Origin of the sequence: Muribaculum gordoncarteri (assembly GCF_004803695.1) — a bacterium.
GTDB classification, from domain to species: domain Bacteria; phylum Bacteroidota; class Bacteroidia; order Bacteroidales; family Muribaculaceae; genus Muribaculum; species Muribaculum gordoncarteri.
On sequence record NZ_CP039393.1, the window covers coordinates 1,038,086 to 1,153,428 of the forward strand.

The 115,343-nt window shown below is 48.6% G+C and carries 98 protein-coding genes and 1 tRNA gene (2 of these 99 running past the window's edge); 43 read left to right on the forward strand and 56 right to left on the reverse strand.

From position 1 onward, the window contains the following. Window positions 1–1,431: the 5' portion of an endonuclease MutS2 gene (locus E7746_RS04540; protein WP_136409988.1), read on the reverse strand. 1,017 nt of this gene lie to the left of the window's left edge; the window shows 1,431 of its 2,448 coding nt (coding positions 1–1,431); its start codon is at window positions 1,429–1,431; the stop codon falls past the left edge of the window. A 184-nt stretch (window positions 1,432–1,615) separates the two neighbouring features. On the opposite strand from E7746_RS04540, the gene E7746_RS04545 reads away from it, so the two are divergent. From E7746_RS04545 to E7746_RS04585, 9 genes are all read left to right on the forward strand, one after another. Further along, window positions 1,616–2,380, forward strand: coding sequence for an alpha/beta fold hydrolase (locus E7746_RS04545; RefSeq protein WP_136409989.1), 765 nt, complete (start codon window positions 1,616–1,618; stop codon window positions 2,378–2,380). 7 nt (window positions 2,381–2,387) lie between these two features. Continuing rightward, entirely contained in the window at window positions 2,388–3,971 is a 1,584-nt protein-coding gene (locus E7746_RS04550; protein ID WP_136409990.1) for a UDP-N-acetylmuramoyl-tripeptide--D-alanyl-D-alanine ligase, read from the forward strand. Window positions 3,972–4,003: 32 nt separating this feature from the next. Beyond that, a complete protein-coding gene (locus E7746_RS04555; protein ID WP_136409991.1) occupies window positions 4,004–5,191 on the forward strand; it encodes a D-alanine--D-alanine ligase family protein in 1,188 nt (395 codons plus the stop codon). Window positions 5,192–5,303: 112 nt separating this feature from the next. Continuing rightward, window positions 5,304–5,459 carry a 50S ribosomal protein L34 gene (rpmH, locus tag E7746_RS04560; protein ID WP_121698333.1) on the forward strand — a complete coding sequence of 52 codons (156 nt, stop codon included), beginning with the start codon at window positions 5,304–5,306 and terminating at the stop codon, window positions 5,457–5,459. A 122-nt stretch (window positions 5,460–5,581) separates the two neighbouring features. Then, a complete protein-coding gene (locus E7746_RS04565; RefSeq protein WP_123395839.1) occupies window positions 5,582–6,781 on the forward strand; it encodes a pyridoxal phosphate-dependent aminotransferase in 1,200 nt (399 codons plus the stop codon). Next, window positions 6,778–8,031: an ABC transporter permease gene (locus tag E7746_RS04570; RefSeq protein WP_136409992.1), complete on the forward strand. Its 1,254-nt coding sequence runs from the start codon at window positions 6,778–6,780 to the stop codon at window positions 8,029–8,031. The genes E7746_RS04565 and E7746_RS04570 overlap by 4 nt, the downstream gene beginning before the upstream one ends. 108 nt (window positions 8,032–8,139) lie before the next feature. After that, a complete protein-coding gene (gene rsfS / locus E7746_RS04575; protein ID WP_123395837.1) occupies window positions 8,140–8,499 on the forward strand; it encodes a ribosome silencing factor in 360 nt (119 codons plus the stop codon). A gap of 46 nt (window positions 8,500–8,545) precedes the next feature. Continuing rightward, window positions 8,546–10,624, forward strand: coding sequence for an ATP-dependent zinc metalloprotease FtsH (ftsH, locus tag E7746_RS04580; protein WP_136409993.1), 2,079 nt, complete (start codon window positions 8,546–8,548; stop codon window positions 10,622–10,624). 97 nt (window positions 10,625–10,721) lie between these two features. Further along, window positions 10,722–11,930, forward strand: coding sequence for a BamA/TamA family outer membrane protein (locus E7746_RS04585; RefSeq protein WP_136409994.1), 1,209 nt, complete (start codon window positions 10,722–10,724; stop codon window positions 11,928–11,930). Between the two features lie 40 nt (window positions 11,931–11,970). Here E7746_RS04585 and E7746_RS04590 read toward each other — a convergent pair whose 3' ends face one another. The 4 genes from E7746_RS04590 to rmuC form a co-directional block, all read right to left on the reverse strand. After that, window positions 11,971–12,750, reverse strand: a complete 780-nt coding sequence (locus tag E7746_RS04590; protein WP_136409995.1) for a TlpA family protein disulfide reductase — start codon at window positions 12,748–12,750, stop codon at window positions 11,971–11,973. 101 nt (window positions 12,751–12,851) lie between these two features. Further along, window positions 12,852–15,410 (reverse strand): alpha-glucan family phosphorylase, encoded by a 2,559-nt coding sequence (glgP, locus tag E7746_RS04595; RefSeq protein ID WP_136409996.1) that lies wholly within the window; start codon window positions 15,408–15,410, stop codon window positions 12,852–12,854. Window positions 15,411–15,451: 41 nt separating this feature from the next. Further along, window positions 15,452–17,104, reverse strand: coding sequence for a glycosyltransferase (locus tag E7746_RS04600; RefSeq protein WP_136409997.1), 1,653 nt, complete (start codon window positions 17,102–17,104; stop codon window positions 15,452–15,454). Window positions 17,105–17,296: 192 nt separating this feature from the next. Then, the gene (gene rmuC, locus E7746_RS04605; RefSeq protein ID WP_136409998.1) at window positions 17,297–18,655 is read right to left on the reverse strand and encodes a DNA recombination protein RmuC; all 1,359 of its coding nucleotides are present in this window, start codon (window positions 18,653–18,655) and stop codon (window positions 17,297–17,299) included. A gap of 431 nt (window positions 18,656–19,086) precedes the next feature. On the opposite strand from rmuC, the gene E7746_RS04610 reads away from it, so the two are divergent. Both E7746_RS04610 and nrdG read left to right on the forward strand, forming a co-directional pair. Further along, window positions 19,087–21,294, forward strand: a complete 2,208-nt coding sequence (locus E7746_RS04610) for an anaerobic ribonucleoside triphosphate reductase (protein WP_136409999.1) — start codon at window positions 19,087–19,089, stop codon at window positions 21,292–21,294. Between the two features lie 6 nt (window positions 21,295–21,300). Further along, complete coding sequence (gene nrdG, locus E7746_RS04615; protein ID WP_123395828.1) at window positions 21,301–21,786, forward strand: anaerobic ribonucleoside-triphosphate reductase activating protein; 486 nt, start codon at window positions 21,301–21,303, stop codon at window positions 21,784–21,786. 1 nt (window position 21,787) lies between these two features. On the opposite strand, the gene E7746_RS04620 is transcribed toward nrdG, so the two are convergent. From E7746_RS04620 to E7746_RS04665, 10 genes are all read right to left on the reverse strand, one after another. Next, window positions 21,788–23,359 (reverse strand): MBOAT family O-acyltransferase, encoded by a 1,572-nt coding sequence (locus E7746_RS04620; protein WP_136410000.1) that lies wholly within the window; start codon window positions 23,357–23,359, stop codon window positions 21,788–21,790. Beyond that, a complete protein-coding gene (locus E7746_RS04625; protein ID WP_136410001.1) occupies window positions 23,356–24,654 on the reverse strand; it encodes a GDSL-type esterase/lipase family protein in 1,299 nt (432 codons plus the stop codon). Before E7746_RS04625 ends, E7746_RS04620 begins: the two co-directional genes overlap by 4 nt. Further along, window positions 24,638–26,131: an SGNH/GDSL hydrolase family protein gene (locus E7746_RS04630; protein ID WP_136410002.1), complete on the reverse strand. Its 1,494-nt coding sequence runs from the start codon at window positions 26,129–26,131 to the stop codon at window positions 24,638–24,640. Before E7746_RS04630 ends, E7746_RS04625 begins: the two co-directional genes overlap by 17 nt. Next, complete coding sequence (locus tag E7746_RS04635; RefSeq protein WP_136410003.1) at window positions 26,128–27,180, reverse strand: chorismate-binding protein; 1,053 nt, start codon at window positions 27,178–27,180, stop codon at window positions 26,128–26,130. Before E7746_RS04635 ends, E7746_RS04630 begins: the two co-directional genes overlap by 4 nt. A gap of 2 nt (window positions 27,181–27,182) precedes the next feature. Beyond that, window positions 27,183–28,484, reverse strand: a complete 1,302-nt coding sequence (rimO, locus tag E7746_RS04640) for a 30S ribosomal protein S12 methylthiotransferase RimO (RefSeq protein ID WP_136410004.1) — start codon at window positions 28,482–28,484, stop codon at window positions 27,183–27,185. 5 nt (window positions 28,485–28,489) lie between these two features. After that, window positions 28,490–29,449 (reverse strand): signal recognition particle-docking protein FtsY, encoded by a 960-nt coding sequence (gene ftsY, locus E7746_RS04645; RefSeq protein ID WP_136410005.1) that lies wholly within the window; start codon window positions 29,447–29,449, stop codon window positions 28,490–28,492. A 156-nt stretch (window positions 29,450–29,605) separates the two neighbouring features. After that, complete coding sequence (locus E7746_RS04650; RefSeq protein WP_123395821.1) at window positions 29,606–30,463, reverse strand: Cbp1 family collagen-binding glycoprotein adhesin; 858 nt, start codon at window positions 30,461–30,463, stop codon at window positions 29,606–29,608. 36 nt (window positions 30,464–30,499) lie between these two features. Further along, window positions 30,500–31,237: a 16S rRNA (cytidine(1402)-2'-O)-methyltransferase gene (rsmI, locus tag E7746_RS04655; protein ID WP_136410006.1), complete on the reverse strand. Its 738-nt coding sequence runs from the start codon at window positions 31,235–31,237 to the stop codon at window positions 30,500–30,502. Further along, window positions 31,234–32,097: a hypothetical protein gene (locus E7746_RS15070; protein WP_168184298.1), complete on the reverse strand. Its 864-nt coding sequence runs from the start codon at window positions 32,095–32,097 to the stop codon at window positions 31,234–31,236. Before E7746_RS15070 ends, rsmI begins: the two co-directional genes overlap by 4 nt. A 128-nt stretch (window positions 32,098–32,225) precedes the next feature. Then, a complete protein-coding gene (locus E7746_RS04665) occupies window positions 32,226–33,200 on the reverse strand; it encodes a calcium/sodium antiporter (protein ID WP_136410007.1) in 975 nt (324 codons plus the stop codon). Window positions 33,201–33,487: 287 nt separating this feature from the next. Here E7746_RS04665 and E7746_RS04670 point away from each other — a divergent pair, with 287 nt between their 5' ends. The 3 genes from E7746_RS04670 to E7746_RS04680 all read left to right on the forward strand — a co-directional run bounded on the left by E7746_RS04670 (window position 33,488) and on the right by E7746_RS04680 (window position 36,872). Beyond that, window positions 33,488–34,993 carry a catalase gene (locus tag E7746_RS04670; RefSeq protein WP_136410008.1) on the forward strand — a complete coding sequence of 502 codons (1,506 nt, stop codon included), beginning with the start codon at window positions 33,488–33,490 and terminating at the stop codon, window positions 34,991–34,993. A gap of 434 nt (window positions 34,994–35,427) precedes the next feature. Further along, on the forward strand, window positions 35,428–36,081 hold the full coding sequence (locus tag E7746_RS04675; RefSeq protein ID WP_238337333.1) for a type IV toxin-antitoxin system AbiEi family antitoxin domain-containing protein: 654 nt from the start codon (window positions 35,428–35,430) through the stop codon (window positions 36,079–36,081). 56 nt (window positions 36,082–36,137) lie between these two features. After that, entirely contained in the window at window positions 36,138–36,872 is a 735-nt protein-coding gene (locus E7746_RS04680) for a nucleotidyl transferase AbiEii/AbiGii toxin family protein (RefSeq protein ID WP_136410009.1), read from the forward strand. A gap of 217 nt (window positions 36,873–37,089) precedes the next feature. Here the strand turns inward: E7746_RS04680 and E7746_RS04685 are convergent. Then, window positions 37,090–37,162, reverse strand: a tRNA-Glu gene (locus E7746_RS04685). A 142-nt stretch (window positions 37,163–37,304) separates the two neighbouring features. Between E7746_RS04685 and E7746_RS04690 the strand changes: the two genes are divergently transcribed. After that, complete coding sequence (locus E7746_RS04690; RefSeq protein ID WP_136410010.1) at window positions 37,305–38,504, forward strand: DUF418 domain-containing protein; 1,200 nt, start codon at window positions 37,305–37,307, stop codon at window positions 38,502–38,504. Here the strand turns inward: E7746_RS04690 and coaE are convergent. From coaE to E7746_RS15075, 9 genes are all read right to left on the reverse strand, one after another. Continuing rightward, window positions 38,499–39,074 (reverse strand): dephospho-CoA kinase, encoded by a 576-nt coding sequence (coaE, locus tag E7746_RS04695; RefSeq protein ID WP_136410011.1) that lies wholly within the window; start codon window positions 39,072–39,074, stop codon window positions 38,499–38,501. The two genes, E7746_RS04690 and coaE, sit on opposite strands and share 6 nt — an antisense overlap. Before the next feature lie 13 nt (window positions 39,075–39,087). Continuing rightward, window positions 39,088–40,086: a YbbR-like domain-containing protein gene (locus tag E7746_RS04700; protein WP_136410012.1), complete on the reverse strand. Its 999-nt coding sequence runs from the start codon at window positions 40,084–40,086 to the stop codon at window positions 39,088–39,090. A 93-nt stretch (window positions 40,087–40,179) separates the two neighbouring features. After that, the gene (yajC, locus tag E7746_RS04705) at window positions 40,180–40,509 is read right to left on the reverse strand and encodes a preprotein translocase subunit YajC (RefSeq protein WP_136410013.1); all 330 of its coding nucleotides are present in this window, start codon (window positions 40,507–40,509) and stop codon (window positions 40,180–40,182) included. 65 nt (window positions 40,510–40,574) lie between these two features. Beyond that, complete coding sequence (locus tag E7746_RS04710; RefSeq protein ID WP_136410014.1) at window positions 40,575–42,008, reverse strand: transcription antitermination protein NusB; 1,434 nt, start codon at window positions 42,006–42,008, stop codon at window positions 40,575–40,577. 143 nt (window positions 42,009–42,151) lie between these two features. Continuing rightward, window positions 42,152–43,189 (reverse strand): thiamine-phosphate kinase, encoded by a 1,038-nt coding sequence (thiL, locus tag E7746_RS04715; RefSeq protein WP_238337371.1) that lies wholly within the window; start codon window positions 43,187–43,189, stop codon window positions 42,152–42,154. After that, on the reverse strand, window positions 43,189–44,007 hold the full coding sequence (locus E7746_RS04720) for a purine-nucleoside phosphorylase (protein WP_123396541.1): 819 nt from the start codon (window positions 44,005–44,007) through the stop codon (window positions 43,189–43,191). Before E7746_RS04720 ends, thiL begins: the two co-directional genes overlap by 1 nt. Before the next feature lie 77 nt (window positions 44,008–44,084). Then, window positions 44,085–45,185 (reverse strand): tetraacyldisaccharide 4'-kinase, encoded by a 1,101-nt coding sequence (gene lpxK / locus E7746_RS04725; RefSeq protein WP_136410015.1) that lies wholly within the window; start codon window positions 45,183–45,185, stop codon window positions 44,085–44,087. 20 nt (window positions 45,186–45,205) lie between these two features. Next, complete coding sequence (sppA, locus tag E7746_RS04730) at window positions 45,206–46,957, reverse strand: signal peptide peptidase SppA (RefSeq protein ID WP_136410016.1); 1,752 nt, start codon at window positions 46,955–46,957, stop codon at window positions 45,206–45,208. Window positions 46,958–47,272: 315 nt separating this feature from the next. Continuing rightward, window positions 47,273–47,428 carry a hypothetical protein gene (locus E7746_RS15075; protein ID WP_168184300.1) on the reverse strand — a complete coding sequence of 52 codons (156 nt, stop codon included), beginning with the start codon at window positions 47,426–47,428 and terminating at the stop codon, window positions 47,273–47,275. Between the two features lie 89 nt (window positions 47,429–47,517). Between E7746_RS15075 and E7746_RS04735 the strand changes: the two genes are divergently transcribed. Then, on the forward strand, window positions 47,518–49,323 hold the full coding sequence (locus tag E7746_RS04735; protein WP_107681949.1) for an IS1634 family transposase: 1,806 nt from the start codon (window positions 47,518–47,520) through the stop codon (window positions 49,321–49,323). A 362-nt stretch (window positions 49,324–49,685) separates the two neighbouring features. Here E7746_RS04735 and E7746_RS04740 read toward each other — a convergent pair whose 3' ends face one another. Then, the gene (locus E7746_RS04740; RefSeq protein ID WP_238337334.1) at window positions 49,686–51,179 is read right to left on the reverse strand and encodes a DUF4925 domain-containing protein; all 1,494 of its coding nucleotides are present in this window, start codon (window positions 51,177–51,179) and stop codon (window positions 49,686–49,688) included. Window positions 51,180–51,461: 282 nt separating this feature from the next. Between E7746_RS04740 and E7746_RS04745 the strand changes: the two genes are divergently transcribed. The 3 genes from E7746_RS04745 to E7746_RS04755 all read left to right on the forward strand — a co-directional run bounded on the left by E7746_RS04745 (window position 51,462) and on the right by E7746_RS04755 (window position 54,386). Beyond that, complete coding sequence (locus E7746_RS04745) at window positions 51,462–52,373, forward strand: alpha/beta hydrolase (protein ID WP_136410018.1); 912 nt, start codon at window positions 51,462–51,464, stop codon at window positions 52,371–52,373. A gap of 83 nt (window positions 52,374–52,456) precedes the next feature. Then, complete coding sequence (locus E7746_RS04750; RefSeq protein WP_123396546.1) at window positions 52,457–53,584, forward strand: PCMD domain-containing protein; 1,128 nt, start codon at window positions 52,457–52,459, stop codon at window positions 53,582–53,584. A gap of 22 nt (window positions 53,585–53,606) precedes the next feature. Further along, complete coding sequence (locus tag E7746_RS04755) at window positions 53,607–54,386, forward strand: porin family protein (RefSeq protein ID WP_123396547.1); 780 nt, start codon at window positions 53,607–53,609, stop codon at window positions 54,384–54,386. Between the two features lie 36 nt (window positions 54,387–54,422). Here the strand turns inward: E7746_RS04755 and radC are convergent, their stop codons facing one another. From radC to E7746_RS04775, 4 genes are read right to left on the reverse strand one after another with little or no spacing between them, the layout of a single operon-like run. Beyond that, complete coding sequence (gene radC, locus E7746_RS04760) at window positions 54,423–55,142, reverse strand: RadC family protein (protein ID WP_123396548.1); 720 nt, start codon at window positions 55,140–55,142, stop codon at window positions 54,423–54,425. A 24-nt stretch (window positions 55,143–55,166) separates the two neighbouring features. Further along, entirely contained in the window at window positions 55,167–56,165 is a 999-nt protein-coding gene (locus E7746_RS04765) for a glycosyltransferase (protein WP_123396549.1), read from the reverse strand. Between the two features lie 11 nt (window positions 56,166–56,176). After that, window positions 56,177–57,328, reverse strand: coding sequence for a carboxynorspermidine decarboxylase (nspC, locus tag E7746_RS04770; protein ID WP_136410019.1), 1,152 nt, complete (start codon window positions 57,326–57,328; stop codon window positions 56,177–56,179). Further along, a complete protein-coding gene (locus E7746_RS04775; protein WP_123396551.1) occupies window positions 57,325–59,634 on the reverse strand; it encodes an ATP-dependent helicase in 2,310 nt (769 codons plus the stop codon). Before E7746_RS04775 ends, nspC begins: the two co-directional genes overlap by 4 nt. A gap of 91 nt (window positions 59,635–59,725) precedes the next feature. Here E7746_RS04775 and E7746_RS04780 point away from each other — a divergent pair, with 91 nt between their 5' ends. The 5 genes from E7746_RS04780 to E7746_RS04800 all read left to right on the forward strand — a co-directional run bounded on the left by E7746_RS04780 (window position 59,726) and on the right by E7746_RS04800 (window position 66,440). Next, complete coding sequence (locus tag E7746_RS04780) at window positions 59,726–60,991, forward strand: putative DNA modification/repair radical SAM protein (protein ID WP_123396552.1); 1,266 nt, start codon at window positions 59,726–59,728, stop codon at window positions 60,989–60,991. Window positions 60,992–60,995: 4 nt separating this feature from the next. Further along, on the forward strand, window positions 60,996–61,763 hold the full coding sequence (locus tag E7746_RS04785; protein WP_136410020.1) for a TIGR03915 family putative DNA repair protein: 768 nt from the start codon (window positions 60,996–60,998) through the stop codon (window positions 61,761–61,763). Between the two features lie 111 nt (window positions 61,764–61,874). Then, the gene (gene feoB, locus E7746_RS04790) at window positions 61,875–64,286 is read left to right on the forward strand and encodes a ferrous iron transport protein B (protein ID WP_123396554.1); all 2,412 of its coding nucleotides are present in this window, start codon (window positions 61,875–61,877) and stop codon (window positions 64,284–64,286) included. 83 nt (window positions 64,287–64,369) lie between these two features. After that, window positions 64,370–65,458, forward strand: coding sequence for a GDP-mannose 4,6-dehydratase (gene gmd / locus E7746_RS04795; protein ID WP_136410021.1), 1,089 nt, complete (start codon window positions 64,370–64,372; stop codon window positions 65,456–65,458). Between the two features lie 37 nt (window positions 65,459–65,495). Further along, the gene (locus E7746_RS04800; RefSeq protein WP_289702938.1) at window positions 65,496–66,440 is read left to right on the forward strand and encodes a GDP-L-fucose synthase family protein; all 945 of its coding nucleotides are present in this window, start codon (window positions 65,496–65,498) and stop codon (window positions 66,438–66,440) included. 75 nt (window positions 66,441–66,515) lie between these two features. Here E7746_RS04800 and E7746_RS04805 read toward each other — a convergent pair whose 3' ends face one another. The 5 genes from E7746_RS04805 to E7746_RS04825 all read right to left on the reverse strand — a co-directional run bounded on the left by E7746_RS04805 (window position 66,516) and on the right by E7746_RS04825 (window position 71,038). After that, window positions 66,516–68,672, reverse strand: a complete 2,157-nt coding sequence (locus E7746_RS04805; protein ID WP_136410023.1) for an elongation factor G — start codon at window positions 68,670–68,672, stop codon at window positions 66,516–66,518. 165 nt (window positions 68,673–68,837) lie between these two features. Beyond that, a complete protein-coding gene (locus tag E7746_RS04810) occupies window positions 68,838–69,185 on the reverse strand; it encodes a hypothetical protein (protein ID WP_135946160.1) in 348 nt (115 codons plus the stop codon). 23 nt (window positions 69,186–69,208) lie between these two features. Next, entirely contained in the window at window positions 69,209–69,730 is a 522-nt protein-coding gene (locus tag E7746_RS04815) for an RNA polymerase sigma factor (protein WP_238337335.1), read from the reverse strand. Further along, window positions 69,720–70,394 carry a DUF6249 domain-containing protein gene (locus E7746_RS04820; protein ID WP_135946161.1) on the reverse strand — a complete coding sequence of 225 codons (675 nt, stop codon included), beginning with the start codon at window positions 70,392–70,394 and terminating at the stop codon, window positions 69,720–69,722. The genes E7746_RS04815 and E7746_RS04820 overlap by 11 nt, the downstream gene beginning before the upstream one ends. Window positions 70,395–70,537: 143 nt before the next feature. Then, the gene (locus tag E7746_RS04825) at window positions 70,538–71,038 is read right to left on the reverse strand and encodes a hypothetical protein (protein WP_136410024.1); all 501 of its coding nucleotides are present in this window, start codon (window positions 71,036–71,038) and stop codon (window positions 70,538–70,540) included. 291 nt (window positions 71,039–71,329) lie between these two features. On the opposite strand from E7746_RS04825, the gene E7746_RS04830 reads away from it, so the two are divergent. The 7 genes from E7746_RS04830 (at window position 71,330) to E7746_RS04860 (ending at window position 81,159) form a co-directional block, all read left to right on the forward strand. Then, a complete protein-coding gene (locus E7746_RS04830; protein WP_136410025.1) occupies window positions 71,330–72,790 on the forward strand; it encodes a capsule assembly Wzi family protein in 1,461 nt (486 codons plus the stop codon). Beyond that, window positions 72,787–73,179: a lipocalin-like domain-containing protein gene (locus tag E7746_RS04835; RefSeq protein ID WP_135946164.1), complete on the forward strand. Its 393-nt coding sequence runs from the start codon at window positions 72,787–72,789 to the stop codon at window positions 73,177–73,179. The genes E7746_RS04830 and E7746_RS04835 overlap by 4 nt, the downstream gene beginning before the upstream one ends. 151 nt (window positions 73,180–73,330) lie before the next feature. Beyond that, entirely contained in the window at window positions 73,331–75,766 is a 2,436-nt protein-coding gene (gene thrA / locus E7746_RS04840) for a bifunctional aspartate kinase/homoserine dehydrogenase I (protein ID WP_136410026.1), read from the forward strand. 24 nt (window positions 75,767–75,790) lie between these two features. After that, complete coding sequence (locus E7746_RS04845) at window positions 75,791–76,999, forward strand: cofactor-independent phosphoglycerate mutase (protein WP_136410027.1); 1,209 nt, start codon at window positions 75,791–75,793, stop codon at window positions 76,997–76,999. A gap of 26 nt (window positions 77,000–77,025) precedes the next feature. After that, window positions 77,026–78,330 (forward strand): threonine synthase, encoded by a 1,305-nt coding sequence (gene thrC / locus E7746_RS04850; protein ID WP_136410028.1) that lies wholly within the window; start codon window positions 77,026–77,028, stop codon window positions 78,328–78,330. Window positions 78,331–78,461: 131 nt separating this feature from the next. Beyond that, the gene (gene lon / locus E7746_RS04855) at window positions 78,462–80,888 is read left to right on the forward strand and encodes an endopeptidase La (RefSeq protein ID WP_136410029.1); all 2,427 of its coding nucleotides are present in this window, start codon (window positions 78,462–78,464) and stop codon (window positions 80,886–80,888) included. Window positions 80,889–80,952: 64 nt separating this feature from the next. Then, window positions 80,953–81,159, forward strand: coding sequence for a hypothetical protein (locus tag E7746_RS04860; RefSeq protein WP_136410030.1), 207 nt, complete (start codon window positions 80,953–80,955; stop codon window positions 81,157–81,159). Between the two features lie 69 nt (window positions 81,160–81,228). Here E7746_RS04860 and E7746_RS04865 read toward each other — a convergent pair whose 3' ends face one another. Further along, window positions 81,229–81,657: a DUF5606 family protein gene (locus E7746_RS04865; RefSeq protein WP_136410031.1), complete on the reverse strand. Its 429-nt coding sequence runs from the start codon at window positions 81,655–81,657 to the stop codon at window positions 81,229–81,231. Between the two features lie 122 nt (window positions 81,658–81,779). Between E7746_RS04865 and E7746_RS04870 the strand changes: the two genes are divergently transcribed. Continuing rightward, window positions 81,780–82,319: a hypothetical protein gene (locus E7746_RS04870; RefSeq protein ID WP_136410032.1), complete on the forward strand. Its 540-nt coding sequence runs from the start codon at window positions 81,780–81,782 to the stop codon at window positions 82,317–82,319. After that, complete coding sequence (gene smpB / locus E7746_RS04875; RefSeq protein WP_123396568.1) at window positions 82,316–82,780, forward strand: SsrA-binding protein SmpB; 465 nt, start codon at window positions 82,316–82,318, stop codon at window positions 82,778–82,780. The genes E7746_RS04870 and smpB overlap by 4 nt, the downstream gene beginning before the upstream one ends. Window positions 82,781–82,801: 21 nt before the next feature. Here the strand turns inward: smpB and E7746_RS04880 are convergent, their stop codons facing one another. Next, a complete protein-coding gene (locus E7746_RS04880; protein ID WP_136410033.1) occupies window positions 82,802–83,986 on the reverse strand; it encodes a THUMP-like domain-containing protein in 1,185 nt (394 codons plus the stop codon). 124 nt (window positions 83,987–84,110) lie between these two features. Here E7746_RS04880 and E7746_RS04885 point away from each other — a divergent pair, with 124 nt between their 5' ends. Continuing rightward, the gene (locus E7746_RS04885; protein WP_136410034.1) at window positions 84,111–85,037 is read left to right on the forward strand and encodes a tyrosine-type recombinase/integrase; all 927 of its coding nucleotides are present in this window, start codon (window positions 84,111–84,113) and stop codon (window positions 85,035–85,037) included. A 65-nt stretch (window positions 85,038–85,102) separates the two neighbouring features. On the opposite strand, the gene E7746_RS04890 is transcribed toward E7746_RS04885, so the two are convergent. From E7746_RS04890 to E7746_RS04920, 7 genes are read right to left on the reverse strand one after another with little or no spacing between them, the layout of a single operon-like run. Then, on the reverse strand, window positions 85,103–86,599 hold the full coding sequence (locus E7746_RS04890) for a UxaA family hydrolase (protein WP_136410035.1): 1,497 nt from the start codon (window positions 86,597–86,599) through the stop codon (window positions 85,103–85,105). Then, window positions 86,592–88,049, reverse strand: coding sequence for a tagaturonate reductase (locus E7746_RS04895; protein ID WP_136410036.1), 1,458 nt, complete (start codon window positions 88,047–88,049; stop codon window positions 86,592–86,594). The genes E7746_RS04890 and E7746_RS04895 overlap by 8 nt, the downstream gene beginning before the upstream one ends. A gap of 15 nt (window positions 88,050–88,064) precedes the next feature. After that, window positions 88,065–88,451 carry an L-rhamnose mutarotase gene (locus E7746_RS04900; RefSeq protein ID WP_136410037.1) on the reverse strand — a complete coding sequence of 129 codons (387 nt, stop codon included), beginning with the start codon at window positions 88,449–88,451 and terminating at the stop codon, window positions 88,065–88,067. A gap of 9 nt (window positions 88,452–88,460) precedes the next feature. Continuing rightward, the gene (locus tag E7746_RS04905) at window positions 88,461–89,480 is read right to left on the reverse strand and encodes a zinc-binding alcohol dehydrogenase family protein (RefSeq protein ID WP_136410038.1); all 1,020 of its coding nucleotides are present in this window, start codon (window positions 89,478–89,480) and stop codon (window positions 88,461–88,463) included. Between the two features lie 45 nt (window positions 89,481–89,525). Further along, complete coding sequence (fucP, locus tag E7746_RS04910) at window positions 89,526–90,776, reverse strand: L-fucose:H+ symporter permease (protein ID WP_136410039.1); 1,251 nt, start codon at window positions 90,774–90,776, stop codon at window positions 89,526–89,528. Further along, a complete protein-coding gene (locus E7746_RS04915; RefSeq protein ID WP_136410040.1) occupies window positions 90,773–91,696 on the reverse strand; it encodes an amidohydrolase family protein in 924 nt (307 codons plus the stop codon). The genes fucP and E7746_RS04915 overlap by 4 nt, the downstream gene beginning before the upstream one ends. An 11-nt stretch (window positions 91,697–91,707) precedes the next feature. Further along, entirely contained in the window at window positions 91,708–92,640 is a 933-nt protein-coding gene (locus E7746_RS04920; protein WP_136410041.1) for an aldo/keto reductase, read from the reverse strand. A 294-nt stretch (window positions 92,641–92,934) separates the two neighbouring features. On the opposite strand from E7746_RS04920, the gene E7746_RS04925 reads away from it, so the two are divergent. Then, window positions 92,935–95,370: a glycoside hydrolase family 2 TIM barrel-domain containing protein gene (locus tag E7746_RS04925; protein WP_136410042.1), complete on the forward strand. Its 2,436-nt coding sequence runs from the start codon at window positions 92,935–92,937 to the stop codon at window positions 95,368–95,370. Window positions 95,371–95,391: 21 nt separating this feature from the next. Continuing rightward, window positions 95,392–96,348 (forward strand): aldo/keto reductase, encoded by a 957-nt coding sequence (locus E7746_RS04930; RefSeq protein WP_136410043.1) that lies wholly within the window; start codon window positions 95,392–95,394, stop codon window positions 96,346–96,348. An 87-nt stretch (window positions 96,349–96,435) separates the two neighbouring features. On the opposite strand, the gene E7746_RS04935 is transcribed toward E7746_RS04930, so the two are convergent. From E7746_RS04935 to prfA, 3 genes are all read right to left on the reverse strand, one after another. After that, window positions 96,436–97,695: a phosphoglycerate kinase gene (locus E7746_RS04935; RefSeq protein ID WP_136410044.1), complete on the reverse strand. Its 1,260-nt coding sequence runs from the start codon at window positions 97,693–97,695 to the stop codon at window positions 96,436–96,438. Between the two features lie 98 nt (window positions 97,696–97,793). Then, window positions 97,794–98,624 carry an orotidine-5'-phosphate decarboxylase gene (gene pyrF, locus E7746_RS04940; protein ID WP_123396579.1) on the reverse strand — a complete coding sequence of 277 codons (831 nt, stop codon included), beginning with the start codon at window positions 98,622–98,624 and terminating at the stop codon, window positions 97,794–97,796. Between the two features lie 20 nt (window positions 98,625–98,644). After that, window positions 98,645–99,754 carry a peptide chain release factor 1 gene (gene prfA, locus E7746_RS04945; protein WP_123396580.1) on the reverse strand — a complete coding sequence of 370 codons (1,110 nt, stop codon included), beginning with the start codon at window positions 99,752–99,754 and terminating at the stop codon, window positions 98,645–98,647. A 588-nt stretch (window positions 99,755–100,342) separates the two neighbouring features. Between prfA and E7746_RS04950 the strand changes: the two genes are divergently transcribed. From E7746_RS04950 to E7746_RS04960, 3 genes are read left to right on the forward strand one after another with little or no spacing between them, the layout of a single operon-like run. Next, entirely contained in the window at window positions 100,343–100,576 is a 234-nt protein-coding gene (locus tag E7746_RS04950) for a hypothetical protein (protein WP_123396582.1), read from the forward strand. Then, window positions 100,566–101,606 carry an agmatine deiminase family protein gene (locus E7746_RS04955; protein ID WP_238337336.1) on the forward strand — a complete coding sequence of 347 codons (1,041 nt, stop codon included), beginning with the start codon at window positions 100,566–100,568 and terminating at the stop codon, window positions 101,604–101,606. Before E7746_RS04950 ends, E7746_RS04955 begins: the two co-directional genes overlap by 11 nt. Continuing rightward, a complete protein-coding gene (locus tag E7746_RS04960) occupies window positions 101,603–102,490 on the forward strand; it encodes a carbon-nitrogen hydrolase (protein ID WP_136410045.1) in 888 nt (295 codons plus the stop codon). Before E7746_RS04955 ends, E7746_RS04960 begins: the two co-directional genes overlap by 4 nt. A 79-nt stretch (window positions 102,491–102,569) precedes the next feature. Here the strand turns inward: E7746_RS04960 and E7746_RS04965 are convergent, their stop codons facing one another. After that, window positions 102,570–103,142: a flavin reductase family protein gene (locus E7746_RS04965; RefSeq protein WP_135946176.1), complete on the reverse strand. Its 573-nt coding sequence runs from the start codon at window positions 103,140–103,142 to the stop codon at window positions 102,570–102,572. A gap of 72 nt (window positions 103,143–103,214) precedes the next feature. Further along, window positions 103,215–104,702, reverse strand: coding sequence for a potassium/proton antiporter (locus tag E7746_RS04970; protein ID WP_135946177.1), 1,488 nt, complete (start codon window positions 104,700–104,702; stop codon window positions 103,215–103,217). 220 nt (window positions 104,703–104,922) lie between these two features. Between E7746_RS04970 and E7746_RS04975 the strand changes: the two genes are divergently transcribed. Continuing rightward, the gene (locus E7746_RS04975) at window positions 104,923–105,366 is read left to right on the forward strand and encodes a PH domain-containing protein (protein ID WP_136410046.1); all 444 of its coding nucleotides are present in this window, start codon (window positions 104,923–104,925) and stop codon (window positions 105,364–105,366) included. Between the two features lie 117 nt (window positions 105,367–105,483). After that, window positions 105,484–106,098: a DKNYY domain-containing protein gene (locus E7746_RS04980; protein WP_135946179.1), complete on the forward strand. Its 615-nt coding sequence runs from the start codon at window positions 105,484–105,486 to the stop codon at window positions 106,096–106,098. Between the two features lie 76 nt (window positions 106,099–106,174). Here the strand turns inward: E7746_RS04980 and kdsA are convergent, their stop codons facing one another. From kdsA to E7746_RS05015, 7 genes are read right to left on the reverse strand one after another with little or no spacing between them, the layout of a single operon-like run. Then, window positions 106,175–106,984 (reverse strand): 3-deoxy-8-phosphooctulonate synthase, encoded by an 810-nt coding sequence (gene kdsA / locus E7746_RS04985; protein ID WP_135946180.1) that lies wholly within the window; start codon window positions 106,982–106,984, stop codon window positions 106,175–106,177. 16 nt (window positions 106,985–107,000) lie between these two features. Next, on the reverse strand, window positions 107,001–107,714 hold the full coding sequence (locus E7746_RS04990; protein WP_135946181.1) for a 16S rRNA (uracil(1498)-N(3))-methyltransferase: 714 nt from the start codon (window positions 107,712–107,714) through the stop codon (window positions 107,001–107,003). Between the two features lie 4 nt (window positions 107,715–107,718). Next, a complete protein-coding gene (locus E7746_RS04995; protein ID WP_135946182.1) occupies window positions 107,719–109,047 on the reverse strand; it encodes an MFS transporter in 1,329 nt (442 codons plus the stop codon). A 39-nt stretch (window positions 109,048–109,086) separates the two neighbouring features. After that, window positions 109,087–109,701 (reverse strand): bifunctional nuclease family protein, encoded by a 615-nt coding sequence (locus tag E7746_RS05000; protein ID WP_135946183.1) that lies wholly within the window; start codon window positions 109,699–109,701, stop codon window positions 109,087–109,089. 4 nt (window positions 109,702–109,705) lie between these two features. Continuing rightward, complete coding sequence (gene mnmA / locus E7746_RS05005; RefSeq protein ID WP_135946184.1) at window positions 109,706–110,785, reverse strand: tRNA 2-thiouridine(34) synthase MnmA; 1,080 nt, start codon at window positions 110,783–110,785, stop codon at window positions 109,706–109,708. A gap of 33 nt (window positions 110,786–110,818) precedes the next feature. Beyond that, a complete protein-coding gene (locus tag E7746_RS05010; RefSeq protein WP_135946185.1) occupies window positions 110,819–111,328 on the reverse strand; it encodes a DoxX family protein in 510 nt (169 codons plus the stop codon). Further along, window positions 111,328–112,236 carry a DUF5106 domain-containing protein gene (locus E7746_RS05015; RefSeq protein ID WP_135946186.1) on the reverse strand — a complete coding sequence of 303 codons (909 nt, stop codon included), beginning with the start codon at window positions 112,234–112,236 and terminating at the stop codon, window positions 111,328–111,330. The genes E7746_RS05010 and E7746_RS05015 overlap by 1 nt, the downstream gene beginning before the upstream one ends. A 175-nt stretch (window positions 112,237–112,411) precedes the next feature. Between E7746_RS05015 and clpB the strand changes: the two genes are divergently transcribed. Both clpB and E7746_RS05025 read left to right on the forward strand, forming a co-directional pair. After that, the gene (clpB, locus tag E7746_RS05020; protein ID WP_135946187.1) at window positions 112,412–115,000 is read left to right on the forward strand and encodes an ATP-dependent chaperone ClpB; all 2,589 of its coding nucleotides are present in this window, start codon (window positions 112,412–112,414) and stop codon (window positions 114,998–115,000) included. A 172-nt stretch (window positions 115,001–115,172) separates the two neighbouring features. Then, window positions 115,173–115,343, forward strand: the start of a protein-coding gene (locus E7746_RS05025) for a hypothetical protein (RefSeq protein WP_135946188.1). 288 nt of this gene lie beyond the right edge of the window; the window shows 171 of its 459 coding nt (coding positions 1–171); its start codon is at window positions 115,173–115,175; its stop codon lies beyond the right edge, outside the window.

The window sequence follows — 115,343 nt, forward strand, 5'->3', positions numbered from 1 at the left end:
TCCGTTTATGAGTCCGTCGGTGTCCTCGGCGAAATGCTTCAGATTCTGGAAGTGTGTGGTTATCACGCCGCGAATGTGCTTGTCGTTGAATTGCTTCAGTATAGCCTGTGCTATGGCTCCGCCTATCTGAGGCTCGGTGCCTGCTCCGAACTCATCGATTAGGATGAGGGTGCTTTGCTTGCCTTTGGCAAGGAAATACTTCATGTTGCGCAGGTGGGAGCTGTAGGTACTGAGGTCGTCCTCGATTGACTGGTCGTCGCCTATGTCGACAAATATGTCATCGAATATGCCTACGTGGGAGTTTTCATACAGTGGCGGTAGCATTCCGCATTGCGCCATGTACTGCACTATTCCTACGGTCTTAAGACACACCGACTTGCCTCCGGCATTGGGACCTGAGATAATCAGTATGCGATTAGTGCCCGAGAGCGTTATGTCGAGCGGAACTATCTCTTTGCCCTGACGGCGTAGCGACAGTAGCAGCACCGGGTGAGTGGCGTGATACCATTCGATTTCGGGCTCTTTCTCCAATACGGGAAGATTGGCTCCTATCTCGCGGGCGAATAGTGCCTTGGCGTGGATGAAGTCGATTTCGCCTACGATTGTCAGGCTCGACAATATGTCGTCGGCGTGAGGACGCAGGTCGTCGGCAATTGACATGAGTATGCGCGTTATCTCGCGACGCTCCTCCATCTGCAGCTCGCGTATGCGGTTGTTGGCCTCCACAATTTCAGCCGGTTCAATGTATATCGTCTTGCCTGAAGCCGACTCGTCATGCACAATTCCGTTGATGCGACGCTTGTTCATCGGGGCAACGGGTATTACCAGTCGTCCGTCACGCATCGACGGAGTGGTGTCGGCCTCGATGTAACCCGACTGCACGGCACGGGCAATCACTTTGCGCATCATCGAGTTTATCGCTCCCGATGTCGAGGAGAGCTGCGAGCGAATGTCACGCAGTTCGGCCGACGCATTGTCCTTGACATTTCCGAATCGGTCAATGACGCGGTCGATGAGCGATATTATTTCGGGAAACGGTTCAAGGCGTGAGGCTACCGAGTCGAGATGTGGATATTGTGATCCGTTCTCTTCGCGTTTGCTGCTGAAAAATCGCGATAATTCGGCCACCGTGCCAAGCGATTGGCGCACTTGCAGCAGGTCGGGAGCCGATATGAATGTTCCGGGAATGCGTATCGATGCTATGTGACGGCTCACATCATGCAGCCCCGACAGCGGAAAATCATCGCCTGAATCGATGATTTCAACCATCTCGGATGTTGAGTTGAGCTTGTGTTTCACGACATCGAAATCGGCCGAAAAGCACATGTCGTCACAGAAAGCAGTGCCGAGAGTCGAAAGACATTTTTCCTTCAACAGCCCGCGCACTGTGTTGAATCCTATTTTGTTCTCAAATGAATCGGGATATATCACTGTACTATACGTATAATTTATGCAAAGTTATGAATTTTACCGCTATTTTCAATGAAGGCTGTTGATGTTGGGTGGAGGTTGAGCGTCATTTGATGTTAGAATTAAGATATTTTCAATTATATGAAATGTTTTGGACATTAAAAGTTTTTTATTCACGATGCCAAATGCTACCTTTGCAGTCAATATGGAAAAGTATGCCGAAATTGATGGCGTGAAAGTACACTACACGGTAGAAGGCGAAGGGAAGCCGCTCATCCTCATGCATGGCTGGGGATGCAACACGACTACACTCGCATCGGTCGAGAAGGTTGCGCTTGAAAGCCACAAAGTATATAATATCGACTTTCCCGGTCATGGCAAGTCGCAGGAGCCCGGTGAGGTGTGGGGCATTGAACGTTACACCCGGATTCTGGAGGAGATTATAAAACGCGAGGGCATTGAACGCCCGTCGCTTCTCGGACATTCGTTTGGCGGTCGAGTGGGGATTCTCTATTCATCGCGTCATGGCGATGTCGACAAGCTCATTCTTGTCGATGCCGCCGGTATAAAGCCCCGCCGTTCGATGAAATATTACGTTAAAGTATATTCCTATAAAGCGTGGAAGAGGTTGCTCTATATGTCGCTCGGCCGTGAAAAGGCTGAGAAGAAGCTTGATGCCTATCGCAGCAAGGTGGGTTCAAGCGACTATGCTCAGGCTTCACCGATGATGCGCGCCATACTCAGCAAGGTCGTGAACGAAGACCTCAAGAGCGTGATGCCGTCGATCAAGGCTGAAACACTGCTTGTGTGGGGCGAAAATGACACGGCAACTCCGCTTTCCGACGCCAAGTACATGGAGAAGCACATCCCCAATGCCGGGCTTGTGTCGTTTCCCGGATGCGGACATTACAGTTTCCTTGACAATCCTTATCAATTTGCTGCGGTGTTGCGCAGTTTCCTAAATTCATGATTGTATTATGATAGATTTCAGCATTATATTCGTGATTACGTTGTTAGTCGCAGGCGTGGTCAATCTTTTCTACGAGTTTAAGCGTGACCTCATGATGTATCAGCAAAACAGCTACCGTAACGAGCGTTACATGCGCTGGCTGTCGACAAGCGGCGACACAACTTCGCTTGTGAGGTTGCTGACCTATATAGCCATAATGGTGATGCTTGTTCCGCAGCTATCGTATATGTTCTGTTGCTGTGTTGCGCTGATTCCGCTGTGCATCAATGTAGGCAAGCTGATAGTGGCGCGTTATAAGAAGCCTCTCGTGTGGACCAACCGCGTCAAGCGCATCTTTGCTGTCGCATCGTTACTGTCGGTAGGCATCTGTGTTGCCGCATGGTTTATATGGAAGAGCTGGTATGTAGTCGATGTAGCTCTCCTGGTCATATTCGCGATGTCGCATGTAATCATTATGCTGTCGGGAATATTGCTCAAGCCTGTTGAGGCGTCGATTAACAGGAAGTATTACAATGAGGCGGCTTCGATTCTGAGATCGATGCCCGACCTGACTGTGATAGGCGTGACCGGAAGTTATGGAAAGACGAGCACCAAGCACTATCTCAACCGAATACTCAGTGAGAAGTACGATGTGTTGATGACTCCCGGAAGCTATAACACGACTATGGGCGTGATACGCACAGTGCGTGAGATGATGAAGCCTTACAATGAAATATTTATCTGTGAGATGGGTGCCAAAAACATAGGTGACATAAAGGAGATATGCGACCTCGTGCATCCGTCGATAGGTATTGTGACGGCTGTAGGCGAGCAACATCTCGAATCGTTCAAGACCATAGAGAATGTGCAGCGAACCAAGTTTGAGCTTGTCGACTCGTTGCCCGAAAACGGCCTTGCGGTAATAAACGATGATTTCCCCTTTGCTGCATCGCGTAAAGTCGACAATGTAAAGGCGCTCCGATATGCAGTGAGGGCAGTCGATAATGCCGATTACCGTGTGACTTCGGTGGTGTACGACGAAACCGGCACAAGCTTCTCGATGCAGGGCCCTGAAGGGGAATTTTCATTCCATACCCGCCTGGTAGGGGAGTGCAACATATCCAACCTAATGGGTGCCGTCATTGTGGCTCTCTATCTAAAGGTTCCTGTTGATAAGATACAGTATGCCATATCCAAAATCGAGCAGGTTGAGCATCGACTTAACCTTAAGCGCACCCCCGGTGGAATTACAATCATTGACGATGCGTTCAATTCCAATCCCACAGGCTCAAAAATGGCACTTGATGTGCTTGCCGGAATGACAAAGGGCAAGCGTATAGTGATAACTCCCGGCATGATAGAGCTCGGCGACAAGCAACATGAGTATAACGCCGAACTCGGACGACACATCGCGGCCTCGACCGATGTTGCCATAATTGTTGGCGAGTACAACCGTGACGCTATTCTTGAGGGATTAAAGTCGGCCGATATGCCCGAAGAGAAGGTTAAAGTGGTGGATTCATTCAAAGAAGCGCAGATTGTGCTCGGCTCGATTGTAAAACCGGGCGACACGGTGCTGTATGAAAACGATCTTCCCGACACATTCAAATAATAGAACAAACGTAATAAAACATAAAATATAAGATGAAAACAAACATAGGAGTATTCTTTGGCGGACGCTCTACCGAACATGAGATATCGGTGATATCGGCTTCGCAGGCAATGCATGCAATCAATCGTGACAAATATGATGTTACGCCCATATATATAACCAAGCAGGGTCAATGGTACACTGGTGACGCTCTTTTCGATGTCGCCAATTATCGCGATGTACCCGCTTTGTTGAAACAGTGTGAGCCCGTCTACATGGAGCCTGTGTATGGCGACTATAATCTGTATAAGAGAAATCGCAAGATGTTTGGCTCGCCTATTGTTACCAAGCTTGATGTGGTAATCCCGGTTCTCCACGGCTCCAATGGCGAGGACGGTATATTTGAGGGGGTGCTTGAGTCGATAGGTATTCCCTTTGCCGGCTGTGACACGTTGTCAAGCGCCAACGGCATGGACAAGATAACCATGAAGATGATTATGCAGGCATGCGACATTCCTGTAGTCGATTACGTGTGGTTTACCGACAAGGAGTGGTTTGCCCGCCGCGATGAACTCATAAAGAAGATTGAGGACAAACTCGGATACCCTGTGATTGTGAAACCCGCCAATCTCGGATCGAGCGTGGGTATAAGCCGCGTGGCCAACCGTGAGGAGCTGATCGAGAAGGTTGATGTAGCTGAAAAATACTCGACCCGCATAATCGTAGAGCACATGGTCGACAACCTTAAGGAGATCAATTGCTCGGTCCTTGGCGACTGTGACGATTATCAGACATCGGTGTGCGAGGAGCCCATCAAGAGCGGTGAGATTCTCTCGTATGAGGACAAATACATGGGCGGGACAAAGAGCGCAAAGGGAATGCAGGCTTCACAGAAGCGAATCCCGGCCGACTTGCCGGTGGAGATGAGCGACCGCATACGCTTCCTTGCCGGTGAAACATTCCGCGTGTTGTCATGTCACGGTGTGAGCCGAGTTGACGTTATTGTCGACGATGACACAAAGGAGATATATGTCAACGAGATAAACACAATTCCCGGTTCGCTGTCATTCTACCTGTGGGAGGCTACGGGAATTCCGTTTGACAAGCTGATGGATCGTCTTGTACAGCTTGCTTTGAAGCGCAAGCGTGAACAAGGCATGAAGACGGTAAGCTACGACCAGAACATTTTCAGTCTTGGAGGCGGCGTTAAAGGCGCAAAAGGAGTCAAGTCAAAAGGTTGATTTTTTGCAGTTGCAAGAAAAAATGTGTGATGAAGTTGCAATAATCAAATGTTTTATGTAATTTTGCACTCGCTTTATGCATCTTGATAACAAATAAAACAATTATAAAACGATGAAAAGAACGTTTCAACCCTCTAACAGAAAAAGAGTTAACAAGCACGGATTCCGTGAACGTATGTCTACACCCGATGGCCGCAAGGTTCTCGCTCGTCGTCGTGCAAAGGGTCGTGCTCATCTTACAGTAAGCGACACTATCGCTCGCAAATAATACTGTAGCCACCTAAACAACACGGGGCCGCATTTAATGCGGCCCCGTGTTGTTTTATGCCTCGTATGAATAAATGTAAAAATATTTTTTGTACTTTTGTGAAGTAAAAAAGATTATCTGTTATGCCACAAGTTTCACAACGAGGAACCATTATGCCGGCATCGCCTATCAGGCGTCTTGTGCCCCTCGCTAATGCTGCAAAGAATCGCGGTGTTAAAGTTTATCATTTGAATATAGGACAGCCCGATGTACCCACCCCCGAGGAGGGTCTTGAGGCTCTTAAGCATATTGACCGAAAAGTTCTCGAATACAGCCCTTCCGACGGATTATTGTCGTTGCGTGAAAAGCTGAAGCAATATTACGGAACCTACAACATTGATGTTGAAGTCGACGACATAATCGTCACTACAGGCGGTTCCGAGGCTGTGCTTTTTGCCTTTATGGCCTGTCTTGACCCGGGCGACGAGATAATCGTTCCGGAACCTGCCTATGCCAACTACATGGCGTTTGCAATTTCAGCCGGCGCGAAGATTGTCACTGTGCCGTCTAGCATCGACGAAGGATTTGCATTGCCTCCTGTTGAAAAGTTTGAGGAGCTGATAACTCCCAAGACCAAGGGCATACTTATATGCAATCCCAACAACCCCACCGGCTATCTCTATACGATGAAAGAGATGCTTCAGATAAGGGATCTGGTCAAGAAACACGACTTGTTCCTGTTCTCCGATGAGGTGTATCGCGAGTTCTGCTACACGGGAGCTCCTTATATCTCGGCATTCCATCTGCCCGACATTGAGGAGCAGGTAGTGCTCATTGATTCGGTGTCGAAGCGATATAACGAATGTGGAATACGCATAGGTGCGCTGATTACCAAGCACAAGGAGCTGAAGAAGAATGTGATGAAGTTCTGCCAGGCTCGCCTCAGTCCTCCGTTGTTGGGACAGATCGTCGCCGAAGCGTCAATCGATACCCCCAAGTCCTATATGCTCGCCACCTACAACGAGTATGTTGAAAGGCGTAAATTCCTCATCGACCAGTTGAACAAGATTCCCGGCTGCTACACTCCCATCCCCATGGGCGCATTCTATACGGTGGTCAAGCTTCCGGTTGATGACGCCGACAAATTCTGTGAATGGTGTCTTGAAAGTTTCGATTACGAAGGACAGACGGTGTTCATGGCTCCGGCCTCGGGCTTCTATACAACTGAAGGCATGGGTCGCAATGAAGTCCGCATGGCCTACGTGCTCTGCAAGGAAGAGCTTGCCAAGGCCATAAAGGTGCTTGAAGAGGCCCTTAAGGCTTACCCCGGACGCACTATATGAGTTATGAGCTTCTGATAGCACGGCGCTTGCGCTTCAAGGACGACGGCTCGTCGGGAGTATCGCCGAGTATCGTCATCGCTATTGCCGGCATCGCGTTGTCGCTTGTCATCATGATGACGGCGATGTGTGTCGTGCTCGGATTTAAGAACGAAATACGCAGCAAGGTCATGGGCTTTGACGCCCATGTCATGATATTGCCCGGATTGGCCGACGAATATGAAAGCCAGTCCGGACTGCTTTCTTTTACGCCCGAACTTCGTGAAGTGATAGACGACACCAAGGCTTTTGCCTCGGCGGCTCTTGTGCTTGAACAACCGGGCATACTTAAGACCGATACCGATTATCAGGGCGTTGTCGTGAAGGGTATGCAACCGGGAGCCGCGTGGGATTTTGTCAAGAGCAATCTCGTTGAAGGGTGTGTTCCCGATTACGGTGACGATTCCGATAAAAATCGTGTAGTCATATCACGCAGCATGGCCGATGCGCTGAATCTTGGAGTCGACGACCGCATAAACGCCTATTTTTTCACCAGCAACGCCGTGCGTGCGCGACGACTTGACATAGCCGGAATATATGACACGCATTTCAGCGATTACGACAAGCTCTATGTGTTCGGCTCATTGCCTTTGACTCAAGGATTGAACTCGGCCGATGCATCGGCCGGAAGCCGAATCGAGCTGCGTGTCAACGATGAGAATAAGATTGACGATGATGCGCTTTTGCTGCAGGATGCAATGATGCGCGCCTCCTACAATGGATTGCTCGACGGAATGTACCGTATAAACAGCGTGCATAACACCGGAATGATGTATTTCAACTGGTTGGAGCTGCTCGACACCAATGTGGTTGTGATACTCGTGCTGATGACTCTAGTGTCGGGCTTCACGTTGATATCAAGCCTGTTCATAATAATTCTTGAACGGGTCAACATGATAGGAATCCTGAAAGCCCTCGGTGCTACCAACGGCGAAGTCAGGCGCATATTCATCTATCTCGTGCAGCGGCTCGTGCTGTGGGGAATGCTTGCCGGAAATGCGGTGGGCATAACTTTCCTGCTGTTGCAGCGGCACTATCATCTGCTCCCCCTCGATCCCGGTGCCTACTACCTCAATTATGTGCCTGTTGAAATAAACTGGTGGTATATACTCGCGCTGAATGTGGGTGTATTTGTGGTTTCATGGCTTATGGTACTGGCCCCAAGCCACATGGTGTCGACCATATCGCCCTCGCAATCCATCAGATATGAATAAATGACACATTTATATGACCCATTTAATGTTATAAATTGTTGTAAATTTGTTAACATAAGGAATTTTGAAAATTTTACACTATCTTTGTAGATGCATTTAACTTAAAGTATGACGAAACAAATTGATATCGTACCACTTGTAATCGAGGGAATCAGAAACCGAAAAGGTAAGAAGATAACTATTGTGGATATGAGCGAAATAGACGGAGCCTCTACCAATAAATTCATAATCTGTCAAGGTTCATCAACTATGCAGGTCGCATCAATAGCCGACAGCGTGCGCGAATATTTGCAAGAACAAGAAGGCATAAAGCCCTATAACTACGATGGCTATCAGAATGCGCAGTGGATCGTAATCGACTACGGCGATGTATTTGTTCATGTATTTCTTCCCGATGTACGTGAGCACTACAACCTTGAGGAGCTGTGGAGCGACGCCGCAATTACCGAAGTCCCCGATCTGGACTGATACCCCTGATTAATAATTAGAACATCACAAACATCAAGACTTCCGCATGGAACCCAATAACAATAAAAAGAAGACGATAAAGTTCAGCATGTACTGGATGTATGCCTTTGTCGGGCTCTTTCTTGTCGGGATGCTATACCTTGACGACAATTCAATCACCAAGGATGTAAGCTATTCCGACTTTGAAAAGTATGTCACCGAAGGTGGCGTTGACAAAATCGTGGTATACTCCAATAAAAATGAAGCTGAGGCGTTTCTCACCGATTCGCTTGCATCAAAGATATTCCATAAGTCGCAGTACACTACGGGCTCCGGTCAGGAGGCCAAGATCGTAACTTCGATTCCGAGTGCCGACAAGCTTCAGGACAAGATTGAGCAGTGGCAGGAGGAGGGCGTGTTCTCAGGCGATGTAAAGTTTGAGAAGAGCAGCGATTTCACATCGCTGATATGGTCATTCGGCCCCATATTGCTGCTTATTGTCTTCTGGTTCTTCATCATGAAGCGTATGTCGGGCAAGGACGGCGGAAGCGGCGGTGTGTTCAGCGTAGGCAAGTCAAAAGCACAGATATTTGACAAAGACGGGCCTATTCAGGTGACATTCAAGGATGTCGCCGGATTGTCGGAGGCAAAGACCGAAGTGGAGGAGATTGTCGAGTTCCTTAAGAATCCTCAGCGTTACACCGATCTGGGAGGAAAAATTCCCAAAGGCGCGTTGCTTGTAGGCCCTCCCGGAACCGGTAAGACCCTTCTTGCTAAGGCTGTGGCCGGAGAGGCCAATGTGCCGTTCTTCTCAATGTCGGGTTCCGACTTCGTGGAGATGTTTGTCGGCGTGGGTGCTTCGCGTGTGCGTGACCTCTTCCGTCAGGCCAAGGAGAAAGCTCCTTGTATAGTGTTTATCGATGAAATCGATGCCGTGGGTCGTGCCCGTGGCCGCAATCCTAACATGGGTGCAAATGACGAGCGTGAAAATACGCTTAACCAGTTGCTCACCGAGATGGACGGATTCGGTTCCAACAGCGGTGTCATAATACTTGCCGCCACCAACCGTGCCGACATTCTCGACAAGGCGTTGATGCGTGCCGGCCGATTTGACCGACAGATTTATGTTGATCTGCCCGACTTGAACGACCGAGTGGCCATATTTAATGTCCATTTGCGTAAAATCAAGACCGACGACTCGCTCGATGTCGAGCTGCTTGCTCGCCAGACTCCGGGATTTTCGGGTGCCGACATAGCCAATGTATGTAACGAGGCCGCCCTTATTGCCGCCCGTCACAACAAGCACTGTGTGCAGAAGCAGGATTTCAATGATGCTGTCGACCGTATAATCGGGGGGCTTGAGAAGCGTTCCAAGATTACGACCGATGAAGAGAAGCATGCTATTGCCATACATGAAGCAGGTCATGCGACTATATCGTGGCATCTGCGTTACGCAAGTCCGCTTATAAAGGTGACAATAGTGCCTCGCGGCAAGGCTCTCGGAGCTGCCTGGTATCTTCCTGAAGAGCGTCAGATTACACCTTCGGAAGCACTTCTCGATGAGATGTGTTCTACCCTTGGCGGTCGTGCTGCTGAAGAACTTTTCCTCGGACGCATCTCCACCGGAGCAGCCAACGACCTTGAACGAGTAACCAAGCTCGCCTATGCAATGGTGGCATATTACGGAATGAGTGACAAGCTTCCCAATCTCTGCTACTACGATTCATCGGGTCAGGACTACGGATTCTCCAAGCCTTATAGCGAGGAGCGGGCAAAGAACATTGACGCCGAAGTGTCACGCATCATAAACGAGCAGTATGAGAGAGCCAAGGAGATTCTGCGTCAGCACGCTTCGGGACATGCCGAATTGGCCAATGTACTAATAACCCGAGAGGTGATATACACCGAGGATGTAGAGCATATATTCGGCAAGCGTCCCTGGGTGTCACGCACCGATGAGATATTCGCTTCGCGACAAATAGCCGAGGGCGATAAAGCGGAGCCGGAGGATGTCAAGCATGACGAGCCGGCAGCTGTTGAGCCGGATAAACAGCCCGATGCCGACAATGCCGACCAAGCATCGGACAGTGGCGAAAATGACAATAAGCCTCTGCCTCCCACGATGCCTCCGGTGCCTAAAAAGTAGCAAAAACTTTCCTTTTGGTATATAACCGCGACAAAAGATTTTGCCGCGGTTTTTTTATCGGTGAATCTTACGTATATTTGTAGTATATTTTCAGTGTATGAAGCGACTTTCTATTCTTTTGCTTTTGTCTGCAAGTATGTTGTGGCTCAATGCTGCTTCAGCTGATGTCGTAGCTGACTCCATACCTGGAAATGAAAGGACGGCCTATGCCGATTCGCTAAGCATATTGAACTGGGCGCCGGGCTGGGCTAAGGAATATCTTAACAGCCTTATGCGCGGAAATGTCGACCGCACACATGAGCGAAAACTCGACCTCTCATTTGCCGTCACACCATCCTATACACGTGAAGCGGGATTCGGTATAGGCGGAGCCGCCACGGGATTGTATCGTGTGAACCGATTGGACTCGGTGATGCCTCCGTCCGATGTTTTCCTCTCGATCAATGCGTCGCTCAACGGTTTTTATGTGCTCACCCTTAAAGGAAATAATCTGTTTGCCGACCAACGGTCACGTCTCTCCTATAAGCTTGAACTGTATCGCAAGGCACTCGACTTTTGGGGAATAACATCGGAAGAAACCGCCAAGAATTCCAAATCCAAGTATGACCGACGACAGATTGACCTCAAGGCCGAGTATGTCTATCGCATGATGCGTAATTTTTACTTTGGCATAGAGGTGCATGCCGATTATACCGACGCGCGCAACATGGCCAATCCCGAGTATCTGCTCGGCGAGCGTCCGCAATTCTATGTCACCGGAGTGGGGCTGTCGTTTGAATATGATTCGCGTGACAATCTGATTACTCCCACGCGAGGATTGCACATTGCCTATAAGCCTATGATTTATCCTGTGTGGATGGGAAATGCTCCTACAACATTCTATAGCCACACCGTTATTATCAACGGCTATGTGGGGCTGTGGAAAGGCGCACTGCTTGCCGGTGACTGGTATATGAAGCTAAATAGCTCGAATTCGCCGTGGACTATGCGTGAAATGGTGGCTTCCGACGGCATAAGAATGCGCGGTTACTATATGGGTTCCTACATCGACAACAACCAGATTGCGGCTCAGATAGAGTATCGGCAGAATCTGTGGAAACGTATAGGCATAACAATATGGGGTGGTGGGGCCACGGTGTTTTCATCGTTCCAGGAGTTCAAGGATAAAGACATCCGTCCTGAATGGCTGCATAATTACGGTGTAGGACTGCGATTTGAGTTCAAGCACAATGTCAACGCACGCATCGACTATGGCTTTGGCAAGCACACATCAGGCCTCGTTTTTGCAATCGGCGAAGCATTCTGACCATCTTTTAAACGTTTATGGATAATGAGTTAACGGCGATTTATAGCCCGTCAATAATTGCATTGCGTAATTCTGACAACTCTTCTTCAGTTGTAATCTTGCCGCTATGAATGTATTTAATAACGCCGTCTTTGCCAACTACTACATTCAACGGCATTATTCCGCTTTTGGCATATTTACTATTTGCCAATCGATCTGTGTCTAGATATGTTGTTTGTGATAAATAATCCCATTTGCGGCCATGTGCGCTTTTAAAGAATTTTTCCAATTCCGAAGCTGTTGAGTCAATACATATAGGGACGAACTTGAATGTTGGGACATCCTTAAACTCATTGGCTATTGACGGTATAAACTCTTCCTTAAGCTCTATTAGGCAATTGCCGCACCAAGTTGCCCAGAATGAAAATAGATAGCAATTCCCGGGAACTATAAATTCGGTGACGCTTGAGTTGTCGGAGTATTTTACAAGATTGATTTGTGGAGCTTTATCATTTATTGAAACGACTGTTACATTTGTCGTGTAATTTTTAAATGATATTCCTAACGCTTTTTCTATTGCGCTTATTTCCTCTTCCGATCGTTTCTTTATGATGTAATCACCATTTATCGAATCGAGATAATGAGTCATCGGAAGGTCTGCCTCTATGACGGTCACGCTGTCATATTCTATTTTTAGGATGCTATATTTTAAACTGTCAGGAGTTGATTCCCATAAACTTTCGGGGACTTCGGTCTTGCCTATGAAATATCGTGTCGGAGTAATTGCCATCGATATGTTCCATGACAACGCAATAATGACCGATAGTATAAATTTCTTCATTTAAATGGTGTAACAAGCAAATATACTAATAAATGTTTGGACATAAAAAAACTGTACCGAATTTTCGGTACAGTTTTTTTATTGTAGATGTGGCCGGAGGATTAGATCCAGCGCACGTAAGCGAAGTCCTGACGATGAGGCAGAAGCACGTTGGTGGGGTAGATGCGGAATGCATAGCGGAACACTCCGGCTTCACGAAGCTTGTTTTTGAGCTCATAAGTCACGATGTTTCCGTCGTGTCCTACAACCTTGAACGGCTCGGTGCCTACCATCTTCTCAATGCCGTCCTCTACCTTGTAGATAACCTGCTCGATGGCGAGGCTTGTGCCAAGGCCGTTGGTGTCGAGCTTGATTTCAGTAGAGTAAGCCTCTCCTGTCTTGGGTGAGTTGTGGTCGATTGTTTCGTTGATTGATACTACCGATACACCGTCCCAAGCTGCAGCTACCTTCTCTTTCCACTCTACGATTTCCTTTGCTACTGCATAGTCGTGGGCTACAAGCTTCTTTGAACGCTTGGCCTCCTTGTCGTAGAAGCGATCGATGTAGTCGTCGATCATGCGCTTCATTGTGAAGTGGGGAGCTATCTTGGCTATTGAGTTCTTGATGTACTGAATCCACTCGGGTGAATATCCCTTGGAGTTCTTTGCGAAGTAAAGGGGAACGATTTCGTTCTCAAGCATAGAGTAGATTGTTGCTGCATCAAGCTTGTCCTGCTGTGACTGGTCGGTGAATGTACGCTTTTCGGTGAGAGCCCATCCTGCCTGCTTGCAGAACTTGTAACCCTCATACCACCATCCGTCAAGTACCGAGAAATTAAGCACACCGTTCATCTCGGCCTTTTCGCCTGATGTACCCGATGCCTCGAGGGGACGGGTGGGGGTGTTCAACCAAATGTCGACGCCCGATACGAGGCGCTTGGCAACTATCATGTCGTAGTTTTCAAGGAAGATGATCTTTCCGAGGAACTGAGGCATGCGTGAAATCTCCATGATGCGCTTGATGAGGCCCTGACCTGCGCCGTCGGCGGGGTGTGCCTTACCCGAGAAGATGAACTGAACGGGGAACTGGGGATTGTTTACGATGGCCGACAGACGGTCAAGGTCGGAGAACAGAAGGTGAGCGCGCTTGTAGGTGGCAAATCGACGGGCAAAACCGATGATGAGCGCATTAGGATTGATCTTGTCGACAATCGACATGATGCGCGAGGGATCGCCCTGGTTCTTGAGCCACTTTTCACGGAAGTCACGACGAACGAAGTTGATGAATTTGTTCTTCATCGTCATGCGGAGATTCCAGATGTCCTCATCCGATACAGTGTATATCTTTTCCCAGAACTTGGTGTCGCTCTGATGCTGGAAGAAGTCCTTTCCGAATGTTTCCTCGTAGAGAGCCTTCCATTCCGAAGCGGCCCATGTGGGCATGTGTACGCCGTTGGTTACATAACCTACGTGTGACTCTTCCCAGCTGTAACCCTTCCAGATACCGGCAAACATCTTCTTTGACACTTCGCCGTGGAGCCAGCTTACGCCGTTTGCTTCCTGGCAGGTGTTGAGTGCGAATACACTCATTGAGAAGCGCTCGTCCGAGTTGGGATTTTCACGACCCATGTTCATGAGGTCGGCCCAGCTGATGCCGAGTTTTGCGGGGAATTCACCCATATACTTGCCGAAGAGGCCTTCGTCGAAGTAGTCGTGTCCTGCGGGAACGGGGGTGTGTACGGTATAGAGGCTTGATGCACGTACGATTTCAAGGGCAACGTTGAAATCGAGCTTGTCCTCCTGAACATAGTCGACAAGACGCTGGAGGTTAAGCAGTGCGGCATGGCCTTCGTTGCAGTGGTAGAGGTCGGTCTTGATGCCGAGCTTCTTCAGCATGAGTATACCGCCGATACCGAGCATATACTCCTGCTTGATGCGGTTTTCCCAGTCGCCGCCATAGAGCTGGTGGGTGATCTGACGGTCAAACTCGCTGTTCATGTCGAAGTCGGTATCCATCAGGTAGAGGTTCATGCGACCTACGTTCACCTTCCAGATGTGAGAGTAGATTACGCGGCCGGGATAGGGTACCTCAAGTATTACGGGATTACCGTTTTCGTCAACGACCTGCTCGATGGGGAGCTGGTTGAAGTTCTGGGCCTCATAGTTGGCTATCTGCTGACCGTCTACTGAAAGTGTCTGGGTGAAATAACCGTAACGATAGAGGAAACCTACCGCAGTCATGTCGACGCGGCTGTCCGATGCCTCCTTGATGTAGTCACCGGCAAGTACGCCAAGACCTCCCGAGTAAATCTTCAGTGCGTTGCACAATCCGTACTCCATAGAGAAGTATGCTACCGAGGGAACATCCTTGCGCATCGGCTCTTTCATATAGGCTTTGAAGTCGGCATATACTTTCTCGATGCGCGACATCATATCCTCATCCTTGATGATTTCCTGTAGGCGCTCAAATCCAAGCTTCTGGAGAAGCATTACCGGATTTTCGCCTGTTGCACGCCAAAGGTCATGGTCAAGGTCACGGAAGAGCGACTTTCCTTCGCTGTTCCATACCCACCACAGGTTACGCGACATTACTTCAAGCGGTTTGAGCTTGGAGGGTAGGTCTGATTTCACCATAATGTCACGCCATACGGGTGCATTAGTGTTGCTTACTTGTAATTTCATATTGTTCTTATGTGAAAAATTAAAGTTCTTATTTATTATTGTTATTTGCCTATGCGTTGAGCTGCCGCATTGAGTGCGACTTCAAAGGCTTTTACATAATATTCGATGAAGTAGCTCCATGCCGCAAGCGATGCCGTGTTCATGGCTCTTGAGCTTATCATGGCAAGACTTGCCGGATTGGAGTTGATGAGATATTCAAGCGACTTGGCTATGCGGTCGGCTACCTCGTTGTAGTTGAAGTCGCCGCGGGCCACTACGTTGACGCCGCATTCGCTGAAGGTGGCGTCTTCGGTCGACAGAATCCATTGGCCGAATCCCGACAGCGTTGTGGTTATAGTGGGCACGCCGAATGCAATGCTTTCGAGCGGAGTGTAACCCCAGGGCTCATAGTAGGACGGGAACACTGTAGCGTCCATGCCTATGAGCAGGTCATAGTAGGTCTTGTCAAATATTCCGTCGGAGCCGTTGAGATAGCAAGGTACATATATCACCTTTACGTTGTCGGCCTTGGCGTTGGCAAAACCGATGCCTCTTATGCGGCAGTTAATGGGATCTTGGTCGGGGTTGTTGAGCGTATGGGTCAACACTGAATCGCCTATCGGACTCTTGCGCTTTGCGGTGAGTGCGGCCTGTAGCTCGGGGCGCGCCTCCTTGGCCCATGCGGGCACCATGACAAATGCAAGCACAGTGCGGCTAAGCTTGTTTTCGCGAAGTCGTGCTATTGAATCGAGATAGAGGTCGATGCCTTTGTTGTGGTATTCGCAGCGTCCCGATGTGGCGATGATGAATGTGTCGTCGGGCATCTTGTAGCCGAGAAGCGATGACGCTACGTTGAGAAGCGTCTTGCGTGCGGCTTCGCGCGACGGAACGAATTTGCCTTTAGTCGGAACAAAGTTTTGCTCAAATCCGTTGGGTGTTACCAACGGACGGCGCTCAAGAAGCTGCTCGCACTCGATGGCGGTTATGTCACTCACTGTTGTGAAGCAGTCGGCCTGAAGGGCTGCCGCCTTTTCCAGTGAATGTTTTGACTGCATGTTCAGCTCCGACGCCATCTGGTCGCCGTTGTAGCCGCGCAGATAGTCGTAGAGCGGCTTGCCGTTGCCGCAGATGCTGCGGCCTATGCAGGTGGCATGAGTTGTGAATATAGTGCCAACTTCGGGCATCTTGTCATTTATGTAGAGAAGTCCCATTCCGGTGGTCCATTCGTCGAAATGAGCTATTACTTTCTTGTCGGCTATGCCTGTAAATTGGCAGATGCTTTCGATGACGATGCCTGCGGCATGGGAAAATGCACAAGCTTCATCGTAATCGCCGTAGGCATGAAGTGAATCTACCTTATAAAGGTCCCACATGCGGCCGTAGAATGAATCCTTTACGGCATACATTCCGTCAAATTTTACCAGCACGACAATGGGGCGGCCGGGAATGTCCCAACGGCCAACTCGCACACTGACTCCCTCGGGAAACTGTGCCTGAGCTTTCCAATCCTTTAATAATGTACGTGATGGAACAAAATAGGGTGATGGATTTTCATCATTCCATACATCCGGGCCTATGAATATTGTCTTGTCTTTATAGAGCTTTTGTAGCGTTTTGGCTTTGGTAGAGAGCACTGTGTAAATGCCTCCAATCTTATTGCAAACCTCCCAACTTGTTTCAAACAGCAGGTCAACGTTTACCGGCGCTTTATCCATATTGTAGATTTAATTGTTTTTTCGGATGCAAAGATAGTAATTATTTTTGAATCTGCATTTCAAATTTTGTGACATTTAATCTGCAAAAAGTTGATTAAAAGCACTAAAATGAAAAGATTAGCTTGTAAAGAGGGCTGTTTATGATGCTTTTGACAGGTTTGTGTATATTTTGTTACTAAATCGTAATGTTAATTAACTTATGTTGTCGTCTGTGTCGGTCGGAATCTCCGGCAGGTCGGGAATGGGGAATTTGTCTTTATCTTTGAATCCCATCTCTTTAAGGCGTCGTGCCGGGCCGAGTATGCTCATTCGGCCTTGAAGTTTCTTCATGGCGTATTCGTAAGCTTCATTTGCCTTGTCGATGCGTTCGCCCACGGCTTCAAGGGCCTTGCAGAATTCGCCCACGCGTTCCACCATGGTTGTCGCTTCCTCAAACACCTTTCGCTGGCTCTGTGCCTGTACCTCCTGGGTCCATGCCAGATGTATTATGCGCAGTGCGGCCGTGAGGTTCTGTTCGCCGGTTATGAACACTCCTTCGCGCAGGGCGTCGCGCCATAGCGACGGGTCGTTGTATAGTGCGAGCTGCAGTGCCGACTCGTTTGGTACAAACATTATTACATAGTCGAGTGATTGGCGGGGATGCACGATGTAACGCTTGTAGTCCTTCGCCACAAGCTCCTTAACATGGTTTCTTATGCTTATCGTGTGCCGTTTCAGGGCGGCGGCGCGCTCGTTGTCGTCCTCGGCGGCGTTATAGTCGATGAATGCCGACAGCGATGCCTTTGAGTCGATTATTGCATCTTTGCCGTCGGGGTAGTGCAGCACCACATCGGGAATCATGCGCTTGTCGGTGCGCTCGTTAAGTATGGGTTTGCCGTTTTTGTCGCGCAATGTCGACTGGACATCGTAGTGGATGCCCTTTTTCAGCCCTTGGCTTTCAAGCAACTCGCCGAGCACAATTTCGCCCCAGTTGCCTTGAGTCTTGTTCTCATGACGCAGTGCCCGTGCCAGCTTGTCGGCTTCGTCGCCTATCGAAGCGGTGCGTTTCATGATGTCCTCGATTGCTTGACGCAGCGAGGCCGTTGTGCGGGTGTGGGTGTCGCGTGACTGGTCCATGGCGGTTTTCATCTCCTTGATATTCTCCTTCAGCGGGGTGATTATGGAGTCCATCTGTCGGGCGTTGGATTCGTGCAGCTCTTTTGAGCGCAGGTTGAGCATCTCCTGTGTCGCGCTTTTGACCTGCTCCTGCATCAGGCGCAACTGTTCGTTATATTGTTTTGTGCGCGCCTCCTCGTCATGTGCTTTCTGTTGTCGCAGCATCTCTATCTCTTTTGAAAGGGCGCTCGATTTGGCGTTGAGTTCCGATGACAGTTGCGACAGGCGCCGGTTCTCGTCCTGCAGGTGACGCTCGCGTCGTGATGCCTCATCAAGTCGCGCTTCCATTGAGCGCAGTGATGAATTTAATGTGTCGATCTTGGACTTGCTTGTCAGCAGGGCTATTACAATGCCGGCTGCCAGTCCTGTGAAAATATATATAAGAGGATATAGCATGTTGTAGTGTTTTTGCAAATTTAGATAAAAATCATGGGATTTTCACGTTAGCATAGTAAGAATTTTAGAGCCGGCTCTTATTTGATTTTGCCGCATGTGAGTGTCTTGGAAGGGGACAACAACCGAATAAATGTTTGACTGAATGTGTTGGTGGCGAGTTGTCGGTTAAAAATCCAATATTTCAACTGTTGATAACTTTTTGTGCTGTAAAGTTTTCCAAAATATTTTGTAATATATTAATTTTTAAAGCTTTATAATTTTATGAAAGCCAAAAAGTTTTCCAAAATGAAATTTTTGTTGAAAATATTTGATATAAATATTGCACGATAAATAATATCTGTGTAGATTTGCAATGCGAAAGCACAAGGCGTTTTTCTCGTGTCGTCGAATGCTCGTATATAAATACCGATAATCCATTAAAAATACATCAAATGATACAAACCGTAGTTAAGCGTGACGGGCGCGTAGTCGGCTATAATGATGAAAAAATCAAGGCCGCAATCCGTAAAGCGATGCTTCAAACCGAAATGGGTGAAGATGAGGCTTTGATTCATAAGATCACTGACCGCATCAGTATGACCGGTAACGAGCGAATGACCGTGGAGGAGATTCAGGACAAGGTTGAGCTTGAACTGATGAAGAGCCCCCGCAAGGAGGTGGCCAAGCGATATATCGCTTATCGTGACCAACGAAACATTGCGCGTCGTGCCAAGACACGGGATATGTTTCTGGAGATTATCGAGGCAAAGAGCAACGACATAACTCGCGAGAACGCCAACATGAACACCGATTCGCCTGCAGGCATGATGATGAAGTTTGCAAGCGAAACCACCAAGCCTTTTGTCGACGACTATCTCTTGTCGCATGAAGCACGTGAGGCTGTGCGTAACGGATACCTTCACATCCATGACAAGGATTACTATCCCACCAAGAGTCTTACCTGTGTACAGCATCCTCTCGACAACATTCTGGAGCATGGCTTCACTGCCGGACATGGTGAATCGCGTCCGGCCAAGCGCATCGAAACTGCAAGTATCATTGGTTGTATTTCGCTTGAAACGGCACAAAACGAGATGCACGGCGGACAGGCCATTCCCGCCTTTGATTTCTATCTGGCTCCGTTTGTGCGCTCATCCTATGTCGAGGAGGTGAAGAATGTCGAGTCGCTCACCGGCGAGGACTATTCATCGCTTTATGAAGCTCCCATCGACGACTACCTCAAGCGTCCGCTTGACGGTCTTAAGGGCGAGGAGCGTGCCAAGCAGCATGCAATAAACAAAACTGTGGGCCGTGTGCATCAGGCAATGGAGGCGTTTATCCACAACATGAACACAATTCATTCGCGTGGCGGAAATCAGGTGGTGTTCAGCTCGATAAACTACGGTACCGACACATCGGCCGAAGGTCGCTGCATAATCCGTGAATTGCTCAACTCCACCTACGAGGGAGTGGGTAACGGTGCAACTGCGATTTTCCCCATACAGATATGGAAGAAGAAGCGCGGTGTAAGTTATCTGCCCGAGGATCGTAATTACGATCTCTACAAGCTTGCTTGTAAGGTTACCGCTCGTCGTTTCTTCCCCAATTTCGTGAATCTCGACGCCACTTTCAATCATCATGAAAAGTGGGATATAAACGATCCTCACCGTTACCGTTATGAAGTGGCCACGATGGGTTGTCGCACACGAGTTTTTGAAAATCGTTTCGGCGAGAAGACATCGATTGGTCGAGGTAACTTGAGTTTCTCCACAATTAATATAGTACGCATAGCCATTGAGTGCATGAACATCGTCGACAAAGAGGAGCGTATACATCGTTTCTTCTCAAAGCTCGATGAGGTTCTTGAAATCGCTGCTCGTCAGCTGTGTGACCGTTATGACTTCCAGAAGACGGCTCTTGCCAAGCAGTTCCCGTTGCTGATGTCACGCCTGTGGAACGGAAGTGAGAACCTGAAACCCAACGACACCATAGAGTCGGTTATCAATCAGGGTACCCTCGGCATCGGATTTATCGGTCTTGCCGAGTGTCTTGTCGCTCTTGTGGGCAAGCATCACGGTGAAAGCGAGGAGGCGCAGGCTCTTGGATTGCGCATTGTGTCGCACATGCGTAGCCGTGCCAATGAATTCTCTGAGAAGTATCAGCACAACTTCTCGGTTCTTGCCACTCCCGCCGAGGGTCTGTCGGGTAAGTTTACCAAGGTTGACCGCAAGAGTTTCGGCGTGTTGCCGGGCATAACCGACAAGATTTATTACACCAACTCCAACCATGTGCCTGTCTACTATCACTGTTCGCCGCGTCACAAAGCGAAGGTTGAGGCGCCGTATCATGAGTTGACTCGCGGAGGTCACATATTCTATGTGGAAATTGACGGTGACGCAACTCACAATCCCGAGGCGATAAGCGACATTGTCGACCTGATGGACAAGTATAACATCGGTTACGGATCGGTGAATCACAATCGCAACCGATGCATGGCATGCGGATATGAGGATGCGCAGGAGAACCTTGACGAATGTCCTAAATGCGGCAGTCATGACATTGACAAGCTGCAGCGCATAACCGGTTATCTCGTGGGAACGACCGACCGCTGGAACAATGCCAAACTGGCTGAACTTAACGATCGCATAGTACACAAATAGACTGCAATGTCACTACGTGTAATAGATATAGTGGGCGGAACTTCGGTCGACGGACCGGGGCTCCGCACCTCTGTTTATTTTGCCGGCTGCAATCACCACTGCCCGGGCTGTCACAATCCGCAGTCTTGGGATTTTGAAGGGGGTGAGGCTATGTCGGTTATCCGTATCAAGGAGATTATTGATGATTGTGACTTTAATGTAACATTCTCGGGAGGTGACCCGTTGATGCAGCCTATTAACGAGATGGTCGAGTTGGCACGCCTGCTGAAGGCCGACGGCCGCACTATATGGTGCTACACGGGTTACAGTTATGAATATGTAGCCTCTCGTTCCGAGTATAAGGAGTTGCTCGCATGCATCGATGTTCTTGTCGACGGCCCATTCGTCGAGTCGCTGCGTGACATCTCACTCCGTTTCCGGGGCTCATCCAATCAGCGTCTTGTCGATGTCGCTCGTTCCACACCCGATTGCGTGGTGGAGTGGAAGGGCTGAATCAGTATTGCAGGTAGATGAACGGCACTATGTCGCTTTGTCGTACCTGGATTATAAGCAACAGCACCAACGCAAGCACTACGGCCTGCACAAGTCCGCTCTGTGCGTGATATTTCTCTTCAAGCTGCTCGCTCCACTTTTTCGGTGAGAAGTGCATGAAGTATCCGAGTGCCATTGCAAGCACTATCAGTATGTAACCTTCGAGAAATTGCGGCGCTACCGACAGGTGGATGTTATAGACGATCTGATGCACCATGTCGCCGACCTGTTCAAGGGAACGGGCTCTGAAAAACATCATACCCACGGCTATGAGGTTGAATGTTATGAACACATTGGTGGCGACTCTCCACCATTTGCGACGATTCTCCTCCTTTACGCGGGGCGTGACGCTGCGTATCATCTTATGCGCCACGAGCAATCCGCCGTTCCAGGCACCCCATATAACGTACATCCACGATGCACCATGCCACAAGCCGCCTATCAGCATCGTGTTGAACACATTCATGTGAGCACGCGCCTTGGAGCATCGGTTGCCTCCCATAGGAATGTAGAGGTAGTCGCGCAGCCATGATGAGAGCGATATGTGCCATCGGCGCCAATACTCCGTGGGACTTTGTGACTTGAACGGCGCATCGAAGTTCATCTTTAGCTTGTAACCGAGCAGAAGCGCGATTCCTATCGCCATGTCGGAGTAACCCGAGAAGTCGCAATAGAGCTGTATCGTGAAGCCGTAGATACCCATCAGGTTTTCAAAGCCCGAGTACATTGACGGATTGTCAAATACTCGGTCGACGAAGTTGCCGCTTATATAGTCGGCTACGATCACTTTCTTTATCAAGCCCGCCATTATCATGAAGAGTCCGGCACTTACCATGCGTCGTGTAGCTACGGGGCTCTCTTCTATCTGATCCATCATGTCACGTGCTCTTACAACAGGGCCGGCAAGTATTGGCGGAAAGAAGGTGAGAAAAAACACGTAGTTCAGGAAATTGGTGGCCGGCTTCATGTCGCCGCGATATATGTCGACGATGTAGCTGATGGAGCGGAATGTGAAAAACGATATTCCGGCAGGAAGTATAATGTCGAGTGCATCGAAGTCACGGCTTGAAAAATTGGCTATGGTGCTGTAGAGCAGATTGAAATACTTGAAGTAGACAAGCATTCCTACATTGATTACGACATTAAGCGTCACTATGCCTGTACGCACCGATTTGCGATGTGAGTTTCCGAGTATGAGTCCGAGTACATAGTCGCTTATACACACGCCAAGCAGTATGAAGCAGCACTCGGCGCTTGACTTGTAGTAGAAGTAGAGTGAGAAGAGGATTACGAATATCTTCTTGAGAGTAGGGGAGAAACGCAGTAACCTATACAGCAGAAGGAATGCCGTGAACAGCAACAGAAACAAGCCGGTGTTGAACAGGAGCGGATTGTTGCTGTCGTATCGGAGTACCGATTCTATGCGGTCGAAGTCAAACCACTGCGCAAACTTGTCCAGACATTTGCCAAGGAACTCCCTTACATCGTCAAGGTCAGGCAGTACGAATTTGAAGTCGCTGAAGAAATCATTCATAGCTTTGCATTGTTGATTATGGCGTCGTTTATTGCCTCATACAGCAACTGTCCCTGAAGCCTGTAGCCTTCGCGGGTATTGTGGATGCGGTCGCCGCCCATCAGTTTGTCCTTTACCCATTTGGTTGATGCGCCCTGACCCCCGGCTATGTCATACCAGTCGTAAACCGATATGTTATGCTTGCGGCCGTATTCGAGTATGGCATTCCTTATCGGGAGTATGTTGGCGTTGACGCTGTAGTTGCGTGAGCGTCGACGACCCTTCTTGGTGCGTATGATTCGGCTCCGCTGGCACTCCATGGGCGTTACGAGCAGAATTGTTGCATCTTTGTTGTGTCGTCGTATGTCGTTAACCAGCAGGTCTATGTTGTCGGTTATGTTGCTTATCGACAATTTACCGAACGCTTCATTGGCTCCGAGGCTTATTATTACGAGATCGGGATTAAGTCGTGCCACATCGGCACCCATTCCGTCGACTGCGTTATATGTGCTGTAAGTGGCCCCGTTGTTGCCTATGGTGTGGTAGTAGACTCCTTCGCTTTTGGTGTTGGCGAGAACGATGCCGAATATCGACAGATAATCCTCTTTGGTCATCTCCACCGTTATTTCGGTTACCTCACGGGGTATGTTTATTGTGGCGCTTCCGTCGCCGTATTCTATGTCACACTCTATGGGTTGTCCGGCAACCGAAGCGCGGCTTATCTCAAGCTTGCCCGAGTGTAGTATCTTGACATTGTTAAACGGTTTTTCGGGCTCGTTCTTTGTGAGCGTGGCTATGGTGAGGTCACACTTTTTGCTCTTTGGCGTTATCGAAACTCCAGTGAATCCCATAGGTGACGCCCAGGGCTTTTTAAGCAGCTTTGAGGACAGCCAGCGTGACTGTGATGTTATGGCATAGTCGCGAGGCTCGTTGGTGCCTGCCATTTTGAGAGGCGTGATGAGGCCTCGGCCGGGGTTGCCGTACAGCTGTTGGAGCATGTCACGCGCATGACCGGTCGCAAAGTCGGCCTGAATGTGTGAGTCACCTATGTGTACGATGCTTACGGTAGTGTCGGGGGCTACGGTTCTGCGGCTGAATCGGCTCCAGTCGGCACCGTTTGTGATTATGTGATTTTTATTGCGGTTGATGTATGCCGGTATCTCTATGTCACAGTCGATGGAGTCGGCTTGCGTTATCTCGGGATTTTCACGTATGTTTTTGTCATCATTGTCTTCATACTGCGACATGGCGAGTCGCGGCACGCTTAGCATTATGAATGTCAGTAGTATAGGGTATAGCTTATTTATTGATGGCATTGTTCAGCGATTTTATGAATTCTTCGGCAAGTTTGCGTCCGCCGATATGGGTTAGGTGGATGTAGTCTTTATTGGCTCTCGGAGGATTGGCGTTGGCCCATGTCACGATTGCATTTTCACCGCCCATAGCCTCGCGGGTGTCCCAGAACACGCATCCCAAGTGTCGTGCTACATCACGTTGGGCGGCAATCATGTTGTAGGTCGTGGGCATCGTTATTATGTCGGTGCCTCGTTTTGAACCTCTGTCACCCACGCCCATTATGATTATGTCGGCATTGGGATAGCACTCCTTTATGTGTCCTATTGACTTGATCATCAGTTTGGAGTAGGCCGAGTAGTCGGTCTGGGCTTCCGACATGGCGTTGATTCCGTATTCGATTACAATCAGGTCGTAGTCGATGTAACGGCGCATCGATTGTGACAGGCTGCTGCTTACTCGCGACAAGGTGACGCCTGAGAATCCTCGCGACGACATGCAGTCAACCGAGATGCCGGTGTTGCCGTCGAGCCACACTCCTATTCCGGCAAGTGACATGTTGCCGGTTGATACCGAAAAAGATTTCATGGGGCCGGTGACTTCGATGCACTGTGCTTCGGATGACGCCGATGAGCTGTGGGTGGCCCATTCGCCGTTGTCCTGGCGGGTGTTTATGGTTGCTGCATCGGGCGATAGGTATATAAAGCGCGATTTTTCCCAACTGTCGGTGTGCTTCAGTCGCTTGGCACCCTTATAGGTTGCGGTAGCTTTTTCGCTTACCGGCATTGAGTACTGTTGGGTTATAGATATGTAGGCTTTGTTGTGTCCCTTCATGCTCACGTTGTACACTTCCCATCCGCTGCCGCTTTGCGTTATCGAGCGTCGGAATCCGGGAAATTCCGAGTACATGTTGACATATCCCACTCCGCATCCGCCGTATTGGTCCTGCAGCTTTTCGCGCACATCCTGTGTGAATATGTCACCTTCGATGTATGAGTCGCCGAGGAACGCTATGCGCACAACCCGGTTGCCGGCTTGCGCAAGTGCGCTTTTAAAGCGTTTCAGTCCGTTGCCGTCGGGCGAATAGTCCTCCATTACAATTATCTCCCCGTCGTGAGGATCAATCGGCACAGGCGGCTCGACAACTTCCGATGTCACAGGTGATTCTTCGGGTTGGGCGTTCTCCGATTTCGGCTGTTTGGGCTCTGACTGCCGGGGGATACTGTCGCTCTCTTCAACAGCTGGCTCCTCGGCCTTAGCGGGTTGCTCAACTTCAATCTCCTCCATTGCGGCTATCAGCTCCGGGTCGATTTGCTGTTTGTCGACTTTCTCGGCATCAGGATCCGATTTTTCGGTTATGTGCATTATGTCGCCTGCGAGATTGAAGTCGCGCAGCAATCCACGGCTTATTTTGTTAAGCGGGAGCAGCGACACAGCGGCGACGATGGCCACGGCGGTGAATAGTATTAAAAACGGACTTCCTTTGCTGTTTTTGCTCATGACAGTGACTGATTGATTGCGTTGAGCAGCACTTGGGATTTTGCCGAGGTTTCATCCCATTCGGTTGCCGATTCCGATTTGGCAGTTATGCCTCCGCCGGCATATATGCAATAGCGTGACTCATCGAAGTGTACACATCGCAGGTTGACGAAGATGTGAGTGCCCCGACTGTCGGTCATTCCCACATAGCCTCCGTAGCATCGGCGTGGATGTCGCTCGTTGAGCGTTATGTCATTCAATGCCTTGTCAAGCGGAGTGCCGGCCAAGGCAGGGGTGGGGCTGAGTGTATCGGCCACAATAAATGGATTTCCCGCATATCGGGCCGTAATGCGGTGACAAAGATGCTCGATGGCTCCGTAACCAACATTCTCGGCGCAACCGACTGTCGCGTTTATGCCGAGTGACGACAGTTTGTCGACGATGTATCGTGTCACATAGTCGTGCTCTTCGCGGTTTTTGTCATCCCATGCGGCATTCGATGACTTCATGCGGGTTCCGGCAAGCGACATGGTGCTGAGATTACCTGCGTTGTCACATTCGAGCAGCAGTTCGGGTGAGGCTCCGATCCATGCGCCTGTCGCTGCAGTGTAATAGAGGTAACGGAATGTCGACGGAAAGCAGGTGAAATATTTCTCGGCTACTGAAAGCCAGTCGATATCGTATGCGTCGCCGCATATCACGCGTGATATTACCGTCTTGCCTCCGCGAAGCTTTAGTCCGTTGACAACCGTGTTTAACGCGTTGTCATATTCGTCACGCGGTGTGCTGCGGTCGACCGGCTTTACGACTACACCGTCACGCTGAGCAATGGTGTCGGCGTTTTCTATTATCTGCTCGGCAGTGTATTGAGGAGCTATCACGATGCGTCGTCCACTTGTGTTGAATTCCGAAATGAAGAATCCACGGTCGACATCGCTGTTGCACTGCGTCGACTCATCCCCTGCCAGGAATATGGCGTGATCGCTTCCCGGCATCATGTACACTGCAAACGGCAGTCGCTTTTCAATGCATAGAGATGCCGCTCTTGAAATAGAAGTTGACAACAACATTTTTATTGTAAGGATGGTTGTGCAATCAGCTCGTAGGGCAGTGCATCGATAATGTCGACATCGTAGAAGTGTCCTTTTTCGAGCTTCTTGGTCTTCTTGACAAGGACTTCAGGGTCCACTTCGGGTGAATCCCATTGGGTGCGACCCACATAGTAGTCATCCTCTTCCTTGTCGATGATTACACGCAATCTTTTTCCTATTTTTGATTGGTTGCTTTCAAGGGCAATCTCTTCCTGAATCGCCATAAGCTCATTCAAGCGTGATTGCTTGACCTCTTCAGGTATTGAATCCTCGAAATTCTTGGCACCGAATGTGTCCTCCTCCTCGCAATAGGCAAAGGCACCCATGCGCTCAAATCGTTGTTGGCGCACAAATTCCTTAAGCTGACTGAACTCTTCCTCGCCTTCGCCGGGGAAACCTACCATCAGTGTTGTGCGTATGTGTATGCCGGGCACCTTTCGGCGTATCTCGTCGAGCAGGGCTTTCGTTTCGTCGCCGGTTATGTGACGGCGCATGTTTTTTAGAACCTTGTCAGATATGTGCTGAAGTGCTATGTCGAGGTATTTGCACACATTGTCGTGACGGGCCATGACATCGAGTATCTCCATGGGGAACTGAGCGGGGTAGGCGTAGTGTAGCCTTATCCACTCCACACCCTCTATCGAGGCCATGCGGTCGATGAGCTGCGGAAGCCGCATCTCGTTATACAGGTCAAGACCGTAGCTCGACAAGTCCTGAGCTATTATGTTGAATTCATGGACACCGCGCTTTACAAGTGCCGACACTTCATCGAGTATTTCCTCGATGGGGCGTGACTTGAATCGCCCTGTGATGAGCGGAATCGCACAGAATGAACAGAAGCGGTTGCATCCCTCGGCTATCTTCACGTAGGCGAAGTGGGAAGGGGTGGTTATGACGCGGTCGTAGGATGATGTTGCCGGGAACTTGTTAGTGAGAGTATTAACCAGTTCGGGCCAGTTGAACTTACCGTACCAACCGTCAACTTCGGGTATTTCAGCTACAAGCTCATTGTGATAACGTTGCGACAGGCATCCCATCACATAGAGTGACTTGATGCGTCCCTCTTTCTTGGCCTCGACTTGCTCGAGGATAGTGTTGACCGATTCTTCCTTGGCATCGCCTATGAATCCGCAAGTATTCACGACAACAATGTCGCCTCCGGGATTTTCAGGCTCGTGCCTTGCTTCAAATCCGGCACGGTCAAACATGCTCATGAGCCGTTCACTGTCGACCAGGTTCTTTGAACAGCCAAGTGTTATGACATCGACTTTCTTGCGAGCCATCTATATTAATTGTTGCCGAATAATGATTGTACAAATTCTTTCTTGTGGAACACCTGCAGGTCGTCGATGCCTTCGCCGAGTCCGATGTATTTTACCGGAATGCGGAACTGGTCGCTTATGCCGATGACTACGCCGCCCTTGGCTGTGCCGTCGAGCTTGGTTATGGCAAGCTCATTGACTTTGGTTGCAGCCACAAACTGCTTGGCCTGCTCAAATGCATTCTGTCCCGTAGAGCCGTCGAGCACGAGCAGCACTTCATGGGGCGCGTCGGGAACGACTTTCTGCATCACGTTCTTGATTTTTGTGAGCTCGTCCATGAGGCCCTTCTTGTTGTGAAGGCGTCCGGCGGTGTCGATTATCACAACATCGATGTCGTTGGCCTTGGCCGATTGCAGAGTGTCGAATGCCACCGATGCGGGGTCGGCTCCGAGTTTCTGTTTTACGACAGGTACACCGGCGCGTTCGCCCCAGATGTCGAGCTGCTCCACTGCGGCTGCACGGAATGTGTCGGCGGCGCCGAGCATCACCTTGTTGCCGGCTTTCTTGAATTGATAGGCAAGCTTGCCTATAGTGGTTGTTTTGCCTACGCCGTTGACGCCCACTACCATGATTACGTGGGGCTTGTGGCCCTGCGGAACCGTAAAGTCCTCAAGAGTGGAGTCGTTGTTGTTTTCGGCGAGAAGTTCGGTGATTTCCTCACACAGCAGATTGTTCAATTCCGATGAATTGACATATTTGTCACGTGAAACGCGATGTTCTATGCGGTCTATGATTTTGAGCGTGGTTTCGACTCCGACATCCGAAGTGATGAATACCTCTTCGAGGTTGTCAAGTATTTCATCGTCAATCTTTGACTTGCCGGCAATTGCGCGTGCGATTTTCGAGAATACGCCTTGCTTTGTGCGTTCAAGCCCTTTGTCAAGAGTCTCCTTTTTTTCCTTAGAAAAGAAACTGAATATACCCATTGGTGTAAAATAGAGATTAATAGACTGCAAAATTACAAAAAAACATTTACATTCAACGCATTCAATGGCTGTTAAAACGGTTTTATGAAATGAAAAGTCCGCCATGCCTGTACGGTTGCAGGCATGGCGGACCCATTTATCGGGAAGTATTAAACTTTAGTCTACTTGGATTACGAGATAGTTGGAAAGACTCCAGAATTTTTCAGGATTGGTGACCTTGATTGTCTTCAAGCCGTCATAGTCCTCGATTGTATATGAGTCGGCCGGCATGTTGGTCAGAATCTTTGCTTTCTTGGAGTGAGTGGGGATTGTGGTGAGAGTGCGCTTGTCGCTCTGAGTGAAGTAGCTCTGCTGGAAGTCGGCCTGGAGCAACTTGGTCTTGCGCAGGAATCCGGTTTCGATAATGCGGGCATCCTTCAATTCGCCCTTGGTACCTATTGCATAGTAGCAAGAGTTAAGCTCGTTGGTGAGGTTTACGCTCTCTTCCTGAGCTTTTTCCTTCTCCTCGGTTACAGTGGCAACAGTGGTGCTCAATGAATCCACCTTTGTGCCAAGGTCGGCAATCTGTATCTTTGCGGCTGCAAGGTCGTTGCGCAGTGTCGAGATTGTCGTTTCCTGACTGGCTATTTCAGCCTTAAGATTGTCGACGGTCTTCTTCAGGGTGCTGCTGTAGCCCTGTGATGATTTCAATTTCTGCTCAAGGTCGTCAAGGCGTTCGCGACGCTCCTTGAGAGCCTGCTGTATGGCGACGATGTCGTTGCGTATCTGATCTTTACGCGATTGTGATTCGGCACCTACATTGGTAGTTGTGAGAATCTTCTCAAGATCTTTGATCTGGTTCATGCCATCGGTAATGTCGTTCAAAAGGGAGAACAGACTGTCCTGGTTGGCGAGAGCAACATGTAATGAATCGTCAAGCTGGGCGTTTTGGGCCTGAGCCTCTTTCAGTTTCCCTCCATCGCAAGCTGTGAGGCACACAAGACCTGCGGCAATAATTGAAACTATTTTCTTCATAATCGTATAAAATGATGTTTATATAAGTTTTTTATGTCAGGCATCGTTTAAGTCATCGTTATCGCGATACTTATTGCGATGGGGTTGACGAGCGTTTTTTTCCCTCTTTCCGCTCAACACAATAACGATTTCACCGCGCGGAATGTTCATCGTGAAGTGCTCGATGAGCTGTTGTAATGTTCCGGTAACGGTGGTGTCATGAATTTTGGATATCTCGCGTGACACTGAAGCCTCGCGGTCGTTGCCGCAGGCTTGGGCAAGTTGTTGCAGGGTCTTCACGAGGCGCAACGGTGACTCATAGAATATTATAGTGCGAGTTTCTTCGGCAATCTCGGCTATGCGCGTAGCGCGTCCTTTCTTTTGTGGCAGGAATCCCTCAAATACGAATCGGTCACATGGAAGCCCTGAATTTACGAGTGCCGGAATAAGTGCAGTGGGGCCGGGCAAAGTTTCGACTTCGATGTCGTTGCGACGACATTCGCGCACGAGCATGAATCCGGGATCTGATATGCCCGGAGTGCCCGCATCGCTTATGAGGGCTATGTTCTCGCCCCCTTTCAGACGGTTTACAACAGGTTCGACCGATGTGTGCTCGTTGAACTTGTGGTGGCTTGCCGTAGGGGTGGTTATGTCGAAGTGCTTGAGCAGGACGCCGCTTGTGCGGGTGTCCTCACACAGTACAAGGTCGCACGATTTCAAGGTGGCGATTGCTCGCGGAGTCATGTCGCCAAGATTGCCCACCGGAGTGGGCACGATGTAAAGTTTACCGCTCATCGGCCTGAAAAATGTTTTGCTATTATATCCATGAAATCCTGGACTTCGGGGTTGGAAGCGTCCCATTCAAGGTCGTTGTAGAAGTAGTCGTTGGCTTCCGAGAGCGATGACATAGCTTCGACGAGATTGAGCGTATCGGTCATCTCGGTAGCACTGTTGCCAAAGAGCTCGCGACGGAATCGGAACATGTCATTCAACGAGAATGCCTTGCGCAGATTACGCGAATTTTCACGTGCAAGCTTTTCGTCAAGGCGTATAGGCTCTTCGTTATCGGTGTCGGTCGTGTCGTACTGAGGCATCGCTATTTCCTCATCTTCGGGCTCTTCCTGCTCCTCTTCGGGTTCGGGCTCTTCCTTGAGTTCCGGTTCCTCTTCTTCTTCGGGTTCAGGCTCTACAGTTTCAATCTCGACTGTAGTTTCCGGCATCGGCTCAGCAATCGGTTCAGGCTCCGTTGACGGTTCCTGTTCAATATCACTACATGGAGCCTCGGGCTCGGCATTGCAATGTTCAGGCAACTCTTCGGTCGATTCGCCGATTATTGTAAGTTGTGGTTGACAGCTCTCAGCGGTATCTTCTTCAAGTTCTTCTTCCTGATTTTCGGGCTCTTCTATTTCAGGCTGTTCATCGGCTGTGACATCAGTTTCGTCACAACAGCTGATGACCGCATTGTCGGGCGTGTCATCAGTGTCAACATCGTCATCCTCGACAGCGGGCGATATGCCTTCGTTGAGTGACTTGATTTTATCGGAAATCAGCGACCACACCTCCTTGGGCGTGTCGTCGCCTCGATGCATAGCCAAATACAGAAGCCCTTCCAGCTCGTAGTTGATGGTAATCAGTTCTTCGATGTTGACATTCATAAGTCGATATTATAATTTTAACATATCACAAAGTTACTCAATCAAAATAATAGTGCAACCAAATTCATAAAAAAAGTTATTGCACATTGTAGGTTTTTATGCGGGGTGCACGTGATGCAGGTGCCTGGTCAGGCATTGGCGACAAGATATGCAACGTAGGCCACATAGCATGTCGCGAGTATGATTCCTTCGGCACGGGTGATTGTGCGTTGCTTGAAAAACCATCCGAATATCCAGAACAACATGCAGGCTCCGGTGAGGACGAGTAGGTCGAGGTTGCCTATTCCTCCAAACGGGAGGGGACGAATTGTTGCGCTGCATCCAAGTACAAGGAATATGTTGAAGATGTTGCTCCCTATCACATTGCCGAGAGCTATGCTCGGCTTGCCTTTTACAGCGGCAGTTATCGATGTGGCGAGTTCGGGTAGTGATGTGCCGGCGGCTACTATCGTCAAGCCTATTATGGCATCGCTCACGCCGAGTCCCGATGCGATTCCCGATGCTCCGTTGACAAACCGGTCACCGCCAATAATCAGTCCGGCCAGTCCTATTGCTACCCACAATATCGATTTCCATAACGGCATATCCTTAGTCTTGGATCTTTCTATCTCTTGTGATTCAGCCGGTGTGGCTGACTTTGCGGATGAGAATGTGTGTCGCAGGAATATGGTGAAAAACAGCAGCAGAACTATTCCGTCGACACGGCTTAAGATGCGACTGGACGCGCCGTCAAGAAGCGGAGCGTTGCCCATTGCCAGAAGTGCTAAAGCCGACAGAAGCACGAGCGGAATGTCCTTGGTCATTATGCTTCGCTCAATCTTTATCGGGGCGAATATCGCCGTTATGCCTATTATGGCAAGGACATTGAAGATGTTGCTTCCGACAACGTTGCCTATAGCCAGCTCGGCACTGCCGTTAATGGCCGATACGATGCTGATGACAAGTTCGGGCGCCGATGTGCCGAAGGCAACTACGGTCAATCCTATGACAAGCTCTGATACGCCCCACCGCTTTGCGATGCTTGAAGCTCCGTCGGTCAACATATTGGCTCCAATCAATATGAACGCCAACCCTGCAATCAGGAATACAATGTTAAGTATCATCTTTAGTTGTTAAATGAAAAGTCCTGCCAATTTAACAAATCGACATCGCAATTTTGCAACAGCGTAGTGCAATTTAATAAATTTTCACAGATTGGCGGGTTGATTAGAGCAGTTAAGGCGGACAATGGGTGACATTTTATGGGGCAAATTATTTGCGGTGTCGGCTTCTTTCTGCCACTGATTAAATTGTCAATTTAATGTCATGTATAGATTCGGTGGAAAACTTTTTAAGATATTTGAGTGTTTCAAAACTCGAATTGATTCACTGTTAATTTCATTATGATTGTATGGATAAGAAAAGACTTACCGCTGAAAACGGGCGCCCAATCGCCGACAACCAGAATGTTCAAACTGCCGGCCGCCCAGGACCTATGACAATTCAAGATCCGTGGTATCTTGAAAAAATTGCTCATTTTGACCGTGAGGTAATCCCTGAAAGGCGAATGCACGCCAAAGGGTCAGGAGCTTTCGGCACATTTACGGTAACCAATGACATCACCGAATTTACCCGAGCTTCAATATTTTCAGAAGTCGGTAAAAAGACTCCATGTTTGGTGAGATTTTCCACCGTAGCAGGGGAGCGTGGTGCAGCCGATGCCGAGCGCGACATACGCGGTTTTGCAATGAAGTTTTACACCGACCAAGGCAATTGGGATCTTGTGGGCAATAACACTCCTGTGTTTTTCCTGCGTGACCCGTTGAAATTTCCCGACCTTAACCATGCCATAAAGCGAGATCCCCGTACCGGCATGCGCAATCCCACTGCAAATTGGGATTTCTGGACATTGCTTCCTGAAGCATTGCACCAAATCACCATTTCAATGTCGCCTCGAGGCATTCCTGCATCTTTCCGCAATATGCACGGATTTGGAAGTCACACTTACAGCTTCATCAATAAGGACAATAAGCGCACATGGGTGAAATTTCATTTTATCACGCTTCAGGGTATAAAGAATCTTACTGATAAGGAAGCCGAGGCCATAATAGCCAAAGACCGCGAATCGCATCAGCGCGATTTGTTTGAGGCAATAGAGCGTGGCGATTTTCCTCGCTGGATGCTTCAGGTTCAGTTGATGACCGAGGATGAGGCAAAGAAGTATCACATTAATCCGTTTGACTTGACAAAGGTGTGGTATCATAAGGATTTCCCGTTACGTGATGTGGGAATTCTTGAACTTAACCGCAATCCCGAGAATTTCTTTGCTGAAATAGAGCAAGCGGCGTTCAATCCAGCCAATATTGTAGATGGAATAGGATTTTCACCCGATAAGATGCTTCAAGGGCGTCTGTTCTCCTACGGCGATGCGCAACGCTATCGACTTGGGGTCAATCACAACCTTATCCCCGTAAATCGTCCGAGATGTCCGTTCCATTCATTCCATCGTGACGGAAAAATGCGCACCGACGACAATTACGGAGCCACATTATCCTACGAGCCAAACAGCTTCGGCGAATGGCAGGATACTCCGTCAAGGAAAGAGCCGCCCATGGATTTGCATGGCGAGGTCTATAACTATGATGAGCGGGAGTATGACGAGGATTACTATACCCAGCCCGGCAAATTGTGGCGGTTGATGAGTGCCGAGGACAAGCAAGCTACTTGTCGAAACACGGCTACTCAGATGGAGGGAATACCTCTATTTATAAAGCAGCGTCATGTGCGTGCTTGCCATAATGCCGATCCCGAATATGGCCGAATGCTTTCCGAAGCATTGGGTATTGACCTTTCGGAGGCTCTTGTGGCCGAGGACCCCGCTCATCCGTCATGGGATAAGCGCAATAAGGTTATGTGATGATTATGGATTGATTATTACATGAATTAGCTTTATAAGATGGGCTGTGTCGGAAATCCCGGCACAGCCCATCTTGCAATTAGTTGCAGATAGATTGAATAGCAATGACGCTTTCAAATACCGAAATAGAGAGGGCAGAAGATAATGAGAGCGATGATTAATCCTATAAGGTATCGCGCAAACCGACATAATCGTTGAAAGGTGTAAATATAATCCAAATTTGTGGCTATTTTTAATGCGGAAATAATAATATTTTGATTATCTTTGCAATAAAAAGAGCGAAGATGAAACTTTCAGAATGGATTAGACACCGAGAGATAACAGGCAAACCTTGTTTTTCTTTTTCGGATGTAACAGCAGCTTTTGCAGACATGTCATAGCAGCCGTTACTTAATTCTTTGAGCCGGTATGTTCGGAGCAAGCGTCTTGCGCTCGTGGCACGAGGATTTTACTGCATTATTCCTCCTCAGTATGCGCTGCAGGGTCTTGTTCCACCGTCATATTATGTAGATCAACTCATGTCGTATATCGGGAAGCTCTATTATGTAGGGCTCCTTAGTGCGGCGGCTTTTTGGGGCGCAGCTCATCAGCGTCCGCAACAGTTTTCTATTATGACAACTTATCCTCGTTATTCACGGTCGAGCGATAGAAATAATATGTTGATATGGTTTTACCGTACAGAAATACCCGAAAAGTTCCTTCTTACTAAAAATACGGAAACCTCTTGTGTTAAATATTCCAACGCTGAGCTGACGGCTATTGACCTCGTTCAGTTTGAGCAACATATAGGAGGATTGTCGCGAGCTGCTACCGTATTGTCAGAACTATTGGAAAATATGAATTTCCGAGGAGCACATGATACACTGTTTAATTTTACAACGGTAGCTACTGTCCAAAGGCTCGGCTACATTGTGGATGAAATTCTTGAAGAGAGGGGGCAGGCGGACATAATATATAATGAATTGAAATTATATAGCAATCATTTCAGATATTGTTGGCTGAGCACGAAGCACGATAAAAAAAAATCTGCAATAAGTGAAAAATGGAAATTATATATTAATACAGAAATTGAGCCGGACGAAATATGATAAACCGCAATGCAATAGATTAATGGAATGAGTTCTTGCCGTGGCAGGACAAGGCGATGGTCGAGCAAGATTTAATAATATCACGTGCTTTGGTCGATATTTTCAGTGATGAGTTTCTCGCTTCGCAACTCGCGTTTCGCGGAGGGACGGCACTTCATAAACTTTATCTTTCTCCTCAGCCGAGATATAGCGAGGATATTGATCTTGTGCAAATAAATCCAGGCCCTATAAAAACAATTATGTTTCGTCTTGGGGAGGTTCTCGATTGGTTGCCCGATAGAGTGACGAAGCAAAAGCGATACAACAATACTATGCTTTTCAGATTGGAATCAGAGATTCCTCCGGTAGTGCCTATCCGCTTAAAAATAGAAATCAACTGTTTTGAGCATTTCAACGAATTGGGCCTTGTGAAGATTCCTTTTAGCGTAAGCAATTCATGGTATACAGGGGATTGCGAGATTACTACTTATAGACTTAACGAACTTCTCGGCACGAAGTTACGTGCACTATATCAACGACGCAAGGGACGCGACTTGTTTGATCTTGCAACAGCATTGGCTCATTCGGATGTCAATGCAGAGGAAATTTTGAGATGCTATTACCGATATATGGATTTCAGCGTTTCCCAACCACCTACCAAAAGACAGTTTGTTATCAATATGGAGGATAAAATGCAGGATCCGGAATTTCTTGGCGACACAACCATGCTTTTGCGACCTGGCATCATCTTCAATCCGGCATATGCATATACCCAAGTATTTGACACATTAATTGATAAAATCAAAAAGTAAATTTCTTACTCAGATAGCTTTTGTTATTCAATCTATCTTTTAATGATGCAAAGATGGTAAATTTGTTCATTATATGAAACGTTGTGCGATATTTAGCAGTTTTTAGTTGGTGGATTTAATAAACTTTTAGCAAATAAATTTCCCATCATATCCTTGAGTAGCTGGCTGTTGGGGGGGATAAAACAAAAAGAGCCACCCTTGGATGGGCAGCTCTTTGTAGCGAATCTGGGAATCGAACCCAGGTCTCCACCGTGAGAGGGTGGCGTGCTAGGCCACTACACTAAATCGCCGTTAGTATTTGTTTGTCGCTTTCGACACTGCAAAGGTAGTCATATTTTTTTAACCGCCAAAATCTTTTTCAAAAAAATTGGGCGGTGCCGCATAAAATGAGTAATTTTGAAGAGTAATACCATAACACAGATAAAATTAATTATGCAACCAACATTACAACATCATGCAAGAGTGGATGTAGCCGATGTCCTGAGGGGGCTTGCGGTTATGGGAATAATCTTACTTCACTCGATTGAACACTTCAATTTCTATTCATTTCCCGATACGGCGGGGCAGGGCGCATTGCTCGATTTCACCGACCGTGCGATATGGGACGGTCTTTTCTTCCTGCTTGGAGGTAAGGCTTATGCAATATTCGCATTGCTTTTCGGCTTCAGTTTCTTTATTCAGGACGATAATCAGCGAATGCGAGGAAATGATTTCCGTCGTAGATTCTGCTGGCGATTGTTGCTGCTGTTTATCATCGGTAATTTCAATGCGTGTTTCTTTACCGGCGAGATACTTGTAATGTACTCGTTGATAGGCATAGTGCTTGTGCTTACATGTCGCTTGTCGACAAAGTGGGTTCTTGCCATAGCGGCAGTGTGCATGTTGCAGCCGGTTGCAATATATAATGTGATAAGAGCATCGCTCGACAGTTCCTACATTACTCCCACCGTTCCGTCGTCGCATCTTTGGGGCGCAGCATTCGCCATGCAGTCGGGTGGAACGTTTCTTGGCACTGTTGCCGTGAATATATGGGAAGGACAGCTCGCCAGTCTTGCCTGGGCATGGGATCATGGTCGCATCTTCCAGACTGCGTCACTGTTTATGCTCGGAATGGTGATTGGCCGAAACGGACTTTTCCTGAAGGAACATCTGCCTATGTGGGGAAGGGTACTTGCTATTTCATTGATAGCCTTCTTCCCGCTTCACGGATTGGACCAGATGTTGCCCGATTTTATAGACAATAAAAACATATTGTCGCCGCTGTTGATTATAATCAGTTCGCTTGCCAACCTGTCGTTCATGCTCGTACTCGTTTCGGGTATATTGTTTGCCTTCTATCGCACTAACATGCACGACCTGCTGATGAAGATAACACCCTATGGTAAGATGAGTATGACCAACTACGTTACTCAGAGCATAATAGGTTCAATGATATATTACAATTGGGGATTCGGAATGCACGCCCATCTTGGCATCACAGCAAGCTTCCTGTTGGGTATAGTGCTGTTTGTGCTTCAATACATGTTCTGTCGCTGGTGGATATCATCACACAGCCACGGACCGATGGAGTACATGTGGAAGCGTGCGACATGGATTGACAAGTCGCTTCGACCGACAGTGAAAACGTTATAACAACGATAATATTTGAGGCAGAACCGGCTCGACTCCGTCGTTTACAATAGTCTTTGTGAGCGGATGGAGTTGGGCCGCTGTCGTTGATTGCGATGATATTCGTGCAAGCACTTGCTCGCGTGACATTGAGTTGCGTTTCATTACGCGTTGCACGCGCAATTCGGTGGGAGCGGTAACTTCCCACACTTCATCGACCTCGCGGTCGAGTCGGCTTGCATAAAGGATGGCGGTTTCCACCCACACGGTTTTGTCGGACGATGTATCGCGCCAACGCCGAAGGTCGGCTCTTACCGCCTTGTGGACGATGGAGTTTAAGCGTGACAAGGCATCGGGATCGTTGAACACGATTTCCGACAACAGTTTGCGGTCGATTGTGCGGTCGCTTCTTACGGCGTCGATTGAAATGAGATTGATCAGGTCGTCCTTTATCGATTCATCGGTGTCCATCAACGCTTTGGCGCGTGTGTCGCAGTCGTAGACCTTGTGTCCCATTGCCCGCAGGATGTCGGATATTACGCTTTTTCCGCTACCGATGCCGCCGGTTATCGCTATAAGCCTTGTCGAAGACATGAGTTGATTGTGATTATTGAGCTCGTTTGGGCTCGATTATGTACTCTACACTGTCGGGGGTCATGCTCGCATTTCGGTAGAGCTCAGGCATGAGCGACATTGTGACTTTAAGTTTGCCGTTGCGGGCATGTCGTGCCTCGTTGTAGTCGACATAGGCTTTAAGCACATAGGGCTCGCTGTTGAATTCGCTCATGGGAACGAGATAGGACACCTCGACTTTTGAAGGGAATGTTATCAACGTGTAGTCGTTGGGTACGTTCTTGCCTATAACCGATACGTATTGCTTTCGGGCAATGAGAGGCTCCACGGGCACGGTGAGTATGATTCGGTCGGGAATTATGCGTATACCGGGAATCGGTTCTATGCGGGCATCAAACTTAGTGGTATCCTTCAATCCGCTTCGCACAATGGGCACGGTTTCAACCGAATTCAGCGAGTGGGGGAGATCATCGACCGAATAGAGCCACACCGAATCCACATTGGCGGTCACAGGACCGAATACCGTCCAGCCGAGGGCGGGGCGTACATCGGCGTTTACCTTCACAGCCACACGCCGGCCGGGACTTGTGGTGTAGTTGATTCTCATCGAGTCGGGAGTTATTGTGACAATCTGGCTGTTGGCGCCGAAATAGTCACGCAGTCGAGCGTTAAGGTCGGCTGTTCCGAGCAGGAATTTTCCCGATGAGTGGCGATAGTTGTCCCAGTTGATTTTCATTGTCGGCACTTCTCCCCAGCTGTAGCGCACAAGCGACGAGCCTTTATCGCGTACACTCACTTTCAGCGACGGCGGCACATCGGATATCAATGTCACGCTGTCGGGTACGTTGGTGAGTGTTATAGGCACTTCAAGATCCTCCTGGACTTCATTGTTGAGAGTCAGGAGCAGCCAGAATATGTAGGAGATAAGGAGAAAAACAAGAAACAACACTATTTCGCGTCCTCGTGTCGATGTTATTGAGTCGTGGACGCGATTGATAAAGTCAGATAGCTGCTTCTTGAATGTTGTCGACATTACTTCCGGGTTTGATGGTATAATAATGAAGCCCGTTCATCGCCTATGAAAGGAAATGCACGGGCCCTGTATAGCAATGAAAATTGTTACTCCTTACTTTGCGCTGTCATTGGCCGATTCCTGAGCCTGAGCAGCTGACGGATAAACCGAACCCTTGTCGATTGAAATGCGTACATTGTCGGCGATTTCAAGGGTGATGGTGTTTTCCTTCACGGCTCGAATCTTGCCATAGATGCCTCCGGCGGTGATTACACGGTCGCCGACATTCAAGCCTTCGCGGAACTTCCTGATTTCCTTCTGCTTCCTCTGTTGCGGACGAATCATGAAGAAATAGAATATAGCGATCAGGGCTACAATCATGATCAAGTTCATCATTCCGGCGCTTCCACCTGCTTCCTGTAGGGGTATGAGATTGTTAAGCATGTCTTATTTTATTAAATGTTTTTTGTTTTGTTAATTTTTCAAATGCAAATATAGTGAAAGTAATTTTATTCTTTCACTATTATGCCGTCCTTTTTTAAATTATTAATAATTGCATAGAGAAGTCCTGTGATAAACTGACCGCTCTTGGGTGTGGAGTAGTAATTGGCGATTTCGGTGTACTCGTTTATGGTGACGAGTGTAGGAATCGACTCGAAGTTTATCAGTTCGGCTATGGCGGTTTCAAGGATTACGATATCCATGAATGCGAGGCGGTCGGGGTCCCACTTGCTCTCCACGAGGCAGGCGTCGATCATTTCTCGATATTCAGCCTGGTTGCGTATTGCATCCTCAAAGAGTTTAGGCCCGAAGCGTTCATCCTCGATGTCCTTGAACTTGGGAAGAAGCGATATGGGCTTGTCTTCGCTATGGGCGAATTGCTTGATGGTCTTGAGCACGAATGAGCCCATTATAGTAAGGTCATCGTTCCAGTAGACCGATTGCGACTCAAGCGACTCGGCGAGGTCGTCGCTCTCCACAATGATGTTTTTGAAAAGAGAGTACCATAACTCGCAGTCGTTGGCAAAGTCGGTTGAGGGAGCGGCCATGTATTCTTTATAGATGTCGCTCTCAAGAATCTTGTCGAGAATGCGGCGCAGTGTCACATCCTCGTCCTGCCATGAAATGGGTGTCTTGTCGAGATACTCCTTCATGTCGTCATTTTCGCGCAGTGCCTGAATGAACTGATTCTCGACAAATCGCATATTAGGATTCAGGTCGTCGTGCGACGGCAGGTATTTATGTTTTGCTTCATCAAGGTTCAGTGCGCGCAGGTCGGTAAGGTCGATCATCAACTGCAGCAGGCTGTGATATAGCTCGTAGGCTTTGTCGAGCGATGTGGCAAGACCTCTTCGGGCTTCTACAAGCGAGCTGCGCACGGTCGAAAAGTCGTTGAGCGTTTCGTCGAGCATCTGGAGAGCCTGCTCGTAACCCACATGGGTAAATCCGGGGTCGGAGTTTATGAGCTCTTTAATGGCGTTGTCACGCAGCAGGATGGTGGTGAATATGGTTTCCCAAAGCTGTACCTCGTCCTGGATTTCAGGCTTGGTCTTCATGCGCGAATAGTCCTTGAATGCGCTCGATTCCTTGATGGCGGCCGACAGGCGCTGATGGTGGGAGAGAAGAGCCTCGGAAAATGAGCGGTGATGCAGCGCAATATCTTTCATGTCGTCATTGGCGGCAAGCGCTGCGGCAATGTGGGTCCAGTCGTTTTTGCCGATTTTGTTGGCAGGCTCGATTCGCGGGCGGCCTTCGTAGTTGGATATGCGATAGCCCGACTGGTCAAGCAGCAACAGGAGCAAGTCACAATAAAGCGAGTAGGCAAACCGCTTGTCACGTGAATGGGATTCCGGTTCGGGAAGTATCTTAAAATCACTGCGGGTCAACAGATAGGAGTAAAGCATCTGAACGACCTTCATTCTAATCAAGATTCTGTTTATCATAACTCAAAGCTCTTGTAATGTTGTTTTGTGGCTGCAAAATTAGTAAAAAATGTTGGGATATGGTGAAAACGGCTGATAAAATGATGAAAAATAGCGTCGGCAAAGTTAATTGCCGACGCTATGTCAAGTATCTTTTTCTACGGTCATTTCTGAGCGAGCGGATTCCAACCCTGGGCTTTCAGTTCGATTTCGGTGTTGTCGCGTGTTATCATCGCGCATCCGAGCGACTCCTTGGTTATATGGCCTATTACCTTCACTCCGGGTAGCTTTGACACCTTTTCGTGGTCGTGAAGAGGCACGGTGAACAGGAGCTCGTAGTCCTCGCCGCCGTTGAGCGCCGCTGTGACGAGATTCATGCCGAGTTCTTCGGCCATGACAGCTGTCTGATAGTCGATTGGAATGCGGTCCTCATAGATGCGGCATCCGGTGTGGCTCTGCTTGCAAATGTGGAGCAGCTCGCTTGAAAGTCCGTCGGATATATCCATCATCGCTGTCGGCTTTATGCCTGCTTGGTCAAGCTCGGCTATGATGTCCTTTCGTGCCTCGGGCTTAAGCTGACGCTCGATGAGGTACTCCTTGCCTTCAAATTTCGGGATGAAGTCCTTTTGACCCACCGAGGCGATTTTTTCGCGTTCGAGAAGTTGCAATCCCATATAGGCTGCGCCGAGGTCGCCGCTCACGCATATAAGGTCGGTGTCCTTTGCGCCGTTGCGATACACTATTTTGTCCTTGGGGGCATCGCCTATGCAGGTCACCGATATTACAAGACCCTGACGCGACGATGTGGTATCGCCTCCCACGAGGTCGACTCCGTATATCTCACAGGCATGACGGATGCCCGAGTACAATGCTTCGATGTGCTCGACGGTGAAACGCTTTGAAATTCCGAGCGAAACCGTTATCTGCCTCGGGGTGCCGTTCATGGCGTAGACATCGCTGAAGTTGACCACAGCGCTTTTGTAGCCGAGGTGCTTCAACGGCACGTAGGTTAGGTCGAAGTGTACGCCTTCGAGCAGGAGGTCGGTAGTGACGAGTACTTCGGTTTCGTGATATTCCAGCACGGCAGCATCGTCGCCCACGCCTTTTAACGACGATTGATTGGCAAGTTCGATGCCGTCGGTCAGTCGGTCGATTAATCCAAATTCGCCCAAAGAGGCTATTTCAGTCATCTTGTCTTCCATCACTCTTCAAATCGGTTGACCAGTTCAGTCATGATCTCCATCATCTTGGGCTGAGCCTTGGCGGCAGCCTTCTGTACCTCTTCGTGCGAAACCTCCTCAACGATGCCTTCGACACCGAGGTCGGTGATTACCGATACACCGAATACTTCCATGCCTCCGTGACGGGCTACGATTACCTCGGGCACGGTCGACATTCCCACAGCATCGCCACCGATGATGTGGAAATACTTGTATTCGGCCGGAGTTTCAAATGTAGGTCCTTGCGTACCCACATACACACCGTGCATGACACGGATGCCCTTCTCCTCGGCAATTTCCATAGCGTGCTTTATCAATCGCTTTGAATAGGCTTCGCTCATGTCGGGGAAGCGTGTGCCGAGTTCGTTGTAGTTCTTTCCGCGCAACGGATGCTCGGGGAAGAGGTTGATGTGGTCGGTTATTATCATGATGTCGCCTATCATGAATTCGGGATTCATGCCTCCGGCGGCATTGCTTACAAAGAGTGTCTTTACGCCGAGAGCCTTCATCACGCGCACCGGGAATGTGACTTGCTTCATGTCGTAGCCTTCATAGAAATGGAAGCGTCCCTGCATGGCCATGATTCGTTTGTTGCCGAGGCGGCCGAATATCAGGTTGCCTGAATGGCCCTCGACGGTCGATACGGGGAAGTTGGGGATTTCAGTGTAGGGGATATATTGCTTGTCCTCGATGTGGTCGACAAGTGCTCCAAGCCCGGTGCCGAGAATTATTGCGGTTTTAGGCAAATCGGTTACTTTTGAGCGGATGTAGTCGGCGGTCTGGTTAATTTTTTCTAACATGATTTTGGTCTTTATTTGGATTTAAAAAGGGTCATGTATATAACATCAGGCTCCGTTGAAATGTTGCGCTTAACGTTCTATTCGCGCGGTGATTTTATTATGGAGCGTATCTCTTTGTCAAATGACGGTGTGCCCGACGGCATGGCGTAGGGCAGAAATTCCACTTTTATGGGGATGTAGAATGTGCATGCCTTCAGCTCATGCGGGAAGTAGGGGTTGTTGGCTATGCGCACGGCATCCTTTTCGGTCGTGATTATGTATTTGTTGCGACCAGGCATTTTGTCATACAACTTCTTTATCTCTTCAAAGTTCTTGCGGGTGAAGTTGTGGTGATCGGCAAATTGCTTCACCGTCACTGATGCCTGATGGCGCTTTATGTAGCGGACAAACGGTTTGGGATTGGCTATGCCTGCGATGACGAGTACCGAATCGTCCTTCGTGAGCCATGACAGGTTTAGCACGTAGGTCGTTTCGTCGGGATAGAGGCTTACGGGATTTCCGTAAACGTAATGTGAAAAATAGAGTTTCTGGTAGGCAAAAAGGTTGAGATGCTCATAGATGAGGCGTATGTCCATCGGTCGTATCTCCGAGGGGCATTTCGTCACAACTATCACATCGGCTCGGTTGAGCGCACTCTGCGGTTCGCGCAGACGCCCGAGCGGCAGAAGATCGTCGTTATATATCGGGCGGTTCCACTCCATGAGCACAATCGACAACGACGGCCTGACATAACGATGCTGGAATGCGTCGTCAAGCAGGATGAGGTCGATAGTGGGGTCGATGCGCATCATCTCCTCGATTCCCTTGCAGCGGTCCTCACACACGGCAACGCGCACATGACGGCCATATTTCTGATACATCTGGTAGGGCTCGTCGCCGATATCCGACGGGGTGGAGTGCTTGTTGGCCATGATGAATCCGCGTGTATTGCGTTTGTATCCTCGGCTTAGCACCCCGATGCGGTAGACGCCACGGAGAGCGTTGATTACATATTCGGTGTGGGGGGTCTTTCCGGTTCCTCCCACCGAGAGATTTCCGACAACCACTACCGGGATGTCGAATTTGTGCTGCTTCAACAGGTGCCACTCAAACATGCGGTTGCGCACTGCAACCCCCATGCCGTATAACTTCGACATGGGGAGTAGCATTGCTTTTTCTATGAGTTTGTTGCGACCCATCGGGCAGTTATCTCATTATGTTATTCGATTACAATAGGTTCCATGCGGCACTGGATGCGTTCAAGCTGTGTCGCTTTCTTTATGGCATTGTAGAGTTGGCGAGCCTCGCCAAGCTCCTCGTTGAGAATCGACTCCTTGACATTGCCTGATGCCATGAGTATTTCTTCCCACCATTCGCCCTTGGGGTCGGGATACTCTACAATCTGATATTTGTCGTAACCCTGCTCAAGAGCGAGGGCTTCGATGCAGTCGTTGAGGGTGCCGAGTTCGTCGACGAGTCCTATGCGCTTTGCTGCCATGCCGTCCCACACGCGACCTTCGGCAATTGCCTTTATCGAGTCGACGCTGAGATTGCGACCTTCGGCGCAGCGGCCTACGAATGTTTCATATCCGCGGTCAATCTGACGCTGCATTGCGGCACGCTGTATTTCGGTCATGGGTTCGGCAAGACTGAGGTTGGCGTTGGGGTTGGTCGAGATGGTCGATACGTTAACCCCGAGCTTATCGGTGAGCAGTCCCTTTACACACGGAATTATGCCGAAGATGCCTATAGAGCCTGTAAGTGTCACGGGCTGGCAGTAGATCTTGTCGGCTCCGCATGAGATGTAGTATCCGCCCGATGCGGCTACATCGCCCATCGACACGTAGAAGGGTTTGCCTTTGGCCTTGAACTGCTCGAGAGCTTCCCATATCTGTTCCGAAGCAAATGCGCTTCCGCCTCCTGAGTTTACGCGGAGTACGAGTGCGTCGATGTCGTCGTCTTCAGCCAGGTCGAGAATCATCGGGGCCATCTTGGCGCCTACGATGCCCGAGTTGCCGGTGTCGACAATGTCGCCTACGGCATACAGCACGGCAATCTTGTTGTCCGATTTCTTATCTTTTATCGATGCCGCATAGGTGGTGGGCGATACCAGGTTTAAGCTTTCGTCGGAATCTGTTTCGGTAGCAGTCTTCATCCAATCCTCGGCTTCATGGCGATAGAGCAGTGATGAAACCACGTTGCGTGAGGCGAATGTGGCGGGGTTCTGGGTGGCTATTATGCTGTCGGCCCATTGGTTTACGGTTTCCGAGTCAACATTGCGGCCGGTTGCTATGCCATCCTTTATATAATCCCAAATGGGATTGATGTAGGCTTTTATCTGCTGGATGTTGGCTTCACTCGGGCCTGTCATGATGTAAGGCTCGACTGCGCTTTTATAGGTACCTACTTTTATCACCTGGGCCTCTACTCCGAGTTTGTCGAGCAATCCTTTGAAATAGGGTGTGCTTCCTCCAAGTCCGTGAATGTCGATGTTACCTATGGGGTTAAGCCATAAAGAGTCGGCAACCGATGCAAGATAGTAGTTGCCCTGAGAGTAGGCGTCGCCGTAGGCAACAATCCATTTTCCCGATTCCTTGAACTTGGCAAGCTCTTCGGCTACATAGGCCAAAGTAGCTGTGCCGGCGCTTCCGCCGTTACATTCGAGATATATGCCGTCGATTTTTGAGTCGGTCGCAGCGTGTCTGATCGATTTTATCAGGTCGTTAAGGGGTATTGAATTGTTTTGAATTCCTTGCAGTTCATCGATAAGTGATTTGCCCTGCGCACGTTCTTCGATTGAGCCGTCAAGATTGATGTGGAGTATCGAGTGCTTCGATATCTCCGGACTTGAAGAGCCCGAACCGGCTGCTATCATCATTATCAACATTAAGAATGATCCCAAAATGGAAATCAGGATCGTAATCCAAATACCTGCTATGGTTGCAAGTACATAAATAAAGAATTGTTTCATCTTAGTTTAGAAATTTGTCATACACAGCGTCTTCTACGGCACTATACCCTACAAAGATAATTGATTATATGCAGTAGTGCAAATATTTATTGTATAAAGTTATTATTTGCGAAAATTGCATGTATTTCGTTCTTGATTTCGACCGTTGTGTTGCTTGAAAAATGCCGACAATTCCGACACAACAGCCGAGGTCGTCAGCCTTTTCGGTAGTATGGTTAAGTCATTTTCGTATAAATATAGGATAGACATACATGTGAAAGCGGCTGTGTCAAAAAAATGGCACAGCCGCTTGTGGGGTCAATGATTGATGAAATGTTATTCAGCTTTCAGGAAATGTATTCCCAGTTCAATCTTGGTTGTGTTGTCGATGATTTGCGGCATGGTGCGCAATGCTCCTCCCATCATAGGTGCCATAGAACCGAATGTGGGATCCTTGGCCATTTCTCGGTAGTTTGACAGTTGCATTTTCATGAATCTTTTTTGCTGGCACGCTTGCACGTGTCAAATTTTATTACTATCTTTGTAGCACCGTGTAGCAATCAACGGCAGGGCGGCATAATATGAAGCTGAAAATAACCAAGACAAAAAAGACTTCCATCCTTTATGTACAGAAGGCATACAGGGACAAGAACGGCAAAAGTACCTCAAGAATCCATGAGCGCCTTGGAACGCTTGAGGAAGTTCGTCAGAGATGCGGAGACAGAGATCCTGTTGAATGGGCCAGGGAATATATCGCCAGGCTTACGGCACAGGAGAAGGAGGGCCGGCAGGTGATAATATCACGTCTGTCGCCCACAAAGCTTATTGAAAAAGGCGAGGCTCAGAGTTGCGAGAGCGGATATCTGTTTCTTAAACGGCTGTACCATAAGGTCGGGATGGACAGGATATGCGAGGCAATCTCACGTAAACATAAGTTCGACTTCGATTTCAACAAAGTTCTGGAGCTGATGGTCTACGAACGGCTTTTGAGACCGGCTTCAAAACTAGGTAATTATCGCAGGAGCGGAAGCTATATCGAGCCTTTTGATATAGAAAAACAGCATATCTACAGGAGTCTGGATATCCTGGACAGACACGGTGAATACATCCAGAAGAGACTTTTCCTTAATTCGTCAAAGGTTGTCGAACGGGATACGACCGTCATGTACTATGACTGCACCAACTATTTTTTCGAGAGAGAATCTGCCGATCCGGACTATGTGACAGACAAAAAAGGGAACGTTCATGAACGTATACGCAAGTACGGAGTCTCCAAGGAACATCGACCGAACCCCATCGTACAGATGGGTATGTTCATCGACAACTCCGGCATGCCGGTTGCGATGTGCATCAATCCCGGCAATGCCAACGAACAGACTACCTTGATTCCAACTGAAAAGATTATAGTTGAGAAGATGGGGGTCAGCAAGATTGTAGTCTGTACAGACGGAGGTCTCTCTTCTGAAGGCAACCGGTCATATAACTCCACAGCAGAAAGATCATTCATAACGGTGCAGTCAATAAAGAAACTGGAGGATAATCTCAGGGACTGGTGTCTGGAACCGACAGGATGGAAACTTGTAAAGTCCGACACGGTACAAAAAGACAAGCGGTACCGGGATGCAGACGAGGATGAACTGGAGTTTGACCTGACTGATGCCGATACTGCCCGTTATTACGGAGACCGCACTTTTTATCGCGAGCGTTGGATTGTCAATGAAAAGACAAAGTTCTCTCAAAGATTGATTGTGACATTTTCATACAAATACCGCGACTACCTCCGATTCCTGCGTCAACGCGAGATTGACAAGGCTGACAGCAATGCACGTGGAAACAGGACATTGACCAAATCTTATAAGAGCCCTGACAGGTTCCTTTCCGAGACCTACGCCACAGAAGACGGCGAGGTTGCGGTATTCAGAACCGTCTCCCTGAATCTTGACGCCATATCAGAAGAAGAAAAATATGACGGCTTCTATGCGATATGTACGGATCTGTCTGACAATGTGACGAAAATCATCGAACTGAACCATAACCGCTGGGAGTCGGAGGATGCCTTCAGGGTCATCAAGACTGACTTCAAGGGTCGACCCGTCTTCGTCTGGACGGCGGAACACATAAGGGCCCACTTCATTGTCTGCTTTATCACACTACTGCTCTTCAGAATAATGGAAAAGGAACTGAACTATAAATACACATCCTCCGCTATAATTGAGAAACTACGGTCAATGACTATGAACATAGTCAAGGGAGAAGGCTACAAGCCTAACTTCACACGGGATGATCTTACCGATGACCTACATGCCAAAGCCGGCTTCAGACTCGACACCGAGATTGTTACTCGTCAGAAAATCAAACAGATTATTGCTAATATTAAAAAAGGTTAAATATAGATAACCCCATTCCAGTGCTACATATATAGACCCTTTTGCACATGGCTTCACGCCAATGTACAAAAGGGTTTGCTCGTTTTTGGACTGTAAAAGATGGGTAATTGATTATATGCAGTAGTGCAAATATTTATTGTATAAAGTTATTATTTGCGAAAATTGCATGTATTTCGTTCTTGATTTCGACCGTTGTGTTGCTTGAAAAATGCCGACAATTCCGACACAACAGCCGAGGTCGTCAGCCTTTTCGGTAGTATGGTTAAGTCATTTTCGTATAAATATAGGATAGACATACATGTGAAAGCGGCTGTGTCAAAAAAATGGCACAGCCGCTTGTGGGGTCAATGATTGATGAAATGTTATTCAGCTTTCAGGAAATGTATTCCCAGTTCAATCTTGGTTGTGTTGTCGATGATTTGCGGCATGGTGCGCAATGCTCCTCCCATCATAGGTGCCATAGAACCGAATGTGGGATCCTTGGCCATTTCTTCAAGAAGCATATTGATAAAATCCTCATCTTCAAACAGTGGTGATGCACACTTTAATATGGGAACGAGGAATTCGGTTCCGAGATAGATGTCCATCGAGTTGTCTTCGGCATTCTGCGACACCTGAACGGGTACACCGTCGGTAAGCAGAGGCATGGCTATCCCCATGAGCTGAGCAATCATTTCGCCCATGTCGACTGCGCGTGAGCGGTTTTCGGGAGCATTGGCCATCGAGTGGTATATGATTGCAGCCGGGTTGAGGAACACCTGTATCGAGTTGTCGTCGTTTACGATGTACTGTGCAATGTTCAACGGTGATGTCGTAGGCTCGGTAGCTCCGTTTTCGATATCGACATATACAGCTGAGATGTTGCCGTCGATGCCGAATGTAATGCTCTTAAGGGCAGTGGGCAGCATGTCGGTAACGCTTACCGATACGGGATTGCCTTCTTCATCGACTTGGTCGGTGGGGATTGTCGGCATTCTCAATGCTATACTAACAATTAAGCTTACGGGTATGCCGTAGCCGGGGAAAAGTTCTACTTCCGTATCAGATTCCCAAACGAAGTGCAACGGATCGAGAGTAAAGTCTTCGTTGGCATAGGGAACGTTCAGCGTCAATCCTGCAAGAGCAGCGTTCTTTAGCTTGACATCGCTTATGGCGAGCTTGAGGGTGCTTTCGGTTATCTTGCCTGAATAGCTGAATGTGCAGTGCTCGGTTTCCGACTTTCCGCTGAAGGTGTTGTCGGCCGATATCTTTATCGGAAGGGTGAAGGTGACATTGCCGGGGAATACACCTGTTGTGGGAAGTCCTACTTCGGTCGAAGCGTCGGCTGCAGGTACTATGCCCTCTATGATAGCGCTTATGTCGAGCGGTGCGCCCTGCATTGTGAGTGTTGCCTCTTCGAGGTTTTCAAGATTGGGGGTGAATGTGATCACTTTGCCGAGCATGGGAGCGTCATTGTACATGAGCTGTAGTCCTGATTTATCGGTGTAGGTCTTGGCCTCGATGATGGGAGCGCCCTTCATAGTCACCTGGTCGATGGCTATTGTGAGTCCTGCATCGCTTACTGAACCGTTGTAGCGGTAAGTGCAGAACGGAGTTTCGCCGTTTCCGCTGAATAGAGCTTCGTTGGCATTGGGAATCAATGTCACGGGGATTACAAGCTCATTGGCGCCGGGCACGATGTTGCCGGGTGACAAAAGCGGAGCGCTTGAAATGTTTTCGCTTCTTTTGCTGCCGAGTGACGACAGGGTTAGAGTTGCCTTTTGCGGATCGGTTGCATCGGGAGTGTACAATACAGTTATGTCGGTGCGATCTGTGCCTCCGTATGTGTACTTAAGACCGTTGCTTGCGGTGTACATTTCAACTTTTGTAGGCGCAACGTATGGATCGTCGTCACTACAAGCGGTAAAAATGCAAGTTGAGCATAATACGGCAATCAAATAAAAAAACTGTTTCTTCATAACTTTTTCCTGTATTATTGGTTATTTTCATCTCCATTCCCGGGAGATTGCGGTTTAGGTTTATACAAATTGTCGCAAAGATAGTGCAAAAATTTGGCAAATTATAACGAAAATATAATAAAAATTGATATTTATTTCTATCTTTGTGGGAATATTATCATGCATTAAAAATAGTTTGCAATGAAAAAACAACTCGCAACATTGTTGTTGCTCATCGGAGCAATGACAATTCAGGCTCAACAGTCGGCCGAATCACAATGGCTTGACATTGATTACGTAGGTGACAACATCGAAGGCCACAAGCTTGACATCTATCTTCCGTCGGTGAAGAAGGATTCTTATCCTGCAGTGGTGTTGATATACGGTAGCGCATGGTTTGCCAACAATGCCAAGAAAATGGCTTTTGACTCCATGGGCAAGCAATTACTTGATGCCGGATTTGCCGTTGTGTCAATAAACCATCGTGCAAGTGTTGAAGCAAAGTATCCTGCTCAGATTCAGGATGTAAAGGCCGCTGTGCGTTATGTAAGAGCCAATGCCGACAAATATAAGATTGATCCTTCATTTATCGGAATAACCGGATTTTCATCGGGAGGACATCTCTCATCGCTTGCCGGAACCACCAATGGCGTGAAAACAATGACCTCAGGCGATGTCACAGTCGATATCGAGGGCAATCTCGGTGACTACACATCGGCAAGCAGCGATGTAAATGCCGTGGTTGACTGGTTTGGCCCTATCGACATGTCACGCATGGAAAACTGCAATACAACCAAGGGTGCCGATTCTCCCGAGGCTATGTTGATTGGCGGTGCGCCTGCCGATAACCTTGACATGATCAAGTTGCTGAACCCCATGACCTACATCGACGCCAACGATCCTAAATTCATTGTGATTCATGGCGATGCCGACCCCGTAGTGCCTTATTGCCAGAGCGAATACTTTGCCGAAGCATTGAAGAAAAACGGCAACCTTGTCGAGTTCATCACTGTACCCGAAGGCCAGCACGGCCCCGTGACATTCAATGAGGGAACATTTAAGAAGATGACTGATTTCTTCGTTGAGCAGGCTCGCAAAGTCACCGGAAAGTAACGCGGCGCGATTCACGATATTGCACATTGACGAAAATGAGTTAACTTTGTAGCCGTATTTAAGGACTTATTAATATATAAAGAATGAAGAAGTGCAAATGGGCACTGTGTGTTGCTCTTGGAATTATTGCCATGTCGTGCATAAGGGAAGAGCCGCTCAATGCCGAAGCCGATATAGAATCGGTGACTCTTTCGGGTGATGTGCTTAATCGAGCTCCCATAATAGAAAACGACAAGGTGATGCTTGTCGTTAAGTTCGGAACCAATGTCACTGAACTTGCTCCCGAGTTCAAGCTGACTCCCGGTGCTACCATTCAGCCGCCGAGCGGAACGGTGCGTGACTTTTCATCGCCTCAGAAGTATGTAGTGACATCGCAGGACGGGGAGTGGAGCAAGCTCTACACCGTAACCGTGACTTATGCCGATTTCAACAACTACCGTTACGACTTCGAGCATGTCAAGATAGGCACGGTAAATCGAAGCAACTACGACATCTTCTATGAGCTTGACCCGGCAGGAAAGGAAACTCTCGTGTGGGCGAGCGGTAACCCCGGATTCGCTATGACGGGTTCTGACCGTAAACCCGACGAATTCCCCACCTATCAGGTCGACAACGGCAAGACGGGCAAGGCTCTTGCTCTTACCACGCGTCGCACCGGAGGTTTTGGAAGCCTTATGAACAAGCCTATCGCAGCCGGTAATCTATTCCTCGGCACGTTTGATTTTAGCAGTGCTTTGACCAATGCGCTCAAGGCTACTAAATTCGGCACACCGTTCAATCGCATACCGGTGTATCTGAAAGGATACTACAAGTACACCCCCGGCCCCGTGTTCTATGTGCTCGACAAGGATGCCCCCGACAAGATGCGTCCTGTTGAAGGCAAGGTCGACAAGTTCAATATCTATGCGGTGTTCTTCGAGCCTACTGCCGACATGCTTTATCTTGACGGCGAGAATGTGCTTTCGGAGGATAATCCCAACATCATAGCAGTCGCCGAGATAGCCGATGCCGACCGCGTGAAGAAGACGGAGTGGACCGAGTTCAATCTGCCGTTTGTTCTGCGCCCCGGAAAGGAGATCGACGCCGACAAGCTGGCCGACGGACGCTACAGCATAACTATAGTGTTTGCATCAAGTATCGATGGTGACCTCTTTGAAGGTGCGCCTGAAAGTACTCTGTTGATTGACGAGGTTGAACTTGGTTGTCAATAAACGTGATAAAATTGAATGAATTATGAAAAGTAACCGATACATTATAATTATATTGGCGTTGTTGGCAACTGTGACTGTAAAGGCACAGGACGACATGACTTCGGGCCTTCGTTGGTCGATGCTGCACAATCTGGAATATGAAATAAATGCCGGAATAAACATCGGTGGTACGGCTCCAATTCCTCTTCCCGGTGAGATACGCAAGATTGATTCCTACGACCCTAATCTGAACCTGCATATAGGTGCTTCGGCTACAAAATGGCTGAGCAACGACAAGCGATGGGGCGTTATGGTGGGATTGCGTTTTGAATCCAAGGGAATGAAGACTAAGGCCACCGTGAAGAACTACGGAATGGAGATAATTCAGGACGGAAGCCGTGTGAAGGGTAACTGGACCGGTAAGGTGCAGACAAAATATCACGGTAACTTCGTCACCCTGCCCATCTCGGCTGTTTATAAGATCAGTCAGCGTGTGAGGGTGAATTTCGGCCCATATATCGGCATAGGCATGAACGGTGAGTTTTCGGGCTATGTCTACGACGGTTATCTGCGCGAAGGCGATCCCACGGGCAATAAAGTAACATTTGAGGGCGATTCGCAGGCTCCCTACGATTTTTCCGACGAATTGCGTACATTCCAGTGGGGATTGCAGGCTGGCATCTCATGGCGTGCGTTCAAGCACCTTTCGGTTCAAGGCAATCTGAGCTGGGGATTCAACGACATTTTCAAGAAGTCGTTCAATACCGTAACATTTGATCTCTACCCCATATATCTTAATGTGGGATTCGGATATGCATTCTGATGCAGAATGTGCGTAAATAATTGGTGAAGGGCGATGTTACAATCGCCCTTCGTCGTTATATGAATAATAGGATTCGTGCGTTACGATTATGTGGTCGAGCACCTGAAGGTCGAGCAGCTTGCCTCCCTCCTTTATCTTGGCGGTGAGCCGGTCGTCCTCGACGCTCGGCTTTAATGTTCCCGACGGATGGTTGTGTGCGAGTACTATTGAAGCTGCTACATCGCCACATTCCACCACTTTTTTAAACAGCAGTTTTGAGTCGACCACGGTTCCGGCCGTTCCTCCCTGGCTCAGTCGGAACATATCGAGCACGTGATTGCTGCGGGTGAGCACAATCACCCAGAACTCTTCATGATTGAGTAACTCAAGCTTGTTGCGGATGAGTGAGTACACACTTTTGCTGCCCGTGATGCGCGGGCGTTCGGTCGGAGATTCGTCACGGCACCTCATGCCAAGCTCTATGGCTGCGACGAGCGCAATAGCTTTTGCAGGGCCTATGCCGGGATTTTCCTTTACGAGCTCCTTTATCGACTTGCGGGCAAGCGTGCTGAGGCGGCCGTCGTTGCGCGCGAGCAGCTCCTGGCTCATGGTGAGTACCGATTTGCCTTTGATGCCGTTGCCGAATATTATTGCTATCAGTTCGGCCTTGCTCAATGTCTTGATGCCGTTGCGCATTGCCTTTTCACGCGGACGGTCGTCGGCTGCGAGGTCTTGTATAAGCACGTAGTCACGTGCTTGAGGAGAGTCGGGTTGCATGTTATGGTATTTTGTAATTTACGATTACTTGCCTTTGCGCATCATCACCTCTTCTTCGATGTTGCGTCCCTTGCCGAGGATGATTTTGTTGAAGTAGGCTTTAAGGAATCCCGTTCCATAGCCGCCGAGCTGTATTATGCTGGCCGGCACTGCGAGTGTCGCTATCTTGATGCTGCGTGTCGAGGCGAGGGCCATGATCCATATCGCAAGCAGGTAGACTGCAAGCGGCAGCAGGAACCACGGACTCACGAATATCGCAAGCAGAACCAGTGCCACGGTTCCGAGTACGGCCACGGCAGGCAGCCAGTGCACGAGTTTCAGCGAACCGGGATAGAGCAAGTGTAGGGTGATGCGTGACATTCCGAATACGTGAACCTGTCGGAAGAACTTCTTGAAGTCGACACGGCGTTTATGGTAGACGAATGTGTCGCGTATAAGCCCTATGTTGAAGCCTGCGTTACGTATGCGGGTGCTCATGTCGATGTCCTCCGAGAACATTTCGCGGAACCCGCCCACCTTTTCATAGACATGGCGTGAGAATCCCATGTTGAATGTGCGGGGCGTGAACTTTTCAAGCTGCACTTTGCCGCCGCGTATGCCTCCGGTGGTCAGGAACGATGTCATGGAGTAGTTTATGGCCTTCTGGGTGTCGGAGAACGATTCATGTGCGGCATCGGGTCCGCCGAAGCAGTCGTAGGGCTTCTCGGCAAGAGCCTTGCGTAGCCTCTCGAAGTAGAAGGGAGGTATTACGCAGTCGGAGTCGAAGAAGATGAAGTATCGTCCCGAGGCGCGCTCCATTCCGTAGTTGCGTGCTATAGAGCGTCCTTCGTTCTCCTTGTAGAAATACTTTACATCGACCTGCTTCTTGTATTTTTCAACCGTAGCGTCACATGGGTCGGTTGAGCCGTCCTCGACAATCACGGTTTCAAAGTCCTTGTCGGTTTGACATGACAGGCTTTGAAGCAGGTCATCCACTTCATCTATTCGGTTATATACCGGTATTATGACTGAATATTCGGGCATAACTTGTGGTGTTAGCTCATGCGTGATTTATAGTCGGAGTAGTCAAAGCGACGCAGATAACGGCAATCGCCTTCTTTGTCACACAACACAATCGACGGGTGCTGGATGCCGTTGAACATTGTTGTCTTTACAGTGGTGTAGTGGTTCATGTCCTCCAGTGTCAGTCGGTCGCCGGTAACCAACGGCTTTTCAAATGACCAGTCGCCTACATAGTCGCCGCTCAGGCATGAATTGCCGCCGAGGCGGTAGGTGGGGAGCGACGGGTCGGTTTCGACACTTTCGGTTATTGCCGGCTTATAGGGCATTTCAAGGCAATCGGGCATGTGACATGCAAATGACGCATCAATTATGGCTGTCTTTACGCCTTGGTTCTCGACTACATCGACAACCGAGGTTATCAGGTCGCCCGTGCGCCATGTGAATGCGCTTCCGGGCTCCATTATCACGTTCAGCCACGGATAGCGTGACTTGAAGTCCCGCAACAGCCCTATAAGATGCTGGACATCGTAACCTTCGCGGGTCATCAGGTGTCCGCCTCCCATGTTGATCCATTTGACCTGCGGCAGGAATTTTCCAAACTGCTGCTCAAAGGCTTCGAGCACACGTTGCAGGTCGTAGGAACTTGATTCGCACAATGAGTGGAAATGCAGCCCTTCGATGCCCTCGGGAAGAGTGTCGCCGAGCTGTTCGGCGGTTACGCCGAATCTCGAACCGGGAAGGGCGGGATTGTATATGTCGGTTTCGATTACCGAGCATAGCGGGTTGACCCTTAATCCGGGTGACACATGTTTGTTGCCGGGAGTCGTGTTATGCTTGTCGAGATCGGCTTTGAACCTATTGAATTGATTCACCGAATTGAACGTGATGTGGGAACTTCCGTTCAGGTATTCGTTGATTGTTTCAGGAGTGTAGGCGGGACAATAGGAGTGTACGTTTCCGCCAAGTTCCTCATTGCCGAGATGCATTTCATTGAGCGAACTTGCGGTGGAGTCGGTTACATACTCCTTTATTATAGGAAATGTCTTCCACAGTGCATTGGCCTTGAACGCCATTATTATGTTTACTCCGGCTTCCTGCTTTACTCGGCTTATAAGCTCGAGGTTGCGGCGAAGCTTCTCCTCGTAGACGATATAAAACGGGGTGGGGATCTCTTCTATCTTCATTGGCTTATGATTTTAAATCGTGCAAATTTCAGCAGGAGCTTCTTGACTCCTACGGTGTCAAACTCTACGGTTATGCGCACATCGGCCGCGCTGCGGTCGATTTCGGTTATGTCTCCTTTACCGAAGCGGCTGTGCTCGATGCGCATACCTTCGCTCAGCTCCGAAGCCGAGTGCAGGTCTTCATCTCCGGCCGGCGAGGACGAAGGTGTCGGCGTGACATTGCTGTGGGCCGAGAATGGCGATGGGGTGCTGCGTGTCGTACGCTCGACTCTTGGGCGCATCGACTCGCGGTAGTTGTCGATGGGGTTTATGAAGCTGTCGGGACGGGCGAAGTCATTGCCTGCCGACAATGCAAGGTAACGCGGATCGATGTCCTTCAGGAAGCGTGACGGTGAGCATGTCTTCGTCTGTCCGTTGCGGAAGCGTGACGAGGCATAGCTTATCATGCAGTGTGACTTGGCTCGCGTTATCGCCACGTAAAGCAATCGCCGCTCCTCCTCGATGGCCGACAGTGTGTCGCAGTTCATTGCCGACGGAAACAGCTCTTCCTCGACTCCTACAATGAACACATTGTTGAATTCAAGTCCTTTTGCCGCGTGTACGGTCATCAATGTTATGCGCTCCTCCGACACCTCGTCGGAATCCTGGTCAGTGGCCAGCGACACCTCGCTCAGGAAGTCGACAAGCGACAGGCTTTCGGTGCCTTCCTCGGTCTTGTTGGCAATGAACTCCTTTACGCCGGCAAGAAGCTCCTGAAGGTTCTCCTGTTTGGAGATGCTTTCGGGTGTGCGGTCGCTTATAAGCGAGCTCAGCAATTGAGTGCGCGTTATGATGGCCCGTGCGACACTCTCGGCATCGTCGCCCCGCCGGTTCATTTCGATGAACTCGGCAATCATGTCACGGAATGAGAGCAGCTTGTTTATCGCAGCCTGACGAAGCCCCGTGTCATATTTGTCGATATTGTTTAGAATCGCCCATGCGCTCACGCGGTTGTCCATGGCGCAGCGCATCAGTCGGTTAACCGTAGTTTCACCTATTCCACGCGCGGGATAGTTGATTACGCGTTTCAATGCTTCGTCATCATCGGGGTTGATCGACAGTCGGAAGTAGGCTATGGCATCCTTCACCTCCTTGCGTTGGTAGAACGACAATCCGCCGTAGATGCGATAGGGTATGTTACGCTTGCGCAGCGACTCCTCAAGTATACGTGATTGCGCGTTGGTGCGATATAGCACGGCATATTCATCGTAGCTGTCGTGATTGCGCATTTTCAACTGTGAAATGCGGTTGGCTACGAGGAATGCTTCTTCGTAGTCGCTGTAGCTTTGCACCACTTCGATGCGCGCACCGATGTCGTTACGTGAGAACACATTCTTTGGAATCTGCTCCTTGTTCTTGGCAATCAGTGAGTTTGCCGCATTTATTATGTTTTGTGTCGAACGGTAGTTCTGCTCAAGCTTGAATATGCGCAGGTCGGGATATGACTTTTTCAGATTGAGGATGTTACGTATGTTGGCTCCTCGGAATGAGTAGATGCTCTGAGCGTCATCGCCCACGACACACAGGTTATGTGCGTCACCGCAAAGTTGCGACACGATGAGATGCTGCGCGAAGTTGGTGTCCTGATACTCGTCAACGAGGATGTAACGGAAATACTCCTGATAGTGTCGGCGTATTTCGGGGTTGTCACGCAACAGTAGATTGGTGTAGTAGAGCAGATCGTCAAAGTCCATCGCTCCGGCCACGAAGCATCGGTTGAAATAGGCCTGATATATTTCACACAGTCGCGGACGCTTTGCGCGGCGGTCGGCCTCCATTATGTCACGCGCCTCGGCATATTGCCGTGGTGATATGAGCGCGTTCTTTGCTGTGGATATTGCCGATGCCACGGTCGAGGGCTTGTATATCTTGTCGTCAAGCCCCATGTCCTTTATTATGGTTTTGATGAGCGACTTTGAGTCGGCGGTGTCATATATCGTGAAGTTGGACTTGAAACCTATGCGGTCGGCGTGTATGCGCAATATGCGCAGGAATATGGAGTGGAACGTTCCCATCCACAGCTTTGAAGCCGTTGCCTGACCCACCATTCCTTCGATTCGCTCGCGCATCTCGCGAGCGGCTTTGTTGGTGAATGTAAGCGCGAGTATTCGCCACGGCTCATAGCCGTGACATAGCAGATGCACTATCTTGTAGGTGAGTACACGAGTCTTTCCCGAACCGGCTCCGGCTATGACAAGCTGGGGCCCTCCGGTGTAGAGCACTGCATCCTGCTGCTGCACATTCAGTTGTTGTATATAGTCTTCCATTACGTATGCAAAAGTACGAATTATTCCTGACATTAGACATTGTATTATATGTCGAAATGCGTTACCTTTGCACTAATATAAATCTACGACTATGACAGAGGGAACACTGGAAAAATTGAGAATATTGGCGGAATCGGCCAAGTACGATGTGTCGTGTTCATCAAGCGGCACTGTTCGTCGCGGAGTAAAGGGCGACGGCATAGGAAACACAGTCGGCGGAATTGGCATTTGTCATAGTTTTGCCGACGACGGGCGCTGTATAGCCCTGCTTAAGGTTATGCTTACTAACTACTGCATGTATGACTGCGCCTACTGCATAAATCGTCGCAGCAACGACATCAAGCGGGCCACAATGTCGGTGAGCGAAGTCGTTGAGGTGACGATGGAGTTTTATCGCCGAAACTATATCGAAGGGCTGTTTCTCAGCTCGGGTGTCGTGCGCAATCCCGACTATACGATGGAGCGGCTCGCAAGGGTAGCGCAGGATCTTCGCACAGTGCATCGCTTCAACGGTTACATCCACTTGAAGAGCATTCCGGGAGCATCGCGCGAACTTGTCAATCAGGCGGGACTGTATGCCGACCGAATGAGTGTCAACATCGAAATACCCAATGAGGGGTCGCTCAAGTATCTCGCCCCTGAGAAGGACTTTAAGAGCGTGTATGAACCGATGGGATATATACGACAAGGCGTACTTGAGAATACGGAGGACCGCAGGAAGTTCCGTAACGCTCCGCGATTTGTCCCGGCGGGACAGAGTACACAGATGATTGTAGGCGCATCGCCCGAGCATGACCGTGACATACTTAAGTTGTCGTCGGCCCTGTATGCCACTCCCACCATGCGCAGGGTATATTATTCGGGATATATTCCGGTCAACACCTACGATTCTCGCCTGCCTGTCACGAAACAGCCGCCTCTCGTAAGGGAGAACCGGCTTTATCAGGCCGATTGGCTAATGCGATTCTATAAGTTCAGTGCCGATGAGATAGCCGATGACTCGCATCCCGACCTTGAGCTTGAGATAGATCCAAAATTGTCATGGGCTTTGCGCCATCCCGAATTTTTCCCGGTTGACGTGAACCGTGCTGATTATGAAATGATACTACGAATCCCGGGCGTGGGAGTTAAGTCGGCTACGCTGATAGTTAACGCCCGTCGTTTCCGAAGGCTCACTTCCGATCATTTGCGCAAAATCGGGGTGGTGATGAAGCGTGCGCGTTACTTTATAACCTGCGGCGAGCTTGAAGCGTGCTGTGTGGCCGATGTGTCGCCCGAATATGTTCGCCGACAGTTGACGGCCCCGGTGAAAAAAGTTAGTGACAATTCCCTTCAACTCACTCTTGACTTCGGATAACGATATGGTGACTTTTGTTTATGACGGTACCTTTGAAGGGCTGCTGACAGCCATTTTCGATGCTTATTTCCGACGCAGTTTCCCCGATGAGTTAGTGAGAATCGGCGAAGTATTGCCCATGTTCTCTGACGAGGTTCACGATGTGGTAACCGATGACGCGAAGTCGTCGAGGGTATGGAATGCCGTTACGAAGAAACTGTCGAAGGGGGCGGTGTCGGCCGTCACTACGAGTTTCCTTTGTGAGGTAAAGGAGTATGACATCACGCTTTTTCGTTTTCTATGCAAGACCATCAATGCGCCTGCCAGCATCGAAACCGATTTCAGTGACCAGGATGTGATTGAAGTACTGAAGATGTATCGTCGGGTAAATGGCGAGGCCCACAGGGTGCTTCAGTTCATGCGGTTGCAAAAGGCGGCCGACGGAACCTATTTCGGGCTGATGGAGCCGATATACAATGTAATGCCTATGGCGGTCAGTCACTTTGTCGACCGATTTTCGACAATGAGTTTTCTGTTGTATGACAAGAGGCGCGGATTTGGTTTTTATTACGACGGCAACAACGTGACACGTGTCACAATGCCCGATACATTGCAGCACATAGTTACCGGAAAGCTGTCGGAGGATATGATGGATAGTGACGAAATGTTGTTTCAGAAGCTTTGGCGCACCTATTTCAAGGCTATTGCGATAAAGGAGAGAAGCAATCCGCGCAAGCAGCGTCAGGACATGCCCGTGAGATTTTGGAAATACATGACGGAGAAGAATGGTTAACTAATGTTATTATTTATATCCAATATAAATAAAACTTAACGTATCGCTTCTCAGTTTGAGTGGAAATTCAGATATTTGCACTCTAAAATAAATGATACTATCTATTGCATTATGAGGCTTTCTGACTTAAAGACCGGAGAATCGGGAGTAATTGTCAAGATTCTCGGTCATGGTGCATTTCGTAAAAGAGTGATAGAGATGGGTTTTGTCAAGGGCAAGATTATAAAGGTGGTTCTTAATGCACCCTTGAAAGATCCGATAAAATATAGTCTGATGGGCTACGAGTTGTCGCTTCGCCGCAGCGAGGCCGACCTTGTGGAAGTAATTCCGATAACGGAGGATGACAAATTCCCCGATACCGCGCACATAAACACCATTACCGAGTGTGACGACTTCCATCCCGTGCATCGCGACTATACCGGAAGGGTAAAGACCATAAATGTTGCGCTTATCGGAAATCCTAACTGCGGAAAGACCTCGATGTTCAATATCGCCTCGGGAGCCAAGGAGCATGTGGGCAATTACAGCGGAGTGACCGTTGATGCAAAGAACGGCTACTTTGAGCACGGCGGCTATCGGTTCAATATTGTGGACTTGCCCGGTACCTATTCATTGTCGTCATATTCGCCCGAAGAGCTCTATGTGCGGCGATATCTGCGTGACGAGATGCCCGATGTGATAATAAACGTTGTCGTAGCCTCCAATCTTGAACGCAACCTCTATCTGACAACCGAACTAATCGACATGGACCGGTCGATGGTCATAGCCTTGAACATGTATGACGAGCTTAAGGCTTCAGGAGCCGAGGTTGACTATCGCCTGCTTGGAGAGATGATAGGTGTGCCCATAGTTCCCACAGTGTCACGCACCGGAAGCGGCATCGACGAGCTGTTTGACACGGTGATTCGTGTATATGAAGGTCACGACAAGGCGGTGCGTCACGTTCATGTGAATCTTGGCAAAGAGGTTGAGAAGGGCGTTACGGAGATAAAGGATGCCTTGAAAAAAGACCCGGCGGTGGGTGTGCACTTCTCGCCGCGTTACCTTGCGATAAAGCTTCTTGAGAAGGACCGTGAGGTTGAGGATATAGTGAAAAACTCGCCCGACCACAAGGCTATATTCATGTTGCGTGACCAGGAACTTGCAAGGATAGAGAATATAACCGGTGAGGACATTACCTCGATCATTGCAAGCGAGAAGTACGGATTCATTGCCGGCGCTCTCGCCGAAACGTTTACCGACAGCACCAAACATGAGGCCAAGACGACTCAGGTGATCGATGCGTTTGTCACCAACAAGCTGTTTGGCTTCCCGATATTCCTGGCAATAATGCTCTTCATATTCTGGTGCACATTTGAGATCGGTTCCTATCCTATGGGGTGGATAGAGAGTCTTGTCGACTGGATTGCCGGCATGGTCAACAGGTTGATGCCCGAGGGGCCGCTGAAGGACCTCATTGCCGACGGTATAATAGGAGGAGTAGGGGGCGTGATAGTGTTCCTGCCCAATATATTGATTTTATACTTCTTCATATCGTTTATGGAGGATTCGGGTTACATGGCACGTGCAGCATTTATAATGGACAAGCTGATGCACAAGATAGGACTTCACGGCAAATCATTCATACCGCTTGTCATGGGATTCGGATGTAACGTCCCTGCGATAATGTCGGCTCGCGCAATAGAGAGCAAGAGCAGCCGCATAATAACGATACTGATAAACCCCTTCATGTCATGTTCGGCACGACTTCCGGTGTATGTGCTGCTTGTAGGCACATTCTTCAGCCGTTATGCCAGCTTCGTGTTCCTGGGACTTTACCTTCTCGGAATAATCGTGGCCGTGATTACTGCCAGATTGTTGCGCCGGTTCTGGTTCAAGACCGATGAAACTCCATTTGTTATGGAACTTCCTCCTTACCGCCTGCCTACTTTTAAGTCGTCGTTGCGTCACATGTGGGGCAAGGGCGAGCAGTATCTCAAGAAGATGGGAGGCATAATATTGGTGGCAAGTATAGTAGTGTGGGCGCTGAACTATTTCCCGCTTAGAAGCGAGGAGTCGAGCACTCCCGAAGCTGTAGCAGCCATGGACGGTGACGATTCAAAAATCGACATCAAGCATGATTCCTATCTTGAAATGTTAGGAAAGGCTGTTAATCCGGTTATGGAGCCGATCGGATTCCATTGGCGTACCACGGTAGCGGCTATAGCCGGCGCTCCGGCAAAGGAGATTGTGGTTTCCACGCTCGGAGTTCTGTATACAGGTGACGAGGAGATAGACGATACATCACTTTCGGCACGCCTCACCGCACCCAATCCCATAACAGGAAAGCCCGACTTCACTCCGGCCTCGGCATTAAGCCTGATGGTGTTTGTGTTGCTGTATTTCCCATGTATGGCCACCGTTGTAGCCATAGTGCGTGAAACCGGTTCGTGGGTTTACGGTGCCTTCTCGGTAGTCTACAACACGGTCGTGGCGTGGCTTGTGGCATTCCTTGTCTACAATGTGGCAATCCTTGTCATTTGATGCGAATTTGTTAAATTGGACAATATTTCGTAATTTGGCATTGATTTTTGATATGTGACATAAATTTTTTGACAGATATATTTATGAAAAAAGCGTTGATAACAGGCGTTACGGGGCAGGACGGCTCCTTTCTGGCAGAGTTGCTCCTTGAAAAGGGCTATGATGTACACGGAACAATACGACGCTCATCGGTGGACTATCGTGAGCGTATCGCCCACCTTGAGGGACGGGAGCACTTTCATCTCCACTATGCCGACCTTGGCGACTCTATGAGCCTGCTGCAGGTGATTGGAAAAGTACGCCCTGATGAAATATACAACCTTGCGGCACAAAGTCATGTGCAGGTGTCGTTTGACACGCCCGAGTACACCGCCAATGTCGACGCTACAGGAGTGTTGCGCATACTTGAGGCTGTGCGCCAGTGCGGCCTTACCGACACTTGCCGCATATATCAGGCATCGACATCGGAGCTTTACGGAAAGGTGGAGGAGGTGCCACAGAATGAGTTGACACCGTTTCATCCCTACAGTCCCTATGCTGTTGCCAAGCTGTACGGCTTCTGGATTGTGAAGGAGTATAGGGAGGCTTACGGTATGTACTGCTGCTCGGGAATCCTGTTCAATCACGAGAGCGAACGACGCGGTGAAACATTTGTAACGCGCAAGATTACTCTTGCTGCCGCGCGCATTGCACAGGGTAAGCAGGAAAAGCTTTATCTCGGCAATCTGTCGTCGTTGCGCGACTGGGGTTATGCCCGCGACTATGTAGAGTGCATGTGGCTGATATTGCAGCAGCCGGTGCCTGACGATTATGTGATTGCTACAGGTGAACAGCACTCGGTAAGAGAGTTCTGTGAGCTTGCGTTCAGTCGCGTTGGCATCAACCTGCGTTGGGAAGGTGAAGGAGCCGACGAGAAGGGCATAGACATTAAGACAGGAAAGGTTATCGTGGAGGTGTCGCCCGACTTCTATCGTCCTACCGATGTAGTGAACCTGTGGGGCGATCCGACAAAGGCTCGTAAGATGCTTGGCTGGAATCCTCAGAAGACTTCATTCCAGCAGCTTGTCAACCTGATGGTTGATGCTGATATGGCCAAGGTGGCTGTGGAGCGTGCCGGCGAACAGGTGAAGATGAATCTTGAAGAGTATCTTGAAAAAGGAATTGTGAAATAGTTCAAGTTGTGACCTGCGACTTGTGACTTATTTTTAAATCATGGAGTATAATTCAAAGATATATGTTGCCGGACACCGTGGAATGGTGGGGTCGGCAATCGTGAGAGAGCTTGAGCGTCAGGGTTATGAAAACATCATAACGCGTACTCACTCCGAGTTTGATCTTGTCAATCAGGCTGATGTGAATGACTTTTTTGCCGCTGAGAAGCCTGAATATGTGTTTCTGGCTGCGGCGAAGGTGGGCGGCATAGAGGCGAATCAGAGTGCGCTTGCCGATTTCATGTATGTCAACATGATGCTTGAGATGAATGTTATAAATGCCGCATGGCGCAACGGGTGCAAGAAACTTGAGTTTCTGGGCTCGTCATGCATATATCCCCGCATGGCACCGCAACCGATGCCTGAGAGCTGCCTGTTGACTTCGGAACTGGAGAAGACCAACGAGGCTTATGCCCTTGCCAAGATTTCGGGACTCAAATATTGTGAGTTCCTGAACCGTCAGTACGGCACCGATTACATTTCGGTAATGCCTACCAATCTATACGGTCCAAACGACAACTATCATCCCACCCACAGCCATGTATTGCCGGCTCTTATCAGGCGATTCCATGAGGCCAAGGAGTCGGGTGCATCGACAGTGACATGCTGGGGCGACGGGTCGCCATTGCGCGAGTTCCTTTATGTCGACGACCTCGCCAACCTATGTGTGTTCCTTATGAACAACTACAGCGGAAATGAAACCGTGAATGCCGGTACAGGAAAGGAGTTGACGATAAAGCAGCTCACCGAACTGGTGGCAAAAGTTGTAGGCTATGAGGGCGAGATTAAATGGGATACGACAAAGCCTAACGGAACTCCGCGTAAATTGCTTGATGTAAGCAAAGCAACGGCTCTCGGATGGCGTTACAAGACTGAACTGGAGGACGGCATCAGGCTTGCCTACGATGATTTTCTCTCCAATCCAATAAGAGCAGAAAGATAATTGCCGCACATGCAAACGAAAAATAGGCGATGCCGACCGGCATCGCCTATTCTCATTATGTCAAGATTGGAATTGTTATTCTTCGCTGTTGGACTCGGCGTAGGCCTTAAGCAACTTCTCCTGAACATCGCCGGGGACGAGTTCGTAGGACGAGAACTTCATAGTAAATGAAGAGCGTCCGCCGGTGATTGAGCTGAGTGCGGTAGAGTAGGATGACATCTCCTTTAAGGGAACACGTGCCTGAATCTTCTCAAATCCGTTTTCGCTGGACATACCCATGATTATGGCGCGTCGTCCCTGAAGGTCGCTCATCACATCGCCCATGACATCGGCAGGAACCATGACATCGACATCGTATACGGGTTCCAGAATCTTGGGATTGGCGTTGCGGAATGCTTCGCTGAATGCGTTACGGCCTGCGAGGCGGAATGAGATTTCATTAGAGTCAACCGGGTGCATCTTACCGTCGTAGATACATACTCTTACATCGCGTGCGTAAGAACCGGTCAGCGGACCCTGTTCCATGCGGTCCATCAATCCCTTCACGATGGCGGGAATGAATCGGGCATCGATAGCACCACCCACGATACAGTTGTGAATGATGAGCTTGCCGCCCCATTCAAGAGGAATTTCCTGAGTGTCACGCACGTTCATCTTATACTCCTGGTTTCCGAAACGATAGGTGTCGGGAGCCGGCATGCCTTCGGTATAAGGCTCGATGATCAGGTGAACTTCACCAAACTGTCCGGCACCGCCCGATTGCTTCTTGTGGCGATAGTCGGCGCGAGCGGCCTTTGTGATTGTTTCACGATAGGGAATCTTGGGCTCCTCAAATATGATGGGCAGTTTGTCGTTGTTCTCGACACGCCATTTGAGTGTGCGGAGGTGGAATTCGCCCTGGCCTGAAAGTATTGTCTGCTTAAGTTCCTTTGACTGTTCAACTTGCCATGTGGGATCCTCTTCATGCATACGGGTAAGAATCTCGCTGAGCTTTTCGGCGTCGCTCTCGGTAACGGGGCGAATGGCGCGCTGATACTTGGGCGCGGGATATTTGATGAAATCGAAGCGATATTCGCAACCTTTCTCGTCAAGGGTGTTGCCTGTGCGTGCATCCTTCAACTTAACAGTTGCACCTATGTCACCGGCGCAAAGCTTGTCGACGGGAGTCTTGAATTGTCCGCAAACGCAGAATATCTGGGCTATGCGCTCCTTGGATCCTCGGTCGACATTGTTGAGGTCGACACCCGGAGTGAGTGTACCGCTCATCACCTTGAAGTAGCTTACTTCACCGATATGGGGCTCTACTGTGGTCTTGAACATGAACAACGAGAGCGGGCCCTTGCTGTCGGGCTTAACCTCGTCGCCTTCAGTGTCGACGGGAGCCGGCATATCTTCTACGAAAGGAACGACATTGCCAAGGAACTCCATCATGCGGCGTACACCCATGTCCTTGAGTGCGCTGACGCAGAATACAGGATATATCGAGCGGTCAACAAGACCCTTGCGAATACCTTCGCGCATTTCGTCCTCGGAAAGATGTCCCTGGTCGAAGAACTTTTCCATCAATGTTTCATCGTTTTCGGCAGCAGCCTCAACGAGTTTCTGGTGGAGTTCCTGAGCCTTCTCCATCTCTTCGGCGGGAATTTCCTCGATGGTGGGGACTCCTCCGTCGGGACCCCATGAGTATTTCTTCATCAACAGCACATCGATCATTGCGTTGAAGCCGGGACCTACCGAGAGGGGATACTGGATGGGAGTAACCTTGGGACCGAAAATTTCGGTCATCTGCTCGATTACATTGTCATAGTCGGCTTTCTCACCGTCGAGCTGGTTCATGGCGAAGATAACCGGTTTCTTCAACTGGGCTGTAGTGCGGAAGATGTTTTGTGTACCCACTTCGACACCATACTGGGCATCGATGAGGATCACGCCGGTGTCGGTCACGTTAAGAGCAGTAATGGCGTTACCCACGAAGTCGTCGCTTCCCGGGCAGTCGATTACGTTCAGCTTCTTGTTGAGGAATTCGGCATAAAAAATGGTAGAGAACACAGAGTATCCATACTCTTTCTCCACCGGGAAATAGTCACTGACAGTGTTTTTAGCTTCAATGCTGCCGCGACGTTTTATAACTCCACACTCGTAAAGCATAGCTTCAGCGAGTGTGGTTTTCCCAGAGCCTTTGCTACCAAGCAAAGCAATGTTTTTGATTTCGTTAGTTTCGTAAACCTTCATGTTATTAGAGAATTTTGAATGTAAATATTCGTTTTATTTAGTTACGAGCCGCAAATTATAAAATAATTTTGAAAAAAGCTACAAACATGAATATGTTACAAAACACAAAATAAAAATTACAAGGTGTAATCGGGGGACTTTTAGCCCCCGTACCTCAAGGTCTAATTATGGTTCAGCGAGCCATTGTCGCACCTTCGGAGCGATGAATCCTATGCACAGAACTACGCTTAGAGCGGCCATTACGACATAGGTCTTGATGTCGTCAATAGTCAGTTTGCCCGACTCTTTGATGTCGTTGTAGAAAATGCACCAGAACACTATCAGCGCCACTAATGCAATGGCATAGGCCGTGTACTCTATCCAGGAGTATATGTGAGGATCCTTGGCAGGCAGTCGGTTCATGACCTTGCGGGTGAACCATGGATTGGCCGGTGCTGCTGGAAGCTTCTCCTTCATCAGCTGACTCAGCTGCCGATCGTCAAGTGTATTGTTTTTTGAATTATTGTCAATCATTGTCAGTCATTGTTTTTGTCAAGTTAAAATACTTTTGCCATTTTCGCTTTTGAACGCGAAAGGTGTGATTTAATTGTGCCGGGCGGCAATCCTGTTATCTCGGAGATTTGTTTTATCGGTCGATCCTCCATGTAGAATAACAATACGATGGAGCGTTCGGTTTCGTTGAGGACTTTAAGGCAGCGTTCGACATCCATTTTTGCATCATTGTGTTCGATTGATGAATCCATTATGTCGTGTTGCGTTTCCGATTCGGGATACTCCTCTTTCAGCTTGCGCATATAGGAGTAGTATTCGTTGTAGGCTATTCGATACAGCCATGTCTTGAATCGGGCAAGTCCTTGAAATGAGCGAAGCGACAGATAAGCCTTTAAAAAGGTTTCTTGAGCCAGGTCGTCGGTCAGGCAAGCGTCGCCGAGTGTCAAGTTGAGCAGGAAGCGACGCAATCCGTCGTTATATTCGTCGACCAACCGCTCGAATGCATGGCGGTCGTCACCCGCCACGCATCGAGCAATCAATCGAAGCTCATCCCATTTACTCAACATTGCTCAGTTCGTTGCATTTTGCTTTTTGTCCTTTGTGTTCGTATAAGAAGTAAGCTATAAGCTTTCCGATTCCGATGATGCAGGGTATGATGCATAGCCATGCTATGTCTGAGTCTATGCACATGAAGAATATGAACAGTCCTATACCCCAAGCCATATAGGCCACTCCCGATTGCAACCGACGATGAGGATTGAACGGAGCATAAAACTCTTTAGGCAATTCATGACCTGTTGTCAGTGAAGTTTCGATCACTCGGTTTCGGTCGCGCTTATTACGATATAGGAAATAGAATACGATGAATACGATTGTCACCGGGCTGAAGAAAGAGAATAGGATTATCAGGAATATGGCGGCAAAAGCATCGGTAAAAGGCGAAGATGTGTCATCTTCTACATTTACATCTATTTTCATGTTGATGTTACCGTTTTCGTCGGCATTTAATCCCGAACGTTTCACGACTACTACTCCATCTCCATCTTCATCGGCGACGATGTTGATGTCGTTGAATGTGGAGTCGTTTATTTCGGTCAGTGCTTCCTGAATGCTTTCGATGATTTCCTTTCCTACCTGTTCATTATAGGAAATGTCGCTCTTTCCTTTACATGATGAGAGGTTAAACAGAAGCATTACTAATGCTGCAGTGAAGATCAGTTTTGTTTTCATTGTAAGTTTTTTTGTTTGTTTTACCTTTAGATGCGGTGCCGGTTAAAAAGGTTGCACTGATTGTAAAAATTTTTGTGATAACGCATGGCTATATAATATGTCACGAGGCCAGCTGTTGACAGCAAGCCTCGTGACATTGGCGGTTATTCATGTAGACCGGGCCCGAATTTTTCGCGGCGATAGAGCCGGCTCTCTTCATCGATGGCGAGTGTCACATCGGAATTTGGTTCGTCGAGAGCATATCGGGTTTCTATTATTAATGTGTCGCCCTTTATGTCGACCCGTTGAAAACGATAGGCCGGAAGTGAGTCGTATTTCTCCTTTGGATATTGTTTCCCGTCGATTATAAAGCAGCTTGCATTGGGAGCAAGAGCGTTGATAACCGATTTCTTTCCGGTTATGATACTCTTGGTTATGGGTAAGGTGAATCCGTCGTAATAGGAGTCAGGTTGGTCGGATTGCGGCAGGTCGCCCATCCAGATGAAGTTGCCGTAAGTTATTGCTTTTGAGTTCATGTCGACACCGCGTACCAAGAACATCTTCAGCTCTTCGCTTTGTATGGAGTCATTGGATGTTGACGATGTCATTTCGGCTAATTCAGCTTTTTCGGCGGCATTGTTGGTCGATGGGGTGCATGACATCATGATTGCGCATGCAATTGCTATTGTCGGAATAATTGCGATAATGTGACGCACTTTGTCAGATGGAGTGGAGGTTATCATAATTGATAGTTTTTGATATTATTGTAACTGTGATTATAAAAATTGGCTACGTACAAATATAGAATAAATATTCTAACCCTACAAATAAAGCCACTGATTAGTGCGTAAATTGCGCTTTTTAGGTGATTAAGATAAACATTTAGGAATATATAGGAGTTGTAAGAGTATTTACAAATGCTTAACTTTGCGTGCAATTTACTATTAGATATTAAAATGAGAAAAAGCTTTCCTATCATTACGCTTGTCGCCGGACTATCAATGCTCATGTCGACATCGGCCTATGCGATAGACGGGCTGCATTACCGTGCCGAGGGGGCGGTAAGTTTCAGCAGCGGGGAAAACACTCCTTTCTGGTTGTTAAACAACAAGCAGGGCTTGTCGTCGATCGAAAAGAACAACGGTTATTTTCGAGCCGGGATATTTCGCGATATCGACAAGGATCAGAAATTTTCCTATGGCTTCGGTGCCGATTTGGCAGTAGCCTATAATTTCACATCATCGTTTATAATTCAGCAATTGTATGCCGACATAAAGTATCGCTGTCTTGGCCTGAGTGTAGGTAGCAAGGAGCGGGTAGGGGAATTCAACAATCCCAAGCTCAGCAGCGGTAATATGTTGTATTCGGGCAATGCCCGTCCTGTGCCTCAGATACGTGCAGGCATTCCCGACTATACCATAGTTCCGTGGACCAATGACTGGCTTGCCGTAAAAGGATATGTGGCTTACGGAGGATTCACCGACGATGGCTGGCAGCGTGATTTTGCCGCACCGGGTAAAAAACGCACCGAGCATGTATGGTACCACTCTAAGGGTATTTATCTGCGATTCGGCGATCTGAACCGCCTTCCGTTCTATATCGAGGGCGGACTTGAGATGGCTGCGCAGTTTGGAGGTCGCTCCATAACCGGCGATCGTGTAATCAATATGCCCAACGGTTTAAAGGATATTATAAAAGTGTTTTTCCCTTCGGGTGGCGATTCGAGCACTCCGATGGGAGAGCAGACTAACGTATATGGAAATCATGTCGGCGAATGGAGCCTTTGCGCTACATGGTATCCCGGTCGCGACTGGGGATTGAAGGCTTATTATGAGCACTTCTTCGAGGATCACTCGCAGATGTTCTTTGAATACACCTGGAAGGATGGACTGTGGGGACTTGAGGTTGCATTCCCGAAGAATCCTGTAATCAGCACATTTGTTTACGAATATCTTTATACAAAGGACCAGAGTGGGCCGGTGTATTGGGATCACACACCCGAAATACCTGAGCAGGTGAGTGGTGTTGACAATTACTATAATCACGGAATATACACCGGATGGCAGCACTGGGGCATGGGTATAGGAAATCCGCTTATCATTTCACCTATATATAATAGGGACGGCGACATTTCGTTCCGTAGCAATCGTGTTATAGGTCATCATTTCGGTATAGCCGGAAATCCGTTGCCGGAGTTGAGCTACAGGCTCTTATTCTCGTTTACTCGCAATTGGGGTACCTATTCAGTTCCTTTCCACAATGTCGAAAATAATTACAACGGGCTCTTGGAACTTACCTATTCACCCAAATGGTTTGAAGGATTCTCCTCGACATTATCGTTCGGCATGGACCGAGGCGCTCTTCTCGGAAACAGTAAGGGAGTTATGTTGACATTAAGAAAAACAGGATGGCTATGAGATATAAATTAATTCAACTGGTCATGGCCATGGTCATGACTGTGGTTCTGTCGGGATGCGCCAAGCGTTCAATCAATGGTGACCTTGACGGACAGTGGCAGATAATGAAGATCGAATACACCGATGGCAGTGTTGCTACACCTGAGCGCACCTATTATTGCTTCTTCCTGCACACAATAAATCTGCGCAGTGTCGGGGGGCCTTCTATTGCCGGAAACTTCACATATAAGGGCGACGACATAAAGATAGAGTTCCCCAATGGCAATGTCGAGAATCTGAAATTGTACGGAATCAACGGCACCGCTGTCGACTTCAAAATCAGGGCTCTCTCGTCGTCGAAAATGACGCTGCAGTCGGATTATGCAATAATTGATTTCAGGAAATTCTGATTAATGCATATTTGAAAGCAAAATGCGAAAAAATTGCAATAAATAGCAATTGATTCGCCGTTTTATGCAAAATGTTGCAATCAAATTTTCATAAAACATAGTTTTACCGTAACTTTGCATTCCCCTAAAAATATATTTATTAATTGTAAGAATGAAAGTACTAAAATTTGGTGGAACATCAGTGGGTACTGTTGAAAGCCTGCGCAATGTAAAGTCCATTGTGGAAGGTCAGGAGGAACCTGTAATCGTAGTGGTTTCCGCACTCGGAGGCATTACCGACCAACTGATTAACACTGCGCGACTTGCCGCTCAGGGTGACATATCCTATCTTGACAATTATGCGCGCATTGTTGAACGCCACCATCAGGTAATAGAAGGCATAGTGCCTCAGGCATTACAGCTCGACCTGTTGTCAATCGTCAATCCGTTGCTTGAGGAGCTTGGCAACATCTATCGCGGAATAAGCCTGATTAAGGATTTGAGCGACCGCACGCTTGATATAGTCGTGAGCTACGGCGAAAGATTGTCGTCGGTAATAATATCGAAGATAATCGACGGAGCCATACACCTTGACAGCCGCAACTTCATAAAGACCGAAAAGCAATGGAACAAGCACGTGCTCGACAATGACACGACACAGCGTCTTGTTCACGGCATATTTGATGACCTGAAGTACAATGTGGTCATTGTTCCGGGATTCATAGCAAGCGACAATGCCGGAGATGTCACCAATCTCGGCCGAGGCGGTTCCGACTATACTGCGGCCATTCTTGCTGCTGCGCTTGATGCAAAGGTGCTTGAGATATGGACCGATGTCGACGGATTTATGACCGCCGACCCGAGAGTCATCAGTAACGCCCTTATTATTGACCATCTCTCATTTACCGAGGCGATGGAGTTGTGTAATTTCGGTGCAAAGGTCATCTATCCTCCTACAATATACCCTGTATTCCATAAGAATATTCCGATATACATCAAGAATACCTTCAATCCCACGGCTCCCGGCACCTGCATCAGCGAGCAGCATCCGTCGCCCGAAGGAAAGGCCATCAAGGGTATATCGTCAATCAATGATACGTGCTTGATAACCGTTCAGGGTCTTGGTATGGTGGGTGTGATTGGTATTAACTCACGTATATTCAACGCGCTTGCCAAGAACGGCATTTCGGTGTTCCTTGTGAGCCAGGCCGCAAGTGAAAACAACACCTCGTTTGCGGTGCGTAACGGCGATGCAGACCATGCGCTTGAGGTGCTTCGCGAGGAGTTCAATGCCGAATTGCAGTCGGGAACTCTCAGCGAAATCACCGCCGAGCACAATCTTGCTACTGTCGCCATCGTGGGCGAGAACATGAAGCACACCACGGGTATTGCCGGCAAGTTGTTCAATACACTTGGCCGTAACGGTATAAGCGTAATCGCTTGCGCTCAGGGTGCATCAGAAACCAACATCTCTTTTGTAATCGAACTTAAGGACCTCAGAAAGGCCTTAAACGTAATTCACGACAGTTTTTTCTTATCTGACACTCAGGTCTTAAACCTGTTTGTTGTCGGAGTAGGACATGTGGGCAGCAATTTGCTCTCACAGATACACGCACAACAGGAAAATCTGTTGGAAAATAAAGCGTTGAGGTTGCGTCTTGTAGGTATAGCCAACTCTCATACCTGTGTTTTTGACCGCGAAGGTCTTGATACGGAGAATTATCAGGCCCGATTGGCCGAGTCGGACATCGAGGCGACTCCCGAGAACATACGCAACGGAGTCATTGGCATGAACATATTTAACTCGGTGTTTGTCGATTGTACGGCCAGTCAGGAAATAGCGGCTCTCTATGCCGACCTGCTTAGTCACAATATAAATGTGGTTGCAGCCAATAAAATTGCGGCGTCGTCGGACTATGAGTCATATATCGAGCTGAAACGAATAGCCAACAAGAAGGATGTCAAGTTTCTCTTTGAAACCAATGTAGGAGCCGGACTTCCTATCATCAACACAATAAATAACCTGATCAATTCGGGTGATAAGATATTGAAAATCGAGGCCGTGCTCAGCGGAACCCTCAATTACATTTTCAATATACTCAGCAGTGACATAGCCATGAGCAAGGCCATAATGAAGGCCAAGGAGGCCGGATACAGCGAGCCCGACCCAAGGGTTGATCTTAGCGGAAAGGATGTCATAAGAAAGATTGTGATTCTTGCCCGTGAAGCCGGTTATCGTGTTGAGCAGAGCGATGTCGTGGCCAATCTTTTCATACCCGCGAAATACTTTGAGGGTTCGTTGGACGACTTCTTTGCTACTATTGGCGAGCTTGACGAAGAGTTTGAGGCTTATCGCGCCAAGGCTGAGAAGGAGGGACACCATTTCCGATTTGTCGCTACGCTTGACAACGGAGCGGTGAGTGTGGGATTACAGCGTGTCGACTCGGTGCATCCGTTCTATCATCTCGAAGGAAGCAACAATGTGATACTGCTCACTACCGAGCGTTACAATGAATATCCCATGGCCATAAAGGGGTATGGTGCCGGCGCTGAAGTTACTGCAGCCGGAGTTTTCTCGGATATTATCGGCATTGCCAATATCCGATAGATTTATTCAATCAGCTTGTTTGTTATGAAATATATAGTAGTTCTTGGTGACGGCATGGCCGATGAGCCTATCCCCGAATTGGGCGGCAAGACTCCGCTTGAGGCCGCTGATACTCCGGTTATGGATATGCTTGCACGCAAAGGTCGTGTCGGACAACTTATAACCGTGCCTGAAGGATTTCATCCCGGAAGTGAGATAGCCAATCTTTCGGTACTTGGCTACAATGTGCCGGAGGTGTTTGAGGGCCGAGGTGTCCTTGAGGCCGCCAACATGGGCGTTGACATAAAGCCTGGTGACATGGCTATGCGGTGCAATCTTATTTGTATATCCGACGGGCGCATAAAAAATCATTCGGGTGGACATATTTCCACCGAAGAAGCCCGCGAAATAATTGCCACGCTCCAGCATGAACTTGGCGATGACACTGTGCAGTTTTATCCCGGAGTGTCCTATCGTCATCTGTTGATTTTAAAAGGCGGCGACAAGAGAGTGTCATGTACGCCTCCTCATGATGTGCCGGGTACGGCGTTTACCGATGTCATGGTGAAAGCCGATGTGCCCGAAGCCGAGGCCACCGCACGCAAGTTAAATGAACTTATAATGCGTTCACAGAAGATACTTGAGTCACATCCTGTAAATCTACGACGCAAGGCCGAGGGCAAGGATTGTGCCAACAGCATCTGGCCTTGGTCGCCGGGTTATCGTCCGTCGATGCGTCCCATGACCGAGGAGTTCGGCATTAAGTCGGGCGTGGTGATTTCGGCCGTTGACCTGATTTTCGGTATCGGAGTCTATGCCGGTCTGAAACCTGTATATGTGGAGGGTGCCACCGGGCTTTATGACACCAATTACGAGGGAAAGGCTCAGGCGGCAATAGATGCGTTGCGTAACGGCGCTGACTTTGTATTCCTCCATGTGGAGGCAAGTGACGAAGCCGGACATGAAGGCGACTATGAGTTGAAGAAGCGTACCATAGAGTATCTCGACAACCGCATTCTGCGTCCTTTAATGGATGCTGTTTCTGAAATGGATGAACCTGTTGCCGTGGCAGTGTTGCCCGATCATCCCACTCCCTGCAGGCTGCGCACCCACACATCGGCTCCTGTGCCGTTCCTTATATACCGACCCGGTGACACTCCCGACGATGTGACGGTATTTTCCGAAAAGTCGGCAGCGGATGGCGGTTACGGATTGTTGACAGGTAGCCAGTTCATTAAATCACTGATAAAATAAACCACAACGACACATAGCTTTTAATTATGAATTACTATAGTACCAACGGACAATCGCCCAAGACATCATTGAAGGATGCCGTCGTGAGGGGACTTGCTCCCGACCGTGGCCTCTATATGCCTGAACGCATTCCCACGATACCTTCGGCATTTTTTCGCCATATAGGAGATATGTCGTTACAGGATGTAGCGTATGTGGCGGCAAACACGCTGTTTGGTGACGATATCGAGTCATCGACCCTTCAGACAATCGTCAACGACACACTTAACTTCGATATACCTCTTGTTGAGGTGGATTCCGACAAGTACGCTCTCGAACTCTTTCATGGCCCGACACTTGCATTTAAGGATGTAGGTGCAAGATTCATGGCCCGTTTGCTCGGATATTTCAACCGTCAGCAGGGCAATGAGGATGTAAATGTGCTTGTGGCTACATCGGGCGACACAGGAAGCGCTGTTGCCAACGGATTCTTGAATGTTCCCGGAGTGAGAGTGTTTGTCCTCTATCCCAAGGGCAAGGTCAGCCGCATCCAGGAAGCACAGTTCACTACTCTTGGATGCAACGTGACGGCTATCGAGGTCGACGGCACATTTGACGACTGTCAGGCTCTCGTTAAGTCGGCATTCATGGACAAGGAGTTGAATGATGCCATGAAACTGACATCGGCCAACTCGATAAATGTAGCCCGATTTCTTCCGCAGATGTTCTACTACTTCCATGCCTATGCTCGTCTTGTAGGTTCAGGCAAGTCGGCCGACAAGGTAGTGTTTGCCGTACCGAGCGGTAACTTCGGCAACATCTGTGCCGGACTGATTGCCAAGCGCATGGGCTTGCCGGTACATCGTTTCATTGCCGCCAACAATCGCAATGATGTATTCTTTGAATATCTGAAGACAGGTAAATATAATCCCCGTCCGTCCATAGCTACGATAGCCAATGCCATGGATGTGGGCGATCCGTCCAACTTTGCACGTATTCTCGACCTTTACGGCAAGTCACACGATGCCATTGTGGGCGATATAAGCGGATGCACCTATACCGACGAGCAGATTGCCGATACGATGCGTAACGTTTATGCCGAAAAGGGTTACATTCTCGATCCTCACGGAGCTGTGGCCTATAGGGCGCTGGATGAGTATCTGCAGCCCGGTGAAACGGGTATATTCCTTGAAACGGCCCATCCTGCCAAATTCAAGGAAACGGTTGATTCAATCATTGACGGCAGTGTCAAGATTCCGGCACGACTTGAGGCGTTTATGCGAGGCGAGAAGTCGACTGTGCGTCTTAACAAGCAATTTCCGGCATTCAAGAAGTATCTGCTCTCATTGTAGCACGACGACCAATTTCTTGGCGAAAGATAAACATTGGTGGCTTCACATTTCGTGGAGTCACCAATGTTGTGTAACTTTGGCACATAATTTGCTGTAAAGTGATTTCTGTAATAAATTAGCGGTATTTTTAAATGAACAACTCCGATAAAGACAATCATAAGATAATTTCATTGGGACAAATCGACATCGATCCTTCAAAGTTCAATGCCGAGCCTGACCTTGATGCGCTGCCACTGCTCGCCACTCAGAATCTTGTCCTTTTCCCGGGCGTTACGATACCTATTTCGCTCGTCAGGATAAGCTCTCAGTTCACGGCTCAGTATGCTCTCGATTCCAAGAATCCCATAGGCATTGTGTGTCAGCGTAATCCCGAGGATGATGCTCCCACTCTTGAATCTCTGTATGACTATGGAACTATTGCCGATGTAATCAAGATTTTTGACCTTCCAGACGGAGGCCACACTGCGATTATACGCGCACGTGATAAGTTCCATATCATCGGCAGCGCTGAAAACAGCAATGCCGGAGGAAATGCTCTCGCCGCAAAGGTGGAGATTGTCAAGGATGCGAAGCCTCGCCGTAACGACAAGGACTTTGTCGCCGTTGTTCAGGCCATAAAGAATCTTACGTTGCGATTGCTCAAGGATATGGACGGAATGCAGGAATTTTTCCTGAATGTTCAGAATTTCCCTGACCCTATAGGTCTTGTCAACATGATCTGTACGCAATCGCCGTTCCCCACCGACCAAAAGATGGCCCTTCTGCTTGAGGACAACGTGAAGGAGCGAGCTAAAGAGTTGCTTGCGCAGCTTACGCGTCAGGAGCAGATGCTGCTTGTGGCCGAAGAGATTCAGTCAAGTGCCCGTCAAAGTTTTGACCAGCAGCAGCGTCACGCTTTCCTGCAACAGCAGATGGAGGCTATACGCCAGGAACTCTACGGTGATAACGATGACGATCTGACTGTTTTCCGCCGTAAGGCTGATGAGATTGATTTCCCGGCCAATGTAGCTGCCGTGTTTGACAAGGAGCTTGACAAGCTGGGACGACTGAATCCGCAAAGCCCCGACTATTCGGTTCAATATTCCTACATAGAAACTCTGCTCGAATTGCCGTGGAACAAGTATTCCGACTTGAATACCGACCTCAATCTGGCAAAGGATATCCTTGATGCCGACCACTATGGACTTCCCAAGGTCAAGGAGCGTATCCTTGAGCAGATAGCCGTGCTGCTCAACAATCCCGAGGGCAAGGCTCCGATTCTCTGTCTTGTAGGCCCTCCCGGAGTGGGAAAGACATCGTTGGGCCAGTCGGTGGCGCGTGCTCTCGGTCGCAAATATCAGCGTGTATCGTTGGGCGGCCTTCATGACGAGGCTGAAATACGCGGACACCGTCGCACTTATATAGGAGCGATGCCGGGCCGTATAATCGATGCAGTAAAGCGTGTCGGTACTTCCAATCCTGTATTGCTGCTCGACGAGATCGACAAGATAGGCAGCGACTTCAAGGGCGATCCTTCAGCAGCATTGCTTGAGGTGCTTGACCCTGAACAGAATTGTCGATTCCACGACAACTATGTCGACATCGATTACGACTTGTCAAAGGTGCTGTTTATCGCCACTGCCAACACATTGACGACATTGTCGCAGCCACTTCTCGACCGAATGGAGATTATCGACCTCTCGGGTTATCTGCTTGAGGAGAAGATTGAGATAGCCAATCGTCACATAATACCTCGCCTTCTGAAGGAGTTCAAGCTTAAGAAGTCGCAATTGTCGTTCACTCCCGAGGCCATAGCCCATATAATCGAGAACTATACCTCGGAGAGCGGTGTGCGACAACTTGAAAAGCAGATTTCCAAGATTATACGTAAGATTGTGCTTGCGTTGATGCTTAAGGAGAAATATCCCCATAAGATACAACCCAAGCATCTTAAGGGATATCTCGGACTTGAACGCTACAGCAAGGATCTCTATGAGGGCAATGAGTTTGCCGGTGTTGTCACAGGACTGGCCTGGACGGCTGTAGGCGGTGAGATTCTCTTCATCGAGTCGTCATTGTCACGAGCCAAAGGAGACAAATTGATATTGACCGGTAATCTCGGCAACGTAATGAAGGAGTCGGCTGCGATAGCCTTGCAGTATGTAAAGAGCCATTCACGTGAGCTGGGTATTGACGACGAGTTGTTTGAGAAATATCAGCTTCACGTGCATGTCCCTGAAGGAGCCATTCCCAAGGACGGCCCGTCGGCCGGCATAACTATGGCAACATCCATTGTTTCGGCCTTTACTCAGCGCAAGGTGCGTTCATGCCTTGCCATGACAGGTGAAATTACTCTGCGAGGCAAAGTGTTGCCTGTGGGCGGTATAAAGGAGAAGATTCTTGCCGCCAAGCGTGCCGGAATAACTGATATAATCCTTTCGGTTGAAAACCGTAAGGATGTCGAGGACATTGATGCCATGTACATATCGGGCCTTACATTCCACTACGTTAAAACTGTGATGGAGGTTATCGATAAGGCGTTGCTGGATGAAAAAGTAGCACATTATCGCGAGTTATAGCATCGATGATAAACATTTTGTAGTGTTTAAACGTATTTAAGTTAAACACTACATTTTATCAAAGATGAAGAAGAAATATGTGATATGGCTCATAATAGCCATCCTTGGATTGGGATCGACATCGCTTACTTCGTGTGGCTCCATGCGCAGCTATTGGGGCATTGAGGGAGATTATGACTTTGATGATGGATATTATTACAAGCATAAGAAACACAAGAAGCATAAGAAGCCGAAAAAGCATCATCATCACCATCACGACCATGATGATTGATCAATAAAAAAATCGGCAGAGTGATATATCAATAATCACTCTGCCGATTGGTATTTTCTAAAGACTGCTTTATTCGCCTTTCTCTTCAGTCGCTTCTTCTTCCTCTTCCGGCGATACAAATTCGGTTATTCCGGCAGCGAGGAGCTGATTGTACCAGTTGAGCACCTTCTTTATGTCGTTGGTGTAAACGCGGTCTTCGTCAAAGTCGGGAAGCACTTCCTTGAAGTAGGCGCGTATGTCGGCATCGTCACCTATGGCTTTTACATCCACGGGCTTTCCGTCGGCTTTTGTTTTCAGTGATTCAAGCACTTTCGACAACGGAACATCTTCCTCTACGGTATATATGGCTATGTCACCGAGCGATATCACTTTGTCGTGGGCGTAGGCAGGAGTGCGTTTGCCGGTCGAAAGTGACTCTACAATGAGCATATTCTTTCCTTGATTCACTAATTTGAACAGTCCGGGTTTTCCCGATATTGCTAAAATTGTCTTTAACATATCTAAATGGCGTTTTTATGTGTATTGTAAAAATTTCGTATATGCAAAATTACTCTTTTTTGGCGATATATTGTTAACTTTGCCATTCCAAAATAATGACGATGCTAAAGTTTTTAGGCTATTTGCTACAATTAATAATCTCACCGGCCCGTGGCTGGGAGGATATAGCCGCACGTGGCGAGGAGCCGCGTGCCATTGCATCGAGCGGCTTCTATCCCTTGATAGGCATAACGGCTTGCACGGTGTTCATTCAACGTTTCTACGTATCCTCCCTCTCATTGGTGACGATGATTCAGAATGCGGTAGTTATTTTTGTACAATATTTCGTGACATTTTTCTTTGCGGTGTTTCTGTTCTCATTTTTCCTTAAGCGAATGGTCGACGGTGAGCCCAATGAAAAGAAGTACACCACCTTCATATTGTATAATCTGGGACTGCTTGCTGTTATAAACATAATAGGCAATTGCCTGCCGCCAATTGATCTGTCGATAGTGCAGTTCCTCCCGGTGGTGGTTGTGCTTGTTATGTGGATGGGAATGCGTTATTTGGCCGTCAGGGCGACATCATCGTTTGCTTTCACGGCGCTGAGTGTAGTGAGCATCCTGTTGCCTCCCTACATACTCGGCTGTTTGTTTCATTTTATAATGCAGCAATTATCATGAATTTGAAGAATAGTAAGGATATAAATATAAAAAACAAGCGTGCGACATTTGACTACGCCATATCCGACACATTTACGGCGGGCATCGTGCTTACCGGCACCGAAATCAAGTCGATACGCCTTGGCAAGGCGAGTCTTGCCGATTCATTCTGTTATGTGACCAATGGCGAGGTGTGGCTTAAGAATATGTATATAGCCGAATACTTCTACGGGACATATAACAATCATGCCGAGCGTCGCGACCGCAAGCTGCTCCTTAATAAGAAGGAGATTGCCAAGTTGGAGAAGAACGGCAAAGAGGCCGGATTTACCATCATCCCTATGCGATTGTTCATCAACGACCGCGGGCTTGCCAAGGTGGTTATAGGCATCGGTCGCGGTAAGAAGGAATATGACAAACGACAGTCCATCAAGGAGCGTGAGGATAAGCGCTCGATGGCACGATTGTTTGAAAAACGATAAAGTGGAGAATTTTTTTGATTACTAATGCTCGTCCTTACACAGAACGAGCATTATTTTTATGTCGCCTGTAAGGGTTGCTCCTATAAGTCGCTTGTCGCCTCCGTCCTTGACTTTCAGCTTGGCTTTCAGTTTGTCGGCCGACCATCCGAAATTTCTAACCGCTACGTTTATTTGTGGATATTTACGTGAGAATCGCTTCAGCTCACTCGACGCGAAGGGGATTACGCGCTCGATTTTCCATCGCTCGCCGGGGAACATGTCGACAGGTGACGACGATGTGTATAGATGTGTGTTGGGGTGGAGTTTCTTTACTCCGAACCGAGAGGACAGCAGTTTGTAGGGGGCGCATTTCATGACCGCAGGGTAGGGCTCGTAGAGATACCATCCATCTTCGGGAGTTCCGAACTCTACAGTGGCTTCGCTCTCCTGTGAAGGTGTATAGCTGAAGTCGTCGCCCGAGGTCCATGCATGTATTGTGACATCGTTGGTGTCGTTGGTGAAGTCGACAACGCTTACGAGTTCTTTACATTCACGGGTATTGCCCACGATGTATATGTCGCGTGTCATTGGCAGTTCCCTCAAGGTGTGTGTGACATCGAGCATCGGCGATGCCTTTACAATCAATTTGCGGCAATGTGCCGATATGTCGGGCAGAAGTGCCGTTACATCGGGTCGGCAGTCGCTCAACGCAAAAAGTCGTTGGCCGGCGTCGCCTCGCCTCGCGGGATCGATGAATATAGTGTCGAATCTTTTGTCACACTCCTTTAAATATGAAGTTGAGTCGCCATGTACTATCGCAACGTTGGATAATGACAGTGCCTTGGCGTTATGTGCTGCTGCTTCAGCTGTGTCGGGGTTAAGCTCTATAGCAGTGACCGATGACGCTTTTCGAGCAATGTGGAATGTGTCTATGCCAAGACCGCATGTCATGTCAAGCACGCTTGCGCAATCGTCGACCAATCCCGCATGGAAATCGGCCAGCATGTCGCTCGTACACTGTTCGGCCGACAATGTCGACGGGAAGAAGAAGTGCCGGCATTTTAATGTGTCGGGCAATTTGCGACTGCATCGCCTGCGACACTCTATCTGCGTTATCGCCGCATCGATCCACTCTTCCTTGCCGTGATTGCGAAGCCTAAGGCTTAGGACATCATCGTTGATGTTACGGTAAACCCATTCCCAAAATTCGTCATTGTCATGTATCATAGTGCAAAATTAACAATTTATCTCCACAAATTGCTCACACATAATTTTGGATTAACTCATTATTGTCGTACCGGCTCTAACTTTGCCAAACTATTCAACAGAGATAATTTAATAAGTATTTAACATGACAAATGAATCAAGGCATTTAAGACAAGAGCCGCTATTCTGTGAATTTATGGTGGATGTGCTGCAAGGAATGATTGCAGCTGACAAAAAACGTTGTTATGAAACCTATCTTACCACGCTTAACAATTTCAAGCGTTTTTTGCAAGGGGGAGATATTGAATTCAGACAGCTCGACAGCATACGCTTGCTTTCCTATCAGGCGTGGTTGATACGTTCCGGAGTGACTTTAAACACCGTGTCGTTCTACATGCGCGTGCTCAGGGCTGTTTATAATCGGGCGGTTGACCGAAACATTACCGTACAGACTTACCCATTCAAGCATGTCTATACGGGAATCGAAAAGACGGTGAAGCGAGCCGTGTCGTTGAATAAAATCAGGGAAATATATTCGCTTGACCTGTCGCACGATCCGAAACTCGAGTATGCCCGTGACATGTTTATTCTGAGCTTCTTCTTAAGGGGTATGTCGTTTGTCGACATGGCATTCTTGAAAAAGAGCGATCTTGTGGGTGGACGACTTACTTATCGTCGACGGAAAACCAATCAATTGCTGGTGATAAAATGGGAACCCGTTATGCAACGCATCGTGCAGCGTTACGGCAATCCGTCGTCAATCTACTTGCTCCCGATAATTGAGGACTCAACTGTGAATGTAAGGAGCAAATATAAGAATGGCCTCTACAAGATAAACTACAACTTGAAGCGGGTAGGGAGCAGGGTGCATCTGTCGTTGCCGTTGACCATGTATGTTGCCCGCCATTCATGGGCTTCTATCGCACGCTCGCGCAACATCCCGTTGTCGGTGATAAGCCAGGGCATGGGACATGATTCCGAATCAACGACCAAAATTTATCTGGCTTCACTTGAAACCAATGTAATCGATCGTGCCAATCAGACTTTGATTAAGTTGCTTGAGGGTAATTAAAATTAAGGACCGACACGGGTATTGAGTGCTACCAATACTCATGTCGGTCCTTTGCAATTACAATTCTATAGTGTCACTCCTGTTTTGAATATTGCGATTTCCTTGGCTCCGGTAAGTTCATGCTCTAACAACATTCCGCTGGCGGTGTCTATGATTTTGTCGAGCATTCGCTTGGAAGCGTTATTTATGGATTCGCCCTCTATTATCGTTCCTGCATTGAAGTCAATCCAGTGCTTCTTTTTCTCATAAAGAGCTGTGTTGGTCGATATTTTCATTGTGGGGACAAATGTTCCGAATGGAGTCCCTCGCCCTGTAGTGAACAGGACGATGTGACATCCTGCCAGCGCAAGTGCGGTCGAGGCTACGAGATCATTACCCGGAGCGTTGAGCAGGTTTAGTCCGGCCTTTGTGGCTTGGCGGGCATATCCGATGACATCGACAACCGGTTTTGTGCCACCTTTCTGCACGCATCCGAGCGACTTTTCCTCAAGAGTCGTTATGCCTCCGGCTTTGTTGCCCGGTGACGGATTTTCATATATCGGTTGGCCGTAGGAGCGGAAATAGTCCTTGAAGTCGTTTATGAGCGATGTAATCTTATTGAATATTTTTCGGTCGACAGCCCGGTTCATCAATATGGTTTCGGCTCCAAACATTTCAGGGACTTCGGTCATTATGGTTGTCGCTCCGCATTCAATCAGCTTGTCCGACACCATTCCCACAAGCGGATTGGCGGTTATCCCCGACAGGCCGTCGGAACCTCCGCATTTCAATCCCACTTTCAGAAGTGACATCGGCAGGGGCTGCCTGCGGTCGTTCTTCATCGTTTCAATCAATTGCTTGCCTATTGCGACTCCCTCTTCAATCTCGTCGTCCACTTCCTGCGCTACGAGAAACTTTATTCGTGACGGGTCGTAGTCGCCCAATGTGTCACGCAACGTTGCCAATTGGTTGTTTTCGCAACCGAGGCCGAGCACAAGTACACCGCCTGCATTGGGATGCTTTATTAGTGCAGCCAAGGCCGAGCGGGTGTTTTCATGGTCGGTGCCGAGTTGAGAGCAGCCATAATTGTGGGTGAACGCACGCACATCGTCTACATGGCATGTGTCACACTCTTCGGTCAGTCGTTTGACGATTGCCTGAGCTTGTCCGTTGACACATCCCACCGTTGGCACTATCCACAATTCATTGCGAATACCCATCTCTCCGTTGGCTCGTAGATAGCCGTTGATTGTGGGCGGTTCACTTGACGACGGTTTGGCCTCGATTGTCACAGGATTGTAGGTGTACTCCAAGTCAAGATCGAGCGATGTCGCGAGATTGTGGGAATGTACATGTTCGCCGGCCGTTATGTGGCTTGTCGCATGGCCTATGGGATAACCGTATTTTACGACATCGCCTCCTTGGGCTATGTCGGTTAGCGCCACTTTGTGACCTCGAATCATGTCATCCTTCAACGTTACCGTTACGCCTCCTTCGGTCAATGTTTCACCGGCTTTTATCTCGTCGGCTAAAACTACGGCTACATTGTCGGCTGGGTTTATCCTTATGATGCGTTTAGCCATTCTTGTGCGCTTCAATGAATTGTTTTAATGCCACTGACATGCCGTTCCGTCTGATTTCACTCAGATATCTTGCCGTGTCATCGATAAAGCCGGGAATATGCTCTTCAAAATTTTCGGTGAAAATGTTGCTGTTGACAATGGAGGCAACAGTAGAGCGATAGTCGTTGTCATTCCACACTTGATTTATCAATTCAAGATGCTCTTGGGTGTCTTGGGCGTTGAATCCCGAGCCGGGGCCGTACAGTGAGAGCAATGCGGCAAATGTGAACAGTTCAAAATCCGCTCTTTTGCCGTTACGTGAATAGTAGTCCTTTGCAGTGGGATAATTACGTGCCTCCCACTTCGACAACGAGTTTAACGCTATTGACTTGAGCTGATGTTTAATATAAGGGTTGTAGAAACGTTCAAGTATTCCTGCCGAGAATCGCTCAAGTGTTTCGCGCTCTTCGTCAATCATCGGCAGCACTTCACGCTCGACCATTGTGTTGATGAATTCGTTGACATCACGGTTGTCGAATGCGTTCATAACCGTTTCGCATCCAAGCTGTAGAGCAACCGGCACCATTCCGGTGTGCGAGCCGTTGAGTATTCTCACCTTCTTGTCGCGGAACTTCTTTATCGAGGGCATGAACTCCACATTGAGTCCCGCCTTGTCAAGGGGCAGCTCACGTTGTGCCGTCAGATAGCCTTCACCTCCTATGGCCCATATGTGGTAAAGTTCACCCTTGACGATCTGGTTGTCATCATAACCGAGCTCCTCCTTAAGCTCGTCAATTGTGTCGTGAGGGAATCCCGACACTATGCGGTCGACAAGAGTGTCACAGAATATGCAGCTGTTTTTCACCCAGTCGATGAAATCGTTGCCAAGACCTCCTTCAGCGGCGTGACGCAGCACGAAGTCGCGTAGGGTACTTCCGTTGTCCTCGATCAGCTCGCAGCACAGGAATATCAATCCCTTGTCGTGGGCTCCGTTGAAGCGGATGAAGCGTTTGTGCAGCATCTTGGTGACTTTACCGGGAAATGTTGACTGGTTGTCGCCTGACATCTCTTCGGGCTCGTAACGTATGCCCGCTTCGGTTGTGTTTGATATTACAAATCTTAAGTCGGGCGATGTTATGTAGCTTTCGTAACGCTCCATGTCGGCTGCCGGTGAAAAGGCGTCGGCTATCGAGGTAACCAACCGTGACTCCTTGCCGGGTTTGCCATCCTTTACACCTTCAAGGTACACATGATAGAGTCCATCCTGCTTATGTAATGTTTCCAAGGCGGGAGTAATGCGGAAACGCGGCGTCACTATGGCTATGTCGCTATCGGTAACACCTTTTTCGTTGGCAATGTCAATCATCCAGTCGACAAATGCCCTCAGGAAGTTGCCTTCGCCGAATTGAAGTATTCTTACAGGATGGGTGGTTGTCGCCACCGTTTCCCTGTTTAATGGTCGTAAGTTCATTGTACGGTAGTGTTGTTAGTTTTCGTAAAGATAGAACATGCGTTCCATCAGCGTCCATTTTTCGGCCGATGTGCTGTCAGGATTGCATCCTTGGAATGTTGCCACGAAATTTTCCCATTCGGCCTGGCGCGGTAACGAGGCAAGTCGCTTCATTGCCGTGTCCCAGTCGAAGTCAAGAGGAGTTTCCACAATCATGAATACGCGATTGCCGGTTATGTACATCTCCATTTCAAGGATTCCCACTTCGCGTATCCCTTCACGAATCTCAGGCCAGGCATTCGCTTTGCTGTGACACTCCTTGTAGCGTTCTATCAGCTCCGGATTGTCTGACAGGTCGATTGTCTGGCAATAGCGTTTTACCGGCTGGTCGTAACGTTTTACTCTGTATCCGTTGACTGGCATTGAATCGCTTTAAAATTTGACTAATATTCTGAATACCTTTCCGGGATTGTCCGACCAATGCTGAAGCGCCTCTTGCGCTTTGTCGGGCGTCACTATGTCGCTGATAAGCAGGTCTACGGGGCAGTTGCCGTGTTGCATGTAACGTATCACGGCATTGAAGTCGGCCGGCAACGCATTGCGTGAACCGCGTATGTCGAGCTCTTTCTGCACAAACAGCTTTGTCTGGAACGTGACATCCGACTTTGAATAGCCGATGCACACAACTCGTCCGGCAAATGCCACTTCCTCCACTGCCGTTACATAGGTCACGGGTGAGCCTACAGCTTCGACAACTACATCGGGACCATATCCCGCGGTTATGTCACACAGCTTTTCGTGTATATTCTCCTTGGCCGAGTTTATGGTGTAGGTAGCTCCGAGTCGCTTTGCGAGTTCAAGTTTGTCGTCGTCAAGGTCGGTGGCTATGACAGTGGCGCCTCTCATGGCTGCTCTCAATATTGCACCGAGTCCGATCATGCCGCATCCTATCACCATTACGGTGTCTATGTCGGTGACTGCACCTCGGTCAACGGCATGGAAGCCTACACTCATCGGTTCGATTAATGCGCAGTCGCGCGAAGAGATGCCGGGAGCCGGTATGACTTTCTCCCAAGGTATGGCGATGTATTCGCGCATGGCTCCGTGACGCTGCACACCGAGTGTTTCGTTGTGCTCGCAGGCGTTGGGGCGGCTCTTACGACAAGAAGAGCATTTGCCGCATGCCGTATAGGGATTTACAGTAACGTTCATGCCCTTGGTGAACACGCCTTCGGGTACGTTGTCGCCGATGGCTTCGATGGTTCCACCTATCTCATGTCCCGGAATGACGGGTGATATTGCCATGAGATTTTTTCCGCGGAATGTATTGAGGTCGGAGCCGCAGAATCCCACGTAGTCAATCTTGATTAATACTTCTCCGGGACGAAGTTGAGGCATGTCGAGATCGATTACTTCGACATTGCCGGGCGATTTTATTTGAATTGCAAGCATAATTATATTCAGTTACTTGTTGGTTATATTTTGAATGAATGGTTGTCAGTTGATTATTTTGTGCCCGCGGAATCCGTAATAGGCGCACACCATGAAGCATATCATGGGAACGACATAGGCAATGTGATACCACATCGGGTCGAGCATCATGATGAATGCGGTGAGCTGCGGCAGACAGGCGTTACCCACAATGGCCATTACCAGGAATGCCGAGCCGCTCTTTGTGTCATCACCAAGATTGGTTATCGCGAGTGAAAATTGGGTGGGGTAGATGATCGACATGAAGAACGACACCGCTATCATGGCATATAGTCCCACCATGCCTCCAAACAGCGTTATCACAATACACAGCACTACATTGGCGAGAGAGTAGACGGTGAGCATGTTGCTCGCTTTGAACTTGCTCATCAACATGGTTCCCACCCATCGGCCAAGCAGGAATGCAAGCATGTAGATGCCGAAGAATGTAGTCGCGGTGGATTCGCTTATGCCTGCATAGGAGCAGCAGTAGACAAGGAAGAGGCTGTTGATTGCCGTTTGTCCTCCGTTATAGAAGAACTGAGCCACTACGCCTTTAGCGAGGTGAGAGCGTTTGAATACACCGAAATTAATAAGCTTTCCCGAACTGCTGTGACCTTCGTTTATTTTGGGCAGTTTTGAGAAGATGAATATCACTGCTATTATTACAAGCATAAGGGCAAGAGCCGCATAGGGGCCTTTCATGGCGCTGGTTTCAGCCTCGATATATGCTTCCCATCCGCCGGTGAAGTTGGCCGGCAGTGTGTCACGTGTATATGAATCGCCGCTGAGTATTATCTTGCTGATGAACATTGCCGATATGAAAGCACCAAGTCCGTTGAACGACTGGGCGAGATTTAGTCGGCGATGAGCCGATTCAGGTGCGCCGAGAACCGTTACGTAAGGATTGGCGGCTGTTTCAAGGAAGCACATTCCGGTAGCGATGACAAAGAATACGCACAGGTAGAACCAATACTCTTTTATCACAGCCGCAGGGAAGAACAGCAATGCACCGGCTGCAGCCATGAGCAGGCCGAATATTATGCCGGCCTTGTAGGTGTAACGCTTCATGAACATCGCAATCGGTATGGGGCAGATGAAGTATGCGAGCCAATAGGCGGTTTCGGTAAATGACGCTTCAAAGGGTGTCAGTTCGCAAGTCTTCATCAGCTGCCTTATCATTGTTGGCAGCAGGTTGGCGCTGATTGCCCAGACGAAGAAGAGGCATATCACGAGCGATAGCGGTACAATGTATCGATTTCTGGTTGTAGGATTCATTCCGACATGTTTTTGATGTAAGGTAACTCTATAAGATTCTTAAAACCGTAAAAACGTTTTGCGTTTTCACCGAGGAATGCACGTTTTTCATCGGTAGTCATGAGGGGTGACTTTATAATGAAGTCGTAGGACATGCGGTAGGTTATGGCCGTTATCGTGCGAGGATAATCAGAGCCCCACATGAGCTTATCCATACCTACGGCATCGGCAGCTTTGCGTATGGCGCGCACGGCTCCGTCAAAGGGATAAAATTCAGAATTGAAGAGCCATGTTATGCCTCCTGATTCAATCATGACATTTTTATGTCGTGCCAGCTTTATCTGTTCCATCCAGTCGGGCATAGTCACCATTCCGAAATGTCCTATCGCTATTTTAAGATCGGGACATTCGCTGATGACATCTTCCATCTCGGGCACTTGCAATGCTCCGTCGGCCAGTGTTATCGACAATATTATGCCGTGCTTCTCCATGTACTTGAACATCTCCATCATTTCGGAAGAGTTGAGCCAAACCCGGTCGTCGCCGAGCGGAAGTCGGTGAGCAGGTATGGCCAATCCGCGGAATCCGCGTGCTATCAGCTCTTTTGCATCGGGGAGAAAACCCGGTTTGCGAAATTCACACATGCCGAAAACGAAAAACCTGTCGGGGTATCGCTTTACTACATCGGCAAGATACTCATTCTGATTTCCGTCGATGAACTCCTGAGTGACCACGGCTGCCGAAACTTGTGCATAATCCATGTTTGACAGGAATACTTCGGCCGAGTTGCGTCCGTCGATCATGAACGGCGGCAGCATCTGCCTCTCTTCGCCCAGGAATATCGAGCGTCCGCGGTCGATGGTGCGTACCGGCAATCCGTTGACGATTGTGTCTTGATTCAGCCACAAATGCGAGTGTGCATCGATTATTGTGTAATCCATGTCGGCGGTCATTAAGAGTTGGCCCAGCTTACTCGCTGCTGGTTTCCTATTATGTCACGCACCTCCTCAACGAGTGTCATGTCGATGGGCTCGTCGACGAATGCTATGTTGTTAGCCACATTGTCGGGATTGGCCGAGCTGAACAGCGTAGTCGCGATCCTCGGATTTCCGGTTGAGAATTGTATTGCGAGTTTCTCAATCGGGTATCCCTTGGCGTTGCAATGCTCCACGGCCTTGCGGCAGGCATCGACAAGCGACTTGGGTGCGGGATGCCAGTCGGGCACGCCTCTATTGGACAACAGTCCCATCGAGAGTGGCGAGGCGTTGATGACACCGATGCCGTGCTGCTCGAAATAGTCGAGGAAATCGAGCAACTTGTCGTCGTTGAGCGTATAGTGACAGAAATTGAGCACGCTTTCGACTGTGCCTTCGGGTACGCGATCGATTACCCACTTGAGATTCTCCAGCTGGAGATCGGTTATGCCCACATGTCCCACGACACCTTTTTCGCGAAGCTCCACAAGTGCCGGCAGAGTTTCATTGACCACCTGATTGAGGTCGGCAAATTCGATGTCGTGTACGTTTATCAAATCGATGTAGTCGACGCCGATGCGTTCCATGCTTTCAAATACGCTCTCAGTGGCGCGTTTTGCCGAGTAATCCCATGTGTTGACACCGTCCTTGCCGTAGCGGCCTACCTTGGTCGAGAGATAATATTTGCTTCGATCGATGCCCTTTAAAGCCTTGCCGAGCACTGTTTCGGCTTTGTAATGACCGTAGTAGGGCGATACATCGATGAAATTCATGCCACCTTCAATGGCTGTTTCCACTGCTTTGATTGCCGATGCCTGATTTATGTCGCGGAACACTCCGCCGAGCGACGAGGCTCCAAAACTGAGCGACGACACTACCATTCCAGTTTTCCCGATTTTGTTGTATTTCATGTAATGATTTAATAATTACTATTTCATGCAAAATAAAGAAATAAATTTCGTTTGCAATAGGAATATTTCGCGATAAAGTAGGACAAAATCGAGATTTTTTCGCAGTCGCAATTTTAAGAGCCGTTAATATTTATTGTCGAACCGGCTCTTATTAAGATATATTATGTAGCATGTTTCATGTCTGTTGGATTATTTTTTGTATTTTTGTATGTATAATGTAATGACACAATGTCATCGATTTACCATGACCCGAATTTTAAGTATTACCAATAACTAAATTCCATCCATAATTAAATGAACAAGCACTATTTCCCCCGGATTGCCATGATGGTAATGACCGGTGTGATTGCGGTCAGTCTTAATGCGGAGCGTCATACGACTACGTTGAATGAAGGCTGGCAGTTTACAAAGGGTGTCCATTCGGCCGACACGCAGTGGCAGAATGTAAGAATACCTCATGATTGGGCCATATACGGGCCTTTCGACCGAAATAACGACCTTCAGGTTGTTGCCGTAGAGCAGAACGGAGAAACAGAAAAGACAGAAAAGACCGGCCGTACCGGCGGCCTTCCTTTTATAGGAAAAGGTTCCTACCGCACGGTTATTGATGTTCCCGACACTACAGGCAGGACATTTACCCTTGTATTTGACGGAGCGATGAGCAATGCGCATGTCAAAGTCAACGGCAAGGAACTTGCATATTGGCCTTATGGCTACAACTCATTCTATGTCGACATCACTGACGCGGTACATCCCGGCAAGAACGATGTCGAGGTCGATCTTGAAAACTTTGAAAGGGCATCGCGCTGGTATCCCGGAGCCGGACTTTACCGTAACGTGCATCTTGTAAATACCGATAAAGTACACATCCCCGTTTGGGGCACATACGTTACGACACCCAAGGTGACCAAGGATTATGCATCGGTGCGCCTTGAGGTGAAGATAGCCGGTCTTAATGACGGCCAAAAGGCTATGGTGGCTACCGAAATTCTGTCGCCTGCAGGCGATGTGGTTGCAAAGAATTCATCGGAATTTGTGTATCACGGACAGAAGGATTTCCAGAATTTCCTTGTAAACCGACCTGAATTGTGGTCGCCGAAGTCGCCAAAGCTGTACACGGCACGCACTACTGTCAGCGTCGACGGCAAGGTTGTCGACAGTTATGACACCCGATTCGGTATACGCAGTATCGAGTATGTTCCCGAAAAGGGATTTTTCCTTAACGGGGAGCTTACCAAGTTCCGCGGAGTGTGCAATCATCATGACCTCGGCCCGTTGGGCGCGGCAGTCAACCGCTCGGCGTTGCGTCATCAGATAGAACTGCTCAAGGATATGGGAGTAAATGCCATACGTACATCTCATAACATGCCGGCTCCCGAACTTGTCGAGCTGTGCGACGAAATGGGCGTGATGTTGATGATTGAGCCCTTTGACGATTGGAGCTTCCGTCCGAAGTCGCCTAACGGTTATGGCTCATACTTCAACGGATGGGCCGAGCGTGACATCACCAACATGGTTGAGCATTACCGCAACAGCCCGTCGGTGCTCATGTGGTCGATAGGCAACGAGGTGCCGAGCCAGTGGGGCCCCGGAGGAGTAAAGGAGCTTACAATGCTTCAGGATCTTGTGCATAAGCTTGACCCGACCCGTCCCGTGACATGCGGTATGGATCAGATAAGGGCGGTGCTTGACAATGGCTTTGCTGCCGCTCTCGACATTCCCGGCTTCAATTACAAGCCTCAGTTCTATGAAGAAGCCTATGAAAAGCTTCCGCAGAAACTGATTCTCGGTTCGGAAACCGCTTCGACCGTTTCATCGCGTGGAGTTTATCATTTCCCTATCGAATTTAAGGAACACAATCACGTGACGCACCCCGACCATCAGTCGTCGAGCTATGACAATGAGTCATGTATATGGTCCAACACTCCCGATATAGACTTTGCTATGGACGATGACAAGGACTATGTAATAGGTCAGTTTGTGTGGACCGGATTTGACTATCTTGGCGAGCCTTCGCCTTACGATACCGATGCATGGCCCAACCATAGCTCAGTGTTCGGTATCATCGACCTTGCGTCACTTCCCAAGGACCGTTATTACCTCTATCGCTCAAAGTGGAACGAGGAGTCGCCGACACTTCACATTCTGCCTCACTGGAACTGGAAAGGCCGTGAAGGCAAGGTGACACCTATATTTGTCTACACCAGCTATCCCAAAGCCGAGTTGTTTATAAACGGAAAGAGTCAGGGCGTTCGCGAGAAGAACGACTCCACCTATCAGAATCGTTACAGGCTGATGTGGAACGAAACCGTGTACGAACCGGGTGAGGTAAAGGTAGTGGCTTACGATGACAAGGGCAATGCCGTTGCCGAGGAGTCGATAAAAACCGCAGGCAAGCCGCATCATCTTGTTGTCACACCCAATCGTGAATCGTTGAAGGCCGATGGTGACGATCTTGTCTATTTCACGGTACAAGTCGCCGACAAGAATGACAATATCGTGCCTACCGATGATCGTCTTGTCAAATTTAAAGTAGACGGAGCCGGTGCATTTGAGGCTACTGCAAATGGCGACCCGACATGCTTGTTGCCGTTCCAGAATCCTGAGATGAAGCTATTCAGTGGTGCTGCCACAGCGATAGCCCGTAGCGGCAAGACTCCGGGAACTCTTCGTTTCCGCGTGACGGCCAAAGGCGTGGCTCCTGCCGAAGTTGAAATTCCCGTTCGTTGACAGTTATAACAATCGAGAGATATGAAATACCGATTCTGTGGCAATAGTGGATTGCAGCTACCGATGATATCACTCGGCTTGTGGCATAATTTCGGATATGTCGACAATTATGCCACGGCTCGTGACATCATATTCCACGCATTTGACAAGGGTATAACCCACTTCGACATCGCCAATAATTACGGCCCGCCTCCCGGTAGCGCCGAGGCCAATTTCGGGCGAATGCTGAGCGAGGGGCTTAAGAATCATCGAGATGAAATCATCGTCACCTCCAAAGCCGGTCACCTCATGTGGGACGGCCCCTATGGCGACGGCGGTTCGCGCAAATATATAATGGCAAGCATAAATCAGAGCCTTAAGCGCACCGGTCTTGAATACTTCGACATATTTTACAGCCATCGTTATTGTAGCGAAACACCGCTTGAAGAAACTGTTCAGGCTCTTATCGACATCGTGAAGCAGGGTAAGGCCCTTTATGTGGGATTGTCAAAGTATCCTGTGGATAAAGCAGCGGAGGCGTGTGAGATGATGCGACAGCAGAATGTGAGGTGCCTCATATATCAGGACCGTTACAGCATGTTGAGCCGAAAGCCCGAGGGCGCCCACTTTGCCATGTGTCGTGAGCAGGGTCTTGGATTCATAGCTTTTTCGCCGTTGGCACAGGGGTTGCTTACCAATCGCTATATCAACGGAATTCCCGAAGGTTCAAGAGCCGCACGTGACGGAGGTTTCCTACATCGTGAGGACATAACGCCCGAATTGGTTGAAAAAATCAAGTTGCTTGACGCAATGGCGGCCCGTCGAGGACAGTCGTTGGCTCAAATGGCCATAGCATGGCTGCTTGCCAAGCCGGGAATGACATCGGTTATTGTGGGTGCAAGCTCGGTGGGGCAGCTCGATAATAATATCGCTGCAGTCGACAACATTGAGTTTACTATTGAGGAGCTTGCCGAGATAGATGCCATACTGAATCAATAGCAGTCACACAGCACATATATAAAGAATCAGCCATTTAGCATTGCGCTAAATGGCTGATTTATTTTATTGATTAAAACAGGTTGTCGATTACTTGCCCTGAACGGCAGCAACGCCGGGGAGAATCTTACCTTCGATGGCCTCAAGAAGTGCGCCGCCACCGGTTGATACGTAAGAAACTTCATCGGCAAGACCGAACTTGTTTACACATGCAACCGAGTCACCGCCGCCAACGAGTGAGAATGCACCATTATTGGTAGCTTCTACGATAGCATCGGCGATTGCACGAGAACCACCTGTGAAGTTGTCAAACTCGAATACACCTGCAGGGCCGTTCCAAAGGATAGTCTTGGAAGGAACGATGGCTGCTGCAAAAAGCTTGCGGGTTTCGGGACCTGCATCGAGGCCTTCCCATCCGTCGGGGATGTTGTTGGCGGGGCAAACCATAGTCTTGGCATCGTTGCTGAATGAATCGGCAGCAATGCAGTCGGTGCCGAGGATGAGGTTTACACCCTTCTCCTTAGCCTTCTTGATGATGTCAAGAGCAAGGTCAAGCTTGTCGTCCTCAACGATTGAGTTACCGATCTTGCCGCCCTGAGCCTTGGCAAATGTATATGTCATACCGCCGCAGAGGATGAGGTTGTCAACCTTGTCCATGAGGTTTTCGATGATGCCGATTTTGGTTGAAACCTTAGAACCACCCATGATTGCGGTGAAGGGACGCTTGATGTCGCTGAGGATGTTGTCAACGGCCTGAACTTCCTTCTCCATGAGGTAGCCGAGCATCTTGTCGTCAGCTCCGAAATAGTCGGCGATAACGGCTGTTGAAGCGTGCTTGCGGTGAGCTGTACCGAATGCGTCGTTAACATATACATCGGCATAGCTTGCGAGCTGCTTTGCAAATTCTTTCTGTTTTTCCTTCATCTCTTTCTTAGCTGCGTCGTAAGCGGGATCGGCTTTGTCGATGCCTACGGGCTTGCCTTCTTCTTCGGGGTGGAAACGAAGGTTTTCAAGCAGAAGCACTTCGCCGGGCTTGAGGTTGGCTGCGGCTTCAGCTGCTTCGGGACCTACGCAGTCAGATACAAACTTTACATCATGGCCGAGAGCCTTGGCTACATCGTCCTTGATCTGGCTAAGTGAGAACTTAGGATTTACCTTGCCTTTGGGCTTGCCCATGTGTGACATGATGATGAGGCTGCCACCGTCGTTGAGGATTTTCTTGAGGGTGGGGAGGGCGCCACGGATACGGGTGTCATCGGTAATCTTACCGTTTTCATCCAGAGGCACATTGAAGTCAACACGGACAATGGCCTTCTTTCCGGCAAAGTTGTAGTTGTCTATTTTCTGCATTTTGGTTAATATTTAGTTGGTTAATCGAAATAGTCTGTAACAATGAAATATTTACGGCAAATATAGCGGAAATTCGCGAATTATGCTGCTAAATTTGCTTAAATGATGTGAGATGACTTCAATAATGCCGACATCTGGTCGCGAAGCTTTTCAGCCTCCTTGCCTGCGGCTTCGGCGAAGTCTTCACCCGACGATGCGTATATGATGCCTCGCGATGAGTTGACGAGCAATCCGCAGTCGGGAATCATGCCGTAACGTGCCACTTCCTCAAGGCTGCCTCCCTGTGCGCCTACACCGGGAACAAGCAGGAAGCTTTGTGGTGCAACGTTGCGAATGTCCTTGAACATGCTGCCCTGTGTAGCACCCACTACATACATCATTTCATCGGGAGTGGCCCATTTCTGTGATGTGGTGATTACGTGCTCGAAGAGTCGCTTGCCGTTTTTGTCCTCGATCAACTGGAAGTCATGAGATCCCTTGTTGGATGTGAGGGCCAGCAGAATCACCCATTTGCCCTCATATCCGAGAAACGGTGTCACGCTGTCCTCGCCCATGTAGGGTGCCACGGTTATGGCATCGACATCGAGATGCTCGAAGAAGCTGCGGGCATAGAGCATCGAGGTGTTGCCTATGTCGCCTCGCTTGGCATCGGCGATTATGAATTGGTCGGGATGATTCTCCTTCAGATATTTTACGGTGCGCTCAAGAGCAATCCATCCCTCCACACCGAGGCTTTCGTAGAATGCGAGATTGGGCTTGTAGGCTACGCAATAGGGCGCTGTGGCATCGATTATCGCTTTGTTGAAGGCAAATAACGGATTTTCCTCGCGCAGCAGATGCTGAGGTATTTTCTTTATGTCGGGATCAAGTCCCACGCATAGAAATGACTCTTTACGCTTTATGTTCTCAACTAATTCAGTTCTTTTCATCGGTCTATGTTGATTGAGGGTTATAATTCTGACTCTTTTAGCTTCTCGGCATTCTCGGCGATTATCAGGTGGTCGATGCAATCCTGTATGTCACCATCCATGAATGCCGCAAGATTGTAGATTGTGTAGTTGATGCGGTGATCGGTGATGCGTCCCTGCGGATAGTTGTAGGTGCGTATCTTGGCCGAGCGGTCGCCGGTCGACACCATAGTCTTTCGGCGTGACGCTATGTCGTCGAGGTACTTTTGGTGCTCCTTGTCGTAGATGAATGTACGCAGTCGGCTTAGGGCGCGCTCCTTGTTCTTGGGCTGGTCGCGTGTTTCGGTACACTCGATCAGTATTTCCTCGGTTTCGCCTGTATTGGGGTTCTTCCACATGTAGCGAAGTCTTACGCCCGATTCCACCTTGTTTACGTTCTGGCCTCCGGCACCTCCGCTTCGGAATGTGTCCCACTTTATTTCACCTTCGTTGATTTCTACATCAAATTCCTCGGCCTCGGGCAGCACGGCCACTGTGGCCGCCGATGTGTGCACACGGCCCTGGGTTTCGGTAGCCGGCACTCGTTGTACACGGTGTACGCCGCTTTCATACTTCAGGATACCGTACACGCCTTCGCCCGTTACCGAGAATACTATCTCCTTGAATCCTCCGGCTGTTCCTTCGTTGAAGCTTGTCACGGCTACATTCCAGCCCTTTGACTCACAATATTTGCTGTACATCTTGAACAGGTCGCCTGCGAATATTGCAGCCTCGTCGCCTCCTGTGCCTCCTCTTATTTCAACGATTGCATTCTTGCCGTCCTCGGGGTCGGCCGGGATGAGAAGCAACTTTATCTCCTCTTCAAGCTGCGGTATTCGTGCCGTGGCGTCATCAAGTTCCTCCTTGGCAAGCGAACGCATCTCTTCGTCACTCTCGGAGTCGAGAACTTCACGTGCTTCATTTATGTTGTCGAGCAGATTGCGGTAACAGCGGGTGGCATTGGTCAACTTTTCAAGCTCTTTATACTCCTTGGTCAGTCGTACATAGCGCTTCATGTCTGAAATAACTGCCGGGTCGGTTATCAATGTGCTCACTTCCTCAAAACGCGCTTCAATGCCGTCGAGGCGTGAGAGTAGGGAATTTTCTGACATAAGTGACTATTGTGTTGTAATTTTTCGCGAAGTTACAAATTTTTCGCCATATTTTTATGCATTGTGGCGAGTAAAACATCAAAACCTATATTTTAATGTTTTTAACTTTTATGTGCTTAATTATGGCGCATGGTGAGGACTATCTTTGCAACGTGTTCAACTAATAAATCTTATTGCTATGTTACAGCCGATAGTTATCACTCCTAAAGTGATAAGCACAATCCAGTCACTTCCGGAGGAAGAACGAGTTACGATAGCAGGAGCTATCGCGAAAGAGATGATTTTGGGTGACAGCGATGTTTCGCTATCCCCTGTACAGAGGATTATCTATGCTATGATACAGAGTTATATCCGACATGACTCTCACCGATTCAATAAGGAAAATATTTAGGGCACTATGCGATAATACTATGAAAAACACACATTTTTCAAAATGTTGATGTCAAAAAGTGTATTAAACAATGCACAAAGGTTTAAATATGTGAAATTGTTTGGATGATTACTATTAGTGTTGTAAATTTGAAACAGTAATTTGCCTATCTGTTTTTAGTGAACGTATCATTTCTTCTTAGACTCAAATATTGAATTATGAGAGATATAACTGATGTCTTCCTTCATATACTCCATCAATACGGAAGTGTGGATATGGCCGAAGCGGAGTTCAAAAAAATGATAAACGAGGATTCGGAGCTGCGAACCGAGTACCGTGAATGGTGCGATGCTGTGGGAAGTAGTGAAAAGAACGGATTCCTTGATTTTTGTGAAGAGTACATGGATTCGCAGGAGTCCATCTACGATACATTGAACGATTATGATGAGTGATCGTGCGACAAGGCTTCCTGCCGAGTGGGAGCCTCACGGAGCTGTGATGCTTTCGTGGCCCCACAAGGACACCGACTGGGCTCCGGTGCTCGATGACGCAATCGACTGTTTCGTCGAGATAGCCAAGGCCATTGCCCGGGAGGAAACGCTGATCGTTGTAGCTCCCGATGTCGAGGAGCCGCGACGGGTGCTTGATTGTGAGAAACTGCCTAATCGCATACTCTATCTCACGGTTCCGACCAATGACACGTGGGCCCGTGATTTCGGCCCTATAACCGTAGAGCGTGACGGTAATCCGGTGATATGCGATTTCAAGTTCAACGGGTGGGGACTTAAGTTTCCCGCCGACAAGGACAACCTCATAACCCGCGCTATGTGCAATGCCGGTTTGCTGAGAGGTTGTTACAGCAATGAACTGTCATTTGTGCTCGAAGGCGGCTCAATCGAGAGTGACGGGCAGGGAACTTTGATGACTACATCGCAATGCCTGCTTTCGCCCAATCGCAATGGAGCGATGTCGCGTGATGAAATCGAGGAGTACCTTAAGTCGCGATTCGGTCTTGACCGGGTGCTGTGGCTTGATTACGGTGCGCTTGAAGGCGATGATACCGACAGCCACATCGACACACTTGCCCGCTTGGCACCAAATGATACCATCCTGTATGTAGGCACTGACGATGTCACCGACAGCCACTATGATGAACTGAACAAGATGAAGCTTCAGCTTCAGTCGTTTGTGACCGCTTTGGGACAGCCTTACAACCTGATAGAACTGCCACTGCCCGATGCCGTGTATGACGAAGATGGAAACAGATTGCCTGCTACCTATGCCAATTTCTTGATTATGAATCATTCGATATTGATGCCTGTCTACCGACAGCCGCAGAAGGATGAACTTGCAGCACAGATAATCAAGATTGCATTCCCCGACCATCAGGTGGTGAAAATCGATTGCAGTGTATTGATAAAACAACACGGCTCGCTGCATTGTGTGACGATGCAGGTGCCTGAAACGATATTACCTATATGAGCAATATTTTGAAAGTAGGAATTATACAGCAAGCCAATACGGGCGACATTGACAACAATCGCAATCGACTTGCCGAGAAGATGAGGCGCCTTGCCGAAAACGGTGCCCGACTCATAGTGAATCAGGAGTTGCATGATTCGCTCTATTTTTGTCAGACTGAATCGACCGACTTGTGCGGGCTTGCCGTGGGATTCCCTTCAAAGACCACCGAATTCTACTCGGCACTTGCCCGTGAGCTCGGAGTCGTAATAGTCACTTCGTTGTTTGAACGCAGGGCTCCGGGACTGTATCATAATACGGCTGTAGTGTTTGAGGCCGACGGCTCGATTGCAGGAAAATACCGTAAGATGCACATTCCCGACGATCCTGCCTACTATGAGAAATTTTACTTCACTCCCGGTGACCTCGGTTTTGAACCGATCGACACATCGGTAGGACGACTTGGCGTGCTTGTATGCTGGGACCAGTGGTACCCCGAGGCTGCACGCCTTATGGCGTTGCGTGGAGCCGAGATGCTCATCTATCCCACCGCAATAGGATGGGAGAGCAGCGACGCCGACGATGAGAAATCGCGTCAGCGTGAGGCATGGATTACCGTGCAGCGCGGCCATGCAATAGCCAACGGACTTCCGCTTATAGCTGTAAATAGAGTGGGACATGAGGACGACCCGTCGAATGTCACGGGAGGAATTCAGTTCTGGGGTAGCTCGTTTGTTGCTGGGCCGCAGGGTGAATTCCTGTTCAAGGCTCCTGACGATAAAGAATGCGAAGCTGTGGTCGAAATCGACCTTTCCCGCTCGGAAAATGTGCGCCGTTGGTGGCCCTTCCTCCGTGACAGGCGCATTGATGCCTACGGGGGCTTGACAAGCCGTTTCCTTGACTAATTCGTATACCACTTCGGCGGTGATGCTAAATGATATCACCGCTGAAGTGGCATTTTTTAATCTTTATGTGTAAGAGCGGTTATTTTTTCGGATAATCCTTACCGTCGTAGAAAGCTTTGCCTACTTTTTCGCCGATTATGCGATAAGAATTGGTTTCCGAATCAAAGGATATCGGCTGAAGTTTGTTGTAGTCCACGGCTCCCTTTTCGTCAACTATTGAGTCGTCGACTATTGTGTTTATAATTTCTCCCACTACACGGGTTTCTCCAAGTTCCTCGTTTATTGAAATCACCCGGCACTCCATTGTCAACGAATACTCCTCGATGATGGGTGCGTCGACATTTTCCGATTTGACAACGGTCACTCCTGCGTCGGCAACCTTGTCGGGATTCTTATTGCCTGAAACTATTCCGAAGTAATCTGACAGTTTCAGTGTGTCGACTGTGCCGAGGCTTACAGTGAATGCTCCACGACTGCGTATGTTGCGTGTTGTCTTATGGGTCGATGACAGATTGAGTGCTATATTGGTATATCCGCATTGTCCGCCCCATGCGGCATTCATGGCATCGGGTACTCCGTTTTCGTCATAGGTACACACGATAAGCACCGGCAGGGGTGCAATCACGGCTTTGTTGTTAATGCTTTTTTTCATGATTATGATGTGTTTGTGAGTTATGGTTTTCCTATATTAATCTGTTTTTGCGTGTTAATGTTCACTGAAATGTCACATCTTGTCCTCTTTTATTATAAGGAGTACATCATTGGGCTTCAGTTGCAATTGACCGTTAGGCACAATATAGCGGTCGTTGCGCTTAATCATCATGACAAGCGAGCCCGGTGCGAGGTTCATGTCACGCAGTGTGTTTCCGCCTGACAATCGCTCTTCGGTCAATGTAAGCGTTTCCAGCGAAGTGGGAAGCTCGTCGGCGAGTTCGACACCGAAATCGTTGTCCTCGACGCCTTCGTTGGTGGTAAGCTTCAGTTTACGGGCGCACGTAATCACCGATGTGCCTTGCAGGAGTAGCGACAGCAATGTCACGAAGAACACGATGTTGAATATCTGCGATGCTCCATCGATATTGGCGATTACGGGATAGGTGGCGAATATGATCGGAACGGCTCCGCGTAATCCCACCCACGATATGAAGCATTTTGCGTTAATCGATATTTTGCTGAGCGGCGAAAGACTAAGGAATACACTCAGTGGTCGTCCGATTATGATCATGAACATTCCTATAAGCAGTGACACCGGTGCCACTTCGAGCATTTCGTGGGGATTTACAAGCAATCCAAGCATCAGGAACACCACAATCTGAGCAAGCCAAGTCATGCCGTTCATGAATTTGCCTATGGCACGATGGTTGGGGATTGTGGCGTTACCCACAACTATTCCACAGATATATACGGCAAGGTATCCGTTGCCGGTGAGCGCGGTAGTAGCTGCAAAGGTGAAAAATACCGATGCGAGCAGCAATATGGAGGTCATGGAAGCGGCTTGATCGGCATCCTCCTTGATTGACGAGTCGTTGCCTATGCGGCGATAGGTTTTGATGAGCCATTTTGTGAATCGTCCCATCATCAGTCCCATTGCGCCACCAATGCCGAATTGCAGTGCAAGTTGCACTATAATCTGTGTAACCGAAAGATTTCCGCCAAGGGTTATCGTTTCAATCAATATTATTGTGAGCATGTAGGCCATCGGGTCATTGGAACCGCTTTCAAGCTCAAGCATGGGGCGCAGATTCTCTCTAAGATTGACCTTCTGACTGCCGAGAATGCCGAAAACTGAAGCAGAGTCGGTTGATGACATTGTGGCCGCAAGCAGCAGCGACGGCAGAAAAGCGAAGTGGATGTTGGTCCATGACATCCCTGACAGCCACCACACGAAAACACCGGTGAGCAAAGCCGTTAGCAGTACGCCGACAGTCGAGAGTATCAATCCCGGTACTATGACAGGGCGTATCGACGATAGTTTTGTATCCATTCCTCCCGAGAAAAGGATTATACACAAAGCGATCATGCCTATGAACTGTGCGGTGTGCATGTCGCTGAACTGTATGCCAAGTCCGTCGGTGCCGAATCCCATGCCTACAATCAGGAAGATTAACAGCAACGGCAGTCCTATGCGATAGCTTGATTTGCCGATAAGCACTCCGGCTACTAAAAGAGTCGAGCCGATAAGCAATATGTTTTCCGATGTTATGTAATTCATGCAATGATAACAATATTATTAAATCCAAAGTTACAATTAAAATTCAGAATTTGTGATAAATCGAAAGGCGGTTAATGCCGTGAATGGAATAAATTTATTGTTTTCTTAACATTTTGGACTGCATGAGGATCGGGTGGTGTGACATCAAATTGTTTAGGCCGGATGTGGATGTTATTACGAAAATTTTTTATTTTTGCATCATGTCAAAGGCGAAGTAAATATGGAAAAATATAACGGCACAAGATACAATTCGTTGTGGGACAGCTCTACATGGTCGATAATATCCTTAGTAATGGTGTGTTGTGTAATACCTTGCTTTTCGGGCGACGGCATCTGGCCTATCATAATCTGCTTGTTTATGTTGGCGTTTATATTGGTTACTTTCATCGGAATATATTATCGAATCGACGGCGATAAACTTGTAGTGTACACATTCTTTATTCCTACCGCATATCCCATTGACAAGATAAAAGATATCAAGCCTACAAAGAGTGTGCTTTCCGCTCCGGCAACATCGCTCTCTCAACGATTGGCTATAACTTTCACCGACAGGAAGATTCTGAAAAGTTTTATGCCGCTTTTAATTTCGCCGGTGCGTCAGCAGGAGTTTATTGAGCAGCTTCTTTCCATAAATCCTGAAATAGTAGTTGAAAACGGTCGATAATATGAATTTTCCGACAATTATTTAGCCTATATTGCCAAAAACAGGGACAATTATTTTGATTCGTTGAATTTACTTTTTTGAGTTAATTGTGTCATATAAGTATAAACCGTTACTTATATGAAGAAAATAGTATTCATTATCATTCTTGGACTGCTTTGGACTACGATTCCTGTAGAAGCGCAGCATCGTCGCGGACACCGTGATCGGTATGAATATGCTCAAGGACGGCCCCGATTGCAATATGTAATAGGACATAACGCGGTCTTATTTGACGGAAAGGTCATAAAGGGCGCTTCTCCGGCATATTTCAAAGTGTTGCGTGACGGTTATGCACGTGACGATTGGAAAGTCTATTACATGGGGAAGGCGATAAAGGGTGCCAACAGCAACTCTTTTAAAGTTTTGGACAACGGTTACGCTAAAGATTCCTGGGATGTATATTATCACGGGAGCAAAATAAAGGGAGCCAACTCCGGAAGCTTCAAAGTGCTTAACGGCCGTTATGCACGTGATGCTTGGGATGTATATTTCAAGGGAATGAAGATAAAGGGTGCATCGCCGGGAAGTTTCAAGGTGTTGCGTGACGGTTACGCATGTGACGCATGGAATGTATATTACAATGGCGATAAAATAAAGGGTGCGTCACCTGAGAGATTCCGAATTTTGCGTGACGGATACGCTGAGGACGGCAGAAACACTTATTATCTCGGTCGCAAAGTATCGCGTCGTTAATCCGTTAGTATTTATCATATATTAAATTAATAAGGCCATTTGTCATTTGACAGATGGCCTTATTATTTGTACGATATTAAAATTGGTTTATTGTCATCCTGATTGCTGTCAGATGCTCAAGCAGTGTGGCGAGTTGGTCGAGAGGCAGCATATTGGCTCCGTCGCTTTTGGCCTTTGACGGTTCTCGGTGGGTTTCGATGAAAAGTCCGTCGACACCTACAGCTATTCCCGCACGTGCCACTGTTTCTATGAGGTCGGGACGACCGCCCGTTACTCCTGCCGCCTGATTGGGCTGTTGCAGCGAGTGGGTTGCATCAAGAATCACGGGTACGCCGCTCTTCTGCATTGTGGGTATGCCTCGGTAGTCGACAATAAGGTCCTGATAGCCGAATGTGGTGCCGCGTTCGGTTATTGCAACCTGATTGTTGCCCGCATCGATTACCTTGCGCACTGCAAACTCCATTGCTTCGGGCGAAAGGAACTGACCTTTCTTTATGTTTACCATTTTGCCGGTCTTTGCCGCTGCTACAAGCAGTTCGGTCTGTCGGCACAGGAAAGCCGGAATCTGGAGTATGTCGACATATTCGGCAGCGATCGCCGCTTCTTCCGATGTGTGTATGTCGGTTACTACCGGGATATTAAATGTTTCACGCACTTTGCGCAATATTTTCAACGCTTTTTCATCGCCTATTCCGGTGAATGAGTCGATGCGTGAGCGATTGGCTTTGCGATATGAGCCCTTGAATACGTAGGGTATGTTAAGACGGGCTGTGATATTGGCAATGTTTTCAGCTATGTCGAGAGCCATCTCCTCGCCTTCGATTACACAAGGGCCGGCAAGAAGAAAGAAATTGCCTGTCGATGATGACTTTAAATAATTAAGCATTTCGTGTTCAGGTGTTTTATTGAGTTAATTGACTTATTATGTGGAATGTGTCGCAGGCTACAAGGGCTGCGGTTTCGGTGCGCAGTCGATTGTCGCCGAGTGTTACCGGACAGTATCCGGCATCGATGGCCGCCTTTATCTCTTCGGGAGCGAAATCGCCCTCGGGGCCAATGAGTATGACCACGCTCTCGCTTTGGGGATTGTATTCCTTGGCAAGTGACAGGCGGGGTATTGTGGGATCGCAATAGGCTACAAAGCGTTGTGTCGCGTTCAGTTCTGAAATTACTTTGTCGATGGGAGTCATAGGCCATATTTCAGGCAAGGTGGCTTTCAACGACTGTTTCATTGCTGAAACGGCGATGCGTTCAAGTCGTTCGATTTTGATCTCCTTGCGTTCGGAATGACGACATTTGACGGGGATTATTCGGTTTACGCCTATTTCAGTGAGTTTTTCGACTACCCATTCCATGCGGTCGATGTTTTTAGTGGGGGCGATGGCTACTGTTATGTGACATCGCCACACCGGAAGCACCGGGAAGCGCTCGATAATCTCGACCGATGCGTGACGGGGCTTGTCGTCAAGAAGGCGGCAAGTGTAACGCATTCCCTTTCCGTCAATCACCTCAATAGTGTCGCCTATGCGTGTGCGCAACACTTTGATGCAGTGCTGTGCCTCGCTCTCGGGCAAGGTAAGGGTTTCGTTTATGTCGGGAGCATAGAATTGAATCATTGTATCACTCTCTTACGTGCTTGTATTTGAACAATATCTTGAAAAGAATAGCCACGACAAGCGAATAGCCTGCGAATATGAGCCAAGGCGTACTCCAGTCGCCGAGCATGTAGCTGTGTCCGTCGACTTCCTGCCATGAGCAGTAGCGGTTTACGATGCCGCCTGCTATCAATGTACCTATCGAGGCTCCCACGCCGTTGGTCATCAGCATGAACAGGCCCTGTGCCGAAGCCTTGATGTTGTCGTGCGTTTCCTGCTCGACGAAGAGCGCGCCTGACACATTGAAGAAGTCAAATGCCACACCGTAGACAATCATTGACAGGATGAACATCCACAATCCTGATCCGGGATTGCCTATGCCGAAGAAGCCGAATCGCAGGACCCAGGCAATCATGGCTATCAGCATGACATTCTTGATGCCGTAACGCTTCAGGAAGAATGGTATCATGAGTATGCACAACGCCTCGGAAATCTGCGATAGCGATGTTAGCAATGTCGCATTGTTGGCTCCGAAAGTGTTGGCATATTCGGCAATACCCTTGAAGCTTGTAATGAATGTCGTCGCAAATCCGTTGGTAATCTGAAGTGCTACACCAAGGAGCATGGAGAAGAAGAAGAAAACGAACATGCGCTGGTCCTTGAAAAGCTTGAAAGCGTCAAGACCAAGTATCGACATGATGCCCTTGTTCTTGTCATTCTTTCCACCCACAGGAACGTTGGGCAGGAAGAAGCTGTAGGCTGCAAGCAACAGTCCCGTGATTCCGCTCACGAGCAATTGCATATCGGTGTATTGAAATCGGAAATCGGCAAACGGATTCTCGTCGGAAATAGTGAATCCGAAATGTCCGTCGTGATAGTAGGCGCAATTTACAAACCACATCGCAACGATGAATCCCACTGTGCCGAGAACCCTTATGGGCGGGAAATCCTTAACCGTGTCACCGCCTTTGCTCTTGAGTATCGAAAACGACACACTGTTGGAAAGTGCGATGGTGGGCATATAGAACGCCACGCTCAATGTGTATAAGGTGAAGAAAGGTGTAAATTCAAGGGTGGGGTGGCTCTGACCGTAATTCCATGCGAGAATCATGAATACGGCGGCGAGAAAGTGGCATATACCGAGCAGCTTTTGTCCCGGAATCCAACGGTCGGCAATCACGCCAATGACAGCCGGCATGAATATCGACACGAATCCCACCACAGAATAGAACCATGCGATGTCGCTTCCAAGTCCTGCCGGTCCGAGGTATTGTCCGAGGCACACGAGATAGCTTCCCCATACTGCAAATTGCAGGAAGCTTAATATTGACAGCCTTATCTTAGTCGAGTTCATAATAGATGTTTTTATGGTTATGTGGTTTTATGATAGATATCAATCGTTGCCTCGCTTGCGTTTCAATATTTCGCTCACTTTTGCCGCCTCCTCGTAATTTTCCTCTCTTATAAGTCGGTCGAGGGTGCGTTCAAGCTCTTCTATTGAGTAGTTTTCGATTTTGGGCTCATCATTGGTCTGCGCTCCGCTATTCTGCCGTGCTTCGGCCGATGCTTCATCGTCGGTGATGTCATGCTCCTCCATAATGAATCCCGTTTCATCGATAATCTCACGTGTCGTGTATATGGGTGCTTTGGAACGCATCGCTATTCCGATTGCGTCGGATGTGCGTGAATCGAGTACTATCTGCCTTTCTCCGTCGGAGAATGTCAGCTCCGAAGAGAATATGCCGTCTTCAAATTTGTATATGAACACCTCCTTGAGCTTGACCCCGAATGCATGGGCGAAACTCACGAAAAGGTCGTGGGTCATGGGGCGTGGAGGTATGATGTTCTCCATTCTGATTGCAATGGATTGGGCTTCAGTCGCACCTATCACTACCGGTATTCGATACGGACCGTCGATTTGGGCGAGTATGAGCGCATAGGCTCCTGTCTGTATCTGACTGTAAGATATTCCCAGTACTTTCAGTTGTATGCGGTTGTCGTTGTCCATTATTTCACAATATTACGTTTTGTCCGGTTATTATTCCACTGCCGTAGCAGAGGTGGCCTTTTGCATCGTATATTACGGCAAACTGTCCCGGGGCTATTCCCTGAACACGGTTCTGCGATTCGATTACATATTCCCTGTCGTTCAACCGTGTCAATGTGCCGGGCTGGAACTCGGGAGCGTGACGGTTCTTGAACGTTATAGGTGTCTTGTTGCACTCTTCGCCCCAAGGATTACCTGAGATGAAGTGCATTTCGTCGAGATGCAAGGTGTTGCCATATTGCTTCTCGGTGTCGTAGCCGTTGCTTACATAGATTACATTGTCATGAACGTTCTTCTTGACAACATACCATGGGCCGCCGCTAAGTCCGAGTCCTTTGCGTTGGCCTATTGTGTGAAACCAGAATCCGTTGTGTTCGCCTATTTTTCGTCCGGTTTCAAGTTCGATGATTGCCCCCTTCTTTATTCCGAGGTGGCGTTTTATAAAATCGTTGTAGTTTATCTTGCCGAGGAAACATATTCCCTGGCTGTCCTTGCGGAATGCATTCGGCATTCGGGCGGCAATGGCTGTTTCCCTGACAGCTGCCTTGGGCATGTTGCCCAACGGGAACATCAGATGACACAGCTGCTCGTAGCTTATGCGGGCGAGGAAGTCGGTCTGGTCCTTTACGGGATCGACTGCCGTTGCAAGATAGGTGGTGTTGCCGATGATATCGGTCGATGCATAGTGTCCTGTGGCCGTCTTGTCGAATTCATGTCCCCAACGCTGTTCAAAATAGCCGAATTTTATCATCTTGTTACACATGATGTCGGGGTTGGGAGTCAATCCCTGTCGCACGGTGTTCAATGCGTATTCCATGACATTGTCCCAATATTCCTGATGCAGTGACACTACATCAAACGGGCATCCGTATTTGCGGGCGATCAGAGTACACATTTCAATGTCCTCTTCGGCCGAACAGTCACCTTCGTCGGTGTCAAGGCCGATGCGGATGTAAAAAAGATGCAGGTCATGACCCTCTTCTTTCAGCTTGTGTACGACTACCGCGCTGTCAACTCCTCCTGAGATTAAAACGGCTATGTTCATTAACAGTATTAAAAATGGTAATGGGGTTAATTGCTATACTTCGTCCAACTCTTCAGATTCGTCCTTGCCATGTTGTGAAATAAGGAAGATGGAAATGAAGTAGTCGAGCGATATCTTGCCGGGCCCGGCCAACAGGAGGAAGAGAAATATGCCTATGAACATTATTGGCAGGTAGCCCGGTTGTGTACTCGATATTGAATAGGTGAATACATCCGACAACAGGTCGTGAAGCAGGTAATATTCCGCGATTATCATTGATATGACAGGCGGTATCACCGCAAGACGGGTTAGGAAACCCACCATGATGAAGAGCGAACACACAAGCTCAATCGTTATCATGACGATGAGCGAGGTTTCGCTGCTCCAGCCCAGAACCGAGGGAAACGTATAGCGCAACGTTGAGAATGTCATGAGATGGCGTATGCCAAACTGCAAGAACATTATTCCTACAAACAGCCTCATAAACAGTCGGGCCAGATTGCTGTAGGTGTATCCTGTGCAACGTATGAACAGGCTTTCGATATGGTGGGTCAGTTTTCGCATTACTCTTTAGTTGTAGTGTTTTGTTGCAGGTTCAAGTTCTCACATATTCTCAACAATTGGTCTACCGACATATTGCGTAGAACAACCTTGTGTTCGTTGTCGAGTAGATATATGTTGGGCATATTGCGAAGGTCGATATATTTTGCCGCATCGGGAGCACTTCCCACTTCCCACTCATAGGGGTAGTCGGCAACCTCTTCCTTCCATTTGGGAGTGGCTTCGCCTACATTTATCACTACTATTTTCAGCTTTCCGCTCTTTACGAGATTGGTGACGGCGACATCGGTTTCAAGTCGCAACATGATTATGGAGCAGTCGGCGCAACTTTCATCGACAAATATCATAGCGATGAATTCACCGTTTTGGTTGTAAAGGTCGTGAGTGGCTCCGTGTCGGGTGGTATAGGACAGCTGATTTACATTTGCGCCTACCTGCGAAGAGTTGAGCATCTTCACTTTTTCCATATAAGGAGCCTTATCGGCATTGCTTATCTTTTTATTGGCAAGTACCGAACGTGCAAACATGATGAACACTTCGTCGCTCCAGAACGGGGCTTCGGGACCGAAGAGATTGCGGTCGGCCTGCTCGGCTATCTGAAGTATTGCCTTGGGGTTGTCCTTGAATCGGTTGAGCAGTGCGTTGGCCGATTTGCGGATGCTGTCGGTGTAGGCATAGGGTACAAATGAGATGTAGTCGCGGAACGCCCTGTTGAATTTTGCCGTGTCAGGCATCACCTTCTTGAAGTCGCAGTTGTCCCAAAACTTCATTATAACGTAACTTGTGCGGTCCTCGAGGGTTGACAATGTGTCAGGCGCCTGAGGATAGGCAAATGGCGTTTCAATCTGTTGTGCATTCATGGCAAGTGACATGGTCATTGCCGTGATTAACGAAAGTATGATTTTTTTCATTTTATGGCTGTTGGCATAATTTTTGATTAACAAAGATAATGAAAGCTCTCGTGAGTACAAAATTAAGAGTAGCTTAAAATTTTTTTGTGATGTTAAAATATATGGTTTTTAACCTAACTTTATGGTTGCATATATTGTTTATTTATTGGTATTAAAATATTAACACTAACATATTATGAATTTCAACAACTTTACTATTAAGTCGCAAGAAGCCATTCAGAAGGCTGTTGAGATAGCCAAAGGTTCAGGCAATCAGGCCATAGAACCGGTGCATTTGCTTAAAGGGCTTATGACTGAAGGCGATTCGTTGATGCAGTTCATCTTTCAGAAGGTAGGCGCCAACATGGGAGTTGTGATGTCGCAGGTCGACCGTGGCATCGCTTCCGAGCCGAAAGTTTCGGGCGGCGAGCCTTACCTCAGCCGTACATCCAACGATGTGCTGCAGAAAGCTCTTGACATTGCCAAGAAACAGGGCGACCAATACGTGACGCTTGAGGCGATATTGCTTGCAATATTCTCGATCAAGAGTCAGGCATCGCAGATTCTTAAGGATGCGGGCCTTACCGAGCATGAGCTTGCCGCCGCCATCGAGGAGTTGCGCAAGGGCAAGAAGGCTAACGATCAAAGCGCCGAGGACACTTATAACGCTCTCAGCAAATATGCCGTTAACCTTAATGAACGTGCTCGCTCGGGAAAGCTTGACCCGGTTATTGGCCGTGACGATGAAATACGCCGCGTGCTGCAGATTCTTAGCCGACGCACCAAGAACAACCCGATGCTTATCGGTGAACCCGGTACCGGTAAAACCGCTATTGCCGAAGGTCTTGCCCACCGTATAGTGCGTGGCGATGTCCCCGAGAATCTGAAAAACAAGCAGATTTTCTCGCTTGACATGGGTGCGCTTGTTGCAGGTGCCAAGTATAAGGGTGAGTTTGAGGAACGATTGAAGGCTATAGTCAATGAAGTGACTCAGAGCGATGGCGACATCATTCTGTTTATCGATGAGATTCACACATTGGTTGGTGCCGGAAAGGGTGAAGGCGCGATGGATGCCGCTAACATATTAAAACCTGCACTTGCACGTGGTGAATTGCGAAGCATCGGTGCCACTACGCTTGACGAGTATCAGAAATATTTTGAAAAGGACAAGGCTCTTGAACGCCGATTCCAAAAAGTAATGGTCAACGAGCCCGATGAGATGAGTGCTATATCGATTCTTCGTGGATTGAAGGAGCGTTATGAAAATCACCATCAGGTGCGCATCCGCGATGAGGCGATTATAGCCGCCGTTCAGCTTTCGGAGCGTTACATAACCGACCGTTTCCTCCCCGACAAGGCTATCGACCTTATCGACGAGGCTGCGTCGAAGTTGCGACTTGAACGCGACTCGGTGCCTCAGGCTCTTGACGAGATTACGCGTAAGATTGCCCAGCTTGAGATTGAGCGTGAGGCAATTAAGCGTGAAGGCGATAAAGTAAAGATAAAGGATATCGAGAAGGAGCTTGCCGACCTGCGTGATGTCGAGAAGGATTTCAAGGCTAAATGGCAGTCGCAGAAGGAGCTCATAAATCGCATCCAGCAGAATAAAATCGACATGGAGCAACTCAAGTTTGAGGCCGACAAGGCTGAACGTGAGGGCGATTATGCAAAGGTTGCCGAAATCCGTTACTCCAAGATTCAGGAGAAGGAGAAGGAAAACGAGCGCATTCAGCTTGAGTTGAATGAGATGTCGGGCGAAAAGTCGTTGATTAAGGAGGAGGTTGACTCCGACGATATTGCCGATGTCGTTTCGCGCTGGACCGGAATTCCTGTAAGCAAGATGGTGCAGAGTGAGAAGGAGAAATTGCTGCATCTTGAAGAGGAACTGCACAAGCGTGTCGTAGGACAGGAAGAGGCCATTGCCGCCATTGCCGATGCCGTGCGTCGCAGTCGTGCCGGACTTAACGACCCCCGTCGTCCTATCGGATCATTCATATTCCTTGGTACCACCGGTGTGGGAAAGACGGAGCTTGCAAAGGCACTTGCCGAATATCTGTTTGATGACGAGAACATGATGACCCGTATCGACATGAGTGAGTATCAGGAGAAGCACACTGTGTCGCGACTCGTTGGAGCGCCTCCGGGATACGTTGGATATGATGAAGGCGGACAACTCACTGAGGCAGTGCGTCGCAAACCATACTCAGTCGTGCTGTTTGACGAGATAGAGAAGGCTCATCCCGATGTGTTCAACATCCTGTTGCAGGTTCTTGACGACGGTCGATTGACCGATAACAAGGGTCGTCTTGTCAATTTCAAGAATACGATAATCATCATGACCTCCAATATGGGTTCGCAGGTTATTCGTGAGAACTTTGCCGATATCAACGATGACAACAGGCAGGAGGTTATTGAGAAGACCAAGGTTGAGGTTCTCGACATGCTTAAGCAGACAATTCGTCCTGAATTCCTTAACCGTATCGATGAGATAATCATGTTCACGCCTCTTAACGAGCGTGAGATTGAGGAGATTGTCGGTATTCAGGTGAGTGGCATCAGAAAGATGCTTGCCAAGAATGGCGTTCAGCTTGAAGTGACTCCCGAAGCATTGTCGTTCCTTGCCAAGGAGGGATATAATCCTGAATTCGGTGCCCGTCCTGTGAAGCGAGTGCTTCAGCGCATGGTGCTCAACCGTCTTTCAAAGGACATACTTGCTCAGAAGGTCGACCGCGAGCATCCTATAATTATCGATTACAAGGATGACGATCTCGTGTTCCGCAATTGATTAAAATAAATCAGTGATATGAAAATGCCGGCACGGTCTTGAAAAGATTGCGCCGGCATTTTATGTTTACAGGCTAATCTTTTAATGTTTTGAAATAAGGATTGATTGTTTAAACATAATTATATCTGGATTGTTCTAAGTATATGAAATTCACTATTTAATGCTAACTATTATGAAAAAATTGTTTTATTTGTTGTTCGCTTTGCCGTTGTTGCTGATATCTTGTGACGACGACAACAAGCTTCCCGACATTCAGATGAATGTGGAAATTTCAGGGGCAACCAAGTCTGACGGGGTTTTGTATATTGTGCAGGGAGAAACACTAACAATCGACAAGATCACT

Excerpts from the sequence above, each read along its gene's own strand:
- E7746_RS04745 (WP_136410018.1), top strand. The coding sequence starts at position 51,462 with ATGAAAAAACAACTCGCAACATTGTTGTTGCTCATCGGAGCAATGACA.
- E7746_RS04665 (WP_136410007.1), bottom strand. The coding sequence starts at position 33,200 with ATGATACTTAACATTGTATTCCTGATTGCAGGGTTGGCGTTCATATTG.
- E7746_RS04900 (WP_136410037.1), bottom strand. The coding sequence starts at position 88,451 with ATGCCAGTCAACGGATACAGAGTAAAACGTTACGACCAGCCGGTAAAA.
- lpxK (WP_136410015.1), bottom strand. The coding sequence starts at position 45,185 with ATGGGTCGCAACAAACTCATAGAAAAAGCAATGCTACTCCCCATGTCG.
- E7746_RS04930 (WP_136410043.1), top strand. The coding sequence starts at position 95,392 with ATGAAATACCGATTCTGTGGCAATAGTGGATTGCAGCTACCGATGATA.
- E7746_RS04865 (WP_136410031.1), bottom strand. The coding sequence starts at position 81,657 with ATGTTAAAGACAATTTTAGCAATATCGGGAAAACCCGGACTGTTCAAA.
- thrA (WP_136410026.1), top strand. The coding sequence starts at position 73,331 with ATGAAAGTACTAAAATTTGGTGGAACATCAGTGGGTACTGTTGAAAGC.
- smpB (WP_123396568.1), top strand. The coding sequence starts at position 82,316 with ATGAATTTGAAGAATAGTAAGGATATAAATATAAAAAACAAGCGTGCG.
- E7746_RS04710 (WP_136410014.1), bottom strand. The coding sequence starts at position 42,008 with ATGATAAACAGAATCTTGATTAGAATGAAGGTCGTTCAGATGCTTTAC.
- radC (WP_123396548.1), bottom strand. The coding sequence starts at position 55,142 with ATGCAACCCGACTCTCCTCAAGCACGTGACTACGTGCTTATACAAGAC.
- E7746_RS04925 (WP_136410042.1), top strand. The coding sequence starts at position 92,935 with ATGAACAAGCACTATTTCCCCCGGATTGCCATGATGGTAATGACCGGT.
- ftsH (WP_136409993.1), top strand. The coding sequence starts at position 8,546 with ATGGAACCCAATAACAATAAAAAGAAGACGATAAAGTTCAGCATGTAC.
- E7746_RS04650 (WP_123395821.1), bottom strand. The coding sequence starts at position 30,463 with ATGAAGAAAATAGTTTCAATTATTGCCGCAGGTCTTGTGTGCCTCACA.
- ftsY (WP_136410005.1), bottom strand. The coding sequence starts at position 29,449 with ATGGGTATATTCAGTTTCTTTTCTAAGGAAAAAAAGGAGACTCTTGAC.
- E7746_RS04845 (WP_136410027.1), top strand. The coding sequence starts at position 75,791 with ATGAAATATATAGTAGTTCTTGGTGACGGCATGGCCGATGAGCCTATC.
- E7746_RS04785 (WP_136410020.1), top strand. The coding sequence starts at position 60,996 with ATGGTGACTTTTGTTTATGACGGTACCTTTGAAGGGCTGCTGACAGCC.
- prfA (WP_123396580.1), bottom strand. The coding sequence starts at position 99,754 with ATGTCAGAAAATTCCCTACTCTCACGCCTCGACGGCATTGAAGCGCGT.
- rimO (WP_136410004.1), bottom strand. The coding sequence starts at position 28,484 with ATGGCTCGCAAGAAAGTCGATGTCATAACACTTGGCTGTTCAAAGAAC.
- E7746_RS04805 (WP_136410023.1), bottom strand. The coding sequence starts at position 68,672 with ATGAAGGTTTACGAAACTAACGAAATCAAAAACATTGCTTTGCTTGGT.
- rsmI (WP_136410006.1), bottom strand. The coding sequence starts at position 31,237 with ATGAGCGGTAAACTTTACATCGTGCCCACTCCGGTGGGCAATCTTGGC.
- E7746_RS04895 (WP_136410036.1), bottom strand. The coding sequence starts at position 88,049 with ATGAACTTACGACCATTAAACAGGGAAACGGTGGCGACAACCACCCAT.
- feoB (WP_123396554.1), top strand. The coding sequence starts at position 61,875 with ATGAGGCTTTCTGACTTAAAGACCGGAGAATCGGGAGTAATTGTCAAG.
- E7746_RS04905 (WP_136410038.1), bottom strand. The coding sequence starts at position 89,480 with ATGCTTGCAATTCAAATAAAATCGCCCGGCAATGTCGAAGTAATCGAT.
- E7746_RS04755 (WP_123396547.1), top strand. The coding sequence starts at position 53,607 with ATGAAAAGTAACCGATACATTATAATTATATTGGCGTTGTTGGCAACT.
- E7746_RS04555 (WP_136409991.1), top strand. The coding sequence starts at position 4,004 with ATGAAAACAAACATAGGAGTATTCTTTGGCGGACGCTCTACCGAACAT.
- E7746_RS04820 (WP_135946161.1), bottom strand. The coding sequence starts at position 70,394 with ATGAAAACAAAACTGATCTTCACTGCAGCATTAGTAATGCTTCTGTTT.
- E7746_RS04880 (WP_136410033.1), bottom strand. The coding sequence starts at position 83,986 with ATGATACATGACAATGACGAATTTTGGGAATGGGTTTACCGTAACATC.
- E7746_RS15075 (WP_168184300.1), bottom strand. The coding sequence starts at position 47,428 with ATGAAAATGCAACTGTCAAACTACCGAGAAATGGCCAAGGATCCCACA.
- E7746_RS04975 (WP_136410046.1), top strand. The coding sequence starts at position 104,923 with ATGGAAAAATATAACGGCACAAGATACAATTCGTTGTGGGACAGCTCT.
- E7746_RS04835 (WP_135946164.1), top strand. The coding sequence starts at position 72,787 with ATGAGATATAAATTAATTCAACTGGTCATGGCCATGGTCATGACTGTG.
- E7746_RS04720 (WP_123396541.1), bottom strand. The coding sequence starts at position 44,007 with ATGTTAGAAAAAATTAACCAGACCGCCGACTACATCCGCTCAAAAGTA.
- E7746_RS04935 (WP_136410044.1), bottom strand. The coding sequence starts at position 97,695 with ATGCAGAAAATAGACAACTACAACTTTGCCGGAAAGAAGGCCATTGTC.
- rmuC (WP_136409998.1), bottom strand. The coding sequence starts at position 18,655 with ATGCTATATCCTCTTATATATATTTTCACAGGACTGGCAGCCGGCATT.
- clpB (WP_135946187.1), top strand. The coding sequence starts at position 112,412 with ATGAATTTCAACAACTTTACTATTAAGTCGCAAGAAGCCATTCAGAAG.
- E7746_RS04740 (WP_238337334.1), bottom strand. The coding sequence starts at position 51,179 with ATGTACACCGCAAGCAACGGTCTTAAGTACACATACGGAGGCACAGAT.
- E7746_RS04885 (WP_136410034.1), top strand. The coding sequence starts at position 84,111 with ATGACAAATGAATCAAGGCATTTAAGACAAGAGCCGCTATTCTGTGAA.
- E7746_RS04585 (WP_136409994.1), top strand. The coding sequence starts at position 10,722 with ATGAAGCGACTTTCTATTCTTTTGCTTTTGTCTGCAAGTATGTTGTGG.
- E7746_RS04955 (WP_238337336.1), top strand. The coding sequence starts at position 100,566 with ATGATGAGTGATCGTGCGACAAGGCTTCCTGCCGAGTGGGAGCCTCAC.
- E7746_RS04825 (WP_136410024.1), bottom strand. The coding sequence starts at position 71,038 with ATGATGTCATGCACCCCATCGACCAACAATGCCGCCGAAAAAGCTGAA.
- E7746_RS04550 (WP_136409990.1), top strand. The coding sequence starts at position 2,388 with ATGATAGATTTCAGCATTATATTCGTGATTACGTTGTTAGTCGCAGGC.
- E7746_RS04970 (WP_135946177.1), bottom strand. The coding sequence starts at position 104,702 with ATGAATTACATAACATCGGAAAACATATTGCTTATCGGCTCGACTCTT.
- rpmH (WP_121698333.1), top strand. The coding sequence starts at position 5,304 with ATGAAAAGAACGTTTCAACCCTCTAACAGAAAAAGAGTTAACAAGCAC.
- E7746_RS15070 (WP_168184298.1), bottom strand. The coding sequence starts at position 32,097 with ATGAATGTCAACATCGAAGAACTGATTACCATCAACTACGAGCTGGAA.
- E7746_RS04565 (WP_123395839.1), top strand. The coding sequence starts at position 5,582 with ATGCCACAAGTTTCACAACGAGGAACCATTATGCCGGCATCGCCTATC.
- E7746_RS04890 (WP_136410035.1), bottom strand. The coding sequence starts at position 86,599 with ATGGCTAAACGCATCATAAGGATAAACCCAGCCGACAATGTAGCCGTA.
- mnmA (WP_135946184.1), bottom strand. The coding sequence starts at position 110,785 with ATGAACATAGCCGTTTTAATCTCAGGAGGAGTTGACAGCGCGGTAGTC.
- E7746_RS04765 (WP_123396549.1), bottom strand. The coding sequence starts at position 56,165 with ATGCCCGAATATTCAGTCATAATACCGGTATATAACCGAATAGATGAA.
- E7746_RS04810 (WP_135946160.1), bottom strand. The coding sequence starts at position 69,185 with ATGATTGACAATAATTCAAAAAACAATACACTTGACGATCGGCAGCTG.
- E7746_RS04610 (WP_136409999.1), top strand. The coding sequence starts at position 19,087 with ATGATACAAACCGTAGTTAAGCGTGACGGGCGCGTAGTCGGCTATAAT.
- kdsA (WP_135946180.1), bottom strand. The coding sequence starts at position 106,984 with ATGCTTAATTATTTAAAGTCATCATCGACAGGCAATTTCTTTCTTCTT.
- E7746_RS04750 (WP_123396546.1), top strand. The coding sequence starts at position 52,457 with ATGAAGAAGTGCAAATGGGCACTGTGTGTTGCTCTTGGAATTATTGCC.
- E7746_RS04545 (WP_136409989.1), top strand. The coding sequence starts at position 1,616 with ATGGAAAAGTATGCCGAAATTGATGGCGTGAAAGTACACTACACGGTA.
- nspC (WP_136410019.1), bottom strand. The coding sequence starts at position 57,328 with ATGAAGATAGAAGAGATCCCCACCCCGTTTTATATCGTCTACGAGGAG.
- E7746_RS04630 (WP_136410002.1), bottom strand. The coding sequence starts at position 26,131 with ATGAGCAAAAACAGCAAAGGAAGTCCGTTTTTAATACTATTCACCGCC.
- E7746_RS04920 (WP_136410041.1), bottom strand. The coding sequence starts at position 92,640 with ATGAAATACAACAAAATCGGGAAAACTGGAATGGTAGTGTCGTCGCTC.
- sppA (WP_136410016.1), bottom strand. The coding sequence starts at position 46,957 with ATGAAACAATTCTTTATTTATGTACTTGCAACCATAGCAGGTATTTGG.
- E7746_RS04980 (WP_135946179.1), top strand. The coding sequence starts at position 105,484 with ATGAAGAAAATAGTATTCATTATCATTCTTGGACTGCTTTGGACTACG.
- E7746_RS04780 (WP_123396552.1), top strand. The coding sequence starts at position 59,726 with ATGACAGAGGGAACACTGGAAAAATTGAGAATATTGGCGGAATCGGCC.
- E7746_RS04690 (WP_136410010.1), top strand. The coding sequence starts at position 37,305 with ATGCAACCAACATTACAACATCATGCAAGAGTGGATGTAGCCGATGTC.
- pyrF (WP_123396579.1), bottom strand. The coding sequence starts at position 98,624 with ATGAAAAGAACTGAATTAGTTGAGAACATAAAGCGTAAAGAGTCATTT.
- E7746_RS04995 (WP_135946182.1), bottom strand. The coding sequence starts at position 109,047 with ATGAACTCGACTAAGATAAGGCTGTCAATATTAAGCTTCCTGCAATTT.
- rsfS (WP_123395837.1), top strand. The coding sequence starts at position 8,140 with ATGACGAAACAAATTGATATCGTACCACTTGTAATCGAGGGAATCAGA.
- E7746_RS04625 (WP_136410001.1), bottom strand. The coding sequence starts at position 24,654 with ATGCCATCAATAAATAAGCTATACCCTATACTACTGACATTCATAATG.
- glgP (WP_136409996.1), bottom strand. The coding sequence starts at position 15,410 with ATGAAATTACAAGTAAGCAACACTAATGCACCCGTATGGCGTGACATT.
- E7746_RS04590 (WP_136409995.1), bottom strand. The coding sequence starts at position 12,750 with ATGAAGAAATTTATACTATCGGTCATTATTGCGTTGTCATGGAACATA.
- E7746_RS04680 (WP_136410009.1), top strand. The coding sequence starts at position 36,138 with ATGGTCGAGCAAGATTTAATAATATCACGTGCTTTGGTCGATATTTTC.
- lon (WP_136410029.1), top strand. The coding sequence starts at position 78,462 with ATGAACAACTCCGATAAAGACAATCATAAGATAATTTCATTGGGACAA.
- yajC (WP_136410013.1), bottom strand. The coding sequence starts at position 40,509 with ATGCTTAACAATCTCATACCCCTACAGGAAGCAGGTGGAAGCGCCGGA.
- E7746_RS04570 (WP_136409992.1), top strand. The coding sequence starts at position 6,778 with ATGAGTTATGAGCTTCTGATAGCACGGCGCTTGCGCTTCAAGGACGAC.
- E7746_RS04620 (WP_136410000.1), bottom strand. The coding sequence starts at position 23,359 with ATGAATGATTTCTTCAGCGACTTCAAATTCGTACTGCCTGACCTTGAC.
- E7746_RS04600 (WP_136409997.1), bottom strand. The coding sequence starts at position 17,104 with ATGGATAAAGCGCCGGTAAACGTTGACCTGCTGTTTGAAACAAGTTGG.
- E7746_RS04775 (WP_123396551.1), bottom strand. The coding sequence starts at position 59,634 with ATGGAAGACTATATACAACAACTGAATGTGCAGCAGCAGGATGCAGTG.
- E7746_RS04815 (WP_238337335.1), bottom strand. The coding sequence starts at position 69,730 with ATGTTGAGTAAATGGGATGAGCTTCGATTGATTGCTCGATGCGTGGCG.
- gmd (WP_136410021.1), top strand. The coding sequence starts at position 64,370 with ATGAAAAAAGCGTTGATAACAGGCGTTACGGGGCAGGACGGCTCCTTT.
- coaE (WP_136410011.1), bottom strand. The coding sequence starts at position 39,074 with ATGTCTTCGACAAGGCTTATAGCGATAACCGGCGGCATCGGTAGCGGA.
- E7746_RS04670 (WP_136410008.1), top strand. The coding sequence starts at position 33,488 with ATGGATAAGAAAAGACTTACCGCTGAAAACGGGCGCCCAATCGCCGAC.
- E7746_RS04950 (WP_123396582.1), top strand. The coding sequence starts at position 100,343 with ATGAGAGATATAACTGATGTCTTCCTTCATATACTCCATCAATACGGA.
- E7746_RS04860 (WP_136410030.1), top strand. The coding sequence starts at position 80,953 with ATGAAGAAGAAATATGTGATATGGCTCATAATAGCCATCCTTGGATTG.
- thiL (WP_238337371.1), bottom strand. The coding sequence starts at position 43,189 with ATGGAAGACAAGATGACTGAAATAGCCTCTTTGGGCGAATTTGGATTA.
- thrC (WP_136410028.1), top strand. The coding sequence starts at position 77,026 with ATGAATTACTATAGTACCAACGGACAATCGCCCAAGACATCATTGAAG.
- E7746_RS04635 (WP_136410003.1), bottom strand. The coding sequence starts at position 27,180 with ATGTTGTTGTCAACTTCTATTTCAAGAGCGGCATCTCTATGCATTGAA.
- E7746_RS04960 (WP_136410045.1), top strand. The coding sequence starts at position 101,603 with ATGAGCAATATTTTGAAAGTAGGAATTATACAGCAAGCCAATACGGGC.
- E7746_RS05000 (WP_135946183.1), bottom strand. The coding sequence starts at position 109,701 with ATGGACAACGACAACCGCATACAACTGAAAGTACTGGGAATATCTTAC.
- nrdG (WP_123395828.1), top strand. The coding sequence starts at position 21,301 with ATGTCACTACGTGTAATAGATATAGTGGGCGGAACTTCGGTCGACGGA.
- fucP (WP_136410039.1), bottom strand. The coding sequence starts at position 90,776 with ATGAATCCTACAACCAGAAATCGATACATTGTACCGCTATCGCTCGTG.
- E7746_RS04735 (WP_107681949.1), top strand. The coding sequence starts at position 47,518 with ATGAAGCTGAAAATAACCAAGACAAAAAAGACTTCCATCCTTTATGTA.
- E7746_RS04915 (WP_136410040.1), bottom strand. The coding sequence starts at position 91,696 with ATGGATTACACAATAATCGATGCACACTCGCATTTGTGGCTGAATCAA.
- E7746_RS04990 (WP_135946181.1), bottom strand. The coding sequence starts at position 107,714 with ATGATTCAATTCTATGCTCCCGACATAAACGAAACCCTTACCTTGCCC.
- E7746_RS05015 (WP_135946186.1), bottom strand. The coding sequence starts at position 112,236 with ATGAAAAAAATCATACTTTCGTTAATCACGGCAATGACCATGTCACTT.
- E7746_RS04965 (WP_135946176.1), bottom strand. The coding sequence starts at position 103,142 with ATGAAAAAAAGCATTAACAACAAAGCCGTGATTGCACCCCTGCCGGTG.
- E7746_RS04830 (WP_136410025.1), top strand. The coding sequence starts at position 71,330 with ATGAGAAAAAGCTTTCCTATCATTACGCTTGTCGCCGGACTATCAATG.
- E7746_RS05010 (WP_135946185.1), bottom strand. The coding sequence starts at position 111,328 with ATGCGAAAACTGACCCACCATATCGAAAGCCTGTTCATACGTTGCACA.
- E7746_RS04700 (WP_136410012.1), bottom strand. The coding sequence starts at position 40,086 with ATGTCGACAACATTCAAGAAGCAGCTATCTGACTTTATCAATCGCGTC.